A 113,572-nucleotide genomic window follows, 5' to 3' on the forward strand; every position below is an offset into this window, starting at 1 on the left:
CGCGTCGGGTGTCGACTCGCACGTGACGCTGCGTGGCCGGATTCTCGCGCTCAAACAGCAGGAAACCAGCCACTACTCTGGCCGGAAAACCCTGCTCAACCGGCCTGTAAACAGTCGATCACACACAACGATCGGCACCTACGGGGAGATCACCACGCGTCGTCGCCCGAGTGGCCGTATTGAGGCGCGTGCCCGCTATCGCGAATGGGACGGTGCCACCCGGCTGGTGCAGGCAAGCGGCGACACCGCAGCTGCTGCAACCCACGCGCTGAAAGCCAAGTGCGTCGACCGCAATCTGATTGCGCCGAGTGCTGGATCGCTCACGATCGACAGTCCGTTCCCTGAACTGGTGGCGTACTGGCTTGACGACATCGAGTTGGAAAATCGGCTGGCGACTGCCACCCGGCAACTGTATGAGCGCGACATGCGCACCCTCGTGCTGCCCGCATTCAAAGATCTGACGCTGCGCGAGATCGGTGTGGCCCGATGCGACCAGTTCCTGAAGCGCCTTGCGAAAGATTCATACTCGAAGGCGAAGCATGCGCGCGTCGTGCTGCGACTCGCGCTCGCCTTGGCCGTGCGACACGAGGTGTTGTTGCGCAACCCCGTCGATCATGTTGCGCGGTTGCATCGCGACGTGCGGGTGCCGGACGCGTACACGCCCGAAGAGATCACTGCGATCCGCGCCGCCATCGCATATTGGGAAGCTGGACGCGATGTATCGGGGCCGAAACCAGACGGGCAACTCGGTGTAATCGTCGAGGTCATGCTGGGGACGTCCGCGCGCATCGGTGAGGTGCTCGCGATCCGCCGCCGCGATATAGACCTGAGCGTGCCATCTGTGCGGATCGCCGGAACGATCATCAGCACGAAGGGTCAATTGACGGCGCGGCAGGATCACCCGGAGACCGCGCGGTCGTGTCAACCCCACAACTGCGGCGCTGCTGGAGGAGGCGTTCGGATGAGAAGCCTGGCGATCAGAAACAGTGACAGGTACACTGTATGTGTAACTATTTGTGACCGAGTGGAGGTGAACATGGATACTGCGCTACTGCCAGCCATGCTGGGCTATAAAGATCTCACGGACGCGGGGCTGACGCGTCGGCAGTTTGACCGACTCATTGAGGCCGAGGAATACGAACGGATCGCACCTGGTCAGTTTCTGCGCACCGGCGCGACGGACGATACTACGGCCGCTTGGATGGCAATCGCTGCAAAGCGGCCGCAAGCAACACTCTGCCTGCTGACGGCGTTATCGATCCATGACCTCACGGACGAGATTCCAACGCGCAGCAACATCGCCATCCCGCGAGGCACGAAGCCATTGACCGCATGGAGCGCGCCGATCAGTTGGCACCACTTCGATGCCTCAACCTTCGATATCGGCCGTACCCAACACGCTCTGCCTGGGGGGAGAACGATCGGACTGTACTCCGCGGAACGTACGATCATCGATCTGTTCCGCCTCAGCCATGAATGGGGGAGTGACCTCGCGATCGACGCGCTCAAACGATGGCTCCGTGTCAAAGGGAACAGCCCGTCCCGGCTGCTCACTATTGCCAAGAGCTTCCCGAAAGGGAGACCTGCACTACAGAACGCTCTGGAGATCCTGCTATGACACCAAAGCCACAACGCGGCACGCCCGATGGTGACGCGACCCTGGCAATTCAGAAGCTCGCACGTGAGTCCAACGCAGACGTGCAGGAGCTGCAGACCCTGTACGTGCTCGAAGCACTTCTAGCCCGAATTTCCGCGTCACCGCATCGAGACGATTTCGTGCTCAAGGGAGGTGTGCTGTTGGCGGCATTTGACGCACGCCGACCTACCAAAGACGTCGACCTCCAAGCCACCGGGTTATCTAATGATGCCGATCACGTGACCGGGCGGTTGCGTGAAATTGCAGCCATCGAACTGTCTGACGGGGTGGACTTCGATGCAAACAGCATCACCGCATCTGCCATTCGGGACGGCGATGCTGATGAGTATGCTGGCGTGCGCGTGCGACTCGTCGGTCACCTCGGTCGTGCTCGGCTGACTGTCGGGATCGACGTCAACTTCGGTGACCCGATATGGCCAGCTCCTCAACTCATCGAGCTGCCGCGCATCGTGCCACTCGATCAACCCCCGGTTACGCTGCTCGGCTATCCGCTCGCAATGGTGCTCGCTGAGAAGATCGTCACCGCGATCGATCGAGGAGAGGGGAACACGCGCTGGAGGGACTTCGCTGACATCTACACGCTTACGCACCTTCACTCAGTTGAGGCAGCCACCCTCCGAAACTCGCTGGAGACCGTGGCCGCTTACCGAGGCGTCACCCTCGCTCCAGTGTTACCGGCACTCGCGGAGATGCCCGAGCGTGCGCAACCCAAGTGGCGTGCCTGGCGTACACGCGTAAATCGCCAGAAGGAGCTCCCCGAAGCCTTCGCCGAAGTGCTCAACGAAATTGCTCGCTTTAGCGACCCCGTGTTGCGAGAGACAGCCCACGGGATCTGGAACATTGCGCAGCAAGGCTGGGGCGATCGCAACGAGTAGATCTGTGGACGAAATGGGAACGCGAGCGTACCTTGGTGACATGGGATCGTTTGCCGCTCATGGTGCAAACCCGTAGTTGCGCTTCGATCGCGGCGAGAAGAACGGTGACGCAAAATTTGCGGCACCGTTGTTTTGTGTCCGGCGGACGATGCAGACGCGCTGTAATTGATTGCTACATACCCGGAATAACTTCGACGACCTCCCGCACCTGTAGGGACAGGGCCGGGCAGGACGAGACCGAGTCGATCTCTCGTCGCGGGTCGACTGGGGAGGCGGATGGGGCCCGCCTTCCCAGCGAACCACTGAGACGCTGGGCAATTCGACGGGCGTTCCGCTGACCCGCGGAACGCCTTGCATTGCGGGCGTGGGGCGAGTCGGACCAGCCAGACGACACTTCGGGCTCGAACGCTATCCCGAGGCAGCCTCTTGGATCGCCGCCGCGAGCTCGTCGTAGCCGACGACCGCGGTGGAGAGCTGTTGCGCTCGCACCCATGTGAGAGTTGACTGCCCGGTTGCCTCGAGTGCAAGGCGCGAGAGCACGGCGAATCGCCAGTGCCCGATGTCGAGTTGGTTGAGCTGCTCTCGCCCAGCGAGATTCACCGCGAGAACGTAGACGTCGGCGTTGTAGGTCGATTCGACGGCGTATGTGTTCGTCGCAGGGTCGAGGAGCTTTCCGCGAAGACCTGAGAACGCGAGCGTGGACGGTCGGCGCTGCGCCCACCGCTGCACGAGTGCGCTGGACTTAACCTCGATGCGGATGTCGTCCCACAGGACATCGAACGCGTCCCATTCGACGCGCACTGGTCGCTCGACGCCGATGGCACGCCAGACGAGGTACTCGGCCAGCCACCCACGAACATTGTTCGTCGTTACGTCCGGTAGCGCGAACTGCCAGAAGTCGGAGACCGATGCATCGACTCCGAGTAGCCGCTCGTCGCCGGTCAGCGGGTCCATCGGAGGAGGCTCGACCATCGTCATGCAGCGAGCCTATCGGTCGTCCATCGGTGACTCGATGCTCGGGTAGTTGGTGGCAATCACCATGATCACATGTTCGCGGGCTTCGAGCTTCGCTTGGGATCGAGGTTCAGCATCCACCAAGTCGTGTGGTGTAGCTCCATGCTCGCTTTCAACCACTCGGTTCACCGTGCTGTCGGACATCTGATCCGCTGCGGGAGACGGGTTCATGCCGATGACGACGAGCGGATTGCTTCCGACGAGCGTGGCCGGATCGACTGACGGCCCGCGGACAATAGAATCCGCTGTGACGCCCAAAAGGGGACCATAACGCGGTTGGCTACGAGCACTTACTTCGCATCGATCCACTTGAAACGATCACACAACTGATTCCAGGCTTGTGACTGCGGAGACGGGCTCGACGCCCGCGCTGAGGCTGCGTTTGACGGTGCACAGCTTGTCGATGATCCGCTGGGCACTGGCGACGAGCTTGTCGTGCTTTTCGGAGCTGAGCTCCGAGGAGTCGGCGGCGATCGTCGTGATCAACGTCTCCACACGGTTCTCTTCCGCGTTGAACATAGCGGTCACCGCGGAGGTGGCATCGAAGTCGGGCCCGAGCTGACTGGTCAGCTGTGCTTCTGCAGACAGCGCGGCGCAGCCGGCGAGCGCGGCCTGCAGCAGCTCGACGGGGGAGAAGGCTCCTTCGGTGCCGAGTGCGCCGATTCGTAGTTCTGCGCCGCTGGTGCTACGTACCGTGTAGGTGTTGACGGCGCTGCGCTCGGCAGTCAAATCGGGGATCGAAACCCGGTCTATCGGCGCTTGCCGAAGCTGCGCAGGCGCAGCGAGTTCGCCACGACGAGCACCGAGCTGGCAGCCATGGCTGCACCGGCGATCATCGGGTTCAACAATCCGAGGGCTGCGATCGGGATGCCGATGGTGTTGTAGAGGAACGCCCAGAACAGGTTCACCTTGATGGTCCCCAGCGTCTTGCGGGAGAGTTCGATGGACTGCGCGACCTGGTTCAGATCGTTGCCCATGATGGTCAGATCTGCCGCTTCGATCGCGACGTCGGTGCCGGATCCCATCGCAACGCCCAGGTCTGCCTGTGCGAGCGCCGGGGCGTCGTTCACCCCGTCGCCCACCATGGCCACAACATGACCACGAGCCTGCAGATCGCGGACCGTCTGCGCCTTGCCGTCAGGGAAGACGTCGGCGAAGATATCCTCCGGTGCGATGCCGACCTTGGCGGCAACCTGCTGCGCGACCGCAGCGTTGTCGCCGGTGAGCAGAACGGGGCGCAGCCCCATTTCCTTGAGCTTGGCGATCGCTGTGGCCGACGACTCCTTGACGGTGTCGGTCAGGTTGATCAGCCCGGCGAACTCTCCATCGACGGCGACCATGATGGAGGTCGCGCCGCTGAGCTGCGCCGCGGTCAGATCGGAGAGGTGCGCCTCGGTCAGAGCGACACCGTTCTCTGTCAGCCAACTCATGCGGCCGACGACCACGGTGCGGTCACCGACAGCGGCTCGGACGCCGCCGCCGGGGGCGGAGGTGAACGAGGTCGCCTGATCGAGAGTCGCTTCGGCCTGCGCCGCGTTCACGATGGCCTGGGCAATGGGGTGCTCAGAGCCGGACTCGGCCGCGCCGGCCATGGCAAGCAGCTCAGCCCGGCTGATACCCTCGGCGGGGGCGACGGAGGTGACAGCGAGGTTGCCCTCCGTGATCGTGCCGGTCTTGTCGAGCAGCACGGTGTCGATCTTGCGGGTGTCTTCCAGCACCTGCGGGCCGCGGATCAGAATGCCCAGCTGAGCGCCGCGACCGGTGCCGACCAGCAGCCCGATCGGGGTGGCCAGGCCCAAGGCGCACGGGCAGGCGATCACCAGCACGGCGACAGATGCGGTGAAGGCCGCGTTCACATCATTGGTGAACAGCATCCACAACACGAACGTGACCACGGCGATGACCAGCACGATCGGCACGAAGACCGCGGAAATGCGATCGGCAAGCCGCGCGATGGGTGCCTTGCCGGTCTGCGCCTCGGAGACCATCCGGCCCATCTGAGCCAGCGTGGTGTCTTTGCCGACCCGGGTCGCGCGCACCAGCAGGCGGCCCGACGTGTTGATGGTCGCGCCGATGACCGTGTCATCCGGCCCGACCTCGACGGGAACCGACTCGCCGGTGACCAGCGCGGTGTCGACGGCGGAGTGACCGGAGACGACGAAGCCGTCGGTCGCGATCTTCTCGCCCGGACGGGTGACGAATTCATCACCGGGAACCAGTTCGGATGCCGGGATTCTCACTTCGACGCCATCGCGCAGCACCACGGCTTCTTTGGCGCCCAGATCGAGCAGGGTCTTCAGGGCATCACCGGCGCGGGACTTGGCACGCGCCTCGAGGTAACGGCCGAGGAGCAGGAAGGTTGCCACGACGCCGGCGGTTTCGAAGTACAGGGCGTGCTCGCTCATCGCCATGCCGATGTGGGCTGTGACGTTGGGGTCCTTGATCAGCTGCCAGAGCGAGAAGAAGTAGGCGGCCAGCACGCCGATCGACACCAGGGTGTCCATCGTGGAGGCGAAATGCCGGGCATTGATTGCCGCGGCCCGGTGGAACGGCCACGCAGACCAGAACGTCACCGGAGTCGCGAGAACCAGTGCGACCCAGCCCCAGTGCGGAAACTGAGCGCCGGGAATCATGGAGATGACGAACAGCGGAACGGTGAAGATCGCCGCGACGATCAGGCGGAGCTTGAGGTCGCTGCCGCCGTGGGCGGTGGTGTGGTCGGTGCGCGATGTTTTCGCCGGGGCATCCGACTCGGCCGCGACAGCCACGGCAGCGTACTTATCGGTCTTCACATTGGCCTGGTAGCCGGCGGATTGGACGGTGGCGATGAGCTGCTCGTCGGTGACGTCTTCTGGAACCATGATGCGCGCCGACTCCAGCGGCAGGTTCACCAGCGCTTCGACTCCCTCGATCTTGCTGAGTCTGCGTTCGACTCTGCCGACACACGATGCGCAGGTCATGCCCTGGATGTCCAGTTCGACGACGCGCTGATTGTCGGGGAGCGTGATCTCGTTGCTCATGATTCCATTTCTTGTCACAGCCCGTGCGGTGAGCCGGTCGTTGACGGCGACTCACCGCACAGGCGAGGATGCTTACGCGTTTACGGAGACCAGCGTGTAGCCGGCCTCGGTGACCGCGGCCTCGAGAACCGCGTTCTCGACAGCGGCAGTGGTGGTGATCGTTGCGGTGGAGGTGCCGCCGGCGGCGAGGGCGACCTCGACCTTGCTGATGCCGGGCACGGCGTTGAGTTCCTCGGTCACGGAGGAGACGCAGTGGCCGCAGGTCATGCCGTCGATCTTCAGGGTGATGTCGTTCTGGTTCATGGCTTCCTCAGTGGGCTTGCTGGTGATGTTGAGGGTTTCGTTGGACTTGCTGCTGCATCCGCAGCCGCATCCTGATTCATTGCTCATGGGATCTCCTTGGTGTGTTTTTCAGGGGTGAAGAAGCGAGCGGGCCACTAGCGCAGCAGTCGGCCGATGGCGGTGGTCACTTCAGTGACCTTCTCAGTCACGAACGACTGATCACCGGTGTCAGCCGATTGAGCGGCAGCATCGACCACACAATGCGAAACATGGTCTTCGATGAGGCCGAGGCTGACCTTGTGCAGGGCGGCGTTGATGGCGGAGATCTGAGTGAGGATGTCGATGCAGTACTTTTCGTCATCAACCATGCGGGTCACCCCGCGCACCTGCCCCTCGATGCGACCCAGTCGCTTGAGCAGGGCGTCCTTATTCGTGGTGTAGGCGTGGTTGACGTGCTCATCGGTGGGTGTTGCGGTGATCTCCATGCTCAAATCATACCCATGGGGGGTATAGGTGTCAATCATGTCCCGTACGCCTTCGCCCTCCAGCTCGGTGACGCCGATATCGCAACGGCATTCCGCCTCTACCGCAAGAGTTTTGACAGAGTGACGGGCATGATCAGCGCCGCACCGGTGCCGCCGAGCAGTCGACATGATGCGAACACTGATACTGAACGTCCGACGGATTGAGTCAGCCGAGCAAGGCCACACCGAACCCCGAGACGACGGTTCGCAGCTCGGCGAGAAAGCGCTGCGCCTGCTCGGTGAGGGGGATCGCCGAGTGGCCGATCCAGCCGATCTCGATTCGCTCGTCGACGTCGAGCGGGATGGCGACGATCTCAGGGTCGAGGTCGTCGCTGATGATGCCCGTCGAGATGGTGTACCCGTCGAGCCCGATCATGAGGTTGAAGATGGTCGCGCGGTCGGAGACCCGGATCTCCTGCGGGCTCGAGAGAGTGGAGAGGATCTCTTCGGCGAAGTAGAAGGAGTTGTTCGCACCCTGGTCGAACGTGAGCCGCGGTACGTCGGCGAGATCGGCGAGGGTGACGCGATCTCGGGCGGCGAGCGGGTTCTTGCGGGAGATGAAGATGTGCGGTTCGGCGACGAAGAGCGGATGAAAAGCGAGCCCCGAGTCGCGGAGCAGCTTGTCGATGACATTCCGGTTGAAGTCGTTCCGGTAGAGGATCCCCAACTCGCTGCGGAGCGTGCGGACGTCTTCGATGATGTCCCACGTGCGCGTCTCTCGCAGCGAGAACTCGTACTCGGCCGCTGAGGTCGCCTTCACCATCCGTACCAGCGCATCGACAGCGAACGAGTAGTGCTGCGTCGACACCCCGAGCAGGCGCCGTGACGGAGGCCGCCCGAGGTAGCGCTGTTCGAGGAGCGCCACCTGCTCGACGACCTGCCTGGCGTACCCCAGGAACTCCACTCCGTCGGCGGTGAGCGTCACGCCGCGAGCAGAGCGCAGGAGCAGGACGCGCCCCACTCTGCTCTCCAGATCCTTCATCGCCGCGGACATCGTGGGCTGGGCGACGTAGAGCAGGTCGGCGGCGGCGCTGATCGAGCCCTCCGCGGCGACCTCGATGTAGTAGGTGAGTTGCTGCAGAGTGATACCGCTCGAGCGCTTAGCCATAGCCTCAGACTATGTCATGGCATAGTCGCAGCACATTTCTCGATGGGACGCGCAGCCGCCACCATTGAGAGACCCTTTTTTTGTGAGGCCGAGCCCGGCCGATCAGCCCACCGATTGGCACCTCCATGGCGCACGAATTCACGTTCCGCATCACGAAGACCCGCTTCGACGAGGACTACTCTCCGTCGGACGATTCCCGGATCACCACGAACTTCGCCAACCTGGCGCGAGGCGAGCACCGTCAGCAGAATCTCCGCAACGCCCTGACGATGATCGACCGCCGATTCAACGACCTGGCTGACTGGGACAACCCGAACGGGGATCGCTACACCCTCGATCTCGAGATCGTCTCCGTCGCGGTGCAGTTCGCCGCGGAGGGTGCGGACCAGGAGTTCCCGCTGCTCGAGGTTCTGGACATCAGCATCCTCGACCGGCTCACCGGAAAGCGCAGCCGGGGGATCGTGGGCAACAACTTCTCGTCGTACGTCCGCGACTTCGACTTCAGCGTGCGGCTGCCGGCGGCCAGCGAAGCGGCAGGCGGGTTCGCCGTTCCATCCGACTTCGGAGATCTGCACGGCAAGCTCTTCCAGCACTTCCTCGACTCGGAGGCCTACCGCGAGCGCTTCACAGTGTCGCCGGTGATCTGCATCAGCGTCTCGACGAGCAAGACGTACCGCCGCACCGAGAATCACCACCCGATCCTCGGCGTCGAGTACGAGCAGAAGGATCCCTCGCTGACCGACGAGTACTTCGGCAAGATGGGGCTCTCCGTCCGGTACTTCATGCCGCGCGGCAGCGTCGCACCGCTCGCGTTCTACTTCCGCGGTGATCTGCTCGGCGACTACACGAACCTCCAGCTCATCGGCACCATCAGCACGATGGAGACGTTCCAGAAGATCTACCGACCGGAGATCTACAACGCGAACTCGGCTGCAGCGAAGGTCTATCAGCCGAGCCTCGAGCAGCAGGATTACTCGGTGACGAAGATCGCCTACGATCGCGACGAGCGCAGCCGGCTCGCGACTGAGCAGGGGAAGTATGCGCACGAACACCTCATGAAGCCACACGGCGACCTTCTCGAGCAGTGGGCCGCCAACTCCCTCGTTCCTGTCGGATGACCACCGGAGAATCACCGACCATGAACACGCTTCTTCCTGCATCCATCGTCGGCAGCCTGCCGAAGCCTTCCTGGCTCGCCCAGCCCGAGACCCTCTGGTCTCCCTGGAAGCTGGAGGGTGATGCGCTGGTCGAGGGCACGCAGGATGCGCTGCGCATCGCCGTCCAGGAGCAGCGGCACGCGGGCATCGACATCATCAGCGACGGGGAGCAGACGCGCCAGCACTTCGTCACGACGTTCATCGAGCATCTTTCCGGCGTCGATTTCGACCAGCGCGAGACGGTCCGGATCCGCGACCGGTACGACGCGAGCGTGCCGACGGTCGTCGGCGCAGTGAGCCGTGAGAAGCCCGTGTTCGTCGAAGACGCGAAGTTCCTTCGTCAGCAGACCGATCAGCCGATCAAATGGGCGCTGCCCGGGCCGATGACGATGATCGACACGCTCTACGATCGCCACTACAAGAGCCGCGAGAAGCTGGCCTGGGAGTTCGCGACGATCCTCAATCAGGAGGCGAAGGAGCTCGAGGCGGCCGGAGTCGACATCATCCAGTTCGATGAGCCGTCTTTCAACGTCTTCTTCGATGACGTGCAGGACTGGGGGGTGGCAGCGCTGGAGAGGGCGGCTGAAGGGCTGCGCGCGGAGACCGTGGTGCACATCTGCTACGGGTACGGGATCAAGGCGAACACTGACTGGAAGGCGACTCTCGGGGCGGAGTGGCGCCAGTACGAGAAGTCGTTCCCGCTTCTGCAGCGATCGAGCATCGACACCATTTCCCTGGAGAGCCACCACTCTCACGTCCCGCTGGACCTCATCGAGCTCATCCGGGGCAAGAAGATCATGCTCGGAGCCATCGACGTGGCGAGCCACACGATCGAAACCCCGCAGGAAGTGGCGGACACACTCCGCAACGCGCTCCGGTTCGTCGACGCCGACAAGCTCATCCCGAGCACGAACTGCGGCCTGGCGCCGCTGCCTCGTGACGTCGCGCGGGCGAAGTTGCGTGCGCTCAGCGCTGGTGCCGACATCCTTCGCGAAGAGCTCACGACCGAGAAGTAGCATCCGCGGGTCGCAGGGGCACCAGTACCCACTCCAACGACCGCCGGCGCGCTCAACGCTCAACCGACTGAGTAAGGTCTTCACCACGGCGGTGATCGAGGACGTCTTGGTGCTCGGTGGCGATCCGCGCAAGTTCCAGATGCCATCGGAGTCGGAGATGCGCTTCAACTGGGTTCACGGCGATCATGCAGCGCTGGAGCCGAGCCAGGCACGCGAGTTCGTCGTCGACGCGTGGCGCATGGTCGTCGCTCAGAGGATCTCCGCGCGTGCCTCCTCGCCAATCCGAATGGCCCGGGCTGAGGAACGCGCTGGTGACACGACGCTCAGCTCTTCCCACAGGACGGGTCGTTACCCTCGGACCATGCGCCGCATCGTCATCGTTCCTCTGCTGCTCGCCGCCGGTCTCCTCGCAGGATGCTCCCAAGTGGCGCAGGTCGCGGGTGACGCGATGGGCGTCGACGTCGAGGCCGCATGCACGACGATCGACGATGCCTACGCGCAGTATCAGACTCTGCTCGATCAGGGTGGGGCCTCGGCGGAGCAGATCGACGCAGCCCGTGACGAACTCGTGACGACGCTGGACACACTGGCGACGGATGTCGACGGACAGCTCGGAGATCTCATCAGCTCGGGTGCACAGCAGATCGGCGGGATGACCGACCTGCAGGCGCCGGAGACCATCGAAGCGATCGATCAGCTCAAGGCCTCGGCCTCGGCCTTCTGCGGCTGACCTCGCAGCGGCGCCTGAGAAGTCAGGCGGTGCAGGCGTGGCCATGGTGCTGACGAGCGAGGCCCGGGCCCCGAAGCAGCCGGTCCGCGAGATGGTCCCGGTCACAGGACCAGTTGACTCAGAGGGTGTACGAAGTACCGCAGCGAGTACGCCTCCCAGACGGCCCCGATGATGAGCAGTGCCAGTGCCGGAAGTGCGAGCAGCCCGATCCGCTGCAGGCCGCGGAAGTAACCCTGACGATGGTTCTTCGCGCCGATGGTGCGCGGGAGCAGCCAGGACCTGCCCAGCAGATACGCGCCCAGAAGGAGCAGGATGTAGGCCTGGAGCTCGATGACGAAGGTCAGCGAGTGGGGGATGAGCACCACCCAGCCCTCGGGGGAGGCGGGGACGAGCGTGATGCCCGTCTCGACCGCCCAGTATCCGAAGAATGCGAGGCCTGCGAACGGCACGATGAGCGACGGCAGCCCGATGGTCAGCAGACTGAGTCGGAAGACGTTGACTCCCAGGATCGTGAGCGCGAACAGCGGCGGGATGTTCACCAGCCAGCGCACCAGCTCACCGGTGCCGTCCTCTTCCAGTCCCGCGGCTTGTGCGGCGTTGAGGTTGGGAAAGACGAGTCCGATCATGAATCCGACGAGGGCAAGGCCGTATGCGGCCACGTTGATGATGAGGTAGGCGCGCCTGTTCTCGCGGACGATCCGGAAGGGCCGTCGCCAGAACGGTGCAGGGGCGGTGCGCGCGATAGGCGCGGATTCGGTTGTCATACTCCTATCGCACTCGGTCGGCCGCCTCTCCAGAAGTGTCGAGGTGTCACCGGAAGGCGTGACACACGTCACCGTCGCCTGGGCGAACGACACGTCCCACTCCCTGCTGCTCAGACGGTCCCGCAGGTCGGGGTCTTGCACCTACGATCAGAGAAACCGATCGGAGCGCACATGACGACGCTGTACTTCGCCCGACATGGCGAGACCGAGTGGCATGCAGAGCATCGCTACGCCGGTTCGTCCGATGTGGCCCTCGTGCCCGACGCCATCGCGCAGGCAGCCGGTCTCGCGACGTGGGCGAGCACTGCCGGGCTGAGCGCGATCATCGCCTCGCCCCTGAGCCGGGCGCGCCTGACGGCGGAACCCGCCGCAGAAGCCTCAGGACTCCCGCTGCGCATCGACCCGCGTCTGGTGGAGATCGACTTCGGACGCGGCGAGGGCATGTCGCCGGCAGAGCTCGAGGCGGCGTTCCCCGAGGACTGGGCAGGGTTCGAGCGGCAGCCGGCGCAGCATCCGTTACCCGGTGGAGAATCCGGACGTGCCGGCATCGCACGCGCCATGCCGGTGCTCGATGAACTCGCCGCGGAGTTTCCCGATGGCCGGGTGCTCGTGGTCGGGCATGCGACGCTGATGCGCCTCTTGCTCTGCGAGCTGGTCGGACTCGACCCCGACTGGTATCGCGACATCTTTCCCGCGCTCGACAACTCGGCGCTGCTCGAGCTCGACTTCCCGTACGAGGGAGAGTCGGATTGGCCGGGACGCGCGCGCATCCTCGGAATCAACGTGCCGCCCATATCCCACGTACCCAGGGCGCAACTCCAGGCCGTTGACCCGGAGGCATCGCGGGAGTAGACAGAAACGACCGGCAAGGCGCCGTCATGATCGTGAGGAGTGGCACCGATGAGCGATTCGACAAGCATGACGAGTTCGATCATCCGCAGTCTCGGTCGGGCGAAGGGTCTGGACACCGCTGCGAAGACGGTCAGCGGCTGGGTGGATGCCGTGACGCATCCCACGTGGATAAAGAACGCGCTGTCGGGCTCGTGGCTCGGACATCAACTTCACCCCGTCCTCACCGACCTGCCGATCGGTGCGTGGGGAGCCGCCGTCGCTCTGGACCTCACCGGTGGAGAGCAGAGCGCCGATGCCGCACGTCGCCTCGTCGGACTCGGCCTCATCGCCTCCGCCCCGGCAGCGTTGTCGGGCGCATCGGACTGGTCGAGTACCAGGGGCGCCGACAAGCGGATCGGGTTCGTGCATGCGCTCATGTCCGCGTCCGCATCGACGCTGCAGGCCGGATCGTGGCTGGCACGGCGCAGCGGCCATCGCCGTGCGGGAATCGCCCTCAGCGCCCTTGGCCTCGGACTCACACTGTCATCGGCGTATCTCGGAGGGCACCTGTCGTTCGTACGCGGCATCGGCGTCAATCGGACGGCGTTCCAGAGGCAGACTTCGTCGTGGACGGACGTCGCCGCCGACAGCGAGATCCTCGACGGCACGCTCACCAGGGTCGTCGTCGACGGCGTACCGGTCCTGCTCACGCGGCAGGCGGGCCGGCTGCACGCGATCTCGGCGGTGTGCACCCACGCGGGCGGTCCACTGGATGAAGGAACACTGGATGCCGACGGCTGCGTCACGTGCCCCTGGCACGGCAGCCGATTCCGCCTCGAGGACGGCGGCATCGAACGAGGTCCAGCGAGCGTGTCCGAGCCGATCTGGGCAGTCAGCGTGGATGACGGGCGCATCCTGGTGCGCTCACCTGAGGCCGCCTGACGGATCAGAGCGGCAGCTCGCCACGCGCCCGCGCAACGATGATGCCCCGTTGTGAGGTCGGGAAGCGTTCGAGCATCTCCCGCAACTGAGCTTCGTCGACATCGGCTCCGAACGCTTCGGCCCCTGGCTCCAGCATGATGCCGGCCGAAAGCGGCCCGGCCATCACGGGATCGAAGCCGAGATCGTTCACGAGAGCCGCGACGAGGGCGACGTCAACCGGGTCATCGCCGGCGATCGCGATCGCTTTGCGGCCGGCACTCCCGACGGGGCGCGCTTCATCTTCGAGGTCCTGATAGCCCATGTGGCTCAGTGCCTTGATGACGCGCGCTCCCACGAGATGTGCCTGCACGAGCTCGCTCGTCGAAGTGCGCGGATCACTCAGATCGTCGCGGATGCCGTCGGAGCCCCACCAGTAGTTCATGGCATCGATCACCACAGCGCCGTGCAACTGCTCCGCCGGGAGCATCCGATACCTGCCGAGCGGCAGAGCCAGGATCACAGCATCCGCCTCGGCGGCGATCATCGAGATCGTCCCCGCGGACGCGCCGATCGCTCTCATCGCCGGGGCGATGAGAGCGGGAGCGCCGGAGCCTGCGACGATGACCTGATAGCCGGCGGATGCCGCGAGCCGGGCGAGCACCGTGCCGAGGCGACCGGCGCCGATGATGCCGAGGGTCTGGATCGTGCGCTCTTCGCTCCCCACGTTGTCATCGTACGGCGTTCGACGCGAGGCGCTCGGCGCGAGGCGTCTCATGCTGGAAGCTGAGCCGCGTCAACGCATCAGTCGACAGAAAGTCTGTTGCGACGCACCTGACGGATCCGCACCGTGATCCAGACTGCAACAGCCACCACGACGACGGCGATGACGACCTTCTGGAACACGCCAGCGTAGTCCTCGACGACGTGCCAGTTCGCGCCGAGGAAGTACCCTGCGAGCACGAAGATGGTGTTCCAGATCGCGCTGCCGGCTGTCGTGAGGAGCGTGAACCGCAGCAACGGCATCCGTTCGATGCCCGCGGGTATCGAGATCAGACTGCGGAAGATCGGGATCATACGGCCGAAGAAGACCGCCTTCGATCCGTGGCGGCCGAACCATGCCTCCGTGCGTTCCACGTCTGCGACCTTGATCAGCGGCATCCGCTCGGCGATCGCGTACATGCGTCGTCGGCCGAGCCACGCGCCGATGCCGTACAGGGCGAGTGCCCCGACGACCGAACCCGCAGTCGTCCAGATCAGCACCTCGACGAGTCCGAGCGTGCCCTGCGCTGCGGCAAAGCCCGCGAGCGGCAGGATGACCTCGCTCGGCAGAGGAGGGAACAGATTCTCGAGGGCGATGGCGAGCCCGGCGCCGAAACCGCCGAGGGCCTCCATGAGGGCGACCGCCCATGCGGCGATCGTGTTCAGATTCTCGGCTCCGGCATCCATGCTCACCAGATTAGGAGGCGGCGCCTGAGGATCTCCGCTGAGTCACGGGATGTTCACGTGCTGGCACGAAGGGTGTGGTCCGCGGCATTCAGCATCGTACGGCGTCGGCATACTCGGCGTACGCAGCGCCGAACCGCTCAGTGAGATCGGCCTCCTCGAGCGGTCGGACGACCCAGTTCCACACCAGTGAGCCGCACAGCGCGTAGACGACCACCAGCCGTCTCGCGGTCGCCGACGGCAGCGGGGTGCCCTCTCCACGTGTCGACATCGCCACCGCCGACCAGATCCCCAGCGCGCTCGCCGCGAGGAGCAGCACCAGGCCCGCCCATCGCACGGCATCCGGAAACGGCACATGCAGATTCCAACGACGTTCGATGACGGCGATGATCACGGGGAAGACCGCGAGGAACAGCCCCCAGAACACGACCACCTGACCCGTCGTGCGCGCCACATGCGTCGACGTGGACGCAGCCGGCGCCAGACGGATCGCGAACGGTCCGAACAGGATCCACTCCGTCTGCAACCGGTCCTGCTCTTGCCTGCGGGCCGTAAGTTCATAGGCTGGAGCCATGGACAGGACGATCACGATCGCGGTGCCGGCACCGATTCCCCACGGGCACCGCATCGAGGTGGTCGAGCGGATCGACGATGCGGGGTCGCGATCCGTCGTCGTGGTGACCGACCTGGAGACCCGCATCCACTATCGGCAGGAATCATCGCATGCTTCGGATGCCGTGACCTGGACGGGCCGCGTCATCGAATGCGTCATCGCCCCGACGAGAGGTGGGGTGAAGACCATGCTCGTGGTCGATCCGACCGGCCCCGGCTCGGCGGAGGCCGACGTCGCGCTGCGCGGGGCGGATGCCGCAGCCGATGCCGCCAGGATCGAGGCGCTGCGCTGGGGCGGAGGAGACACCGTCCCCGCGCCGGAGCCGCCGCGCTTCTGGTGAGTCCGCGCTTCTGCGCTCAGCGGAAGTCGCGGGACCGATGTTCGATGCCGGTGCGCAGATCCTGGAACCCGTCGGCCAGCACGTTGATGACGCCCTCGGGAGAGCGCTCCAGCATTCCTCGTATGATCAGCGCCGGTGAGTCTCGCGCGACCCGTCGATAGCGATTCCAGACCCCGGTGGAGCAGACCACGTTGACGAGACCGTGCTCGTCCTCGAGGTTGAGGAACGTGACACCGGCCGCCGTCGCCGGACGCTGTCGGTGGGTGACGAGACCGGCGACCTCGATGCGCCGGCCCACCTCATGCTCGCGCAGCTGTGCGGCGGTGAGCACGCCCCGCTCGATCAGCGCGGAGCGGAAATGCGCCATCGGATGGTCATCCGTGGAGACGCCGGTGGCGGAGAGATCGGCGGCGAGCTGCTCGTAGCTCGTCTGGTCGGTGAACAGCGGGGGCTGTACGGACACGGTCGTGCCTGGCAGGAAACGGGCACGATCTTCGGCGGCGGCGCCGGCGAGCCAGATCGCCTCCCGCCGCTTCAGTCCGAGGCATTCGAAGGCGCCCGCTGTGGCCAGGGCTTCCAATTGTACGGAAGTGGCATCCGTGCGCCGCACCAGATCGTGCAGGTCGCGATAGGGGCCGTTCGCCTCGCGTTCGCCGGCGATCCGCTCGGCCATCGGCTTGCCGATCCCGCGCACCTCGCTGAGCCCCAGACGCACGGCGAACGCGCCGTCGCGACGGTGCGCTGCCGACTCATCCGGCGCATCCCGGTCGAAACGGGGTGCCGCCGGCTGCTCGTACGTGCGGCAGGAGTCTCGGCCTGTCGCCGCGGGGGAATCCGTCAGGAGCTCCAGAGAATCGGTCGCCGCCGAAGCGTGCAGGTCGGGTCGACGCACCTCCACGCCGTGCCGCCTGGCATCGGCGGTGAGCGTCGACGCCGAATAGAAGCCCATCGGCTGAGAGCGCAGGAGCCCGGCGAGGAACGCGGCGGGGTAGTGCAGCTTCAGCCAGGAGCTGGCGTAGACGAGCAGCGCGAACGACAGCGAGTGCGACTCCGCGAAGCCGAAGTTCGAGAACGCCTGGATCTGCTCGTAGATGCGATCGGACTGTTCATCGGAAAGCCCGTGCCGCGCCATGCCGGCGTACAGCTTGTCGCGGATGCTGTCGATCCGCTCCAGACCGCGCTTGGACCCCATGGCGCGCCGGAGGGTGTCAGCCTCGTCGGCCGTGCAATCGCCGATCGTCGTGGCCATCTGGATGAGCTGCTCCTGGAAGATGGGGATGCCCAGGGTGCGCTCCAGCGCTGACTTGAGAACCGGGTGCGGGTAGGGAATGTCCATCGGCGGCATCGGAGCCTCGCCGCGGGCTGCCCGTCGGCGATTCTCCTCATCGATGCGGTCCTTCTCCATCTTTCGCCGCACGAACGGGTGCACGGCGCCGCCCTGGATGGGACCGGGACGGATGAGAGCGATCTGGATGGCGAGATCGTAGAAGCAGCGGGGCTGCAGCCGGGGGAGCAGACCGATCTGCGCGCGGGACTCCACCTGGAACACCCCGATCGAATCGGCACGGCAGAGCATGTCGTAGACCGCCGGCTCTTCCTTGGGGATGGTCTCCAGGGTCCAGCGCTCTCCGGTGGTGGCGGCGATGATCTCGAAGCAGTTCTGCAATGCGGCGAGCATCCCCAGCCCCAGCAGGTCGAACTTCACCAGCCCCATCCAGGCGGCGTCGTCCTTGTCCCACTGGATGACCGTGCGATTCTCCATCCGAGCATGCTCGACGGGCACGACCTCTCCGACCGGGCGTGCGGTGAGCACCATGCCGCCGGAGTGGATGCCGAGGTGCCGGGGTGCCTTCAGCACCTCACCGGCGTACTCCAGCACCGTCTCGGGGATGTCATGGCCGTCCACCGGCATGAGGTCGGCGCCCCAGCCGTCGACCTGACGAGACCAGGCATCCTGCTGGCCGGGGGAGTAGCCCAGCGCCCTCGCCATGTCGCGCACGGCGTTCTTCGGACGATACTGGATGACATTGGCCACCTGGGCGGCGCACTCGCGGCCGTATTCGCCGTAGACCCACTGGATGATCTCCTCGCGCCGGCCGGAATCGAAGTCCACATCGATGTCGGGCTCTTCCGTGCGGGTGCTGGCGAGGAAACGCTCGAAAGGCAGTCCATAGAGGATCGGGTCGACGGCGGTGATGCCGAGCAGGTAGCAGACGGCGCTCGCCGCAGCAGAGCCTCGCCCCTGGCAGAGGATGCCGCGACGCTTCGCCTCGGTGACGATGCCGTGCACGATGAGGAAGTAGCCGGGGAAGTCCTTCTCCTCGATCACGTTCAGTTCGCGCTCGATCCTGGCCCGTCCGTCGTCATCGAGTCGTGGATACCTGGCGGGGACGGCATCCCACACCAACAGTCGCAGCCAGCTCATCGGCGTATGGCCTTCAGGAACCTTCTGCTTCGGCAGATCAGGGCGGGCGCGGCGCAGCGGGAAGGCGGACTCCTCGGCGATGAGGAGCCCGTGTGAGATCGCACCGGGGTAGCGCTGGAACTGTGCGGTCATCTCGGCGCCGCTGCGCAGATGCGCTGCGCCATGAGAGGGGAGCCAGCCGTCCAGGTCGTCCATGCTGCGCACCGCTCGTATCGCCGACATGGCTTCTGCGAGCCCGGCGCGCTGCGGAGTCGCGTAGTGCACGTTGTTCGTCGCCACCACGGGGAGCCGGTGGGAGCCGGCGAGCTCGGCGAGGGCGTCATTGCGGCGATTGTCCTGCGGATCGCCGTGGTCGAAGAGTTCGACGGCGATGCTGTCGCGGCCGAACAGATCGGCGAGGCGACGCAACGGCGTCGCGGCGTCGCCTGCCGCGAGCCCTCGGCGCACACCACCCTTGCGGCACCCGGTGAGGATCGTCCAGTTCCCGTCCGCGCTCGCCGCCAGATCATCGAGGTCGTAGACCGGGCGCCCCTTCTCTCCGCCGCGCAGCTGCGCCCTGGTGATCACTCCGGAGAGGCGGTGATAACCCTCGAGTCCGCGAGCCAGCACCAGAAGATGCTCGCCCGCGGGGTCGGGAACGCCGCCCTGCGGACCGGGGAGCCCGAGTGACAGCTCGGCGCCGAAGACGGTCTGCAGGCCGGTCTGCGCTCCGCGCTGCCCTTCGGCCTCAACCCTGGTCTTCATCAGGTCGGCGACCTCTGCGAACCTGGCGGCCCCGTAGAAGCCGTCGTGGTCGGTGATGGCGAGAGCCGTGAGTCCGAGCCGCGTGGCCTCGGCGAGCAGATCCTCGGCGGATGAGGCGCCGTCGAGGAACGAATACGACGTGTGGGCGTGCAGCTCGGCGTAGGGAACGGCGTCTTCGGGCGGCTCGACCGTCGGCGGAGGTGCAGTGACCCGGCGACGGCTGACCGGCCCAGGGTCGGGCCGTGGACGAGGCTCTGCCGGCTCGGAGGAGGGTGCTCGCCCGCTGAGCGTCTGCTCGAGCTCCTTCCACGTCCGTGGAGGATTGTGCCAGCCCATCAGCGATACCTCCCTTCGACCCACCAGGAGTCGTCCTCCCAGAGCACCAGCCAGGCGCGCTGCGACTCGTCGACGATCTGCAGGCGCTGGGCGAGGCGGGCCTGGTCCTTGTCCCAGGCGCGCTCGCGCAGCGGCCATGGGCCCGCCCAGCTCGAGACCGCTGTCTCTTCGATCCATGCGGGGGCGGCGGAGAGCGTGCCACGCTCGTCCACCCGCGGCGGCGTGCCGTCTGCCGCAGTCACCCGTGCCGGCAACGGCGGGCTGAACACCTCGGACGGATACGGCGGAGGCAGGCTTCCCGGCCACGGCAGCGCGGCATCGCGTTCCGGTGGCACCTTGTCTCCCCAGGGTTGAAGCAGCTGCCGGTCGGACAGCCGGCGTCCGCCGACGATCACGGGGGTGACGACGCCGAGATGACCCAGCATCGCCTGCACTCGGGAGACGGCATGGTGCAGCCGCTGCTGGGGACCCTGCCCGAAGAGTCCTGGCTGATGGTGGGCGCTGTCATCGACCCTGGTCGGCACGATCCGCACCTCGGCGATGCCGGCCGGCGCGCGATCAGATTGCGCAGGGTCGGATTGCGCAGATTCGGATTTCGCGGGGGTGGAGAGCGACTCCAGCTGCCAGCGCACCCGATCGACCAGATCGCTCGCCTCGAAGGAGGTGGGGTGCAGCCACACCCGCGACGAGATCGCCCCGTCGTCGTCGGTCAGATCGATCCGCACTTCGGTGCACACCTGCGAGAGCTCGGCGAGAGCCGCGGTCACGGCATCCGCTGTCTGGCGCACTGCGAACGCCACCTGATCTGCCTGCTCGAGGGGCGTCTCGAACACGATCTCGCGTGCGAGCTCGGGCTCGGGATGCTGCGGCACCAGTGGCCTGGAATCGGCACCGGATGCCAAGGCATGCAATCTCGCCCCTCGTTCACCCAGTCTGTCGCGGATGTCGGTCTCGGCGAGGGCGGCGAACTCCGCAAGGGTGCGGATGCCCAACCGTTCGAGCAGCGCGGTGACCTCCTCGTCTCCCAGCGCCTGCACGGGGAGAGGGGCGAGGAACTCCCGCGAGCCACCGGGGGCCACGACGAGGGCAGGCGCCGCGAGGCGGGCGGCCTGCTCTGCCGTGAAGAGCCCATCGGCGATGGCCGCGCGAGTGCCAGGGTGGTCGTGCTCGGCGAGGGCTTCAATGAGGCGCAGGGCCGCCTGCTCCTCTCCGCCGTAGTATCGGGCGGCTCCGCGGGCACGCAGCGCGGCAAGGCCAGGGCGCAGCGGCTGAACGCCGGGCACCAGCTCTTCCAGCAGCCGCAGCACCGGCAGGAAGGCCCGCTCATCACGGCGGGGGTCTGCGGGGATGAGTCGCAGCGCAGGGGAGCGGGTCTGCGCGAGTCGGCGGCGCTGGCCGCGCCGCACACCCTGCGCCCTGGCTGATGCCGAGCATGCGATCACGATGTTCGATTGCACGACGGCGACCGGCTCTTCTGCGGGTGGCGCTCCGAGCGCTGCGCGCACCGGCCAATCCGGCAGCCACAGCACGAGATGACGAGGAGGCATGCTCATCCGGCCACCGCCCACTGATCGGATTCGGCATCGACCGTCTGAGGGACGGGCGCGAGCAGCGGCGCCACCGGACGCAGCGGTGCCGGCGCGGCATCCACACGGCCGAGGGAAGTCGGCATCCGCACCCGCACCCGACTCGGAGCCTCATGCCGCCGCCCCGATGCGCGCAGGGTCACGGTGCGATCGGCGAGGAGCCCCCAGCCGGAGCCCAGGCCGTGCCACTCGGTCTCCTCCACGCGGATCGTCGCCTCGCTCTGCGGCCAGGGCGCCGTGACCAGCAGTGTGCAGCCGCGATCGCGCAGGCGCGCGTTCAGCCGGGCGATGTCTGCATCGGCGACCCTGCTGCGCGGATGCACCGCGATGAGAGGGATCACCTCGGAGAGTGCAGTGGCGACCGTGAGCCAGCGGGGGCCCGGATCGGGCACGAGGACGAGACGTTCCAGCTCGACGCCGAAGCCGGCCATCGCCTCGACCCCGATCGTGGGCATGCCGATGATCGCGCACCACGACCCCTTCTGCGAAGGAGCGGCGAGCAGAGCACCCAGAAGACTCGGCGAAGGGGAGAGGGAGTAGGAGGAGCCGACCCGCAGCCCTGGATCGGGCAGGAGGCCCTCCAGCGCGGGATCGAGGGGAAGGAAGGGCACATCGCTTCGTCGCCGCTGCATGCGGGCGATCTCGCCGCGCAGGCGGTGCACCTCCTGCGCGCGGGAGGCTGTGCTCTCGCGAGAGCCGTCGCCCTCGCGGGAGAAAGCGGAGGGGGCGAAGAGTGCTGTGCCCATGCATCCATCCTCGAACTTATATACGAATAAAGCAAGTGAGGCTCTCATGCTAGTTCGCACATCCGACACCGGGTTTCGCGCTACCTTTGACGCATGCAGATCGAGTTCGAGAGTCCGGTCACGCGCGGGGACAAGCGCGTGGAGTCGTGGTACTTCGCGACCCTGCCTGAAGAGCTCTCGCTGGAGCTCCGCGAACTGCCGGCGCCGAAGCGGGGCTTCGGCTCATTGCGCGTGCAGGCCAGGATCGGCGCGTCCATCTGGCGGACATCGATCTTCTTCAGCGACAACGCGTTCGTACTGCCGCTGAAGAAGGCGATCCGCGACGCGCAGGGCATCGAAGAGGGCGACATGCTCACGGTCGATCTCGACATCATCGATCTCTGAGACGCTGGAGTGCGCCGCTGGACGCAGGTTATCCACAGCCCCCACCCACGGCATCCGTCGTTCTCGTAACCTTCGGGCATGCCCTCAGCCGTGACGCCGTACGACGTGATCGTCGTGCTCGTGCACATCGCACTGATCGGTATCGGCATCTGGCTGCTCGTGATCGACGCGCGCACCCACCGGCTGCCGAACCGGATCGTGCTGCCGACGCTGGCGGCAGCGCTGGCGCTGGTGGGCATCGACGCACTCGTGACAGGGCAGAGCGGCCCGCTGATCGGCGGTGTGATCGGAATGCTGGTGCTCGGCGGCATCTACGCCGTGCTGCGCGCCACGAGCAGAGGCGGGATCGGCGGGGGCGACGTGAAGCTCGCGGCGGTGATCGGTCTGGTACTGGGCTGGCACGGCTGGCAGGCGCTCGCCGTCGGCGCGGCATCAGCCTTCGTGCTCGGGGCGCTCTACGCCCTCGTTCTCATGGCGCTGCGCCGGGCGGACCGCTCCACCCGCATCGCGTTCGGGCCCTGGATGATCATCGGCGCGGTGCTCGGTATCGCCCTGGCTTGAGCACCACGCCGCGCACTCAGGACTATGGTGAGCACATGGCAATCGCACGACTTCACGACGGCCCGCTCGACGGGCAGATCCTTCCGCTCGAAGACATCGAGCAGGACCGACTGATCGCACCGTACGGCGCGACCCAGGTCATCTACCGACGAGGCACCGCAGCCGCAGCCAACACCGGCGCGAGCGACGGGCCCACCGAGGTCGGGTTCTGGTTCGTCGAGTCGAGTGACGACATCACGCCGACCGATGACTGAAGCACCGACGACTGAAGCACCGATGACTGAAGCACCGACGATTGAAACCAGTGACGACTGAGCCCTCTCGCACGGTAGAGGTCGAGCGCAAGTACGACGTCGACACCGCCACGCCTCTGCCCGTCTGGGATGCGATCCCGGGTGCGGATGCCGTGACCTCCGGCGAGCACCGCGCCCTCGACGCCGGCTACTTCGACACGGCGGATGCCGCCCTGTCGCGTGCCGGCGTGGCGCTGCGCCGCCGTACCGGCGGCCCGGACGAGGGGTGGCACATCAAGGGTCCGCGCGAAGGCGACGGACGCCTCGAGCTCGGCTGGCCGCTCGGCGACGCCGATGTCGTGCCGGATGCCGTGACCACTGCCATCGCGCGATGGACGACCGAGCCGCTCACCCCGCTCGCTCGCATCCGCAATGACCGCACGGCCTTCCTGCTCACCGGGCCAGGAGGCGTCGTCGCCGAGTTCGTCGACGATCACGTGCGCGCCACTGATCTCCGCTCCGGGGCAGAACGCGAATGGCGGGAATGGGAGATGGAGCTGGGGCCCGCCGCTCCTGCGGACGCCGCAGGACGAGAGGCGTTCTTCACCGCGGTCGAGGCCGCCGTCTTCGCCGCCGGCGGCAGGCATGCGGCATCCGGGTCCAAGCTCGCCCGCGCACTCGGCTTCTGAGCGCAAGCCCCTTCCCCGCGAAGGTCGTGTCGTGCTTGAGTGACACACATGACGCCATCCGCTGTGCTGCGCTCCATCCAGACGATCGTGCCGGAGACGGTGCTGGTGCAGGAGCAGGTGCGAGATGTCTTCGCCGCGCAGCCGGAGCTCAGTCGCCTGGCCAAGCGCATCGTCTCGGCATCGTTCAACGGATCGGGCATCGACACCAGGCACACCGTGCTGGAGGAGCTGTCCTTCTCCGCTGATGTCGCCACGCCCCAGTTCTTCGACCGTGACAGCGGCCTGCTGCTCGAGCCGGGAACGAAGGCGCGCAACGAGGTGTACATCCGCGAGGCGGGGCGGCTGTTCGTCGAGGCCGCCAGACGCACGCTCGAGGCCGACCCCGACATCACCGCCGCCGATGTCACGCACGTCATCACGGTCTCGTGCACCGGGTTCTACGCGCCGGGTCCCGACTACGAGATCGCCCGCGCTCTCGGGCTGCGAGACGGTGTGCGCCGCCAGCACTTCGGCTTCATGGGCTGCTACGCGTCGATGCCTGCGCTGCGAGCTGCGAGCGAGTTCTGCGCCGGGGATCCGGATGCCGTGGTTCTGGTGGTCAGTGTCGAACTGTGCACGCTGCACCTGCGCTCCACCGACGACCCGGACATGATCGTCGCGACCTCGCTGTTCGCGGACGGCGCGGCAGCCGGACTCGTCACGTCTCGGAGCTTCGAGTCCGAGGTCGCCGGCTTCGCTCTCGACCGCTTCCACACCGGCATCATCCCGGAGGGCAAGAAGGACATGGCGTGGACGATCGGCGACCACGGGTTCGAGATGGTCCTGTCGACGGCTGTTCCGCAGCTCATCGGCGATCACATCCACGACGCGCTCAGGCCGCTGTACGCGCCGGAGGAGGCGTTGGCCGAGGCGTTCGCGGACGACTCGATCGGCGAGCGCATCGCGCACTGGGCGATCCATCCCGGCGGACGCAGCATCGTGGATCGGGTGCAGGAGAAGCTGCTCCTCTCAGATGCTCAGATGGTGCCGGCCAGAGAAGTGCTGCGGGAGTACGGCAACATGTCCAGCGCGACGGTGCTGTTCGTCATGCGCCGGATCCTGGAGGACGCACACAACGGGGAACGCGTGGCGGCGATGGCCTTCGGACCCGGCCTCACCGCCGAATCCGCGTTGATGACCGTCGTCGCGCCGGTGACGCAGCGGCATGAGGGCTGACCTCTCGGTCCGCGCCGTCGACGAGCGCGAGCTGATGGACGATCCGGATGCGGACCCTCAGATGCTCGAGCGCACCTACGAGCGCTTCGCCCTGATCAACGCGGTCGTCTCGCGATGGCGCGGTGTGTACCGGCGGGACATCCGTCCACTCGCGAGAAGACGGCCGATCAGCCTGCTCGATGTCGGTGCGGGCGGCGGCGATGTGTCGCGCGCGCTCGCCGACTGGTCGCACGACGACGGACTGGCGATCGAGATCACCGCTCTGGATGCCGATGCGAGAGCGATCCGGTGGGCACGCGGTCGCGGCGGAGCGGTGCAGTACCGCTGCGCGTACACGAGCGATCTCGTGGCTGCCGGTGAGACGTTCGACATCGTGATCTCCAACCATCTGCTGCACCATCTGAGCGACGGCGAACTGGGCGCGGTGATGCAGGATTCGGTGGCTCTCATCAACGAGGACGGACTCGTCATCCATCGGGACATCGCACGCAGCGGGTTCGCCTACCGAGGCTTCGCCGGCGCCACCCTTCCATTCGCGAGGAATCTGCTCGCCGGATCGTTCATCCGCCCCGACGGGCTCGCCAGCATCCGCCGGGCGTACACGCCCGCCGAGCTCTCCGCCGTGGTGCCGCGCGGCTGGCAGGTGCGGACCGGTTTCCCCGCGCGGCTCGAACTGCGGTACGAGGGCGCAGATGCCGGATCATGACGTCGCAGTCGTCGGCGGCGGGCCCGTCGGACTGCTGCTGGCCTGCCTGCTGGCGCAGAGCGGCGTCGACGTCGCGGTGTTCGAACAGCGCACCTCGGATGACGACCGCTCCAGGGCGATCGGCATCCACCCTCCCGGCCGCGCTGCTCTTGACGCGGCCGGGGTGGGAGCGGAGGCCGGACGCCTGGCGCTGGCGCTGGACGGCGGCGACGTGCTCTGCGGAGGACGCGTGCTCGCCTCGGTCTCCTTCACTCCTCGCCAGCAGGTGCTGATCCTTCCGCAGCGCCGCACGCATGCGCTGCTCTCGGAGCGCCTCGCCGATCTGCGGCCGGATGCCGTGCATCTCGGTCATGCGGTGAGCGACGTCCGTGATGAGGGCGAGGTCGTACGCCTGACGGTCGAGTCGGAGGGCGTGGCCAGGGAGGTCACCGCATCCATCGTCGTCGCAGCGGACGGGGTGCGCAGCGGGGTACGCCGCCGCCTGGGCGTCGAGTGGCGGGAGACGCGCGGCAGCGGCACGTATGCGATGGCGGACGTCGCCGACGATGAGCCGGGCAGGAGGGTGAGCCTGTACTGCGAGCCCGCCGGCATCGTGGAGTCCTTTCCTCTTCCGGAGGGACGCAGACGCTGGGTGGTGGCCGATCCGCTGGAGCGGCTGCGCGATGAGGCGGCGTTCTCGCAGGAGATCGAGGAGCGCACCGGGATCCGGCCCGACCTCGCGCTCCCGCCGACGCCGTTTCGCGCGCGACAGCATCGTGCGGCGCGTGCGGGCGTTGGCCGTGTCGTGCTCCTCGGTGACGCCCTTCATGAGACGAGTCCGATCGGTGGTCAGGGCATGAACCTCGGGTGGAACGCCGCGCGGCACCTCGCGGCGGCCATCGAGAAGTCGTCGGGAGGCACTGAGCCCGACTTCCGTGCCTACGGACGACGCGCGCTGCGCTCGGCCGCTCGGGCCCAGCGGCGTTCGTGGTTCTACATGAGCATGGGGGAGCCTGCCCACGGTGTCGGCCTTGGCACCCGCAACGCGGTGATCAGGGCACTCGGATCGCCTCCGCTGCGCCGCAGCGCCGCGGATCTGATCACCATGCGCGGTCTGTGAGGGGCACCCTATACTTCAGCGTGTGACCGACGCCGCCGCTGTTCCGCCACGTCGCGCACGTATCGGACGTCGGATAGGTCTCGCGTCGTTGGCGCTCGTCGTCGTCGCGCTGATGGTGGGAACCGTCTTCATCGTGGTGAAGCTTCCGCAGCCGTCCACAGCCCTCGCCGATGCGCCAAGGGGCGACCTGATCGTTGAGGGTGCCGAGGGCGAGTGGAGCGTCGGCGCGTTCACGGTGCGACTTGACACGGGGCTCAGCGTCACGCATCCCAGTGCGGCGACCACGGTCTGGGAGAGCCCACATGGCGAGGGGTTCCTCGCCGCGGCAGAGGGAGCATCGAACATCATCGACGACCTCGGCCTGCTGCGCGTCAGCGACCGCCTGACGCAGCGATGGGCGGACCAGCGAATCACGACCGTGCGCCCCGACGCGGATGGCTCGCTCGTTCTCGAAGGGACCCTCGAGGGCGACGGAGCCCTCGATTGGGAGATGCGCATGAGTGAGGCTGCGCCGGGACGTCTGGAGGTGTCGGTGCGGATCGACCCCGTCGCTGATCGGCTGTACCTCGCTGCGGCGCTCGGAGCGGAAGAGGGTGTGCACGGGTTGGGTGCGCAGTCGTCCGGATGGGATCTGCGCGGTACGCGTGTGGCACTCGTTCCCCGCGAGCAGGGAATCGGACGCGGGGAGCAACCCTTGTCGCTGCTCGTCGATCTCGCCGCGAGTGCCGCCGGCGGTCAGGACACGACGTATCTCACCAGTGCCGTCGGCGTCACCGACGCAGCGCGCAGCGTGGCGTACCGCGGCGACGCGATATCGTCCGTCGACCTGCGCTCCGACGACAGGATGACCTGGGAGGTGTGGGACGGCACGGCGACCTTCGCGCTGGCGGCCGCCGAGACTCCGTCGCAGGCGCTGGCGATCCAATCCGAATGGGCCGGCGCGGCTGCGCCGCCTCCACCGTGGACGGCCACTGGACTCATCGCAGGTCTCCAGGGCGGCACGGACGAGGTGCGGATGAAGATCGAAACACTGCAGTCGGCAGGCGTGCCGCTTGCCGCGGTGTGGTTGCAGGACTGGGTGGGACGGCGCACGACCGGCTTCGGCGAAAGACTGCAGTGGAACTGGAGCCTCGACGAGCACCAGTACCCCGATTGGGAAGAGCTGATCGCAGAACTCGACGACCAGGGCATCCGAGTTCTCACCTATGTGAATCCCTCGCTCTCGGTCGACAGCGGTGCGGCATCCGCCTCGCGAGGCGGTCGCGATCTGTATTCAGAGGCGGAATCGGCCGGCTATCTCGCGCTCGCCGCGGACGGGAGCGTGCTCGATGCCGATCAGCACGGGTTCACCGCCGCCACCGTGGATCTGTCGAATCCGGCTGCTCGGGAGTGGTTCGCCGAGGTCATCGCAGACGAGGTCGCCGGCGCCGGGGCGTCCGGCTGGATGGCGGACTTCGCGGAGGGGCCGCCGCCGGATGCTGTGCTCGCCGGTGGCTCCGGGATCGACTGGCGCGTGCGGTGGCCGGTGCTGTGGCAGGAGGTGAACCAGCGTGCCATGGAGATCGCCGGACTGACCGAGGACGGATTCGTCTGGCACCGCAGCGGGGGCACCACGTCCGCGGGTCTCGCCGATGCGCTCTGGCTCGGTGATCAGACGCAGGACTGGTCGCGCACCGACGGACTTGCCTCGACCGTGACCCTCACGCAGTCACTGGCTGCAAGCGGCATGATGCAGGTGCACGGCGACATCGGTGGTTATACGGGCGTCGATCTGCCGGTGCTGCCTGATGTCGCTCGCGATGATGAACTCGTGCTGCGATGGGCCGAGGCATCCGTGCTGCAGCCGGTGTTCCGCACCCACGAGGGCAACCGGCCGGCTTTCGCCGCACAGCCGGCGGAGGATGCAGAGCTCGCCGCGAGACTCGGTCGCCTCACCCGGTTGTTCGTCGCGCTCGCACCCGAGCGGGATCGTCTGGCAGCCGAGGGACCGCTCGCCGCCGGAGCACATCATCCCTGGATGCTCGATCCCGACGAAGAGCTGAACGGCGGCGCCGATGACGAACTGCAGTTGGGACCCGACGTGCTGCTCGCGCCCGTGCTCGAACCGGGTGCCGAGACGGTTGAAGTCGTGCTGCCACCGGGTCACTGGCGTCACATCTGGTCGGGAGAGCGATACGGCGACACGGCCGAGGTCGTCCACGTCACCGTCGCCGCTCCACTCGGGCAGCCTGCGCTGTTCGCTCGGGAAGGCACGGCGGTCGCGAACGAGCTCGCCGACTTCGTCGGGTCGGAGTGAGGCCGCTCCGCTCAGTACTGCTGCGGCGGCCGTGAATCCTGTTCACCGTGCGCCGGCCAGCGCGCCATGGCCCGCTCAGCCATCGCTGTGATCGTCAAGGAGGGGTTCACCCCCGGGTTGGCCGGTACGGCGGCGCCGTCGACGACGTGCAGCCCCGGATAGCCCCAGATGCGGTGGTACGCGTCGACGACACCCTGTTGCGGGGAGGCGGAGACGATCGCGCCGCCGAGGAAATGCGCGGTCAACGGTATGCCGAACACCTCCGGCCACGAGCCGCGTGCCTCGGTCCGTACACCGCCTTCCTTCTCGAGCCGAGCTGCGATCGCCCTGGCGGCGACGTGCGCGCCCGGCAGATACGAGGGATTCGGCTCGCCCTCGCCCTGCGCGCTGGTGAGGCGGTAGCGGCCGAAGCGCCGTTTCACCGAGAGCGTGAGCGAGTTGTCCGCGGTCTGCATGACGAGCGCGATGATGCCGCGCTCGCTCCAGCGCCGCAGGGAGCCGAGCCGGAGGGCGGTGAGGGGAGCGCGGAGCACCTGGCCGATCAGCGAGCCCAGCCGGGCGAAGAGCGGACGGCCGCCGTCGACGAGCCCGGTGGCGAGCATGCCCATCAGGTTCGACCCGGGACCGTATCGCACGTTCTCCACGTGAGTGCGCTCGTCGACGTGGAACGAGGTCGTGATCGCGACGCCGTCCGCGAGGCCGACATCGTCGGGTACGGCCACCGAGATGGCGCCGTCGAGCGCCTCGGAGTTGGTCCGGGTGAGGTGCCCGAGGGAATCGGGCAGCAGGGGGAGCACACCGGTCGCCTTCATCCGGTGCAGGAGCGATTGCGTTCCCCAGGTGCCGCCGGCGAAAACGACCTGTTCCGCCGTCACGGTGCGCGGTCGTCGGACCCACGCTCCGCTGCGCACAGTCGTCACTCGGTAGCCGCCGCCGGTCAGTGGCTTCACCTCGACGACCGTGCGCAATGGTTCGATCGTGACACCACGTCGTTCGGCGAGGGCGAGGTAGTTCTTCGCCAGAGTGTTCTTCGCTCCGACACGACAGCCCACCATGCAGTTGCCGCACAGCGTGCAGCCGGTGCGTGCAGGGCCGTCGCCCGAGAAGTAGGGGTCGGGCGCGGTCACACCCGGCGTGCCGAAGTACACGCCGACCGGCGCGTGGCGGAATGTGCTGCCCACGCCGAGGTCCTCGGCGGCCCCGGCCATGATCCGCTCGACGGGGCCGGCGTGGGGGTAATGCTCCACGACGCCCAGCATCCGCCGTGCCGTCGCATAGTGCGGATCGAGTTCTCTCTCCCAATCGAATCCGTCGGGCCAGCGCGCATCTACGAAGAACTCAGCGCCGGGCCGGTAGAGCGTGTTCGCGTAGTTGAGCGATCCGCCGCCGACGCCGGCCCCGGCGAGGATCATGACGTGAGGCAGCTTGTGGATGCGCTGCACGCCGAAGCATCCGAGGGCGGGTGCCCACAGGTAACGCCTGACATCCCATGAGGTCTTCGCGAAGTCGTCGTCCTCGAAGCGGCGTCCGGCTTCGTACACGTGCACGCGGTAGCCCTTCTCCACCGATCGCAGGGCAGCCACAGAGCCGCCGAAGCCGGAGCCGATGATCACGACGTCGTGATCGAAGCGTTCGTTCATCGGTGCGCCTTCCGCGGGTCGGGGGTCTCGTGATCGCCATCGGCGGAGGGCAGCAGGATGCTGAGCGCGGCGGGAATCACGCGGATCTTGACGCTCTCGGACCCGATGCGCTCGCCGTCGGCATAGACCACGAGTCCGGGAGCGGAGACGTCGACCTCGGTGGCGCGCAGGGTCGTCACCTGCGGCAGTCGCACATGCGTGCCGCGCAGCAGCCGCGGCAGAAGCCCGATCAAGGTGATCCTGCCGACGGGCGCGACGTGGACGACATCGAAGAGGCCGTCGTGCGGATCGGCCTGCGGGCACACGGGCATTCCGCCGCCGTAGCTGCGGGTGTTGCCGACGGCGATCAGCGTGCCGTGCGAGAGCGCAATCTCGGCGCCGTCGGCGCGCAAGGCGAATGCCATGGGTCTCAAGCGGATCAGCTCGATGACCATCGCCAGGTAGTAACGGGCACGGCCGCGCGGCCAGCGGAGGGAATTGGTGCGCTCACTCACCTTGGCGTCGAAGCCGAGGGCGGCGACGGTGAGGAAATGCGCGGCGCCGTCGGGGCAGATCGCTTCTCCGACGTCGAGAGACCGGGAGACTCCGTGCGCGGCGGCCATCGCGGCGACGGCGGCGGAATCGGGGGATCCGAAGGGGATGCCGAGAGCACGTGCGAGATCGTTGCCCGTGCCGGCCGGCACCAGCACGAGTGGGATGCCGGAGCCGACGAGCACATCGAGCACGATCGCCAGGGTTCCGTCGCCGCCGACGATCACGAGGGCGTCCGGTCGTGCAGCGACCGCTTCGGCGGCGAATCGTCTGGTGTCGTCGACGGATGATCCTGTGCGCTCCGAGACACGCAGGCCGAGTTCACGCAGGCGTGCGACCGCGGCATCGCGGGCAGCGGTTCCTCTGCCGCGTCCTGATTCGGGATTGGCAAGGACGAAGACATGCCGCATGTCAGCTCCTCGCGCGGGCGACTGCCGGCAGCAGTGCCCCAGGATTCATGATCCCGGAGGGGTCGAGTTCGTCCTTCACCGCACGCAGCAGGCGGATCCCGCCCTCGCCGACCTCGCGTGAGAACCAGGGCGCGTGGTCCCGCCCCACGCCGTGATGATGGCTGATGGTGCCGCCGTGTGCGAGGATCGCGTCGTTCACGCCCGCCTTGATGCGGTTCCACTCGTCGAGCACCTCACCGCGCAGGTTCCCGATGATCGTGAAGTACAACGCCGCACCGGTGGGGTAGATGTGCGAGATGTGGCACATGATCAGCGATTTCGAGCCGTGCTCGCCGAATCCGGAGCGGATGGCGTCGGTGACGGCAGCCTTCAGACGGGGGAGGTCCGCCCAGGTGGCTGCGGTCTCCAGCGTCTCGCAGAAGGCACCGTGATCCAGTAGTGCATCGCGCAGGTAGGGGGCCCCGAAGCGTCCGCGCGCCCATTCCTCCGCAGAGGCCGGCCCGGTCGGGCGTCCACCGGCGCCGGTGAGCACGCGTGCCGTGCGCTCGTGACGTTCTGCGACGGATGCGGCATCTCCTTCGAACACGGTGACCGCACTGCATCCCTTCGCCAGGGCTTTGCCCACACGCCCGTGCTGCGCGAGACCGATCCCGGTCTCGGCTTCGTCGGAGAGCCGGATGACCGTCGGTCCTGTGGCGAGCTGTGCCACCAGGCGGAGTGCATCGGCGCCGCGTTCGAAGTCAGGAAAGGTCCATCCCTCGTATCGGCGGGTCTCGGGCAGCGGATGCACCCGCACGCTCAGCTCGGTGATGACGCCGAGGATGCCCTCGGCTCCGAGGAAGAGGCGCATCAGATCCGGACCGGCGGCCGACCCCGGTGCCCCGCCGAGCGCGATCTCGCCGGTGGGCGTCGCGACGCGCAGCGCGGTGACCATCGTGTCGAATCGGCCGTTGCCGGCGGAGTTCTGGCCGGACGAGCGCGCCGATGCGAACCCTCCGAGTGTCGCGTAGAGGAAGCTCTGCGGAAAGTGTCCGAGTTCGAAGCCGTGCGCCGTCAGCAGCCGTTCGGCTTCGGGCCCCGTGGTGCCGGCAAGGAAGCGGGCTTCGCCGCTGATCTCGTCGAAGTGCAGCAATCCGCTCAGACGCCGAAGATCCAGGGAGATGACGGCGCGATGACCGCCGCGCTCGGGTGCGAGAGCGCCGACGACGCTGGTCCCGCCGCCGAACGGGATCACGGCGATGTCGTGTTCCGACGAGAAACCGAGTACGCGAAGCACCTCATCGTGATCACCAGGCGAGACGACCGCGTCCGGAACCGCCTGATGCGTTTGCCGGAGGCGAAGGAGATCGGGCGTCGATCGTCCACCGGAGTGGCGGATGCGCGTCTCATCATCGCTGTGAAGCGCATCGTCGCCGACGATCGAGATCAGGCCGGCGCGATCCTGCTCAGTGAGAGCGGAGGCGGCCACGACGACGTCGGCCAGCGCGGTCGGCGGTTCGGGGCGGCGGATGCGTCCGAGGATCGTGGGCAGCAGCGCGCGCACGGCCAGGGGAAGGTCCTTAGCCAACGCGGGATCGCCCCAGCCGTTCCAGCTCGTCGTCGATGCCGGTGTCGTCTCCGTCGTCATGCGTTACAGTGTGACACATCATGGAAGATCGTCAAGCAGTCATGGTGTCCGCCGGCGCATTCGAACCACCCGTGTGGGACGAGGTCGACGCGCGTCTGCTCGACGTGGCATCCGACCTGATCGCATCGCGCGGGACCGGCGGGTTCACGATCGCGGAACTCGCACGCGACGCGCGTGTGAGCCGGCCGACCATCTACCGGCGATGGGCCGGCACCGATGAGGTGGTGCGTGCGGCTCTGCTCAGGCAGACCGTGTCGATCATCATGAGGATGTCGACTGATGTGCGCACCGGCGCGCAACTCGTGGCAGAAGTGATGCGCTTCGCCGAACTCTTCCGTCACGACCCCGTCTTCGGGCGGCTGCTGGATCGAGAGCCGGAGGCGTTCACGCAGTACAGCCTCGAGCGGGTCGGATCCAGCCAACGTGCGATGCTGCGCTGGCTCGAGCTCGCCATCGCCCGTGGCCAGACCGGAGGCACGATCCGCGAGGGGGATCCGGGCGACATGTCGGTCATGCTGCTGCTCATCGTGCAGTCCGCCATCCTCTCGCACCATGCGGTCTCGTCCTTGATCGGCGCCGCGGAGTGGGAGCGGGAGCTCACCCGCGCCGTGGAGGGGTATCTGCTCGCATGAGTCGACGAGGGGGGAATGAGGAAGCCGCCGGCGGGGTCAGGGCCTCGTCCATGCTGAACGTCTCGAGACGCGCTCTCGACCTGGAGACGCTCGCCGACGGCGGAGAGGTCGACCTGCTCGTGATCGGCGGCGGCGTGACCGGCGTCGGAGTGGCGTTGGATGCCGCGAGCCGTGGACTCTCCGTCGTCCTCGCCGAGGCGCACGATCTCGCATTCGGCACGAGCAGGTGGAGCTCGAAACTGGTGCACGGCGGGCTGCGCTACCTCGCATCCGGCGATCTGAGGGTCGCCCGCGAGAGCGCCGTCGAGCGCCACCTGCTCATGACGCGCATCGCGCCGCACCTCATCCGGCCGCTGCCGCAACTGCTCCCGTTCGTGGACGGTGTGTCGTTCAGACAGCGCACCGTCGGGAGCATCGGATTCCTGCTCGGCGACGGGTTGCGCCGCTTCGCCCGTACGCCAGGTGACGTGCTGCCGCGTCCGCATCGCGCCTCGGTGGGGGAGTCGATCGGCATGTTCCCCGCTCTGAGCAGGCGCGGGCTGCGGGGCGGGATGGTCGCCTCCGACGGTCAGTTGATCGACGACGCCCGGCTCGTGACGGCGATCGCCAGGACCGCGGCTGCCCATGGCGCGAAGATCCTCACCCGCACGCGAGTGACGGACATCGACGGCGACGGTGCGACCCTGGAGGACGTGCTGGGCGGTGGCTCGCTGCGGGTGCGCGCCCGCGCCGTCGTCAACGCCGCAGGCGTGTGGGCGGCAGAGCTCGATCCCGACATCCGCCTCCGGCCCAGCAGGGGAACCCACATCGTCCTGGATGCTGCGGCCCTCGGCCATCCGACCGCTGCGCTGACCGCCCCGCACCCCGGATCGGTCAGTCGTTTCGTGTTCGCCCTGCCCACCCAGCTCGGACGAGTCATCGTCGGACTCACGGATGTGGACGCCCCCGATCCGATTCCGGACGTGCCTTCGCCGACCGATGACGAGATCGACTTCCTGCTGACCACGCTGTCACGCGTGCTGGAGCGTCCCCTCACGCGCAACGACGTTCGCGGAGCGTTCGCCGGACTCCGTCCTCTTGTCGCATCCGGTACCGGCGACTCGACTGCGGACATCTCCCGTCGTCACCGCGTCGAGGTGTCGTCGAACGGCGCCGTCGGCATCCTCGGCGGCAAGCTCACGACGTATCGCGCCATGGCGAAGGATGCCGTCGACCTCGCCTGCCGGCAGGCAGGCATCGACGACCCAGGGTGCCGCACCGATCGCCTGCCGCTCGTCGGAGCACCCGGTTCGCCGGTGCCGATCGCGGACCCGGGCGCCTTCCGTCGTTCGTCGGCGACTCTCCGTGCACGCTACGGGGCGGAAGCCGCAGCAGTCCTCGCGGCGGGCGGCTCAGGCGGCGCGGGGCGCGTGGCCGAGGGCATCGACGTCATACGCGCCGAGGTGGCGTTCGCGGTGCGCGGCGAAGGAGCGCTGGATTCCGATGATGTGCTCGACCGTCGGACGCGGATCGGACTGGTTCCCGCCGACAGGAATGCCGCGGCCGAAGTGGTCGGCCAGGTCGTGGCCGAGACGCTGGCAGAGTGGGGATGAAACAGAGCGTCCGCGGCTGAGGTAAGGGTTTCGACTCGCTGCGCTCGCTCAACCTTGAGTCGGAGAGGGCTCAACGCCGCTTCGCGACATTGAGCCCTCTCGACTCAAAAGTTGATCATGTGGCCGGCGAGGCCGTGGAAGCCCTCCTGCAGCGCCTCCGACAGTGTCGGGTGCGTGTGCACGTTGCGGGCGAGCTCGAGAGCGGTGAGGTCCCACTTCTGCGCCAGCGTCAGCTCGGGCAGGAGCTCGGAGACGTCGGGGCCGATCATGTGCGCGCCGATGAGCTCGAGGTGCTCGGCATCCGCGATCAACTTGACGAAGCCCACGGGCTCGCCGAGGCCGTGCGCCTTGCCGTTGGCCATGAAGGGGAAGGTCGAGACCTTGATCTCGCGGCCCTCGTCCTTGGCCTGCTGCTCGGTGAGGCCGAACGAGGCGACCTGCGGCGAGCAGAACGTCGCACGCGGCATCATCCGGTAGTCGCCCAGCGTCTGGGTCTCTGCCCCGCCGATGGTCTCGGCCGCGACGACACCCTGTGCCTCCGCGACGTGCGCGAGCTGCAGCTTCGCGGTGACGTCGCCGATCGCGTAGATCCCGTCGACGTTCGTCTTCATGTGGTCGTCGATGTCGATCGCGCCGCGCTCGGTGAGCTTCACACCGGTCGCCTCGAGTCCGAAGCCCTCGACGTTCGGCGCGAAGCCGACGGACATGAGCACCTTGCCGGCCTCGATCGAGGCCTGGTTGCCGTCCTTGCCGGTGTAGGTGACCGTGACGGACGAGCCGTTGTCGACGACCTTCTCGACCTTGGTGGAGGTGAGGATGTCGACACCGTAGTTCTTGTACTGCTTCGTGATCTCCTTCGACACGTCCGCATCCTCGTTGGGGAGTGCGCGGTCGAGGAACTCGATGATCGTGACCTTCACGCCGTAGTTGGTGAGGACGTAGGCGAACTCCATGCCGATGGCGCCCGCGCCGACGATGACGATCGAGTCGGGCAGCTCGCGGCTGAGGATCTGCTCCTCGTACGTGACGACGTTCTCGCTGAGCTCGACGCCAGGCAGCAGGCGCACCTTCGAGCCGGTCGCGATGATCGCGTTGTCGAACGTGACCTCTTCGGTCGTGCCGTCGGCCTTGGCCACGGAGATGGCCTTCGGGCCGGTGAAGGTTCCGCGTCCGTCGAACTCGGTCACCTTGTTCTTCTTCATGAGGAAGTGGATGCCCTTGACCCGGCCGTTGGCGACCTCGCGCGAGCGGTCGAACGCCTTGCCGAAGTCGATCGTGAACTCACCGGAGATGCCGAAGAACTCGGCCTTGTGGTTCAGCGTGTGGGCGAGCTCTGCGTTCTTCAGGAGAGCCTTGGAGGGGATGCAGCCGACGTTGAGGCAGACACCGCCCCAGTACTTCTCTTCGATGACCGCGGTCTTCAGACCGAGCTGTGCGCTGCGGACTGCGGCGACGTACCCGCCGGGGCCCGCGCCGAGGATGACGACGTCGAAATGTGGCATGTCTAAAGCCTATCGCTCTGCAGGGGCGTCGGAACCGGCCGGGGGCGTAGATCCCCGCTGAGGTCGGAGCGATCGGGGGCGGGAACGTCGAACTGTGAGGGTGCGTACAGTCTCAGCATAGGAAACGTCGATGTGCGGGCGCTGTCTCGTACAGACCCTCCCGGCGGCGGCGCGGGATCAGTTAGTCTGGACAGCGAGGAGGGCAACCGTGACAGACAACAACAGCCGATCGGCAGGCGACGCAGCCATTCACCGCGACGGCGAGCAGAGGCACGACGCCACACAGACATTCGGACACGACTCCGACCTGTCCTTCGTGCCCTTCGGCGCAGAGCTCACCGATGTCGAGCAGGCAGCGATCGGCGCGCTTCCTGCCGGGTCAGCATTGCTGCTGGTCCGCTCTGGCGCGCTGGCAGGTGCTCGCTACCTCCTCGACACCGATGTCACCACGATCGGGCGTCACCCTGAGGCCGACATCTTCTTCGACGATGTCACCGTCTCACGCCGTCACGCGGAGATCACCCGGTCAGGCAGCCAGTTCGAGATCATCGATCAGCGTTCGCTCAACGGCACATACGTCAACGGTGAGCGCGTCGACCGCAGCACGCTCGCGAACGGCTATGAGCTGCGCGTCGGCAAGTTCCGACTGAACTTCTTCGCCTCGACCGCCGACCTCCCGGCGGCGAACGACTGATGGTGGCACTTCACGCCCGCGATCGCTCTGCGTCCGCGGGTCTTCTGAGTATCGGTCAGGTACTCGCCCGCCTCACGCCCGAGTTCCCCGATCTCTCCTCCAGCAAGCTGCGCTTCCTCGAGGTGCAGGGCATCGTCAGCCCGTCGCGCACAGAGTCGGGCTATCGCAAGTTCTCGCAGGCGGACATCGATCGACTCCGGCTCGGACTCACACTGCAGCGCGACCACTACCTGCCGTTGAGCGTGATCCGCGAGCAGCTGGATGAGGCAGAGGCAAGCGGCGACGCGGCGACGGCGTTCACGCCGCCGCCGTCCATCACCCCTGCGCCCCGGCGCTACCGACGCGATGAGTTGCTCTCGGCAGCCGGCGCAGGACCTCAGATCCTGAACGACGCCATCAGCACCGGCATTATCGTGGCGGCGGAGAACTACCCGGAGGCGACGGTCACCCTGCTGCGCAGTCTCGTCGCGCTCGACCGCCACGGAATCGAACCGCGGCACCTGCGCACCCTGCGCCAGAGCGCGGAGCGCGAGGTCTCGCTGATCGAATCCGCGATGTCGGCACTCCTTCGGCGAACGGATGCCACCTCCCGCGGAAAAGCGCGTGAGATGGCTCCGGAACTGGCCACGAAGATCGACGAAGTGCGTTCGCTCTTCGTCAAGGAAGCGCTCACCCGAGTGCTTTCGTAACGAACTGGTTGCGACACACCTTCGCCGATGGGCGGATGTCATTGCCGGCGCCGGGGCACTGCTCTAGCGTTGAGACAAATGCTTCAGGGAGGAATTCAGTATGAATGCGGATGAGCGTGCAGGCGACCCGCAGTTCGTGACGGAACTCCTCTTCACGGACGGTCTGCCCGCGATGGACGACGAGGTCGGCTACCGCGGTGCGGTCGCGGCCCGTGCAGCCGGCATCACCTACCGTCAACTCGACTACTGGGCGCGCACCGAGCTCGTCGAGCCCACCGTTCGCGGCGCCAGCGGCTCCGGCTCGCAGCGCATGTACGGCTTCCGCGACATCCTCGTGCTCAAGCTCGTGAAGCGTCTGCTCGACACCGGCATCTCCTTGCAGCAGATCCGCATCGCGGTCGAGCAGCTGCGTGCCGCCGGCATCCGTGATCTCGCCGGAACCACGCTCATGAGCGACGGCGCATCCGTCTACCTCTGCACGTCGAACGATGAGGTCATCGACCTCGTCAGCCGGGGTCAGGGCGTGTTCGGCATCGCCGTGGGCAAAGTCCTGCGCGAGGTCGAGTCGACGCTCGTCGAGTTCGACCCCACTGCTCCCGACCCCGTCGACGAGCTGTCTGCCCGTCGGTCCAAGCGCACGGCCTGAGAAGGCTTCGACTCGCCTGCGGCTCGCTCAACCCGTTTCGTCTCCTCGCTTCGCTCGTCGCTCAACGCCCCGCCGAGGTGACCTTCTGTCAGGCCGGCGAGCTCGTCGCTCAACGCCCCGCCGAGGTGACATTCTGTCAGGCCGGCGACCTCGTCGCTCAACGCCCCGCCGAGGTGACGTTCTGGTCAGGCCGGCGCAGCCACTGCGGGTCGTTGAGCGAGCGGAGCGAGACGAAACGGGGTGAGCGAGGAGCGCAGCGACGAGTCGAAGCGACGGCTCTCAGGAAGCGGCGCCGGTCTCCGGGACAGGCACGCGGCCGGTGCGGATGATCCGATCCAGCAGCAGGTCGAAGTCGGCTGCGAGCTCCTGAGCGGAGTCCCCAGGCCAGATGTGCAGCGGCTTGGCCGCGCCCTGGGCCTGCTGCAGCGAGGTGCGTTCAGGCAACTGAGGCGAGAGCACCAGCGGGCCGAACATGTCACGCAGCTCCTTGATGCGGAACTGGTGCTCGATCGACTGAGGGCGCACGCGGTTCACGACGATGCCGAGCGGCTGGAGACGAGGGGAGAGGCCGCGACGGATCTCCTCGATCGCGCGCAGGGCGCGGTCGGCGGCGGCAACCGAGAACAGACCGGGTTCGGTGACGACGATGACGCGGTCGCTGGCGGCCCAGGCTGTGCGCGTGAGCGCGTTCAGCGAAGGCGCGCAGTCGACGAGGACGAGGTCGTAGTCGCTCTCGACGGAGGCGAGTGCCTCTTCGAGCTTCCAGACGTCGCGCACGCTCGGGTGGGGACCGTCGAAGTTGATGGCGGACGGGCTGCCGATCAGGACATCGATCGTGCCGGGGTGCACCTTCGCCCAACCGCTGGAGGTGATCGCCTGACGGACGACCTTCTCCTTGGGATTCGCCAGGACGTCGGCGATGTTGAGCCGGCCGGCGACCTGGATGTCCATGCCGGTGGACACGTCGGATTGCGGGTCGAGGTCGACGACGAGGGTCCGGACGCCTCGGGCGAAGGCCGCTGAGGCCAGTCCGAGAGTCACGGTCGTCTTGCCGACGCCTCCCTTGAGAGAGCTGACGCTGAGTACGTGCACGGACACCACGTTACCTTCCCCTAGGCTTGGAAGACACTCAGCCCCGCCCCGTGAACGTCGAATACGGCGTACAACGAGCCATCAGAGGTGTGCATGTTCCAGAAGATTCTTGTGGCAAACCGCGGTGAGATCGCGATCCGCGCGTTCAGAGCTGCGTTCGAGGTGGGGGCACGCACCGTCGCGGTGTTCCCGTATGAGGACCGCGGCTCTCAGCACCGGCTCAAGGCCGATGAGGCCTATGAGATCGGCGAGCGCGGCCATCCAGTGCGTGCGTACCTCGACGTCGACGAGATCATCCGTGTCGCACTCGAGTCGGGTGCTGACGCGATCTACCCCGGATACGGCTTCTTGTCCGAGAACCCTGATCTCGCCGAGCGCGCTGCAGAGAACGGCATCGTCTTCATCGGTCCGCCCTCGAAGGTGCTCGAGATGGCGGGTAACAAGGTCGAGGCGAAGCATCATGCGATCGAGGCCGGCGTTCCGGTTCTGAAGTCCACCGAGGCGTCATCCGACGTCGACGAACTCCTCGCGCAGGCCGACGACATCGGATTCCCGCTGTTCGCCAAAGCCGTCGCGGGCGGCGGCGGCCGCGGCATGCGCCGCGTCGAGACCAAGGGAGACCTCGCCCCTGCGCTGTCAGAGGCCATGCGCGAAGCAGAGAGCGCCTTCGGCGACGCCAGGATGTTCCTCGAGCAGGCCGTCGTCCGGCCTCGCCACATCGAGGTGCAGATCCTCGCCGACAAGAGCGGCGAGACGGTGCACCTGTTCGAGCGGGACTGCTCCGTGCAGCGCCGTCATCAGAAGGTCGTCGAGATCGCCCCTGCGCCGAACCTGGATGACAGCATCCGCACCGCTCTGCACGGCTACGCGATCGCGTTCGCCCGATCGATCGGCTACGAGAACGCCGGCACAGTGGAGTTCCTGCTCGAGACGGCGGGGGAGCGCACCGGCGAGGTCGTCTTCATCGAGATGAACCCGCGCATCCAGGTGGAGCACACGGTGACCGAAGAGGTCACCGATGTCGACCTCGTGCAGTCGCAGATGCGCATCGCCGCCGGTGAGACGCTCGCCGCGCTCGGCCTACAGCAGGGCGACATCCGCCTGCGCGGCGCAGCACTGCAGTGCCGCATCACGACGGAGGACCCCACGCAGGGCTTCCGTCCAGACACGGGCAAGATCACGACCTACCGCTCCCCGGGCGGTGCCGGCATCCGCCTCGACGGCGGCACGGTGCACCAGGGCGCGCAGATCAGCCCTCACTTCGATTCGATGCTCTCCAAGCTCACCTGCCGTGGCCGTGACTTCGAAGCCGCTGTCGGTCGCGCACGCCGTGCGCTGGCGGAGTTCCGCATCCGAGGCGTCTCCACGAACATCCCCTTCCTGCAGGCGCTGCTCGAGGACGAGGACTTCATCGCCGGCGATGTCAGCACGTCGTTCATCGACGAGCGTCCTGAGCTGCTGCGCGGTCGCGCATCGAAGGACCGCGGCACGAGGCTGCTGAACTGGCTCGTCGATGTCACGGTCAACAAGCCGAACGGCGCCCACCCCGGCGTGGCGGACCCCGTGACGAAGCTGCCGAACATCGACCTCAACGCCGAGCCGGTTCCCGGATCTCGCCAGCGCCTGCTCGAGCTCGGACCGGACGCCTTCGCGAAGAGTCTGCGCGAGCAGAGCGCACTCGCGATCACCGACACGACGTTCCGGGATGCGCATCAGTCGCTGCTCGCCACCCGCGTGCGCACACGCGATCTCGTCGCCGCAGCCCCGTACCTTGCGCGGCTCACGCCCGAGCTGCTGTCGGTCGAGGCCTGGGGAGGCGCGACGTATGACGTCGCGCTCCGCTTCCTCGGCGAAGATCCCTGGGAGCGGCTCGACAAGCTGCGGGCGGCTCTGCCGAACATCAACATCCAGATGCTGCTGCGCGGGCGCAACACCGTCGGATACACACCCTACCCGACGGCGGTCACCGAGGCGTTCGTCGCCGAGGCCGCCGCGAGCGGTGTCGACATCTTCCGCATCTTCGACGCACTCAACGACGTCTCCCAGATGCGGCCGGCCATCGATGCCGTGCGCGCCACCGGTACCTCGATCGCCGAGGTCGCGCTGTGCTACACCGGGGATCTGCTGAACCCGGCCGAAGATCTGTACACGCTGGATTACTACCTCCGCCTCGCCGAGCAGATCGTGGCTGCCGGGGCGCATGTGCTCGCCATCAAGGACATGGCAGGACTGCTGCGTCCCGCTGCCGCGGCGAAGCTCGTCACGGCGCTGCGCGAGCGCTTCGATCTGCCGGTGCACCTGCACACCCATGACACCCCCGGCGGACAGCTCGCGACGCTTCTCGCAGCCAGCAACGCCGGCGTCGACGCGGTGGATGCGGCATCCGCCCCGCTGTCCGGTACGACGAGCCAGCCGTCGCTGTCATCGCTCGTCGCGGCGCTGGTGCACACCGACCGCGACAGCGGCGTCGATCTGGATGCCGTCTCCGATCTCGAGCCCTACTGGGAGGCGGTGCGCAACCAGTACGCGCCGTTCGAGTCGGGCCTGCCCGGCCCCACCGGTCGCGTGTACCACCACGAGATCCCGGGCGGTCAGCTGTCGAACCTGCGCCAGCAGGCCAAGGCACTGGGTCTCGCTGAGCACTTCGAGCTCATCGAGGACATGTACGCCGCGGCCGACCGCATCCTCGGACGCGTTCCCAAGGTGACGCCCTCGTCGAAGGTCGTCGGCGACCTCGCGCTGCATCTCGCGGCGGTGCACGCCGATCCTGCGGACTTCGAGGCGAACCCGGAGAAGTACGACATCCCGGACTCGGTGGTCGGCTTCATGGCCGGAGAGCTGGGCGAACTGCCCGGCGGATGGCCCGAGCCGTTCCGCACGAAGGTGCTCGCCGGGCGTGAGGTTCGCACGGGTCTCACGGAGATCTCCGCCGAGGACGAGAAGGCACTGGCCGGTACCAGCCAGCAGCGGCGCGAGCGGCTGAACATGCTGCTGTTCCCGGCGCCGACCCGCGAGTTCGCGCAACGGCGTGAACTCTTCGGAGATCTGTCGGTGCTCGACACCAGCGATTACCTGTACGGGCTGGTGCAGGGGCAGGAGCACCTCGTCGAGATCGACCGCGGCGTGCAGTTGTACGTCGGTCTCGAAGCCATCGGCGAAGCCGACGAGCGGGGCATGCGCACCGTCATGACGACCCTGAACGGGCAGTTGCGTCCGGTGTTCGTGCGGGATCGGTCGATCGCGGTCGACGCGCACGAGGTCGAGAAGGCCGACACATCGAAGCCGGGACAGGTGGCGGCGCCGTTCTCCGGCGTGGTCTCGCTCAAAGTCGACGTCGGCGACACCGTGCGCGCCGGTGAGCCGGTGGCATCCATCGAGGCGATGAAGATGGAGGCGGCCATCACCGCACCCGTGGACGGCGTCATCGATCGGCTCGCGATCGGCGTCACTCAGCAGGTGGACGCCGGTGACCTTTTGGTCGTCATACGTCCTGCCCAGTAATCTTGTGCGAGCGATACGCTCGCACAAGCTTGGAGTGACACAGTGACACCGAAGAACCCATCCGACTCCGCGGAGGACGAAACCCGCGGCGTACTCGACGACGCCGCATCGTTGGACACGACGGCGATCGGCATCCTCGGACAGACCGCTCAGGTGAGCGTCGCCCTTCCGCAGGACGAGGACGACGACCTCGTCGACGACGCGGTGCTCGATGGTGAGATCCACTCGGAACTCATCATCGACCCGCCCGTCGAGGCCGCCGCGGTGGCCGCGAGCGAGGTCGGCCGCATCCATGAGGACAGGATCGGCATCGTCATCGAACTGCCGGCGGAGGATGTCGGAGCTGTCGCCGCGGAGCCGGCACCCGCAGACGGGTCGGACGAGGTGATCGTGGAGGCTGTCGTCGAGCCGGATCCGGTGCCGGAGGCGCATTCTGAGATCGTGTCGGCTCACGACGGCGAGCAGGTTGGGGATGCTGACGCTGAAGTGCAGGTCGCTGACGAGCAGATCGACCGCTCGTCGGCGTCCGCTGACGAGACGGTGAGCGCCGCCGTCGTCGCTGCACCTGCTGCCCCCGCACGAACGGCGCCGAAGGCAAAGCCCCAGACGAAGAAGAAGCCACCTGCGCGCGTGGCGGCTGCTGAGCCCGCACCGGCGGCTGAGCCCGTATCTTCACCTGAGCCCGTGGCCGCACCTGAGCCCGTGACCGCACCCGAGCCCGTGATCGCACCCGAGCCCGGGCCGGCGGCCAGAGCCGCTACGCCGCCGCGACCCGAGAGCGCGACAGCTGCGTGGATCGCCGCCACGCTGAAGCAGGACGCCGCAGCAACCGCGACGCCCGCGTCTGCGGCACCAGCATCCGCGACTCCTGCATCCGCGGCATCCGTTCCGGCAGAGAAAGCGAAGAGCGAGACCGTGACGAACCCCGAAGAGACTCCGAAGCCGGACGGGAAGCCCGCGGAGACGACGATCGCACAGCGTCCGGCCGCGGCCCGACCCGAGGTCGCCCTGACTTCGAAGCGGCTCGGCGACCAGTTGGGTCAGGCGACGCGTGAGTCGGCGGATCTGCTCACAGCCGACCGGCTGCTCGATCCTCACCAGGTGACGAAGCCCGAGCCGGAAGGCGCGTGGAGCCACTTGCTGTATGCGGCATCCGGGCGACGCATCAACATCGGCGACGGCAGGCGCGCCCGCGAGCGCAAGGCTCTCACCTCGCGTATCGCCGCACCCCTCGCGGGCGGTGCGCGGTTCGTGCCGGTGCTCTCGCGCAAGGGCGGTGTCGGCAAGACGACGATCACCGCACTGCTGGGCATGGCGCTGGCGGACGCCCGAGACGATCGGGTGATCGCAGTGGATGCGAATCCCGACCGTGGCACACTGGCCGACCGCATCGTGCGCACGCACAGCAAATCTGTGCGCGACCTCGTGCGCGCCCATGACGAGATCAAGGGATATCACGACGTCTCGTCGATCGTCGCGCGCGACTCCACGAGGCTCGACGTGCTCGCATCCGATGCCGATCCGCGCATCGCCGAAGCGTTCAGCGACGATGACTACCGCGACGTCGCGAACGTCGCGGCCCACTACTACTCGCTCGTGCTGACCGACACCGGCACCGGTATCGTGCACTCCGTCATGGGGGCGACTCTCGACCTGGCGGATCAGCTCATCATCGTCTCCGGCCTCAGCGTCGACGAGGCGCGTCTCGCCTCTGAGACTCTGACGTGGCTCGAGACGAACGGCTACGCAGAGCTGGCCCGACGATCGATCGTCGTCCTTAACCAGTCGACCCCTGGCAGCCCGCTCGTGCGCCTGAATGAGCTCGAGGCGCACTTCGCGACGCGTGCGAAGAGCGTGGTGCGCATGCCGTACGACTCGCAGATCGCCGGTGGCGGAGCCATCGTGTTCGCCAACCTGCAGCCCGAGACCCGTCAGGCGGCTCGTGAGCTGGCGGCATCCCTCGTCGAGGGTCTCCGCGCGAGCGCAGCCTGATGACTGTTCGCGAGATCCGCATCTTCGGCGACCCTGTGCTGCGCACCGTGTGCGAGCCGATCGGAGAGATCGACGACGGCGTGCGAGCGCTCGTCGCCGACCTCATCGAGACCGTCGAACTGCCAGGCAGAGCCGGCGTCGCAGCGCCGCAGATCGGCGTGGCGGCACGCGCCTTCAGCTACAACATCGACGGTGACATCGGCTATGTGCTCAATCCGGTGCTGACTGAGGTGCGAGGCGAGCCCGCGCCCACCGGCGAAGGCTGTCTCTCGGTCCCAGGACTCTGGCATGACGCTCTCCGCCACCCATGGGCGCGGGTCGAGGGGATCGACCTCGACGGCGAACCGGTGGTGCTCGAGGGCGAGGGCCTGCTCGCGCAGGCGCTGCAGCACGAGACCGACCACCTCGACGGCAAGCTCTACCTCACGAGGCTCGCGCCGGAGGACCGCAAGACCGCGATGCGCGAGGTCCGCGAGAGCGACTGGTTCTAACACCTTCACCCCCGAGACCCCATCTTCACGCCGAGACCCCATCTTCGCGCCGAGACCCCGCCGTGCTGGCGTACGCAAGGCGGGGTCTGGGTGATAAGGCGGGGTCTCGTTGAGCTCAGCCGCCGATCGCGACGTTGGTCGTGTTGACCGGCTCGTCGTAGATCGCCGCGACCTCAGCGGCGAAGTCCTTCATGATCACGTTGCGCTTGATCGACATCTTCGGCGTGAGATGGCCGCTGTCCTCTGTCCACTCCGAGTCGAGGATCGTGAACTTGCGGATCGACTCCGCGCGGGACACATTGCCATTGGCGACGTCGACCGCGCGCTGGATCTCGGTGCGTACCGCTTCGTTCTTCGACGCCTCGGCGAGTGACATCCCGGCGGAGAGGCCGTTGTTGCCGAGCCAGGTGGGAAGCATCTCGGGGTCGAGCGTGATCAGGGCCGAGATGAACGGCTTCTGATCGCCGACGACCACGACCTGACCGACGATCGGGTTCGCGCGGATGGGATCCTCCAGTGCAGCCGGCGCGACGTTCTTGCCGCCGGCCGTGACGATGATCTCCTTCTTGCGGCCGGTGACCGTGAGGAACCCCTCCGAGTCGAAGCTGCCGATGTCTCCGGTGCGGAACCAGCCGTCGTGGAAGGATTCCGCCGTCGCTTCGGGGTTGTTCCAGTACTCCTTGAAGACGTTGATGCCCTTGACCTCGATCTCGCCGTCCTCAGCGAGGCGGACGCCGACGCCGGGAAGCGCAGGACCGACTGTCCCGATCTTCGACTTGTCGGCGAGGTTCACGGTGGCGGGGGCGGTGGTCTCGGTGAGGCCGTAGCCCTCCAGGATCACGACGCCGAGGCTGTGGAAGAAGTGACCGAGGCGGGGGCCGAGGGGAGCGGATCCGGAGACGGCGTAGACGATGTTGCCGCCCATGGCCGCCCGCAGCTTGCTGTAGACGAGCTTGTCGAACAGCGCGAACTTGATCTTCAGCCCGAACGGGATCTTCTTGCCATCTTCGAGAAGGCGCGAGTGCTCGATCGCCGCTGCCGCAGCCGCGCGGAAGATCTTGCCCTTGCCGCCGGCTTCTGCCTTCTGCTCCGCAGAGTTGTAGACCTTCTCGAACACGCGCGGCACAGCAAGAAGGAAGGTCGGCTTGAACGAGCCCAATGCCGGAAGCAGCTGCTTCGTGTCCGGCTGGTGCCCGGTGCGCACGCCGGCGTGGATGTTGAGGTGCGAGATGAAGCGAGCGAAGATGTGCGCCGTGGTGATGAACAGCAGCGTGGACGCTCCCGGGGTCTCCACGACCGCGTTGAGCGCCTTGGCCGAATTGCGGCACAGCTCGACGAAGTTGCTGTGCGTCAGCACGCAGCCCTTGGGTCGTCCGGTCGAGCCGGACGTGTAGATGAGGGTGGCGATGTCGGAGCCGACGGCGAGGTTGCGGCGGCGCTCGATCTCAGCGTCCTCGACGTCGACGCCGGCGGCGGTGAGCGTGTCGATGGCGCCGACGTGCAACTGCCAGACATCGCGGATCAGAGGGAGGTCGCCGCGCACCTCGTCGAACTTCGCGAAGTGGTCGGCGGATTCCAGGATGAGCGCCGTGGCGCCGGAGTCCTCGAGGATCCACTGGATCTGCGACGGAGAACTGGTCTCGTAGATCGGCACCATCACCGCTCCGGCGTAGAAGAGTGCGAAGTCGACCAGAGTCCATTCGTACGTGGTGCGAGCGAGGAATCCGACCTTCTCGCCGGGCTGGACGCCGACGGCGACGAAGCCCTTGGCGAGAGCGATCACGGCCGTCTGGAAGTCGGCGGCGCTGATGTCGCTCCATCCGTCGCCGTTCGGAACCGAGAACAAGGCCTTGTCGGGAGTGGCTTCGACTCGTTTGGCCAGCAGATCTGAGACATTCGCGTCGGGATCAGCAGGGACGATCGCGGGAACTTCGAATTGAACCACGGCAACTCCTTCGGTACCGGTCGGGCACGGGTTTCCCATGAGTCTAGGGCACAACCGGTCTTGAACCCGGGCAATTCTGGAATTCAGTCACGCGATCGATGACACTCAGTCGCGCAACTCGCGGCATCGGTTCGCGGGTGTCATGACGGGCGGCGGCAGGGCCGGGGATAGACTTCGTGACGATGTTCTACTGGCTGATGAAGTACGTCGTGATCGGCCCCGTGGTCAAGGCGATCTTCCGTCCCTGGATCGTGGGGCGCAGCAACGTGCCCAAGAACGGTGCCGCCATCCTGGCGAGCAACCACCTGTCGGTGTCCGACTCGGTGTTCCTCCCGTTGCTGATCGATCGGCCTATGTCGTTCCTCGCGAAGAGCGACTACTTCACCGGGCGAGGGCTCAAGGGGTGGGCGACGAAGTACTTCATGAAAGCCACCGGGCAGATACCCATCGACCGCTCAGGCGGAAAGGCCTCAGAGGCCTCGCTGAACACGGGTCTTCAGGTGCTCGGACGAGGTGACGTGCTCGGCATCTATCCCGAGGGAACGCGCAGCCCTGACGGCAAGCTGTATCGCGGGCGCACCGGTATCGCGCGGATGGCGCTCGAGGCGAGGGTTCCAGTGATCCCCGTGGTCATGGTCGACACAGACACCGCCATGCCCATCGGCCGCACGGTGCCACGGATCGTCCGCGTGGGGATCGTCATCGGCGAACCGCTGGACTTCTCCCGCTACGAGGGCATGGAGAACGATCGCTACATCCTGCGCTCGGTCACAGACGAGATCATGGTCGCCCTGCAGCGTCTGGGTGAGCAGCAGTACGACGACGTCTACGCCTCGTCGGTGCGGGATCGGATGCCGCAGCGTTCGTGACGGCCGCGGTCATGACGACGGGGTTCTGACGGCGAGGCGGCGCGCTCACGGCCAGTAAGCTGGGGAGATGCCTCAGCAGCTCGACGCCGCCCTGGACGCTTGGCGCACCCTTCCCATCAAACAGCAGCCGACCTGGCCCGACGCGGATCGCGTCGCCGACGTGTCGGCACAGATCGCTGGGCTTCCGCCGCTGGTGTTCGCCGGTGAGGTCGACAATCTGCGCGATCGCCTCGCTCGCGCAGCATCCGGTCAGGCATTCCTGCTGCAGGGCGGCGACTGCGCCGAGACGTTCGCCGGTGCGACCGCGGAGCAGATCCGCAACCGCATCAAGACCGTGCTGCAGATGGCCGTCGTGCTCACATACGGCGCGTCGATGCCGATCGTCAAGATGGGCCGCATGGCCGGGCAGTTCGCGAAGCCGCGCTCGAGCGACTCGGAGACGCGCGGCGACATCACGCTGCCGGCCTACCGCGGCGACATCGTCAACGGCTACGACTTCACCGAGGGCTCGCGCCGGGCCGACCCCGGCCGTCTGCTCCAGGGCTATCACACGGCCGCATCCACGTTGAACCTGATCCGTGCGTTCACGCAGGGTGGCTTCGCCGACCTCCGTGAGGTGCACTCCTGGAACAAGGGCTTCGCATCGAACCCCGCCAACCAGCGGTACGAGCGCATGGCATCCGAGATCGACCGTGCGATCAAGTTCATGGAGGCCGCGGGTGCGGACTTCGACGAGCTCAAGCGCGTCGAGTTCTTCACCGGCCACGAAGGCCTGTTGATGGACTACGAGAGCCCGATGACGCGGATCGATTCCCGCACGGACACCCCGTACAACACCTCAGCGCATTTCCTCTGGATCGGAGAGCGCACCCGCGACCTCGACGGTGCGCACGTCGACTACTTCTCGAAGATCCGAAACCCCATCGGCGTGAAGCTCGGCCCCACCACCACGCCCGAGACGGCGCTGGCACTGATCGACAAGCTCGACCCGAACCGCGAGCCGGGACGCCTCACATTCATCACGCGCATGGGTGCGGGCAAGATCCGCGACGCACTGCCGCCGCTGCTCGAAGCCGTTCGTGAATCGGGCGCCCAGCCGCTGTGGGTGACCGACCCGATGCACGGCAACGGCATCACCACCCCGACCGGATACAAGACGCGTCGCTTCGACGACGTGGTCGACGAGGTGCGTGGCTTCTTCGAGGCGCACCGCGCGGTCGGCACGTTCCCCGGCGGCATCCACGTCGAGCTCACCGGCGACGACGTCACCGAGTGCCTCGGCGGGTCGGAGCACATCGACGAGGCCGCACTGGCGACGCGCTACGAGTCGCTCTGCGACCCGCGGCTGAACCACATGCAGAGCCTCGAACTCGCATTCCTCGTCGCCGAGGAGCTCGAGAAGCGCTGACTCTGCGCGCCATCCGGTGGCATCCGCGGCGTCGATCGATGCAGCGGATGCCACTTCGTGCAGCGGATGCCGGTCAGAGGGCGCTGCGGATGAGCAAGGTCACTTGGCTGCCTGCTCTGCGCAGGGTCCCTGCCGAAGGGTCGGTACCGGTGACCTCGGTCAGTCCGTTCGGGAACGGGGTCCACAGCGGATTCCACGTGGGCTCGAATCCCGCATCGCGGAGTGTCTTGGCGGCGGTGTCGCGGTTCTGACCGGTCACATCAGGCACCTCGAACAGCTGTGGCCCCTTCGAAACGACGAGAGTCATCGTGTCGCCGGGTCGCCAATTCGAACCGTCGTCGCGACCGGAGATGCGGATGACGCGACCGTCTTCGACGTCGTCGCTGAACTCCTCGGTCGTGGTCGTGCCGATGTCCTTGTCGCTGAGAGCAGATGTCGCCTCTGACACCGTCATCCCGACGACATCCGGCACGCTGCCCAGCGACACGACGAGGTTCGCGGTGTCGGCCTCGAAGACGCTGCATCCCTCACCGCATTCGACATCGTCGCCGCCGGAGCGCGGTGTGACGCTGGCGTTGATCACGACACCCTCCGGGGCTCCTCCGTTCGAGTACAGGAGGAGGTCATCGTCGGAGACGGTGAGTCCGAGATCCTTGAGGTAGGCGCGGGCCTCATCGGCGGTCTTGCCATTCAGCGTCTCGATCGCGCGCGGAGCGGGACCTGTGGAGACGAAGACGCTGACCTCGGCGCCACCGTCGAGGCGTTCGCCTTCGGCGGGGTCGGTGCGGATCGCGAGGCCGGGCTCGATGTCGACGGAGCTCTCCTCCGCGGCCACGGGGACGAACCCCTCCTCGGAGAGGATCGTCGCGGCCTCCTCGTAGCTCTTGCCCGCGACGGAGGGTACGGCCACGAGTGAGCCGGGACCTGACCCGAACCACCAGCCGACGCCTCCTGCGACGACGGCGAGCAGAAGCACGAGGGACAGCAGGAACGCGCCACGTGCGCGGCGCTTGGACGTGCGCCGCCTGAGCAGGGTCGCGTTGTCGACGGGCTGCGACGCCGGCGCCGCGACATCGTCGATGACCATGGTCGACGGCATGACCTTCGTCAGATCGCCCGAATCGCTCTGCGCACGGATCGGCGTCGTCGTCGCGGCGACGGCCGTGGGTGCGACGCCGAGTGAGCGCTCGATCTCGCGAAGGCGGTCGAGCATCTCCTGTGCGTCGTTCGGGCGCTCATCGGGCGACTTCTCGGTCGACCACAGCACGAGCTCGTCGAGCTGTTCAGGGACTCCTGGGTTGCGCACGCTCGGTCGCGGCACCGACTCCGTCGCATGCTGGAAGGCGATCTGCATCGGCTGCTCGCCCTTGTACGGCTGCTCGCCGACGAGCATCTCGTAGAGCATGATGCCGAGCGCATAGATGTCGCTGCGAGCATCGGCCGTGCCGCGGGTGACGAGCTCAGGGGCGAGGTAGGCGATGGTGCCGAGCAGCTGCTGTCCGGTGGCGGTGTTCGCCGTGGTGGCGCGGGCGAGGCCGAAGTCACCGATCTTGATGCGGCCGTCCTCGGCGAGCAGTACGTTCTCGGGCTTCACGTCACGATGCACGATGCCCGCCTTGTGGGCCGCCGCGAGTCCGGCGAGGATCGCATCCATGATCGTTATCGTCTGCGGGATCGTGAGACGGCGCTGTTCGCGCATCAGCTCGCGCAGCGTGATTCCGGGAAGGTACTCCATCACGAGATAGGCGAGTTCGCCATCCTGGCCCTGATCGAACACGTTGACCACGTGCGGATCGGCGAGGCGGGCCGCGGCTCGGGCCTCCTGGATGAACCGGCTCTGGAACACCGAGTCGTCGCTGAGGTGGCCGTGCATGACCTTCAGCGCGATCCGGCGCTCCAGGCGAAGGTCGGTGGCGACGTACACCGTTGCCATCCCGCCGCGCGCGATCCGGGCGCGCACGCGGTAGCGGCCGTCGACAAGCCGCCCGATGAGGGGGTCGGCCTGCTGATTGGTCGTCACGTACAGAGTCTATGAAGAACTGGCTGACAGACCGCGGAGCGGCTCACCCCTTTGGGCGACCGGATCGGCCGATTTTCAGCCATACAGGGCGATCCACTGGTAGGCCTGGGCCTCCCACTGGCCGTAACGATCCGGGTACGCCGAGATCTGCACGGCCTGCGCGGCGTCCTTGAACGCCATGCCTTCCCAGCCGGCGATGTCGAGAAGACCTCGCGACGTGGTGCCGTTCGGGTCCGATGCGCCACCGTAGAAGACCCGGATGCTGCGATCGCGATCCATGATCTGATCGACAGTGCCCCAGCCGGTGCTGGGCCGCTGCTGGAACAGGCCGAGTGAATCGCGGTCGCCCCAATCGAGGTTGCGCAGCCAGGATTCGACCATCGACGTGGCCAGCGCGATCGCGATGCCACGATCGGAGACGCCGAGCTCTCTCCCGATCCGGATGATCATGGTGGCGTTCTCCGCCTGCGGTTCGTTGAGCGTCGCGGTCTGGGCGGGTGCCGGTCCGGACGCTGCGGGAGCGGGCGCTGGAGCGGGAGCGGGCGCTGGAGCAGGAGCAGGAGCAGCACGCGCGGCCGCCGCGACGACGATGGCCTGTCCCGGATAGATGATCGATGAGGCGCTCAGGCCGTTGGCCGCGAAGATCGCGTCGACGGATGTGCCGTACTTCTGTGCGATGGCGAAGACCGTGTCGCCTGCGACCACGGTGTGCGTGCTGGTGGCGGCGGGAGCGGGAGGTGTCGCCGGTGCTGGTGCAGCAGGAGCGGGGGCCGAAGCGGGCGCCGCCACGGTGAGGGTCTGCCCCGGATAGATCACGGAGCGCCAGCCGAGCCCGTTCCAGGTGAGAACGTCGACGGTGCGCAGCCCGAAGCGCTGCGCGATCGAGAAGACGGTATCGCCGTCTTGAACGGTGTAGCTCGTGGGAGTCGTCGTCGCGGGCAGAATGCGGGGGAGCGCCGTGAGTCGACTCTCCGACTGCTGCTCGATCGGTGCTGCGGCGCTCGCGGGAGCGGTGCTCATGGCGCTCGCCAGCACGCCGAGGACGGCCGCTGGAACGCCGAGCCGGACATATCCGGCACGAGGGCTCAGGATGTTCGCTGTCAAGGTTTCCCCCCTTTGCTGACCCTGAAACGCTGACACGTATGTAAACGGATGTCAACCAAAGTGACGGAAGTGGCGTAAGTGAAAGAAGTGTCGATATGCGATGCCGCTCTGAAGATGAGATAGTCGAAACGTGTCTGAGACTTCCCCCGAACCCACCGCCATCGAATGGCTGACGATGCCCGATCTCGTCGAGAGGCTCGACGAGCCACTCGGGCGCGTGCGTCGGATGATCTCCGAGCAGTACCTGGTCGGATCGACCCGGAACGGTGTCTTCGGTGTGCCGTCGCAGTTCATCGTCGACGGGCATCCTCTCTCGTCCCTGCGCGGCACGATCATCGTCCTCACCGACGCCGGATTCACCGATGACGAGGTGATCGACTGGCTGTTCAGCGAAGACGACGAGCTCGGCCGTACGCCGATCGCCGCGCTTCTCGACGGTCACAAGAGCGCCGTGCGCCGCGTCGCCCGCGCACTCGCCTGACGCGCCTCAGGCGGAACGCACGGTCGCAGCGCGCGCGAGGTCTCGCAGCTCGCCGACGGCTGCGTTGTCCAGTCGCGCACCCGAGAGCGCGCGGTCGGCCTCCTGTGCGTACGAGACGATGAGCTCCTCCACCCGTGCCAGTGCGCCGGATTCGGCGATCGTGGCCTGAATCGCCGACACCTGATCCGCGGTGAGCGTCGGATCGCCCAGCAGCTCATCGAGCAGTCGCCTGGCCGACGCATCCAGCTGCTCCCGCGTGAACGCGATGAGCACGGTGCGCTTGCCCTCGCGAAGATCGTCTCCGGCCGGTTTGCCGGTGATCGACTGATCGCCGAACACGCCGAGCACGTCGTCGCGCAGCTGGAACGCCATGCCGATCGGATGACCGAAGCTGCGCAGCGCGCTCTGCTGCGACTCGTCTGCCCCGGCGAGCAGGGCGCCCAGCAGCAGCGGCTGCTCGATGCTGTACCTCGCCGACTTCAGAGAGACCACGCGCAGCGCGCGATCAGCGTGCTCGGAGATGGGATTGACCAGCCAGGCCGATTCCTCGGCGATGTCGAGGAACTGGCCGGTGGTGACATCGCGACGCATCCGCGCGTACTCCCGGCGCACGTCGGGCGCCTGCGCGAGCCCGGTCAGGGCCTGCTCGAGCAGATCATCGCTCCAGGCGACGAGCAGATCGCCGAGAAGGATCGCGGCGGCTCGCCCGAACGGCTCGGCGTCCCCGGACCACGACAGCGTCCGATGCTGTTGCTCGAGGGAGCGGTGCGCCGCCGGAACGCCCCGTCTCGTGTCCGAGTTGTCGATCAGGTCGTCATGCACGAGCGCGGCGGATTGGAAGATCTCCAGCGCGGCGCAGAGATCCCACAGTGCATCCGTCTCGATGGCGTCGCGGGCGGAGAAGCGCGCGACCGCGCGCCATCCGGCGTGGCAGAACCGTGCGCGCAGACGCTTGCCGCCCCGCAGTGTGGCCTCGGCGGACGCGATGAACATCGCAGCATCCGGTCCATACGATCGCGTCTCGGATCCGAGCGCGGTCATGAAGCGATCCAGACGGTCGGAGACGGCGTCCTGGACAGGTATGGATGAGGGCACGATAATCAGCTTAGGTTCTCAGCCGATAACTAGCCTCGGCGGTTCTGCGAGCGTAGAATGAAAGACACTGAACCAAGGGGGGCGTCATGCCACTGTCTGAACAGGAGCAGCGTCTGCTCGACGAGATGGAACGCCATCTCCTCCACAACGACGCAGACATCGTAACCGCGCCCTCCGGCGATCGAACGCTCAGCTACCGCAATCTCGTCTACGGTGCCGTTCTTCTTCTCGTCGGAATCGGCGCGCTCGTCGCGGGCGTCGCGCTCGGCGGCCAGCTCGGCGCTGTCGCCAGCATCATCGTCGGCGTGATCGGATTCGCGGCGATGGTCGCCGGCGTCATCCTCGCGGCGACTCCCGTGCGCCGTGTCGGCGGCACGCCGCGGGTCCGAGACGGCGGGGCGTCCAAGCCGCCGCAGACTTCGGCCTCCTTCATGGACCGGATGAACGATCGTTGGGATCGTCGCCAAGACGGTCGCTGACCTCTTCACTCACCAGAGCCCGGATGCATTGAGCATCCGGGCTTTTCTGCGTCTCGGGGGATCACGCGGCTCCTGAACGCCTCGGCGCGTTGAGATCCTCCACTTTCCCTCCACGGTCCTCCACTGTGCGCTGTGCCGCGTTCTGGCGCGGAATCACAGGGGAGCGGTGATCTGGCATCGCCGAATATGCCATGCTGTGCTGGTTTGCTCATATGCAAGTGGAGCAAAGTGGAGTAAAGTGGGGGACACCTCGAAGTTGGCCGGACACAGAGGGGGTGATGGCCGATGTTGCTGGGAACGCATTCACCGAAGCTCGACGACAAAGGTCGAGTCATCCTGCCGGCGAAGTTCCGTGAGGACCTCGGCGGCGGCATCGTCGTCACCCGTGGTCAAGAGCGATGCCTGTACGTGTTCAGCACGGCCGAGTTCGAGGCGATGCACGAGCGGATCCGGCAAGCACCGCTCAGCAACAAGCAGGCGCGCGACTTCCTGCGCATGTTCCTCTCCGGAGCGAGCGCGGAGATGCCGGACAGCCAGAACCGCATCACCATCCCCGCCCATCTCCGTCAGTACGCGGGGCTCGAGAAGGAGCTCGTCGTCACCGGCGTCGGCGCGCACGCCGAGATCTGGGATGCCGCGGCCTGGAACGACTACCTCGCCGCCGGCGAGGACAACTACTCAGAACTCGAACAGGAGGTGATTCCGGGACTGTTCTGACCTCGACTGTGATGCCCCGCCGCTCCCACCCCGACACACTTCCCCGGTGCCGGGTCGAGAAGCGGAGGGGGATCAGAGTCGAAGGTCACCCGAAACGATCATGAATCTTCGCGACATCCACACCCCGGTGCTCCTCGAACGCTGCGTCGAGCTGCTCGCACCTGCACTGCAGCATGACGGCGCGGTGCTGGTCGACGCCACACTCGGCATGGGCGGGCACTCCGAGGCGCTGCTCGAGCGTTTCAGCAACATCCGCTTGATCGGGCTCGACCGGGACACCGACGCGCTGCGCATCGCCGGTCAGCGGCTCGAGCGCTTCGCCGACCGCGTCACGCTCGTGCACACCGTCTACGACGAGATCGGGCTCCACGCTCACGGTGCCTCCGGCATCCTCATGGATCTGGGCGTCTCGTCGCTGCAGCTCGATGAGGCCGAGCGCGGCTTCGCGTATTCGAAGGATGCTCCGCTGGACATGCGCATGGACCAGACGAAGGGCACGACCGCCGCCGATGTCCTCGCGACATACAGCGAGGGCAACCTCCGTCGCATCTTCGAGCGCTACGGCGAGGAGAAGCTCGCCGCACGCTACGCCCGATTCATCGTGCGCTCCCGTGAGGAGAAGCCGCTCGTGCGGTCGCAGGACCTCGTCGACCTGTTGCAGGCAGCGACCCCGGCCGCCGCACAGCGTGCCGGCCACCCGGCCAAGCGAGTGTTTCAGGCGCTGCGCATCGAAGTGAACTCCGAACTCAGCGTCCTCGCCGACGCGATCCCCGCCGCGATGGACGCTTTGACCGTCGGCGGGCGCATCGTCGTCATGAGCTACCAGTCGCTCGAGGACCGCCTTGTGAAGCAGGCCTTCGCCGCGGCATCCGCCTCCACGGCGCCCGCGGGGCTTCCCGTCGAACTTCCACAGCACGCTCCGCGCTTCCGCACCATCACGAAGGGCGCGGAGATGGCGGGCGAAGAAGAGAAGGCACGCAATCCGCGCGCCATTCCGGTGCGCCTGCGCGCCGCCGAGCGGATCAGGGAGGCCGCATGAGCCGTCAGGCGGCGACAGCCGCAGCACTGCTGCCGGAGCCGATCGCTCCCGCGCCCGGCGCCCCCCGTCGGTTGAAGCCGGTGACGGCGCCCGCTCGGCGGGCCAAGCCGAAGCTGGCGTATGCGCTCATCGCACTCGGCGGGGCAGCGGCGATCGGGATCGCCCAGATCGGCCTGTCACTGGCGATCACCCAGGACTCCTTCGTCCTCGCAGACCTCACTTCGCAGCAGCGTGAACTCGACCTGCAGGCGAGTGCGTTGCAGGATGACCTCGCCGGGACGAGCTCGCCCCAGCTGCTCGCGACCAAGGCCTCCGAGCTCGGCATGGTCGTGGCCGGATCCGCCTCCTACCTGCGCCTGAGCGATTCGACCGTGCTCGGTCCGAACACCGGTGCCGATGGCAAGTCCACGATCGATCCGAATGGAAGCGGCGCGGTGTACAACGCACTGCTGAACCAGAAGGCGGACGCCGCCGCTGCAGCGAATGACGCCGAGGCGTCAGCGAACGACACAGCTGATGCCGTCGATCCGAATCTGCCCCCGCCCATCACCGACGGACTTCCGAGCCCCACGACACGCTGAACTTCGACTGAGAGAGCGACATGACGACACGAGCCACCCGCGGCCCCCGGCGCCGCACCGTCGTCGCCCTGGCGGTCATACTCGCCGTGCTCTCGGCATTCGTCGTCCGCCTCGTCGACATCCAGGTCGTCAGTGCGAACGAGCACGTCGAGGACTCCCTGCAAGTCGGGAAGCTCGGCTCGACGGTGACACTGCCGGGCAACCGCGGTTCGATCGTCGATGCGAACGGCACGGTGCTGGCATCCAGTGTCACCGTGTACGACGCGCAGCTCGACCCGATGCTGATCGCGTCGCTCGAGGACGATGAGGACGACCCGCCGAAGACGTCCTGGAGCGAGGCGGCTGACATGATCGCGGCGATCACCGGGCAGGATGCAGACGATCTGCGTGCCGGTGTCGCAGCCACACTCGAGAGCGATCCTGCGTCGCGCTACCTGCCGCTGAAGAAGGGGCTCAGCACCGAGAAGTTCCTCGAACTGCGCGATCTCGGTCTGGTCTACCTCGACATGCTGCCGCGCGAGACGCGCGTGTATCCGAACGGCGCGGTCGCCGGAAACATCATCGGATACGTCGACAGCGCCGGCGTCGGCCAGTCGGGCGTGGAGCAGCTCGAGAAGCAGTGCCTCTCGCCGGTGAACGGCGAGCGCACGTATCTTCGCGGCAAGGACGGCAACATCATCCCCGGCAGTGATCGGACGGTCGCGGCAGAGAACGGCGGATCGGTGCAGCTGACGATCAACAGCGACCTGCAGTGGTACCTGACGCAGATGATCTCGGAAGAAGCGCAGAAGATGGGCGCGAAGGCAGGCACCGTCACCGTGGTGGAGGTGAAGACGGGCAAGATCCGGGCGGCAGCCGAATGGCCCGCCATGGATCCGAACGACCTCAACTCCTCCTCACCCGAGGACTGGGGCACGCGAGTCTTCGGATCTTGGTTCGAGCCCGGTTCGACGTTCAAAGCCGTCACGGCCGCTGCAGTGCTCGACGCCGGCGCTGCCGACTTGAACACAACCGTCTCAGCGAACGGGCGCGAAACATTCCCGAACGGCGCGGTCATCAATGACCCGTTCCGGCACGACACCTACCAGTACCGGCTCGCCGGGGCATTGATCGACTCGTCGAACGTCGCGCTGTCGAAGTTCGGCACGTTGATCGACGCACAGACGCGATACGACTACATACAGAAGTTCGGATTCGGGCAGGAGACCATCGGATTCCCTCGAGAGAACCCCGGTCTCGTGCATCCCGCGAACGCGTGGGACAGCCAGACGCTCTACACGACCACCTTCGGCCAGGCGCTCACGGTCACCGCACCTCAGGTCGCCGGTGCCTATCAGGCGATCGCCAACGGCGGCGAGAAGATCGATCTGTCGCTGATCGAGTCCTGCACTCTGGACGACGGCACCGTGGTGGATCCGGAAGCGCCCAAGCGCGAGCAGGTCGTCTCCGAACAGACCGCGGCCGAGGTGTCGCGCATACTCGAGAACGTCTCGGTGCAGGGTGGGCTGAGCCAGCAGATCGAGGTTCCCGGCTACCGTGTCGCGAGCAAGACCGGTACCGCGCAGAAGGCGGATGCTGGTGGGTACATCGCCGGGAAGTACTTCACCAGCATGGTCGGCTTCGCGCCCGTCGACGATCCCCAGTACGTGGTGGTGGTCACGCTCGATGAGCCGACTAAGGTTGTATCGTCCGCAGCCACGGCATCCGCCTTCCAGCAGTCGATGACGCAGGTGCTGAAGACCTACCGTGTCTCGCCCTCGACCGTCCCGATGGACGAGCTGCTTCCCAAATTCGAATAGCCGGCACTGAGCCGCGCATGGAGATTTCATGATCGCCCTGACGCTTGCCGAGATCGCCGCAATCACCGATGGCGACTTGCGTCTCGTAGACCCCGACATCTCGGAGACCACTGTGTCCGGTGTCGTCGACACCGACTCGAGGAACATGACCCCGGGCGGTGTCTTCATCGCCAAGCCCGGAGCAGAGACCGACGGGCATCGCTTCGTCGCCGCGGCCGTGACAGGCGGAGCGTCGGTGGCGGTCGTCGAGCACATCGTCGACGCCCAGGTGTCGCAAGTGGTCGTGAAGGATGCCGTCACCGCTCTCGCCGACCTCGCACGCGCCGTCGTCGCGCGCGTGCGCGCCGAAGGACAGCTGAAGATCGTCGGCATCACCGGGTCGAACGGCAAGACGACCACCAAGAACCTGCTCGCCCGCATCCTCGAGGACGAAGGCGAGACGATCTCTCCGATCAACTCGTACAACAACGAGGTCGGTGCCCCGGTCACGATGCTCCGCGTCACGGACAGCACCCGTTACCTCGTCAGCGAGTTCGGCGCCGCCGGCCCGGGCAGCATCGCCCACCTCGCGGGTCTCGTCGAGCCCGACATCGCCATCGTGCTCATGGTCGGCATGGCGCATGCCGGCGGTTTCGGCGGCATCGAGGAGACGGCCAGGGCCAAGGCCGAGCTCATCGCAGCCTCGCGCCCCGGCGGCACTGCCGTGCTGAACATCGACGACTCCCGAGTCGCAGCCATGCGCGATGCCGCCACGGCGCACGACATGCACATCGTCGGCTTCGGGCAGGACGGCTCGGCAGACGTGCGCGCGAGTGACGTGCAGGTCGCCGCCGACGGCACCAGAGCGGTGATCACCACGGCAGACGCGACTCTGCCTCTGCACCTGAAGGTGCTCGGCGCGCACCACATCACCAACGCACTCGCGGCGATCGCGGCCGCGGGCGTTCTCGGGGTGCCCCTCGCCGATGCGATCGCCAGGATCGAGACCGTCCAGGTCGCGGAGCGGTGGCGCATGCAGCCGCTCGGCAACGACCGGGTGCGCATCATCAACGACGCCTACAACGCCAGCCCCGACTCCATGGCCGCAGCCCTGCGCACTCTCGCGCAGATCACCGGCCCCGACGAGCGCACCGTCGCCGTGCTCGGCGCGATGAGCGAACTCGGCGAGAGCGCAGGGGAGGAGCACGACAGGATCGGACTGCTCGCCGTGCGCCTGAACATCCGACGCATCGTCGTGGTCGGACCTGAGGCGCGCCGCCTCTACCTCTCCGTCGTCGGCGAGGGGTCCTGGGACAGCGAAGCCGTGCACCTTCCCGACCAGGATGCCGCCTACGAATACCTGCGCACAGAGCTCCGCGACGGAGACCGTGTGCTCGTGAAATCATCCAATTCCGTGGGCCTTCGGCATCTCGGCGATCGTCTGGGAGAATTGTTCTCGTGAGATCACTCCTCATGGCGGCTGCGATTTCGCTCGCCTTCACCCTGTTCCTGACTCCCGTCTTCCTCCGGCTGTTCCGCCGGTGGGGCTGGGGACAGGTGATCCGCACACCGGAAGACATCGCGAATCCGAGCCACAGCGCCAAACGCGGCACGCCGACCATGGGCGGTCTCATCTTCATCGTCGGCACGATCGTCGGCTACTTCGTCGGGGTCTACGCCGGTGGCAGCGAGCCCGCGCTTTCCGCGATCCTCGTGCTCTGGCTCATGATCGGCTTCGGCGCCGTCGGCTTCATCGACGACTACATGAAGGTGAAGTCCCAGCGCAGTCTCGGCCTCTCGGGCTGGCGCAAGGTGATCGGCCAGCTCGTCGTGATGATCCCGTTCGGGGTGGTCGCACTGAACTTCCCCAACCAGTTCGGCCAGACGCCCGCGAGCGGCTACGTCTCGCTGTTCCGCGACATCACCTGGCTGAACCTGTTCGGCTTCGGTGTCATCATCGGCTGGATCGTCTACCTGATCTGGATCGCCGTGATCGGCATCGCCACGTCCAACAGCGTGAACCTCACCGACGGTCTCGACGGTCTCGCATCCGGTGCCGGCGTGTTCGTCGTCGGCGCATACAGCCTGATCGCCTTCTGGCAGTTCAAGCAGTCCTGCGCGAGCATAGGAGTCGACCCCGGCGCGCTCGACGCCTGCTACGAGGTGCGAGATCCGTTCAGCCTCGCGATCGTCTCCGCGTCGTTCGCAGCCGGGCTCATCGGATTCCTCTGGTGGAACGCGCCCAAGGCCAAGGTCTTCATGGGCGACGTCGGCTCGATGGCGATCGGCGGCGTCATCACCGCGATGGCGATCCTCACCCGCACCGAGCTGCTGCTGTTCGTGATCGCCGGCGTGTTCGTCCTGTCGTCAGGATCCGTCATCCTCCAGCGGCTGTACTTCAAGATCACGCGAGGCAAGCGACTGTTCCTGATGAGCCCGTTCCACCATCACCTCGAGATGCGCGGCTGGTCGGAGACGACGATCGTCGTACGTCTGTGGATCATCGCCGGCCTGCTCGCGGTATCCGCGGTCGGTCTGTTCTACGTCGAGTGGCTCACCGGAGTCGACGGATGAGCACCGCTCGTCTTGATGCGCTGACCAGCTGGCATGCCGATTGGAAGGGGCTGCGCGTCGCGGTGCTCGGCCTGTCGGTGACGGGATTCTCGGCAGCCGACACACTCGCCGAGCTCGGTGCCGAGGTGCTCGTGCTCTCGGAATCCGCCGCAGAGGAGTACGAACGCCTCATCCCCGTGATCGGCGCCCGTCTCGAACTCGGCGCACTCGACGAGGTGCCGCAGTCTCTGCGCGACTTCGATCCAGAGGTCATCGTCGCCTCTCCCGGCTTCTCGCCGTCGCATCCGATCATCCGCTGGGCACAGGATGCCGGCATCGCTGTGTGGGGCGACATCGAGCTCGCCTGGCGGGTCCGCGACAAAGTCGTGCGCGCCGATGGGACCCCGGCGCAGTGGGTGCTGATCACCGGCACGAACGGCAAGACCACGACCACTCAGCTCACCGCGACGATGCTCGTCGAGGGCGGCCTGCGCGCCGCTCCGTGCGGCAACATCGGCATCCCGGTGCTGGATGCCGTCCGCGACCCTGCGGGCTTCGACGTCCTCGTGGTCGAACTCTCCAGCCACCAGCTCTGGTACATCGGTCAGAGCAGCGGCGCGGGTGCCCTCGTGCCGTACGCGTCCGTCTGCCTGAACCTCGCAGACGATCATCTCGTGTGGCACGGCAGCGCAACGGCCTATCGCGACGCGAAGGCCCACGTCTACCGGAACACCCGAGTAGCCTGCGTGTACAACAAGGCCGATGAGGCGACGCGCATCATGGTCGAGGACGCAGAGGTCATCGAAGGGGCGAGGGCGATCGGATTCGACCTCGGGGTGCCTGGTCCGAGCGATCTCGGCGTGGTCGACGGCATCCTGGCCGACCGCGCATTCCACGAGGACCGCGCACACAGCGCCCTCGAGCTCACCACGGTCGAAGACCTCGCCGACGCAGGGCTCGCTGCGCCCCATATCGTGCAGAACATCCTGGCAGCCAGCGCACTCGCCCGGTCGCTCGGCACTGCTCCGGAGGCGATCAAGCGCGCTCTGCAGACGTTCCGTCTCGACGAGCATCGCATCCAGGTCATCGCCCGCCATGCCGGCATCACCTGGGTCGACGACTCCAAGGCGACCAACCCGCATGCTGCGGCCTCTTCGCTGCGTGCATACCCCGGCGCGATCTGGGTCGTCGGCGGTGATCTCAAGGGCGTGGATCTGTCGGAGCTCGTCGCGGATGCCGGCAGGACCGCCGGCGCGGCGCTCGTGATCGGCGTCGACCGCGGTGAGGTCGTCGCGGCATTCGGGCGACACGCGCCCGCGGTGCCGGTGATCGAGGTGGTCACTGGCGAGACTGAAGATGTCATGACCCGTGTGGTGGAACTCGCCGCAGGGATCGCCGATGACGGGGGAACGGTTCTACTGGCTCCTGCCGCGGCATCCTTCGACCAGTTCACGAGCTACGCGGATCGCGGCCACCGTTTCGCCGACGCGGTGCGCAAGTGGATCGACCGGGGGAGCGCCGATGACGCAGATGGCCCGCCCGCGGCGCGCTGACGCGGGGCAGCCCGGCAGGGGACTGGCGGCGCGTGTCTCCCTGGGGCGCATCTTCACACCGCCGTCGAACGAATTCCTTCTCATCGCATCCACGGCGCTCCTGCTGACCGTGTTCGGGATCATCATGGTGATCTCGGCCACGAGCGCCACGGAGACCGGCGTCATGGACACGGCGATCAAGCAGGCGATGTTCGCTGCCATCGGGATCCCGCTGATGTTCCTGGTCAGCCGCCTCCCGATCCGTTTTCTCAAGCGGATGGCCTGGCCTGCGCTCATCCTCTCCACCATGGTGCAGCTGCTGGTGTTCATCCCCGGCATCGGTGTGAACAGCGACGGCAACCAGAACTGGATCCGCATCGCCGGATTCTCGATGCAGCCCTCGGAATTCCTCAAGCTCGCGCTCGCGCTGTGGGTCGCATACGTGCTGCTGCGCAAACGTGCGCTACTCGGCATCTGGCAGCACGTCTTCATCCCCGTGATCCCGGTCGCTGTGCTCGTGATCGGCACGGTGATGGCCGGGCGCGACCTCGGCACCGCGATGGTGCTCGTGCTCATCCTGCTCGGCTGCCTTTTCTTCGCTGGCGTCAAGCTGCGGCTGTTCATCATCCCCGTGCTGCTCGGCGTCGTCGGGGTGATCGCCCTGGCCGTCCTGAGCCCTGACCGCATGCGGCGAATCACAGCCGTGTGCACCGACATGAGCAACTACGAGAACGACTGCTACCAGTCGATCCATGCCGTCTGGGGCATGGCGAACGGCGGGATCTTCGGTCTCGGCCTCGGCAACTCGCAGGAGAAGTACGGATGGCTTCCGGCTGCCGCGAACGACTTCATCTTCGCGATCGTCGGAGAAGAACTCGGACTCATCGGGTGCCTCGTCGTCCTCGGACTGTTCACTTTCTTCGCAGTCGGCGCGTTCCACATCATCCGCAAGACGACGGACCCGTTCATCCGCGTCGCAGCCGGCGGCATCACGGTGTGGGTGCTCGGACAGGCGCTCATCAACATCGGCGTCGTGATCGGTGTCTTCCCCGTCATGGGCGTGCCTCTCCCGTTCATGTCGCAGGGCGGCACCGCGCTTCTCGCCGTGCTGCTGGCCTGCGGTGTGCTGCTCGCCTTCGCTCGCACGATCCCCGCATCTCCGCGGGATAAAGTCACCAGGTGACCACGTACCTCCTCGCCGGCGGCGGCACCGCCGGCCACGTCAATCCGCTGCTCGCCGTCGCCGATTCACTGCGTGAGCGCGAACCCGAGTCGCTCGTGCTCGTGCTCGGTACGAAGGAGGGGCTGGAGGCGCGACTCGTCCCGGAACGCGGCTACGAACTGCTGATCGTCGACAAGGTGCCGTTCCCCCGTCGACCCAACAGGCAGGCTGCAGCGTTCCCCGCCCGGTTCGTGAAGGCGATCGCGCAGGTGCGCGCGCACATCCGTGAACACCGGGCCGATGTCGTCGTCGGCTTCGGCGGCTATGCCTCGGCGCCCGCGTACATCGCCGCACGCCGTGAGAAGGTGCCGTTCGTCGTGCACGAGGCCAATGCCAGGCCGGGGCTGGCGAACGTGCTCGGCGCGCGGTGGGCGGCCGGAATCGGTGTCGCATTCGAAGGCACTCCGCTGAAGCGCAGCCAAGTGGTCGGCATGCCCTTGCGTCACGAGATCGTCGATCTCGACCGTGCGGCGATGCGCACCGAAGCCGCGGAGCATTTCGGGATGGATGCGGCGCAGCCGGTGCTGCTGGTCTTCGGAGGCTCGCTCGGCGCGCTGCGTCTGAACGAGGCGTTCGCCGACTCCTGGCGCGATGTGCTCGCAGAGGGGTGGCAGCTGCTGCACGTGACGGGGGAGCGCAGCGACCTCGTCGATCCGCATGCACCCGGCTACGTCATGCGCCGCTACGTCGACCGGATGGATCTGGCGTTCGCCCTGTCCGATCTGATCGTCTCCCGCGCCGGCTCAGCCACTGTGAGCGAGGTCAGCGCGCTCGGCATCCCTGCCGTGTACGTGCCGTACGCGGTCGGAAACGGAGAGCAGCGGCTCAACGCCGCCTCCGCCGTCGCCGCGGGAGCCGCGATCCTGCTGGAGGACGGCAGCTTCACGGGTGACACAGTGCGCGACACCGTCGTGCCGCTGATGGCGGATCGCGAGCGCATCGACCGGATGGCGCGCGCGGCAGAGCATGTCGGCACGCGCACCGGCACCGAGAACGTCGTCGCGATGATCGACCGCGCGCTCAGTGCCGCGAATTAGGATGGACAGGACATGATCAGACCTGACCTCTCCCTTCCGATCCCCGAGACCATCACCGCCGCCCACTTCATCGGGATCGGCGGATCCGGGATGAGCGGCCTGGCGAAGATGTTCCTGGATGCCGGCATCCGCGTGTCCGGATCCGATCGGGCCGACAGCGACGCGCTGCGCTCGCTCGCAGTCGCCGGCGCCACCGTGCACGTCGGCCACGACGCGTCCCACATCGGCGATGCCGACACCGTCGTGCACACCGGCGCGATCTGGCCGGAGAATCCCGAGTTCGTCACCGCCAAGGAGCGCGGTCTGCACGTGATCCACCGCTCGCAGGCGCTGCACTGGCTCATCGGCGGGCGCCGGCTGGTCTCCGTCGCCGGCGCGCACGGCAAGACGACCTCGACCGGGATGATCGTCACGGCGCTGCAGGCGCTGGGCACGGATGCGAACTTCGTCAACGGCGGCGTGATCGAGCAGTTGGGCACATCCAGCGCGTCGGGCGCCGATGACCTCTTCGTCGTCGAGGCCGATGAATCCGACGGCACCTTCCTGCTGTACGACACCGCGATCGCCCTGATAACGAACGTCGACCCCGACCACCTCGACCACTACGGGTCGGATGACGCGTTCCACGACGCATTCGTCCGCTTCGCCGACCGTGCGAGCGAGGCGGTCGTGATCTCCAGTGACGACCCTGGCGCGCTGCGCGTGAAGGCCGGGCTCTCTCATCCGAACGTGATCAGCTTCGGCGTCGCACCCGATGCCGACGTCCGGCTGACGGACATCTCCGTCGCAGGACCCGTGGCCGCGACCATCACGCACGATGCGCGCAGCGTGCGCCTGCAGCTCGTTGTTCCCGGCGAGCACAACGTGATCAACGCCGCGGGTGCAGTGGCCGTGCTCCTGACTCTCGGTCATGATCTCGCCGATGCGGTGCGCGCGGTAGAGGGCTTCGCCGGCACGGTGCGCCGATTCGAGCTGCACGGCGTCGAGCGCGGTGTGAGCGTGTTCGACGACTACGCGCATCACCCCACCGAGGTCAGGGCCGCGCTCGAGGCGGCGCGCAGCGTCGTCGGCGACGGGCGGATCATCGCCATCCAGCAGCCGCACACGTATTCGCGTACTCAGCACATGTACCGCGAGTTCGCGGAGGTGCTCGAGACCTACGCCGACCACACGGTGATGCTCGACGTCTACGGCGCGCGGGAGGACCCGGTTCCCGGGGTCACCGGCGAACTCGTCAGCGACGCGTTCATCGACCAGGAGCGCGTTCACTACGTGGCCTCCTGGCAGGAGGCCGCCGACTACACGGCGACCGTCGCACGCGAGGGCGACTACGTCATCACGCTCGGGTGCGGAAACGTCTATCTGATGATCCCGCAGGTGCTCGAATCGCTGCGGCGGACGACCGGAGCCTGATCGATGCGTCGCCCGCCCCCGCTTCCGACTCCGCCGGAACAGGAGACGAAGCCGGCACCCGCACGCTCCTCCCGTCGCGGACGTGAGGATGCAGACCCGACCGGCGAGGGGCGGCCGATCGTCGCGGCCACGGGTCCAGGAGGCGCACGAGCGGATGCCGCGGATGAGCCGCCCGAGACATCGGAGGCACTCACCGCGGGCGATGTCTGGCGCGCCGCGCGCGCCCGCCGCAAAGCACTGCGGGCGGAGATCCGGCGCTTCACCCGGCGTTCGCGGCGCAGGCGACTGATCTGGTTGTGCGCCCTGGGGGCCCTGGTGCTGCTGATCGGCGGAAGCGTCGCAGCCGCGTACAGTCCGCTGTTCGCCGTCGAGAAGATCACGGTCGCCGGCGCGTCCACTCTGAACGCCGCAGCCGTGGAGGCGGCGCTGGGCGATCAGCTCGGCACGCCTCTGGCTCTGGTCAGTGAGAGCGACGTCAAGGCGGCGCTCATCGCCTTCCCGCTGATCGAGACGTACGCGCTGGAGGCGAGGCCGCCCCATGATCTCGTGGTGAGGATCGTGGAGCGCACACCGATCGGCGTGATCGAATCAGGCGCCGGGTTCACGCTCGTGGATGCTGCAGGGGTGGCGCTCTCGACGACGGAGGACCGCCCGGACGGGCAGCCGGTGATCGCCGTCGACGGCGGCATCGAATCCGACGCGTTCGAGTCGGTCGGACTCGTCGTGAGGTCGCTGCCCGCCGACGTTCGCGCCGTCGTCACCGATGTCTCCGCCACCACGCTCGACGATGTGACGCTGACGCTCGCGAGCGGTCTCGTCGTGGTGTGGGGGAGCGCTGAGGATTCCGCGTACAAGGCCAGGGTTCTGGCGTCGACGATGGTGGCCAACCCCGCCGCGCGCGAGATCGACGTGTCCTCTCCCGACGTCGTCGTCGCCGGCTGAGCCGTGCGAATCGCGCCTGCGCCGCATTCTGCGCGCCAAAGCGGCGACACGCCCGTGTCGTTGCGCGCGCGCGGCGCGCGGGCGCATACCTTCGATCAAGAGAACGCAATACCGGGAAATACTTTACACCTCTAGTTGAGGTTTAAAGTTCACATTCGTTTCCAGGCTCGACACATCGGAGGCCGGCCATGAGCCAGAACCAGAACTACCTCGCCGTGATCAAGGTCGTCGGCGTCGGCGGTGGCGGCGTCAACGCCGTGAACCGCATGATCGATCTCGGCCTGCGCGGGGTCGAGTTCATCGCTGTCAACACCGACGCGCAGGCGCTGCTCATGAGCGACGCCGACGTCAAGCTCGACGTGGGCCGTGAGCTCACCCGCGGTCTGGGCGCCGGTGCCGATCCCGAGGTCGGTCGCCGTGCCGCTGAGGATCACGCAGAGGAGATCGAACAGGCCCTCACTGGCGCCGACATGGTCTTCGTCACCGCAGGCGAGGGCGGCGGCACCGGCACCGGCGGTGCTCCGGTCGTCGCGCGCATCGCGAAGTCGATCGGTGCACTGACCATCGGTGTCGTCACCAAGCCGTTCTCGTTCGAAGGCCGCCGTCGTCAGAGCCAGGCAGAGGCCGGTGTCTCCAAGCTGAAGGAAGAGGTCGACACCCTCATCGTCGTGCCGAACGACCGGTTGCTGGAGATCAGCGACCGCGGCATCTCGATGATCGAGGCGTTCGCCACGGCCGATCAGGTGCTCCTCGCCGGTGTGCAGGGAATCACCGACCTCATCACCACGCCGGGTCTCATCAACCTCGACTTCGCCGACGTGAAGTCGGTCATGCAGGGCGCCGGCTCTGCGCTGATGGGCATCGGCTCCGCACGCGGCGCCGACCGTGCGATCAAGGCTGCCGAACTCGCCGTCGAATCCCCGCTGCTCGAAGCGTCGATCGAAGGCGCCCACGGTGTGCTGCTGTCGATCCAGGGCGGGTCGAACCTCGGAATCTTCGAGATCCACGACGCCGCAGATCTCGTCAAGGAGGCCGCACACCCCGAGGCGAACATCATCTTCGGTACGGTCATCGACGACACCCTCGGCGACGAGGTGCGCGTTACTGTCATCGCCGCCGGCTTCGACGGCGGAGAGCCGTCGCTGCGTCTCGACCCGATGGTGGTCTCGCGGCCCGCGGCGGAGACGCTGCCGGAGGTGTCGCTCTCGGATGACTCGGCAGCCCCCGCCGTCGAGCAGAAGCAGAACGAGGCACCTCAGCAGCCCGCGCCGCGCATCGCGGCGACGAGCCTGGAGCCGGCGTTCGCCGACGACGACATCGACATCCCCGAGTTCCTGAAGTAGGGCCCTCTTGTCCGACCTTGCCGCGCGGCTGTCCGCGATCGATTCCCAGATCGCGGACGCCGCGCGCACCGCAGGCCGGGATGCGGCGGACATCACACGTATCGTGGTGACGAAGTTCCACCCGGCGTCCCTCGTGCGCGAGCTGCATGCGCTCGGCGTGCGCGACGTCGGTGAGAACCGTCAGCAGGAGCTCGAGGCGAAGAGGGCGGAGCTGCAGAGCGACTCCTCGCGGGACGAGCCGGCGCTCGAAGGGTTGCGCTGGCACTTCATCGGGCAGGCGCAGACGAACAAGGCCGCCTCCATCCGGCGAAACGCGGATGCCGTTCACTCGGTCGACCGCATCAAGCTCGCCGATTCACTGCACAGAGCCGTCGGCGACGCGCACCAGGACGTGCTCGACGTGCTCGTGCAGGTCAACCTGACCGATGACCTCGGTCGTGGGGGCGTCGCGCCCGACGACGCGCAGCGCCTCGCAGAGCACATCCTCGCTCTGCCGTCCCTGCGCCTGCGCGGGATCATGGGCGTCGCCCCGCTCGATGAGGCGCCCGCATCCGCATTCGCTCGGCTGCGCGGCGTCGCAGACGGCATCCGCTCGCTCGATGCGAGTGCCACATGGATCTCTGCCGGCATGACCGGCGACTTCGCCGAGGCGATCGCCGCAGGTGCGACACACCTGCGGATCGGCTCCGCAATCACAGGACCCCGGCCCGACCGGGGTTAACCTCGAAACAGATCAGCCCACGTCGAACACGGAGGACACGATGGGAAACCCGCTCAAGAAGACCATGGTGTACCTGGGACTCGCCGATGAGGAAGAGGCCTACGAAGAGCAGCTCGCCCCGGCGCCTGCTCGCGCACATCGTGATCGTGATCGTGATCGTGATCGTGATCGTGATCGCGACCATGAAGAAGCCGCTCCTGCACCGGTGACACCGCTGCGTCGCCCGGTGGCAGTGCGCCAGCCTGCAGCCGGCATGGTCAACGAGATCCTCACCGTGCACCCGAAGCAGTACCGCGATGCGCAGCTGATCGCCGAGAACTTCCGCGAGGGCGTGCCGGTCATCATCAACCTGTCGCAGATGAGTGACGCCGACGCGCGTCGTCTGATCGACTTCGCCAGTGGCCTCTCGCTCGGCCTGTACGGCCGCATCGAGCGCGTCACCAGCAAGGTGTTCCTGCTGTCGCCGGAGAACATCGCGGTGTCGGGTCATGGTGGTATCGCGAGCGCAGATCCGGAGTCTGCGGGCTTCGACCAGTCCTGAGCCGTGACCGCACTGGTCTCGGTGATCGCATCGATCATTCATCTGGTCCTGCTGATCTACATCTTCGTGCTCTTCGCAAGGCTGATCCTCGACTACATTCCGCTGTTCAATCGTGAGTGGCGTCCCAAGGGCGGCGGTCTGATCGCGGCAGAACTCGTGTACACGGTCACGGATCCTCCGATCCGGCTGTTCCGGCGCTTCATCCCTCCGCTGCGCATCGGGTCGCTCTCGTTGGATTTCGGCTTCACGTTCACCATGCTCGCCGTGCTGATCCTGATGGCGATCGTGCGCGCCTTCATCTGAGTCGCGAAGCTGGTCGCTGGCACCGCTGCCCACCCCTCATATCGCATCCTCCGCGAGCGAGGACTATGCTTGCTCGAGGTGCGCGCCCCGGGTACGCGCCGGATCAATACCGAGCCACACTTCAGTCCCTGGCAACAGAACTCATCGAAAGAGGAGCCGAGAAAATGGCACTGACCCCGGATGACGTCGTCACCAAGCAGTTCCAGCACGTCCGTTTCAAGGACGGCTTCGACCCGGACGAGGTCGACGACTTCCTCGACGAGATCGTCGTCGAGTGGCGCAAGGCCCTCGAAGAGAACGCAGAGCTGAAGACGAAGCTCGCAGCCTACGAGTCCGGTGAGACCCCGGCGGCTCCGGCAGCCGAGGCAGCCGATGAGGCTCCAGCCGTCGTGGACGAGGTTCCCGCCCCCGTGGCTGCGACCCCCGCTCCCGCCGTCGCGGTGTCGGAGCCCGCCGCAGTCGCCGCGGGTTCGACCACGGCCACCGCGGGCATCATCGAGCTGGCCCAGCGCCTGCACGACGAGCACGTCGCCGAAGGCGAGGCCAAGAAGAGCCAGCTGATCTCGGAGGCGCAGACAGAGGTCGACCGCATCCGTGCCGACGCTCAGGCGAAGGAACGCGAAGAGTCCGCCCGCCTCGAGCGCGAGCGCAACACTCTCGAAGCGCGCATCACCGAGCTGCGCAACTTCGAGCGCGACTACCGCACTCAGCTGCGCGGCTACATCGAGGGACAGCTCCGCGATCTCGACGAGAAGTCGGCTTCGACGGACTCGACCCCGGTCTCCGCCATCGGGCTCTAGGTCGTACCTTTGCCAGGACGTCGTCCACTCAGTCGGTCGGCGGCCGGCATCATCGTCGCGGTTCTCGCGGCTCTGGTGCTGGCCGCCGATCAGCTTGTGAAGCAACTCACGATCGAGAACCTTCCTCTGCACGAGGTGGTCCCGGTTCTCGGCGAGTTCCTTCAGCTGTACTACATCCGCAACTCGGGTGCCGCGTTCTCGCTCGGCAGCGAAGTGACGTGGATCTTCACGATCGCGCTCACCGTCGTCGCCGGGATCATCATCTGGAAGTCGTTCGGTCTTCGTTCACGGCTGTGGGCGGTGGCACTGGGACTGCTGCTGGGCGGTGTGCTCGGCAACCTCACCGACCGGCTGCTGCGTGAGCCGGGCTTCGCCGTCGGACAAGTCGTCGACATGATCTCGATGCCGTGGATGATACCCGCGATCTTCAACCTCGCCGACATCTTCATCGTGTGCGGCATGATCGCCGTCGCGCTGCTCGTCGTGCTCGGTATGCGTTTCGACGGTACTCGGGAGAAGGACGACGTCGCACCGGACGCTGATGCTGACGCTGACGCGACCGATTCAGGGGCCGGTGCGGACGCCGCGAGGACATCCGCACCGATCGACGCCGAGCCCGAACAGGCCGGTTGAGGATGCAATCACGGTCGCTGCCGGTGCCGGACGGACTGGAGGGCGCGCGCGTCGACGCTGCCCTCGCGAAGATGCTCGGCTTCTCGCGCACGTTCGCCGCGGAGGTCGCCGAAGCGGGTGGGGTGAGCCTCGACGGCGTGACGCTCGGGAAGTCCGATCGGCTTCATGCCGGCGGGTGGCTCAGCGTGGAGTGGCAGCCCAAGGAGGAACCGAAGATCGTTCCGGTCGTGGTGCCCGATCTGTGGATCATCCACGACGATGACGACATCGTCGTGGTGGACAAGCCATCGGGCGTCGCTGCTCACCCGTCACAGGGGTGGGACGGTCCGACTGTGCTCGGGGTGCTCGCGGGCGCTGGATTCCGGATCGCCACCAGCGGGGCGGCGGAACGCGCCGGCATAGTTCATCGCCTGGATGTCGGCACGAGCGGACTGATGGTGGTCGCGAAGACCGAATCCGCCTACACGGCGCTGAAGCACGCCTTCAAAGAGCGCACCGTCGAGAAGGTCTACCACGCGGTCGTGCAGGGGCACCCCGACCCGCTCGCCGGGACGATCGATGCACCGATCGGACGGCATCCGAACCACTCGTGGAAGTTCGCCGTCACGCCGACGGGTAAGGACTCGGTCACGCACTACGAGACGCTCGAGGCCTTTCCAGGAGCCTCGCTGCTCGAGATCCATCTGGAGACGGGGCGTACGCACCAGATCCGCGTGCACATGGCCGCTCACCGGCATCCATGCGTCGGCGATCCGCTCTACGGGGCGGACCCGACCATCTCCGCGCGGCTGGGACTGACCCGGCAGTGGCTGCACGCGCACCGGCTCGGGTTCACGCATCCGGCGACAGGGGAGTGGGTGCAGTTCGAATCGCCCTATCCCGCTGATTTCGTCCATGCGCTGGAGATCCTGCGCGGAGATTGACCTGGGATGGCCGCACCTCGTCCGGCCTCGTGCGGGTCAGAGAGTGCTTGCGCGCGCTGCATCGACGACTCCGTCGAGGGTGCGGCCGAGGAACGCGACGAGTTCGGCATCGTCCGCGCGCTCCTGCGTGGCCAGGGTGACGAGCACCTCTTCCGTGAACGCCACCCACGCACGCAGCGCGACCGTCAGAGCGCGCGTCGCTGGAACACCGATCTCCGAGAGCGCATCGCGGAGGTGCGCGGCGTTGATCTCGCGGGATTCGTCGACGACCTCCCGCACTGTCTGGTCACCACTGGCGACGCCGCGCACGAGCGAGATGAAGGTGCCGCGATGCTCGCGTACGAACACCGCGAATCGCAGGAGAGTGTCGTCGATGCGCTCGCGCGGAGGCAGCTCGGGGCGAGGCGCCGTCGCCTGCAGCATGGCATCTCGCGCGGTGAGCACGACGGCACGATGCATGCCCTGCCGCGTCTCGAAATAGTGGAACAGGAGCGCCCGTGACACGCCGGCACGACGAGCCAATTCATCGATCGTGAGTTCGTCCAACGGGTGGTCGGCGAGGAAGTTCACGCCCAGGGCGATCAGCTGAGCGCGACGTTCGTCTGGCGTGAGTCGGCTGCGTCGATCGTCGGGCATGGCGTCAGCCTATCCGGCGGTGACATGGGATCGTCAGTATTGACTCGTAGTCAATGGGCGTTATGCTCGAACGGATGTCGTCGAAGGTGACGGCTCCGAAACGGAGGATCGATGAAGTTCCCATCTCTCACCAAGTCCCACGCCGGCCGGGTCACTCTCGCAGCGGTTCCCGTCGGAATCGTCGCATCCGTCCTTCTCGGCGGCGTCGCGCAGGGCGCCGTTCCCGTGTCATTCGCCGTTTCCGGCAGTCAGTTCCAGATCGGCGCGAGCCAGCTCGAGGGCACGGGGTTCTCCCAGTACGCGGGCGTCGCGACAGACTCCGAAGGCGGTGAGCATACGGTCGCCATCGCGAACATCAAGAGCGCGACGTTGTCGGATCTGTGCCAGTCGGTGATCACCGAGACTCCGCTGGGAACTGTGGGCGTGCTGATCAAGGCGGGCGGCGACGGCAACCCGGCATCCGCCTCCGACCTGCAGATCGGGATGACAGGGCTCAAGGGCGATGCCACCTTCGGCAATATCCGCATCGGTGTGGATGCGTCGACGGTGAACACCGATGCCAAGGGCACCGCGGGAGATTTCGCTCAGGATGCGGACACCGTGTCGATCGCCGATCTCCAGCAGACGGCGTGGAGCACGCAGGCCGCAGTCTTCACGCTGACGGGCATGTCGCTCGAGTTGACGGACGGATCCGAGGCATGCTTCTGAGCGTGAAGCGCCAGGACGAGACGCAAGGCGACGAACCGGAGCGCACTCGCAAGAGTGCACCCGCGAAGCGGAGAGTGCGTCGTTTTCGTATCTGGCGGCACGAGCGCCCGTTCGCCGGCGGTGTTCTGGTTGCGATCGCCGGTGTCGAGATGTTCTTCTCCGGCCAGCTCGACATCGGGCGCCTGCACGTGCAGATGGGCATCGAGGGGCTGCAGGCGACGGTGATCCCAGTGATGCTCGTGCTTCTCGGAGTTCTGGCCATCATGATGCCGGCGCATCACATCTTCTACGGAGTGATCGCACTCGCGGTCGGGGTCTATGCGATCGTCGGCGTGAATCTGGGTGGTTTCCTGATCGGCACGATCCTCGCGTGCATCGGCGGAGTGCTCGTGGTCGCGTGGATGACGCCGGAGGCACGTGCGCGGGCGAAGGAGCGGATGGTGCTCATGAGCGATGACGATGTGCAGCGTGCGGAATCCGCAGCGGGGGAGAGCGCGTGATCTCTCGGCGACTGCGAGTCGTCGGGGTGCTCGCTGCCCTCGTCGTGGCTGCGCCCCTTCTCGCGGGTGCTGCGCCGTCGCCGCGCCATACCGGTTTCTGCGATTCCTTCATGTCGTTCCTGTGTCCGAAGCCGACCCCGACACAGTCGACGGAACCGACCGACCCGGTCGACCCGACCGCGCCCGCAGACCCGACGGCGCCTGATCCGTCGGCACCTGATCCGATCGATCCGGATGCCGAGATTCCGGTGGATCCTGAGACACAGCCCCCCGCATCAACCGAGCCGGTGCCTGCGCCCGTCGATGCCGCGGCTCCGATCTTCACCGGCACGCCGGCGGCCATGCGCGCAGGCGGGCTGTCCTTCACCGGGCTGCAGGGGATCAGCATCGTCGGCGTCCCCACGGCGGATGGCGGATCGGTGCGCGCGCTCAAGATCAGCGCGGACTCCATCACCATCACGGGTTTCTCGCTGACCGTTCGACCACCGGATCAAGACGGGCTCGTCACCAACGCCGACACCATGGAGCTGGCAGGCAACGTGTCCGTGTATCTCGGCTCCGTGTCGGCATCGTCGATGGGCGGAGCGCCGCTGACCATCGGCACGGACACGCCGCCGCCCCTGGACGATGTCTCTCCCGGCCTGCTGGACGTGACGATGGGTCTCGTCGGCAGCACGGCGGACTCGATCCACTACACGAACACCGACCAGCGGATCGTCGCGGCCGAGTAGTCCCGTCGGTCGCGGAGATCGCCATATCAAAATGCCGACGTCTGCGCCCCGACGTAGACTCGAAGACGTGGCATCCGACTCCTTCGTACACCTGCACGTGCACAGCGAGTACTCGATGCTGGATGGTGCTGCCAAGATCAACTCGATGACGCAGGCGGCTGCCGATTACGGCATGCCGGCCATCGCCGTCACAGATCACGGCAACACCTTCGCGGCGTTCGAGTTCTACAACGCGGCCAACAACGCGGGCGTGAAACCGATCATCGGCCTCGAGGCCTACGTCACCCCCGGAACGCACCGCAGCGACAAGACACGCGTCGCCTGGGGCTCTCCGGATCAGAAGCGCGACGACGTCTCCGGCTCCGGTGCGTACACCCACATGACCATGTGGAGTCAGAGCACAGAGGGCATGCACAACCTCTTCCGACTGAGCTCTCTGTCCAGCCTCGAGGGGCAGTACTTCAAGCCCCGCATGGACCGTGAGCTGCTGCAGACGTACGGCAAGGGCCTCATCGCGACCACCGGGTGCCCGTCCGGCGAGATCCAGACCCGCCTGCGCCTCGGGCAGTACGACGCCGCGCGCGCCGCCGCCGCCGAGTTCCAGGACATCTTCGGCAAGGAGAACTACTTCGCCGAGATCATGGATCACGGCCTCTCGATCGAGCGCCGGATCATGACCGATCTGCTGCGCCTTGCCAAGGACCTCGGCATCCCCCTCGTCGGGACGAACGACTCGCACTACACGCACCAGCACGAGGCCGACGCCCACGCAGCGCTGCTGTGCGTGCAGTCCGGGTCGACGATGGACGACCCCAACCGTTTCAAGTTCGACGGCGACGGCTACTACATCAAGACCGCGCAGGAGATGCGCCAGCTCTTCCGCGACAACCCGGAAGCATGCGACAACACGCTGCTCATCGCCGAGCGCTGCCAGGTCGACTTCAACACCTCCGCGAACTACATGCCGCGCTTCCCCGTCCCGGACGGCGAGACCGAGGACAGCTGGCTCATCAAAGAGGTCGAGGCCGGCCTCCACTACCGCTACCCGTCCGGCATCCCCGACAAGGTGCGCAAGCGCGCCGAGTACGAGACCGGCATCATCCTGCAGATGGGGTTCCCCGGCTACTTCCTCGTGGTCGCCGACTTCATCAACTGGGCCAAGGACAACGGCATCCGCGTCGGTCCAGGCCGTGGTTCCGGTGCGGGATCCATGGTCGCCTACGCGATGAAGATCACTGACCTCGATCCCATCGAGCACGGCCTCATCTTCGAGCGGTTCCTCAACCCCGACCGCGTCTCGATGCCCGACTTCGACGTCGACTTCGATGATCGTCGACGCGGCGAGGTCATCGACTACGTCACCGAGAAGTACGGCTCCGAGCGCGTCGCGCAGATCGTCACCTACGGCACGATCAAGTCCAAGCAGGCGCTGAAGGATGCCGGACGCGTGCTCGGCTTCCCGTTCAGCATGGGGGAGCGCCTGACCAAGGCGATGCCGCCGCCCGTGATGGGAAAGGACATGCCGCTGGACGGCATGTTCGACTCGAAGCATCCGCGATTCAAGGAAGCCAGCGAATTCCGCACGCTGATCGAGACCGACCCCGAGGCGAAGACGGTCTTCGACCGCGCCGTCGGGCTCGAGGGTCTGAAGCGCCAGTGGGGTGTGCACGCCGCCGGCGTGATCATGTCGAGCGAGCCGCTGCTCGACATCGTGCCGATCATGCGCCGCGAGCAGGACGGTCAGATCGTCACGCAGTTCGACTACCCGTCGTGCGAGAGCCTCGGCCTGATCAAGATGGACTTCCTGGGGTTGCGCAACCTCACGATCATCTCTGACGCCCTCGACAACATCCGCACCAACCGTGGCGAAGAGGTCGATCTCGAGCATCTGGAGCTCGACGATCAGGGCGCCTACGATCTGCTCGCCCGCGGAGACTCCCTCGGAGTGTTCCAGCTCGACGGCGGTCCGATGCGTTCGCTCATGCGCCTGATGAAGCCTGACAACTTCGGTGACATCTCGGCTCTCATCGCGCTGTACCGGCCGGGCCCCATGGGCGCGAACTCGCACACGAACTATGCGCTGCGAAAGAACGGACTCCAGCCGATCACCCCGATCCATCCGGAGTTCACCGAGTCGCTCAAGGACATCCTCGACGAGTCGTACGGCCTCATCATCTACCAGGAGCAGGTGATGGCGATCGCGCAGAAGGTCGCCGGGTTCTCCCTCGGACAGGCGGACATCCTCCGCCGTGCGATGGGAAAGAAGAAGAAGTCCGAACTGGACAAGCAGTTCGAGGGCTTCCAGTCGGGAATGCACGCCAACGGGTACTCGGACGGCGCGGTGAACGCGATCTGGGAGATCCTGCTGCCGTTCTCCGACTACGCCTTCAACAAGGCGCACTCCGCCGCGTACGGCGTGGTCTCGTACTGGACCGCCTATCTCAAGGCGCATTATCCGGCCGAGTACATGGCGGCGCTGCTCACCAGCGTCGGCGACTCCAAGGACAAGATGGCGCTGTACCTCAATGAGTGCCGCCGTATGGGCATCAAGGTGCTGCCGCCTGACGTCCGTGAGTCGATCAACTTCTTCGCAGCCGTCGGCGATGACATCCGGTTCGGCCTCGGCGCCGTCCGCAACGTCGGCAGCAACGTCGTCGACGGCATCGTCCAGGCGCGCGAGAAGGAGAGCTTCGACTCCTTCCACGACTTCCTCAAGAAGGTGCCGCTGCACGTCTCGAACAAGCGGACCGTCGAATCGCTGATCAAGGCGGGCGCGTTCGACTCGATGGGCGACACACGTCGCGCGCTCATGGAGATCCACGAGGATGCTGTGGAGGCAGCAGTCGGTCAGAAGCGGAACGAGGCGCAGGGCGCCATCGGATTCGATTTCGACAGTCTGTACGACGCGGTGGAGGAGACCGTTCCCGCGAAGGTGCCCACTCGCCCGGAATGGGTCAAGAAGGACAAGCTCGCCTTCGAACGCGAGATGCTCGGCCTGTACGTCTCGGACCATCCGCTCGCCGGGCTCGAGGTGCCGCTCGCGAAGCACGCGTCGATCTCGATCAGCAACCTGCTCGCATCGGAAGACCTCCAGGACGGCGACCAGGTCACGGTGGCGGGCCTCGTGACCAGCGTGCAGCATCGTGTGGCGAAGGCCAGCGGCAACCCCTACGGCATGATCACGGTCGAGGACTTCAACGGCGAGGTCACCGTGATGTTCATGGGCAAGACCTACACCGAGTTTCAGCACACGCTGCAGCAGGACGCGATCCTCGCGGTGCGCGGGCGCGTGTCGCGGCGCGATGACGGACTCAACCTGCATGCGCAGTCGGCTTTCTCGCCCGATGTCGGCTCGTTCGACACCGCAGGGCCTCTCGCCCTGGTGCTCGCAGAGCAGCGCGCGACCGAGCGGGTGATGAACGATCTCGCCGAGGTGCTGCGTCGTCACAACGGCGAGACCGAGGTGGTGTTGAGGGTGCATCGGGGAACCACGGCGAAGGTGTTCGAAGTGCCGATGCCGGTGAAGGTGTCCGCCGATCTGTTCGGCGATCTCAAGTCGCTTCTCGGCCCCGCCTGCCTGGGGTGAATGGGCAGGTCTTCACCATGCGTCACTCGGATGCAACAGGTAGTATCGGGACGCGTTGGGCGCACACGATGAGTCCGAGCGCGCCACGTTGAAAGGACCACGCTCATGAGCACGGAATCCCCCTTCGCCGGTGACCCGGAGCCCCTCGGTGACCCGGAGAACGTCGCCGACTCTGCGCCGTTCGCAGAAGACGACGGTGTGCTCTACGACGAAGAGGTCGCACCGCAACCCGGCATCCTCGGGTTCACGCTGCGGGAGCTGCTCATCGTCGGGGTCTGGCTCATCGCGTTCGTGACGTCGTTCTTCCCCGTGTACGCCCAGGCTGGCGGCACTTCGTTGTGGGGACAGGGGATCCAGTGGGTTCTCGCGCTGGGCCTGCCCACCGCGGCCGTCTTCCTGATCGTTCTCCGCCGCTTCTCCCCGGACGGCATCCGCCGGGTCGGCTCGCTGGGGATCGACCAGTTCGCCTCCGTCTCGTTCTCGGTCAGCGCCCTGTATTGGGCGACCGTCAACTGGGACCTCGTCACGGTCTCGGCCGCGACCGACGAGTTCGCGTTGACCTGGGTCACGATCATTCAGTTCGTCGCTGCGCTCGCGCTCGTCATCATCACGGTCTTCGCACCGCTCATCCCCGGGTTGCGCGACGACTTCCACGGACGTCTGGTAACGCTCGCGCATCGCAACGCCAACCCGGTCCGACCGGTGATCGCACGCCCGCGAGCCGAGAAGCCCGCTCCGGTTCCGCACGAGGCCCCGGTCATCGACTCCGAACTGTCGGGTGAGCACACGACTGACGAGATCGCGGATCTCGGGCTGGGCGACCGAGTGTCGTCCACGGCGCACGCGTCACGTCGCGACCTCGGCACCGCGCCCGGGCTCGAAGCCGACATCGGCCTCGGAACCACCGTGGGCGCCGACGACAGCGACTACCTTCCCGCCTATGCGCGGACGTCGCGAGGGCAGCTCAGCCCTGACGACGAGCAGGATGCCGTCGCCTCCGACCCCGCAGAAGATGCCGATTCGACCCGCTCGGAGGTTACGGAGCCTGGAGCGGTCGATGACCAGACGGGCGTCATCGAAGATCTCGACGCGACGGCACCGCGCGAGGTCACGGCTCCGACTGCGAGGCCCACGGAAGCACCCGTCGAGGAAACGGTGGATTCCACATCCTCGCAACCGTTCTGGGCCCTGGCCCCGACCGAGCGCGACGTCGTCGATGAGCGCGGTGAGCCCCTGTTCCGCATCGGCCCGACCGCATGGGCGCTCGTGGTCGAGGACCGGGGCGGAGCCTTCGTGGTCCGACACGACGACGGCCGGATCGGCTACCTGCACGACATCGCAGACATCACGAGGGGCTGAAGTGCGAACGATCGATCTACGAGGGCAGAAACTCTCGCCTGCAGACATGCTCGCTGCCGTACCACGGGCCGCTCAGGCGCGAGCCGAAGCCCTCGAGACCGCGGCGCGGATCGTCGACGACGTCCGCGAACGTGGCGAGGATGCGCTGCGGGAGCAGGCCGAGCGATTCGACAGGGTCACCGACCACGCGATCCGCGTCCCTTCCGAGCACATCGCCGAGGCACTCGCTTCCGTCGATCCCGTCGTGCGCGCAGCCTTGGAGGAAGCGATCCTCCGCGTTCGTCAGGGCTCCGCGGCGCAGGTGCCCGACTCCCGGACAACGGCCATCGGGCCCGGCGCCCAGATCGTCCAGCGCTGGCAGCCTGTCACCAGGGCGGGCGTCTACATCCCCGGCGGCAAGGCCCCGCTCGCCTCGAGCGTCGTCATGAACGTCGTCCCCGCTCAGGTGGCGGGCGTCACGAGCATCGCGCTCGCATCCCCGCCGCAGTCCGACGGACGGGTGCACGCGACGATCCTCGCGGCCGCCGGCCTCCTCGGCATCTCAGAGGTGTACGCGATCGGCGGAGCCGGTGCGATCGGTGCTCTCGCCTGGGGCGTGGCCGCCATCGGCCTCGACCCCGTCGACGTCGTCTCCGGACCTGGCAACAATTACGTCGCCTCGGCGAAGCGTGCCGTCGCCGGTGTCGTCGGCACGGATTCGGAAGCAGGTGCGACCGAGATCCTGATCGTCGCAGACGCTGCGGCCGATGCGCGCCTGATCGCCGCAGACCTCGTGAGCCAGGCCGAGCACGACGAGCAGGCCTCTGCGGTTCTCGTGACCGATGACCCGGCGCTGGCTGAGCGCGTCGCCGCCGAGGTCGAGCAGATCGCCGCACGCACGAGACACAGTGAGCGCGTCGGAGTCTCACTCGCCGGACCGCAGTCCGCGATCGTCCTGGTCGACGACCGCGCGATGGCGACGGCCTTCAGCAACGCGTACGCCCCCGAGCACCTCGAACTGCACCTGACAGATGCCGAGGCTGCGGCATCCGCCTTCACAAGCGCAGGTGCCGTCTTCGTAGGCGACCAGACGCCGGTGAGCCTCGGCGACTACATGGCCGGGAGCAACCACGTCCTGCCCACCGGAGGCCAGGCCCGCTATGCGCCGGGCCTCGGCGCTTACACGTTCCTGCGTCCGCAGCAGGTGATCTCATACGACCACGCAGCCCTCGCCGCAGTACGCGCAGGTGTCGTCGCCCTCGCGAACGCCGAAGTGCTGCCCGCACACGGCGAGGCGATCGAGGCTCGCTTCCAGGGAGCGGCCGGGGGAGCGGCTACGCTGTAACACCATGCACTGCCCCTTCTGCCGTCACCCGGATTCCCGCGTCATCGACTCCCGCACGAGCGACGACGGACTCTCGATCCGCAGGCGTCGCCAGTGCCCGGAATGCGGAGGACGATTCACGACCACCGAGACGGCCAGCCTCAACGTGATCAAGCGCTCGGGGGTCATGGAGCCGTTCAGTCGGGAGAAGGTCATCTCGGGTGTGCGCAAAGCCTGTCAGGGGCGGCCGGTGACCGAAGCCGACTTCGCGATCCTCGCGCAGCGTGTGGAGGAGGCGGTACGCCAGACCGGCGTCTCGCAGCTCGATGCCAACGAGATCGGCCTCGCCATCCTCGGTCCGCTGCGAGATCTCGACGAGGTGGCGTATCTGCGCTTCGCGAGCGTCTATCAGGCGTTCGACTCGCTGGAGGACTTCGAGAGCGCGATCACCGACCTCCGAGCCGAGCATTCGCCGTCCGAACCGGAGTCCGTCGACCGGTAATCTGGCAGGGATGTATCCGCTGCTCTTCCGCGTCGTCCTGTCGCGCTTCGACTCCGAGTTCGCCCACCATGCCGGCATGGCGGTGATCCGCGTACTCGGTGCGCCGCCGTTCTCGTGGGCCACGCGTGCGATCGCAGCGCCAGACCCGCAGCTGCAGGTGCAGGCACTTGGCCTCACGTTCGACTCGCCGTTCGGCGTCGCCGCCGGGTTCGACAAGAACGCCGTCGGTGTGCGCGGGCTGGCTGCTCTCGGCTTCGGTCATGTCGAGATCGGCACGATCACGGCCATCGCCCAGGACGGCAACCCCCGGCCGCGACTTTTCCGTCTGGTGCCCGATCGTGCGTTGATCAACCGGATGGGCTTCAACAACGACGGAGCCGAAGCTGCGTCGCGCCGCCTCGAGAAGCTCCGCCGGCGCCGCCCGAAGACCGTCATAGGCGTGAACATCGGCAAGAGCCGGGTCGTCGACGTCGCTGACGCGACCTCCGACTACGTCGCCAGCACGGAGCGACTCGCACCGCTCGCCGATTACCTGGCCGTCAACGTGTCCTCCCCGAACACACCCGGACTGCGCGGACTCCAGGCGGTCGAGACTCTCGCGCCGCTGCTGCGCGCGGTCAAGGCGGCCGCCGGTGCGACACCGCTGCTGGTGAAGATCGCCCCGGATCTCCCCGACGATGAGATCACGGCGATCGCGCAGCTCGCCGTCGCAGAGGGCCTCGACGGCATCATCGCGCACAACACCACGATCAGCCGCGAGGGTCTCGAGTCGGATGCCGAAGTCGTCGAGGCAGCCGGCGCGGGCGGGCTCTCGGGCGCACCGCTGCGCGCACGCTCGATGGAGGTGCTGCACGTGGTTCGCGCGGCTGTTCCGAGTGATTTCTGCGTCGTCTCGGTCGGCGGAGTGGAGACCGCGACAGATGTGCAGGAAAGACTGGATGCCGGTGCGACGCTGGTGCAGGGCTACACGGCGTTCCTCTACCGAGGACCGCTCTGGGCGCGTCAGATCAACCGCGGGTTGCGCGCATAACTGGGTGCGGGGCGTTGAGCGAGCGGAGCGAGACGAAACGGGTTGAGCGAGGAGCGTCAGCGACGAGTCGAAACCGGGCTCAGTCGGGGTACTGGCCGCGCTTGACCTGCGGCTTGGGCAGGCGCATGAAACGCATCTGCAGCGCACGCATCGCGGCGTACCAGCCGAGGCCCTTCTCCATGCGGTCCTTTCCGAACTTGGCGGCGACCTTGCGCTTGACGCGGATGCCGAGCAGCACCATGTCGATGACGGCTATGACGATGAACGCCCACAGGCCGATGAAGGCGAAGAACGAGAAGCTGGGATCCGGGACGAGGGAGACCAGGATGACGATGACCATCAGGGCCATGACCCACTCGGAGAGGTGCCAGCCGGCGTCGACGTAGTCGCGCACCCAACGACGCTGCGGACCCTTGTCGCGCGGCGGGAGGTACTTGTCCTCACCGGCGGCCATGCCCGCCTGCGCACGCTCGCGCTGCTCCCGCATCTGCAGCTTCGCTGCGGCGCGGGCTTCCTTGGTGTCGGCCACCAGCGGTCGTCGACGTGCGGCTTCCTGCTCGGCGCGGCTCGGCGTCGGGCGTCCCTTGCCGGCGACGGGCGTCTCGGCCGCGTCGTCGTTCGTCGGTGGGGTGGAAGTGGCCACGAGGCTCCTCGGATAGGGATCGGTGTTCAGCCTTAAGATTACTCGCATGACTTCACAGACGCAGAACGTCGACCCCGCGATCGAATCCGCCGTCACAGAAGCGGTGGCCATCGGCATCCCCTCCGCGCTGTCCGACCTCGGCGACCTCGTCCGCATTCCCGGCATCGCATGGCCGTCGTTCGATCAGACGCAGCTCGAGCGCAGCGCCGAGCGCGTGGCATCGCTTGCGACCGGCACCGGCGTCTTCGACGACGTCAGGGTGCTGCGTGCCGCGATCCCCGGCACTGACGAGCACGGTCAGCCCGCTGTTCTCGCGACGCGGGCCGCACGCAACGGCAAGCCGACGATCCTGCTCTACGCGCACCACGATGTGCAGCCTCCGGGTTCAGACGAGCTGTGGGATACGCCGCCCTTCGAACCGACCGTCCGCGATGGGCGGTTGTACGGGCGCGGTGCCGCCGACGACAAGGCCGGCATCATGGCGCACATCGCGTCACTGCGTGCGGTATCCGAGGTGTTCGGTGACGACCTCGACCTGGGAGTCTCGCTGTTCATCGAGGGCGAGGAGGAGTACGGATCGCGCTCGTTCGCCCAGTTCCTCAGCGACAACTCCGAGGCACTCCGTGCGGACGCGATCGTGGTCGCCGACTCCGGCAACTGGGATTCGACGACTCCTGGGCTGACCGTGTCCCTGCGCGGCAACGCACGCTTCACGATGAAAGTGCGCACGCTCGATCACGCGTCGCACTCCGGCATGTTCGGGGGAGCGGTGCCCGACGCGATGATGGCGACGGTCCGCCTGCTCGCCACGCTCTGGGACGAGGACGGCGCCGTCGCCGTGGAAGGACTCTCCGAGACCGACACCGAGACTCCCGATTACAGCGAGGAGACGCTGCGCGACGAGGCCGGACTGCTACCGGGTACCTCGCCGATCGGGCGGGGCAGCATCCTGAGCCGGATCTGGAACAAACCGGCCATCACGGTCATAGGCATCGACGCGACAGACGTGGCCTCGGCATCGAACACGCTGCTTCCGGAGGTGACCGTCGTCATCAGCGCGCGCGTCGCGCCGGGGCAGTCCGGTGAGGACGCGTACGAGGCGCTCGAGGCGCACCTGCGCGCCCACGTGCCGTTCGGCGCGGAGCTGACGTTCTCGGACGTCGATCTCGGCGACGGATTCCTCGTCGACACCAGCGGTTGGGCTGTGAGCCTCGCGCGCCAGGCGATGGCGGACGGCTATGGCGCAGACCCGGTCGATCTCGGAGTCGGAGGGTCCATCCCGTTCATCGCAGATCTCGTGCGGGAATTCCCGGCGGCGCAGATCCTCGTCACCGGAGTGGAGGATCCTCACGCACGTGCCCACAGCCCCAACGAGTCGCTGCACCTGGACACGTTCCGTCATGCCGTCGCGACCGAGGCGCTGCTGCTGACACGTATGAACGAGATCACCGGCTGATCGCCTTCGCGAACTGATCAGCGCCCATCCGGGTGCTCGAAGGTAGAATCAGAACGAAACGCCGCCTGCACGCGCGGCCTGTCACAAGGAGCGACATGAGCGACACCACACTGACCACACAGACCGCGACCGCACACGGCGTCACACTGACGGACGCGGCGGCGACCAAGGTGAAGAACCTCCTCGAGCAGGAGGGACGCGACGACCTGCGTCTGCGCGTCGCCGTGCAGCCCGGTGGATGCTCCGGCCTGATCTACCAGCTCTACTTCGACGAGCGCTACCTCGACGGCGACGAGACCGTCGATTTCGACGGCGTCGAGGTCATCATCGACAACATGAGCGTCCCGTACCTCGACGGCGCGGCAATCGATTTCAAGGACACGATCTCCGAGCAGGGTTTCACCATCGACAACCCGAACGCAGCCGGAAGCTGCGCCTGCGGAGACAGCTTCCACTGAAAGTCGGCCGTGCTCGACCTGCGTGGTTGGCATGAATCAGGTGTGAGGTTGCCCTAGACTTGACCATGCCTTGTCCGTCATCTTGAAAGGTGCATCGTGCCCTCGAAACGCCGCCTTCGTTGGGCCGCCATTCCCCTGGGAATCGCGGCAGCCGTGGCTCTGGCGGGATGCTCTCCCACCGAACTCAACGGATTCCTCCCGGGCTTCGTAGAAGACGGCACTGCCGCCACGAACCAGACCGACCGGGTCGCAGCGCTCTGGGTCAACTCCTGGATCGTCCTTCTCGCCGTGGGCATGATCACCTGGGCCCTCATGGGATGGGCCGCCGTCGCGTACCGTCGCCGCAAGGGCCAGACCGGCCTGCCGGTGCAGATGCGCTACAACATGCCGATCGAGATCTTCTACACGGTGATCCCGCTCATCCTCGTCATGGGCATGTTCTTCTTCACCGCGAGAGACCAGGCCGCGATCGAGACGCAGTGGGGTGACGAGGCAGACGTCGAGATCACCGCGATCGGCAAGCAGTGGGCGTTCGACTTCATGTACGCCGGTGAAGACGACGCCCTCTCCGACGCAGTCTGGACCATGGGCGTGCAGGCGCAGCCTGATGCCGAAGGCAACATCGACACTGAGAAGCTGCCGACCCTGGTGCTTCCGGTCGACCAGAAGGTGCACATCAACCTTCAGTCGCGTGACGTCATCCACTCGTTCTGGATCATCGACTTCCTCTACAAGAAGGACATGTACATCGGGAAGGACAACTCCTGGTCCTTCATCCCGACACGCGTCGGGGAGTACGCCGGCAAGTGCGCTGAGTTGTGCGGGGAGTACCATTCGATGATGCTCTTCAACGTCAAGGTCGTAGAGCAGGACGAGTACGACGCATACGTCGAGTCGCTTCGTGAGAAGGGGAACACGGGCGACATCACCGATGCATACGACCGTCTCAGCAACCTCCCCGGCACCACAGGTACGACGTCCGAGACGGACTCCGAAGAAGAGGGAGAGTAACCTCATGACCACTACTGAGGCCCCGAGCCAGCCCGCTGGCGCTCGCCCCACGGCGGTTCCCGCACGCCAGGCAGCTTTGATGAGCTCCTCCCGCGTCGAGCAGAAGGGCAACATCGTCGTCAAGTGGATCACTTCCACTGACCACAAGACCATCGGGTACATGTACCTGATCACCTCCGTGCTGTTCTTCCTCCTCGGCGGAGTGATGGCGCTGGTGATCCGTGCCGAGTTGTTCGCTCCGGGGATGCAGATCGTCCCCACCAAGGAGCAGTACAACCAGCTGTTCACGATGCACGGCACGATCATGCTGCTCATGTTCGCGACTCCGCTGTTCGCCGGCTTCGCGAATGCGATCCTGCCGCTGCAACTCGGAGCGCCGGATGTGGCGTTCCCGCGACTCAACGCGTTCGCCTTATGGCTGTTCACGTTCGGCTCCATCATGGCGGTCGCCGGCTTCCTCACCCCGCAGGGCGCCGCATCGTTCGGCTGGTTCGCGTATCAGCCCCTGGCGAGTGCGACGTTCACCCCCGGTGCCGGTGGGAACCTCTGGATGGTCGGCCTCGGCATGTCCGGATTCGGGACCATCCTCGGTGCGGTGAACTTCATCACCACGGTCATCACGATGCGTGCTCCCGGCATGACGATGTGGCGGATGCCGATCTTCAGCTGGAACACGCTGATCACGAGCCTCCTGATTCTGATGGCCTTCCCGGTGCTCGCCGCGGCGATCTTCGCTGCTGCCGCAGACCGCATCCTCGGTGCACACATCTTCGACCCGGCCAATGGCGGTGTGCTGCTGTGGCAGCACCTGTTCTGGTTCTTCGGCCATCCGGAGGTCTACATCATCGCGCTGCCGTTCTTCGGCATCGTCTCGGAGATCTTCCCGGTGTTCAGCCGCAAGCCGATCTTCGGATACAAGACCCTGATCTACGCGACGATCGCGATCGCCGCTCTGTCCGTGGCTGTGTGGGCCCACCACATGTACGTCACCGGTTCGGTGCTGCTGCCGTTCTTCGCGCTGATGACCATGCTCATCGCCGTGCCGACCGGTGTGAAGATCTTCAACTGGATCGGAACGCTTTGGAGAGGTTCTGTCACGTTCGAGACACCGATGGTGTTTGCGTTGGGCTTCCTCGTGACATTCGTCTTCGGCGGTCTGACTGGGGTTATCCTCGCAGCGCCCCCGCTGGATTTCGCACTCAGTGACTCATACTTCGTCGTCGCCCATTTCCACTACGTCGTGTTCGGAACGGTCGTGTTCGCGATGTTCGCCGGCTTCTACTTCTGGTGGCCCAAGTGGACAGGGCGCATGCTGAACGAGCGCCTCGGCTACGTGCACTTCTGGATGCTGTTCGTGGGCTTCCACATGACGTTCCTCATCCAGCATTGGCTGGGTGTCGACGGCATGGTGCGTCGGTACGCGGACTATTCGGAAGCCGACGGCTGGACGTGGGGCAACCAGGTGTCGACGATCGGTGCGGTCATCCTCGGCGCTTCGATGCTGCCGTTCTTCCTGAATGTCTGGATCACCGCGCGCAAGGCGCCCAAGGTCATGGTCAACGACCCGTGGGGGTACGGTGGATCGCTCGAGTGGGCTACCAGCTGCCCGCCGCCGCGTCACAACTTCACGTCGATCCCGCGCATCCGCAGCGAGCGTCCTGCGTTCGACCTGAACCATCCCGAGGCCGCCGAGCATCCTGTCGCCGCACCTCAGCCGGCCATGTCGGGCGTGACCGGAGAGGGCAAGTAAGCCATGCGATCCAATGTCGTTCTCTGGTGGATTCTCGCCGGCTTCTTCCTGGTCGTCGCCATCACCTACACGATCTGGCACATCCTCGCGTATCCCGAACTGGTCGGTGCGGCGAAGGTGGAGTGGGTGGGTTCCGTCGCTCTTCTCTTCGCGGCCTGTATGTCGGCGATGATCGCGGTCTACCTCGCGCGCACGCACAAGGCGCAGGGCGGCGAGCTGCCCGAAGATATTCTGACGGCAGACATCGACGACGGAGATCCTGAGCTCGGCGAGTTCAGCCCGTGGTCGTGGTGGCCGATCGTGCTCGCAGCCTCTGCAGCGGTGTTCTTGGTCGGACTCGCCGTCGGACAGTTTCTCTTGCCGATCGGTGTTGCGATCTTCGTTGTCGCGATCGTCGGCTGGGTGTACGAGTACTACCGAGGTCACTTCGCACGCTGAGCCGCTCTCACTCGTTGTGAGAAAGCCCCGGGACTTCGGTCCTGGGGCTTTCTGCTGTGCCGGGCCCCTGATGCTCGGGGCCACTGATGCTCGGAGGGCGGGTCAGGCCTGCGTGCGAATGCGGGCGACGCCGGTGAGCGGGTCGACGGGACGCCGATGGATGCCGTCGGCGTCTGTGACGGGATACCCTTCGCGGACCCAGTATTCGAAACCGCCGATCAGCTCTCTCACGGTGTAGCCGAGCTTCGCGAACTCCAGAGCACCTTTCGCCCCAGCGTTGCAGCCCGGGCTCCAGCAGTACACGACGACTTCCCTTCCTGTGGCGATCTCCGACGGCGCCCGAGTCGCGATCTCGCTGTAGTGCATGTGCACGGCCTCCGGGATGCGTCCCTGCGCCCACGCCTCGTCTGAGCGGACATCGATCACCACGACATCGTCAGAGGCCTTCTGGCGGGCGTACAGGTCGCTCGCGTCTGTTTCGTAAGCGAGTTTGGCGGCGAAGTAGTCGGCACGATCGATCATGGTCTCAGCCTATGGAACTCGCGGTCGGTACGGCGCGCTCTTGCGGTCGCGTAGCATCCGATTTCCGCCGGCATCGCGACTGGCGGCCTGGTGGCGGGGTGGAAGAAGAAGTTCACGGGCTCAGATGTCTTGGAGGCCGGCAAAACCTTCTTGCACGGGTGCTGGGCGGATCGCGTGCGGTCAGCAGGTCGAGCGAGCGCCCGACTCAGGCAGCATCAACCGCGGCGATCTCCTCGATCTCGACGAGCTGGTGAGGGTACCCGAGCACGGTGCGCCGAGGAGCGTACTCGGAACGTCGTGGTCTCCGAAGGCGGCGCTGACGACATCCCAGGCATCCACGAGGTCCTGCCGCATAGAGGACGCCACCAGCACCCGGGTACTGATGACATCAGTCAATGAGGCCCCCGCTGCCGCAAGCGTCCTTGTCAACGTCTCCACGCAACACGCAGCCTGAGCGGCATAGTCGCCCGGGAAGTCTGTCGCTCCGTCTTCGTGCAGTGGGCAGGCGCCGACAAGGAAGATGAGGCGCGAGCCCGCCGGGGCGGTCGCCGCGTACGTGTACGGCGCCGCGGAGCCTGAGCTCCCCGTGCCCACGCCTACGCCTGCATGCCTGGGATTTTGCTGCCGTGACCAGCATGCGTCCGTGACCCTGCTTGCCGTACTCAGGAAGGACGGAAAGCTGCTCCAGGTGGGCGATGTGGGCCAGTTCTCGGCCGAGAAGTGGACGATGAACATTGTGTCCGCGGCGCTCTCAATCTCTTCGAGCCGGCCGAAGTCAGCTGCTTCGGCGCTCCGGATCTCTGGGGAAGGCACCATTGATCGAGCGTGACGAAGAAGGGCCCCGTCCGCGCTCGAGGAGCGCTGGACGGGGCCCAGGGGAGAGGAGCGTTACTCGCTCTCGTCCGACTTCTTGGGCTTCACTTCGTCTCGCTCCGCTCGATCAGTACGGCGCTTCACCGGATCAGTGGCGATCACGGAACTCGGCGTGTTGGCGGTCTCGTCGATGTGGGTCTCCGCCGGCGGGTTGAGCGGCGCGTCAGGAACCCCGGCGCGCTCGTGAGCACCCTGGATCTCCGCAGCCTCGGACTCGTCCATCTGGGTCGTGACGTGACTCTGGTGGGCATCTGCGGCGGCGACCTCCGCCTGCGTGAGCGGGGCCAGACGGTCTTCGAAGAACCAACGAGAGATCGAGGAGCGCAGGTTCTCAGTCCACGGGATGCGGCCCTTGTCGTTCGGTCGCACGACGAGGGGCTCATATCCGTCGACATCGATGAGCTTCCAGCGGTCGTACGTGTCGACCGGCTGGTGCACCTCGATGTACTCGCCGCCGGGAAGACGGACGATGCGACCGGACTCATAGCCGTGCAGCACGATCTCGCGGTCCTTCTTCTGCAGCGCGATGCAGATGCGCTTGGTGATGAAGTAACCGAGGATCGGGCCGAGGAACAGCAGCGCCTGAAGCGTGTGGATCACGCCCTCCATCGTGAGCATGAAGTGCGTCGCGATGAGATCGGAGGACGCCGCCGCCCACAGAACCGCGTAGAAGATCACACCGGCGGCCCCGATCGCGGTGCGGGTCGCGGCGTTGCGCGGACGCTGGGCGAGGTGGTGCTCACGCTTGTCGCCGGTGATCCACGCCTCGAGGAAGGGGTAGATCGCGACGGCGACGATGAACAGGCCGAGGACAAGGACGGGAACGATGATTCCGAACGACCAGGTGCGGTCGAGGAACACGATGTCCCAGTTCGATGGCGCGAGGCGCAGAGCGCCGTCAGCGAATCCGATGTACCAGTCCGGCTGGGTGCCGGCTGAGACGGGGGACGGGTCATACGGTCCGTACGCCCAGATCGGGTTGATCTGAACGAACGTCGCTATCAGCACGATCGAGCCGAAGACGATGAACAGGTATCCGCCCATCTTGGACATGTAGACGGGCATCATCGGGTAGCCGACGACGTTGTCGTTCGTGCGGCCGGGGCCGGCGAACTGCGTGTGCTTGTTGATCACCATCAGCATCAGGTGCACGACGATCAGGGCGATGACCAGCATCGGCAGCAGCAGGATGTGCAGCGAATAGAGTCGGCCGACGATGTCGGTGCCGGGGAATTCTCCACCGAAGAGCAGGAACGATGTCCACGTGCCGATCAGCGGGAGTCCCTTGACCATTCCGTCGATGATGCGCAGGCCGTTGCCCGAGAGCAGGTCGTCAGGCAGCGAGTAGCCGGTGAAGCCCTCTGCCAGAGCCAGGATGAACAGCACGAAACCGATGACCCAGTTCAGCTCGCGCGGCTTACGGAACGCGCCGGTGAAGAACACGCGCAGCATGTGGACGCCGATGCCGGCGAGGAACACGAGGGCCGCCCAGTGGTGGATCTGGCGGACCAGCAAGCCACCGCGCAGATCGAAGGAGATGCGCAGCGTCGACTCGAGCGCTGCCGACATCTCGATGCCGCGCATAGGGGCGTATGCACCCGTGTAGTAGGTCTCGACCATCGACGCCTGGAAGAAGAACGTCAGGAACGAGCCGGAGATGAAGACGACGACGAAGCTCCACAGAGCGATCTCGCCGAGCATGAACGACCAGTGGTCGGGGAAGATCTTGCGACCGAGCTCCTTGACGAAGCCCGAGAGGCTGGTGCGCTCGTCGATATAGTTCGACGCGGCGCCGACGAATCGACCGCCGAGGGGCGCCTTGGTGTCCTTGTCCTCTTTGGACAGCGTTGCGGTACTCAATAGCGCTCCCAGAAGCTCGGGCCGACAGGCTCGGTGAAGTCGCTGCGCGCGACGAGGTAGCCCTCTTCGTCGACGGTGATCGGCAGTTGCGGCAATGGGCGCGCAGCCGGGCCGAAGATGACCTTGGCATGATCGGTCACGTCGAACTGCGACTGGTGGCACGGGCACAGCAGGTGGTGCGTCTGCTGCTCGTACAGGGCGACGGGGCAGCCGACGTGCGTGCAGACCTTGGAGTACGCGACGATGCCGTCGTACGACCAGTCCTTGCGGTCCTCTGCCTCGATGAGTTGTTCAGGACGCAGGCGCATCATCAGCACGACAGCCTTCGCCTTCTCCTCGAGATAGCCGTCGGCGTGGCTCAGTTCCGCGAGATCCGCGGGGATCACGTGGAACGCGGAACCGAGAGTGACTTCCGCCGCACGGATCGGGGTGCCGTCGGGGTCGCGTACGAGACGCTGCCCCTCTGCCCACATGGTCTGCTTCAACAGCACGACGGGGTCGCCCGCTGTGGGGTCCTCAGGAGTGCTGTGCGGTGCGAGCCCGCGGAACAGTGCAACGCCAGGAATGATCGACGCGACAACGGCTGCGAAGAGCGAGTTGCGGATCATCGTGCGGCGGCCGAAACCGGACTCCTCGTTCGCTTCCGCGAACGCCTGGACGGCCGCTTCGCGGGTCGAGTCCTTCCCACGCGTGGGGTGACGGTGCTCGACGAACTCCTTGTCCGACATGAGGGCCTTGGACCAGTGGATGGCGCCGAGGCCGAGTGAAAGCAGCGCCAGAGCGATGCCGAGCCCGATGAACAAGTTGTTGTAGCGGATCGCAACCAGCGAGCCGTCTTCGATCGGGAACAGCATGTACGCCGCGACTGCCCAGATGCTGCCGGCCAGCGACAGATAGAACAGCGTGTACACCGTGCGGACCGCGCGCTTCTCAGCTTTCGGGTCCTTGTCGGTCATCCGCTCACGGTGCGGTGGCAGCCCCGGGTTCTGCACGGGATCGCTGACTGCGACACCCAGCCCCGGAGAGGGCTGGTAGGCCCGGTCAAGGGCCTTCGAGTCGTCGTCGTTTGCCATGGTGCTCCTCGTACGTTCCTCTTCGATGATTAAGCGTCAGTTGGACTTCGCCGTGATCCACACGGTGATGGCGACGAGACCCCCGATACCGAAGATCCAGACGAACAGACCCTCGGAGACGGGGCCGAGGTTTCCGAGGGAGAATCCGCCGACCGAGACCGACTCCTGCTGGAACAGCAGCGCGGAGATGATGTCGCGTTTGTCTTCGTCGGACAGGTTCATGTCCCCGAACACCGGCATGTTCTGCGGGCCGGTGACCATGGCCGCATAGATGTGCAGTGCGCTCGTCGAGGTTAGCGCCGGAGCGTACTTGCCCTCGGTGAGCGCTCCGCCGGCGGCCGACACGTTGTGGCACATCGCGCAGTTGATGCGGAAGAGCTGAGCGCCTTCTGCGACATCCCCTCCGCCATCGAGGATCTTATCTGCGGGATACGTCGGCCCTGGTGCCTCCGATTGCACGTATGCGGCCATCGCATCGATCTGAGGCTGAGTGAACTGCGGACTCTTCTGCGGCGCCTGAGGCCCCTGCATCTGGAGCGGCATGCGTCCGGTCGCCAATTGGAACTCCACCGACAGTTCACCGACGCCGTAGAGGCTCGGTCCGTTGTCTGTGCCCTGCAAGTTGAGTCCGTGACAGGTCGCGCAGTTCGCCTGGAACAGCTTCTGGCCGTCTTCGACGCTCATGGTGCTCGCGCTCGTCTGGGTGTCAGTGGCGGCGATCGCCGCCGACGCCCCGGCGTAGATGCCTCCCGTGATGAGGAGTCCTGCACCGATCAGTGCCGCGGCCGCCAGTGGGCTGCGGCGTCCGTTCGAGCGACGCTTCTTCTCTCGTACCATTTCTCAGCTCAGCTCCGCTCTTATTTCAGGAAGTAGATGACGAAGAACAGCACGATCCAGACGACGTCGACGAAGTGCCAGTAGTAGGACACAACGATCGAGGAGGTCGCCTCCTTATGCGTGAAGTTCTTCACTGCGAACGCGCGCCCCATGGTGAGCAGGAATGCGATGAGTCCGCCGGTGACGTGGAGGGCATGGAAGCCCGTGGTCAGGTAGAACGCCGAGGCATAGGCGTCTGCCTGGATCGGCATGCCCTCGGCGACGAGCTGGGCGTACTCCCAGACCTGACCGGATACGAAGATGGCGCCGAGCGCGAAGGTCAGCCAGAACCACTCGACCATTCCCCAGCCGAACAGGCGGCGGCGGCCGGCGAGGTTGAGCTGGCCCTTGGCGAGGCGGTACGGCTGCAGGTCCTCAGCGGCGAAGACGCCCATCTGGCACGTCACGGAGGAGAGCACGAGGATCGCTGTGTTCACACCGGCGAAGGTGACGTTCAGCAGCTCCGTGCGGTCTGCCCAGAGCTCGGGAGACGTGCTGCGAAGGGTGAAGTAGATCGCGAACAGTCCCGCGAAGAACATCACCTCGCTGCCGAGCCACACGATGGTGCCGACAGCTACCGGATTGGGCCGCTTGATCGTTCTTGCCGCCGGGGCATGAGTCGCTGAGGTGGTCACGTCTCCATTATGGCCGATCTGCGAGCGTGATTCTTGCATCCATGGCACCCGATTCGCTGTTCCTTGACTTAGGGAACCCTAAGAAGACACTGCGAATCCTCGGTGAATCCAAGGGAAATCAAGGTTGTACGCCTGCACTGCTGTGCGCAGGTAATTTGTTCGCGCCGATAGGATCGCAGACATGCCTGATTCCCTGACATGGCCCGATGTGCTCACGACTCTCCTGGAGCGACGCGATCTCAGCGTCTGGGAGTCGACGTGGGCGATGCGCCAGGTGATGCAGGGCAAGGTCTCCGATGCCAAGCTTGCGGGTTTCCTGATCGCGTTGCGCGCCAAGGGCGAGACGATCGATGAGATCGTCGGGTTCCGTGATGCCATCCTCGAGGCGGCCGTCCCGTTGCCCGTCTCTTCCAATGTGCTCGACATCGTCGGCACCGGCGGAGATCGCGTCGGGACTGTGAACGTCTCGACCACGGCGGCGATCATCATCGGCGCGACCGGCATCCCCGTCGTCAAGCACGGCAACCGCGCCGCCAGTTCGGCTTCCGGTTCGTCCGACGTTCTGGGTGCGCTCGGCCTCGAGCTCTCGCTTGCTCCGGACAAGGTCGCTGCCGTGCTGGATCGCACGGGCATCACCTTCGCGTGGGCGGCAGCATTTCATCCCGGTTTCAAGCACGCGGGCGGGGCACGTGGGGAACTCGGCGTTCCGACCGTGTTCAACATGCTCGGCCCCCTCTGCAACCCGGCGCGCGCCGAGGCGAATGCCGTCGGTGTGGCGCAGCTCGAACGCGTTCCGCTCATCACCGGCGTGTTCCGGACTCGCGGTGCGACGGCCCTCGTGTTCCGCGGAGACGACGGCCTCGACGAGCTGACGACCACCGGCCACAGCCGCATCTGGGAGGTCACCCTCGGAGACATCCACGAGCACGATCTCGACCCTCGCGATCTCGGCATCCCCACCGCCGATCTCGCGGACCTCATCGGCGGATCTCCCGAGCACAATGCAGGAGTGCTGCGCGACACGCTCGCGGGCACCAAGGGGCCGGTGCGTGACATCGTCCTGCTCAACGCGGCGGCCGGGATCGTCGCATTCGAACTCTCCCAGGACTCGACGCAGGTGCAGCGTCCGATCCTCGACCGCCTTCGCGACGGCTATGCACGCGCGGAAGCGGCTGTAGACGACGGCAGCGCTGCAGCGAAGCTGGAGGCATGGGTGGGCGCGACGCGCGAGCTCGCCTCTGCCTGAACGATCATGGATCCCGTCGTCGCACTGCTGGAGATCGCCACTCTGCTCGAGCGGGAACGCGCATCACGGTACCGGGCGAAGGCGTTTCGTCAGGCCGCGGCCACGGTGCAGGGTCTGCCCGACGACGTGCTGAACGATCCGACCCGTCTTCGTGCCACCAAGGGCATCGGCGAGTCGACCTTCGCGGTCATACGTCAGGTCCAGGCAGGGAAGACACCGGACTACCTCGTGGAGCTGCGTGGTGAGGTCGAGCCTGAACGCGCATCGGTGCTTCGCGGAAAGCTGCGAGGCGATCTCCATGCGCACACGGACTGGTCCGACGGGACGACCTCGATCGGAACGATGGCCGCGGCGGCACGCGCTCTCGGGCATGAGTACCTTGCGATCACCGACCATTCTCCCCGCCTCCGGGTCGCCCGGGGGCTGTCCGCAGAACGGCTGCGTGAGCAGATGCCGCTCGTGCGCGGCGAATCGACAGACGGCTTCACGATGTTCGCCGGGATCGAGGTCGACATCCTCGAAGACGGCGCCCTCGACCAGGACGCCGAGTTGCTGAGTGCGCTCGACATCGTGGTGGCATCCGTACATTCCAGATTGCGCATGGAATCGAGGCCGATGACAGCCCGCATGATCGCCGCGGTGAGGAGTCCTCATGTCAACGTGCTCGGGCACTGCACCGGCCGGCTCGTGCAGGGCGAGCGCGGCACGCGAGCTCCCTCGCAATTCGACGCGCGTGCGGTGTTCGACGCATGCGCCGAGAACGGAGTCGCCGTCGAGATCAATGCGCGACCCGAGCGGCAGGACCCGCCGGATGAGCTGATCGCGATCGCGCTGGATGCCGGTTGTCTGTTCTCGCTCGATTCCGACGCCCATGCGCCGGGGCAGTTGTCACTGCTCGACTACGGGGCGGAGCGAGCCGAGAAGGCCGGAGTACCGGCCGAGCGGGTCGTGACCACATGGGGGCTTGAGCGTCTGAGGGCGTGGGCGGAGTGAGCCGCCGATCGATCCCGTGGCTTGTCGTCGCGGGCGTGCTCGTCGCGGCGCTCAGCCTGCGCGCGCCCATCATCGCCGTGACTCCGGTGCTGCCGGACATCGTGCGCGACCTGGGTATCGGCGCAGCATCCGCCGGCCTGCTGACGACGGCTCCCGTCATCATGTTCGCGGCGATCACGCCGGTTGCCGCGCTTCTGATCCGACGGGCCGGCGCCGAGCTCGCACTGCTCTTGTCGCTCAGCGGAGTGCTCTTCGGCACGTTCGTGCGCGCGTTGCCCGGCTACGGCTCGATGCTGGCCGGCATGTTCATCATCGGCGCCGCGATCACGATCGGGAACGTCGTCGTCCCGGTGATCATCCGGCGCGACCTTCCGCCCGAGCGCACCGCGGTCGCCACGGCAGCGTATTCGGCGACGCTGAACGTCGGATCGCTCGTGACCGCCCTGGGAACAGTGCCGCTCGCAGAACTCATGGGCTGGCCGCTCGCTCTGCTGGTCTGGAGCTCGGTGACCGTCGTGGGCCTCGCGTTGTGGATCGTCCACATCGTCCGCTCGAAGTCGTGGCGAAGTGCGGAACGCGCATCGGGCGAGGCGGGAAAGCGGGAGAGTGGCGACACCGGCGAGAACATCACGGGGCCGTTGCCCGTCATCGTCGACAACCGTGTCGCAGCGATCGTGCGCCGCCCGATCGTCTGGATGCTCTTCGCCGCGTTCGGTATGCAGTCGGCGATCTACTACGGCATGTCGACGTGGTTGCCGACGATGCTGATCGACACCACAGGCACGGATGCCGCGACCGCAGGCGCACTGGCATCGTTGTTCCAGGGCGTGGCGATCGTCGGGGCGTTGCTCGCCCCGGTGCTGTTGAAGTACCTCGGCGCCGTGCCGGCCGGCGTGCTGATGGGTGCGTGCTTCGGCACGATGGTCATCGGGATGCTGTTCGCCCCTGAGGTGGCGGCCGTGTGGGCCTCGTTCGGAGCGATCGCGCATTCGAGCGGCTTCGTCCTGATCTTCACGGCGATGGTCCGCGTGTCGCGCTCCGACGCCGAGGCGGCGACGATGTCGGCGCTCGTGCAGGGCGGCGGATACGTGCTCGCTGCGCTCGGCGCCCCGCTCCTGGGTGCGCTGAACGAGATCAGCGGAGGGTGGCAGGCGCCGATGCTCGCGGTGATCGCTGCGACGGTTGTCTATTCGACGGCACTCGTGTCGGCGATGTTCGTCGCGCTGCGCCGCGGCTGAATCACTGAGAGTTTCATAGCGTTCAGCGCCCGAGGGCAGCGATCGCGCGGTCCATCGACGAGCCGAGATTCCACTTCTGCGCGAGCGCGATGGCGGCGTCCGCTTCGGACGGATCGAGCGCACGCACCGGATCTGTGGGCGGCGCGATATCGAGTGAGCGCGCAACCTCGACCACTGTGGGCGCCACGTCGAGATAGAGGGTTGCCGCGAGGATCTTCGCCCGCAGACCCGCGCTCATGCCTTCGCCGGCCTCGGCGGCCGCGCGGATGCCGGCGAGGTCGCCGTGCGTCTGCAGGAGGGTCGCCGCGGTCTTCTCTCCGACGCCGGGAACCCCCGGGAGTCCGTCTGAGGCGTCGCCGCGCATGGTCGCGAAGTCGGCGTACTGCGAGGGGAGCACGCTGTACTTGGCCACGACGCTCTGCTCGGTGAGGTTGTCGAGGTTGCTCATTCCTCGGGCCGTGTAGATGACACGGATGCTGCGCTCGTCGTCGATGAGCTGGAACAGGTCACGGTCACCCGTGACGATGTCGACCGGCATCGTCGCGAGCGTGGCGAGGGTGCCGATCACATCGTCGGCCTCGTGCGCTGTGACGCCGATGATCGGGATGCCGAGTACCGTCAGCGACTCGCGGATCAGCGGGATCTGAGCCTCGAGCGGATCAGGCACCTCTTCGACGTCGGGGCCAGCGGGCACGATCTCGACGACACGATGCGCTTTGTAGCTGGGGATGAGGTCGACGCGCCACTGCGGACGCCAGTCGTCATCCCAGCAGGCGACGATGTGGGTCGGCTCGTACAGGGAGACGAGTTTGGCGATCATGTCGAGGAGCCCGCGCGCTGCGTTGATGGGGGACCCGTCGGGAGCCTTCACCTTGTCGGGCACGCCGTAGAACGCCCGGAAGTAGAGGGACGCGGTGTCCAGCAGCATCAGCCTGTCGCTCATGGGATCAGCATGGCACAGGGCGCCGACGACGTCGGGGTCAGCAGCCGGGGGAGTCCGGTGCCTGTTGGCAGGTGTGCGCGACCAGTGCGGTGTGCGCCTCGAAGATGCGGATCTCCTGCAGTGGCCCTGCAGCGGTGACCTCTCCGGCGATCGGGAACCATCCGACGCCGAAGTCGACCTCTGCTCTGTAGCGCACGTCGACCTGTGCGGAGTACATTCCGCGCTCTTTGTAGGTGTGGCTCGTCGGAGTCGGGGTGAACTGCGCTTGGCCGAGGTCGGCCCATGACCGACCGCCCGTGCTGGTGGTGGCGGTCGTGCCGTCGCCGAAGCGGAAGTCGTAGCCGGACGGCGTGAAGCGTACGGTGACCGGGAAGCCGAAGAGCGAGTCGTTCACGGTGTGGACGGATGCCGTCGCCACGAAGTTCGTCGGCAGGCCGACGACGCCCACGTTGTCAGGCTCTCCGGTGATGACGGGACCGGCCGGAGCGAATCGGGCGACGTCATTGATCGTGATGGCCGGGATCGTCGGCTCTGTGGTGGTCTCCGGCGTCTCATCCTCGGTTTCCTCAGTCGCCCGGAAGCAGCGGATGTACGAATCCCAGTTGTTCAGGCACTGAGCGAAGTCGAACTCCGGCGGTGGCGTCCAGTCTGCCGGTGGGGTCCAGCCCCCGTCGGTTCCCGGATCCGAGTCGCCGATCGGCGAGGTGCCGGGGTCGCCGGGAGTGTCCTGGGTGCCGTCGATGATGATCTCGGTGCCGGTATTGCCAGTAATGAGGTCGCCTAGGCCTGCGTCACCATCATCGTCATCGACCGCCGTCAGACCCGGGAACAGGGCAAATGCGATGAGGGAGGAAACGATCACGCCTCGCATGTCGGATCCTCGATGGGTTTAGCGGAGTCGAGTAGTAGTTGGTCGTCGAATTGTGAGATAAAGGTCAGCTCTAACGCGTAGGTGTCGGGTCTGGTCGGGTTCACTTGTGACACGCCGGCGCTGTTGACCACCGCTACGTCACTGACATCTAGGCAGGTAATAGCGACGACTTCGTCGCGTTCCGGGCTCGCGCTGATGCCTTTGAAGTCGATGACTTGTGTCTTACCCGAGACCACATAACCTTCAGCGTGCATCTTCGAGAACGACTCGCGGTCGGCCTCATTGACCCCGCCCGTCGTGAGCGCGTAAAGAGGTTCGAAGGTGTCAGGGTCGCTCGTGTCAACTTGACTCAGCGCGTCGTTGTAAGCCCGATAGACCTCCTCCGCCGCGGCGAACGCTTCCTCTTCCGATGCGAAAGCGGCGGTCGGTGTCGGCGTAGGCTCAGGAGTCGGCGTGCAGGCGCTCAACGTCGACGCTGCGAGTGCGAGCAGTGCCAGCATCCGGAACCGGCTCGTCTTCGATCGGGGGAGAGTCACCCGTTCACGGTAACGCGAAGCGCCAGCACTCGCCGGAGTTATCCACAGCAGCGTTCGCGACGATTCTCTGATAATCTGAAGTGTCACTCGTGGCGTGCACTCGCACGCCCGGGCGATTGAAAATCCAAATCCATTCGCTTTCAGGCGATCACTCATGCGTGCATGAGCGTCTGTGGCCCGAGTACCCACCCACAAGGACAACCCACTACATGACTACCGCAACGACCGCCCCGGCCACCAAGCAGGTCGCCATCAACGACATCGGATCTGCTGAGGACTTCCTGGCCGCGGTCGAGAAGACTCTGAAGTTCTTCAACGACGGCGACATCATCGAAGGAACGATCGTCAAGATCGACCGCGATGAGGTCCTGCTCGACGTCGGATACAAGACCGAGGGTGTCATCCCCTCCCGCGAACTCTCCATCAAGCACGATGTCGACCCCAACGAGGTCGTCAAGGTCGGCGATGAGGTCGAGGCTCTTGTTCTCCAGAAGGAGGACAAGGAAGGCCGTCTGATCCTGTCCAAGAAGCGCGCGCAGTACGAGCGTGCGTGGGGCGACGTCGAGAAGATCAAGGAAGACGACGGCGTCGTCACCGGTACGGTCATCGAGGTCGTCAAGGGTGGACTCATCGTCGACATCGGCCTGCGTGGCTTCCTGCCGGCATCGCTCATCGAGCTGCGCCGTGTCCGCGACCTGACCCCGTACCTGGGCCAGGAGATCGAGGCGAAGATCCTCGAGCTGGACAAGAACCGCAACAACGTCGTGCTGAGCCGCCGCGCGCTGCTCGAGCAGACGCAGTCCGAGTCGCGCTCGAACTTCCTCAACAACCTGCACAAGGGCCAGGTCCGCAAGGGCCAGGTCTCGTCGATCGTCAACTTCGGTGCGTTCGTCGACCTGGGTGGCGTTGACGGCCTCGTGCACGTCTCCGAACTGTCCTGGAAGCACATCGAGCACGCCTCCGAGGTCGTCGAGGTCGGACAGGAAGTCACTGTCGAGATCCTCGAGGTCGACCTGGAGCGCGAGCGCGTCTCCCTGTCGCTCAAGGCGACGCAGGAAGACCCGTGGCAGGTCTTCGCCCGCACCCACGCGATCGGCCAGATCGCACCGGGCAAGGTCACCAAGCTCGTTCCGTTCGGTGCGTTCGTTCGCGTCGCAGACGGCATCGAGGGCCTCGTACACATCTCCGAGCTCTCCAGCAAGCACGTCGAGCTGGCTGAGCAGGTCGTGTCCGTCGGCGAAGAGGTCTTCGTCAAGGTCATCGACATCGACCTCGAGCGTCGTCGCATCTCGCTGTCGCTCAAGCAGGCCAACGAGTCGGTCGACCCCAACGGCACCGAGTTCGACCCGGCACTGTACGGCATGCTCGCCGAGTACGACGAGAACGGCGAGTACAAGTACCCGGAGGGCTTCGACCCCGAGACCGGTGCGTGGAAGGAAGGCTTCGACTCCGCACGCGAGGCCTGGGAGCAGGAGTACGCTGCAGCCCAGACCCGCTGGGAGGCTCACAAGGTCACGGTTGCCAAGGCAGCCGAGGCCGAGGCCGCTGCTGGCGACGACTTCGCCGCTGCACAGTCCTTCACGAGCGACTCCGGCGCCGGAACGCTTGCTGACGACGAGGCTCTCGCGGCCCTGCGCGAGAAGCTTTCGGGCGGCAACGCGTAAGCACGCGATTCACGGAACGGGTCGTCACCCCGCCTTCACAGGCAGCGGGTGGCGGCCCGTTTCGCGTATACCGCCGAATGCTGTTACGTGACGGAAGATTACGCTCGCTTTCGTAACATGGGTGCACCTCCGGGACGATAGGAGTATGACCTCCGCACTCCTTGCCCCGCGCAGCGCCAACGCGCCGGTCGCGCTGGGTGCGGCGAACGCCGTCCGTCTCGAGAACATCGAGCGCTCGTTCCCCATGCCGGACGGCCGTCGTGAAGTTCTGCGCGGTGTCGACGTCGAACTGGCGGCCGGCGAGATCGTCGCAGTGGTCGGTCCGTCCGGCTGCGGCAAGTCGACGCTTCTCCGCCTGGTCGGAGGGCTGGACACGCCGACGAGCGGAGGCATCAGCCTCGACGGCACCGGCGTCACCGACATCGACGAGCGCACTGCCATCGCGTTCCAGGAACCCCGGCTGCTCCCGTGGCGCACGCTCGCGCAGAACGTCGAGCTCGGCCTGCCTCGCGGCACTCGCCGCCGCGACGGGCGCGAGCGCGTGCGCGAACTGCTGCACCTGGTCGGTCTCGACCACGCCGCCGACCAGCATCCCCGTGAGGTGTCCGGGGGGATGGCGCAGCGCGCCTCTCTCGCCAGAGCCCTGGCGCGAAACCCCGGCGTGCTCCTGCTCGACGAGCCGTTCGGCGCCCTCGATGCGCTCACGAGGCTCCGGATGCAGGACCTTCTGCTCGACATCCAGGCAGCCGAGCCCACCACTGTCCTCCTCGTCACCCATGACGTCGAGGAGGCCCTCTACCTCGCCGACCGTGTGCTGCTGCTGCGCTCGCTCGTCGGCGAATCCGGCACGGGCGCGACATCCGTCGCGCGCACCATCACCGTGCCAGGCGTACGCCCGCGTGACCGCGCCGATCGCGGCCTCGCGGACCTTCGCGCCGACCTTCTCGAAGGACTCGGCGTCGACACCCACCACCGCATTTCCACCGAGGAGACCCGATGAGCACCATCACCCGCCGAATCGTCCCTGCGATCGCCATCGCCGGGACGATGATGCTCGTCGCCACTGGCTGCGTCGCCGGAGAGAATGCCGGAGCATCCGAGTCCGACGACGCCGCCGCAACCGGCGAGTGGTCCTCGGACACGCTCACGGTCGACTTCGCGACCTACAACCCGCTCAGCCTCGTCATCAAGGACCAGGGCATCCTCGAAGACATCGTCGGTGACGATGTCGACGTCGAATGGGTGCAGTCCGCCGGCTCGAACAAAGCCAACGAACTGCTGCGCTCGGGATCGGTCGATGTCGGATCGACGGCCGGATCAGCGGCGCTGCTCGCCCGCGCCAACGGCTCGCCCATCCAGGTCATCGACATCTACTCCCAGCCCGAGTGGTCGGCCATCGTCGTCGGCCCGGACAGCGGCATCACGTCGCTCGAAGACCTCGCCGGCACCTCGATCGCCGCCACCAAGGGCACCGACCCGTACTTCTTCCTGCTGCAGGCGCTCGAAGAGGGTGGACTGTCGCTCGACGACGTCGAGGTGCAGAACCTGCAGCACGCCGATGGGCGCGCGGCCCTCGACGGCGGCTCCGTGGACGCTTGGGCAGGGCTCGACCCGATCATGGCAGCAGCCGAGGTGGAATCGGGCGATCAGCTCATCTACCGCAACGTCGACTTCAACACCTACGGCTTCCTCAACGCCACCGAGGACTTCATCAACAACCACGCCGACCTCGCACAGGCCGTCGTCGATGCCTACGAGCAGGCACGCGTCTGGGCTCTTGAGAACCCGGAAGAGACAGCCGAGCTGCTCGCCGAGGTCGCGGGCATCGACATCGAGGTCGCGACGACCGTGATCGAAGAGCGCTCCAACCTCGACGTGAACGGCATCCCGGGCGACGCGCAGCTCGAGGTTCTCGAGAAGATCGCTCCCGTGCTCGTCGACTCCGGCGATGTGCAGGGCGGCCAGGAGTCGGTCGACAAGGCGCTCGAGACGATCATCAACGCCACCTTCGCCGAGAAGGCGGCCAAGGGCGAATGATCATCCCCGACCAGCGAGTCGTCGTCCCGGCAGATTCGCGGGATGCCCTCGATTTCGCCAAGGGGAAACGCCGACGAGCGGATGCCGGTACGCGAGGCCTCTGGGATCGCACCGGCGTCCGTGTCGCGGCAGGTCTGATCCTGCCCGTCATCATCCTCGTCGCGTGGCAGGTCGTCACCACGAGCGGTCTGGTGCCGCCGTACCGCCTGCCCACGCCGGCATCCGTGTTCACCGCGGGAGTCGAGCTGGCCGAGGCCGGCCAGCTGTGGACGCACATCGCGATCTCGGTGCAGCGCGTGCTGCTGGGCTTCGCGATCGGATCCGTGATCGGCCTCGCCTTCGCCGGCTTCGTCGGTCTGTCCCGCCTCGGTGATGTGCTTCTCAGCCCGACGCTCGCCGCACTCCGCGCCGTGCCGTCGCTCGCCTGGGTGCCGCTGCTCATCCTCTGGCTGCAGATCGGTGAGGAATCCAAGGTCACGCTGATCGCGATCGGTGCCTTCTTCCCCGTGTACACGACGGTCGCCTCGGCGCTGCGTCACGTCGACCCACAGCTGGTCGAAGCGGGGCGCTCATTCAGCCTGCGCGGCTGGTCACTGTTCCGCACCGTGCAGCTCCCGGCCGTCGTGCCCTCGGTCGTCTCTGGTCTGCGGCTCGCACTCGCTCAGGCATGGCTGTTCCTCGTCGCCGCCGAGCTCATCGCCTCGTCGATGGGGCTCGGGTTCCTGCTCACCGACTCGCAGAACAGCGGCCGTGTCGACCGCATCCTGCTGTCGATCGTGCTGCTCGCGCTGCTCGGAACGATCACGAACGGGATTCTCGCGCTTGTCGAGAAGTACCTGCTCAAGAAGTGGGCCTGAGAGTGACGGAAGTACGACTGCTGGAGACGCGCGAGTACGCACCTCCGGCCGCATTCACCGCGCAGGCGAACGTCACGGCAGAGATCTATGCCGAGGCGGATGCCGATCCCACCGCTTTCTGGGAGCAGGCGGCCCGGCGACTCGACTGGGTCGAGCCGTGGCACACCGCTCATGAATGGGAGCCGCCCACAGACGGGGCGATCCCCGCGGCACGCTGGTTCGTCGGCGGAAAGCTCAACGTCGCGTACAACTGCGTCGACCGTCACGTCGAAGCCGGGCGGGGCGACAAAGTCGCGCTGCATTTCGAGGGCGAGCCCGGCGACCGCACCACGGTGACGTACGCGGATCTGCAGCGGCGCGTCTCTCAGGCTGCCAACGCCCTGACTTCGCTCGGCATCGAGCCGGGTGATCGCGTGGTGATCTACCTTCCGGTGCTCGTCGAGACGATCGTCATCACGCTCGCCTGCGCCCGTATCGGCGCTGTGCACTCACTCGTGTTCGGCGGCTTCTCCGCCGAGGCCGTGCGGTTCCGGCTCCAGGACACCGGCGCGAAGCTGCTTGTCACGAGCGACGGTCAGTTCCGCAGAGGAGCAGCGACCGAGGTCAAGTCGACGGCGGATGCCGCGGCCGCCGACCTGCCCGAACTCGAGCATGTCCTCGTGCTGCGGCGTACGGGGCAGGACGTGCCATGGACCGCGGGCCGCGACCTCTGGTGGCACGACGTCGTGGACACCGCGTCGTCGACGCATGACGCGCAGCCGTTCGACGCCGAGCATCCGCTCTTCATCATCTACACCTCAGGCACCACGGGGAAGCCGAAGGGGCTGGTCCACACCTCCGGCGGCTACCTGACGCACACGAGCTGGGCGCACTGGGCTCACTTCGACGCCAAGCCGGACGACGTGCACTGGTGCACCGCCGACCTGGCATGGGTCACCGCGCACACCTACGAGATCTACGGACCGCTCTCGAACGGGCTGACGCAGGTCATCTACGAGGGCACGCCGGACACCCCGAATCGGGAGCGGCACCTCGAGATCATCGAGCGCTATGGGGTGACGGTCTACTACACCGCGCCCACGCTGATCCGCACGTTCATGACCTGGTTCGGCGCGGAACTCCCGACCGGGCATGATCTCTCCAGCCTGCGTCTGCTCGGCACGGTGGGTGAGGCGATCAACCCGGAGGCGTGGATCTGGTTCCGCCGCAATTTCGGCCGTGACGAGCTGCCCATCGTCGACACCTGGTGGCAGTCCGAGACGGGCGCCGCGATGATCGTGCCGCTGCCCGGCATCACGACGCTGAAGCCAGGATCCGCGACCGTGCCGCTGCCGGGCATCGACGCGACCGTGGTCGACGAGAACGGCGACGAGGTCGCACCAGGACGCTCCGGAACGCTCGTCGTGCGCCGCCCCTGGCCAGGCATGGCCAGGACTGTCTGGGGCAACCCGCAGCGTTACCGCGACTCGTACTGGGCGACCTTCGCCGGCCACGGCGACTTCGGCGGCTACTACGTCGCCGGCGACGGCGCGACGAAGGATGCCGACGGCCACATCTGGCTCCTCGGACGCCTCGACGACGTCGTGAACGTCTCCGGCCATCGGCTCTCCACGATCGAGATCGAATCCGCGCTCGTCGCGCACGAGAGCGTGGGGGAGGCCGGTACCGCCGGAGTGTCCGATCCGGTCACAGGACAGGCGGTGGTCGCCTTCGTGACGCCGTCCGGTGCGGCGGCGGTGACGGCATCCGCTCTTCGCGATCAGGTCGCGCAGGCGATCGGGCCGGTCGCCAAGCCGAAGCACATCATCGTCGTTCCCGATCTGCCCAAGACGCGATCGGGCAAGATCATGCGCCGCCTGCTCGCGCAGCTATGGGAGGCTGAACAGGATCGACGCGCCGACCGGGAGCCGAAGGCGCTCGGAGACACGACATCACTGCAGAACCCGTGGGCCGTCGACGGCATCGCCGACGTGCTGGCCGCGGCCTACTCGAGGACATCATGACGGAAGAGCACCGCTTCGGGTTCCGCACCCGAGCACTCCACGCGGGCGGCACGCCCGACGCATCCACCGGCGCACGCGCCGTGCCGATCTATCAGACGACCTCGTTCGTCTTCGACGACGCGACGGATGCCGGCAACCTCTTCGCGCTGCAGAAGTACGGCAACATCTACTCGCGCATCGGCAACCCCACAGTGGCTGCGCTCGAAGAACGGTTGGCGTCGCTGGAAGGCGGCATCGGGGCTGTGGCGACCGCATCCGGCATGAGCGCCGAGTTCATCACGTTCGCCGCTCTTGTCGGCGCCGGTGACCATGTCGTCGCCTCCGCGCAGCTCTACGGCGGAACGGTCACGCAGCTGGATGTGACGCTGCGCCGCTTCGGCGTCGAGACGACTTTCGTGCCGTCGAGCGACCCGGCCGACTACGCCGCGGCGATCCGACCGGAGACCAAGGTCGTCTACGTCGAGATGATCGGCAATCCCTCCGGTGAGATCGCCGACATCGAGGGACTCGCGGCGGTCGCGCACGGAGCGGGCGTACCGCTCGTCGTCGATGCCACGCTGGCCACGCCGTATCTCGCACGACCGCTCGAGCACGGTGCTGACATCGTGATCCACTCGGTGACGAAGTTCCTCGGCGGCCACGGCACCACTCTGGGTGGCATCGTGATCGAGAAGGGCACGTTCGACTGGGGGAATGGGAAGTTCCCGCAGATGACCGAGCCGGTGGAATCGTACGGTGGCATCAAATGGTGGGACAATTTCGGCGAGTACGGCTTTCTCACCAAACTCCGCTCGGAGCAGCTGCGTGACATCGGTCCGGCGCTGAGCCCGCAGTCGGCGTTCAATCTGCTGCAGGGCGTCGAGACGCTTCCGCAGCGCATCGACGCGCATCTGGCCAACGCACGGATCGTCGCGGAGTGGCTCTCCACTGATTCGCGGGTGTCGTACGTCACGTGGGCGGGCCTCGAGGGCCACCCGCACCGTGAGCGGGCCGCCAAGTACCTGCCACTCGGTCCAGGGTCTGTGTTCGCCTTCGGCGTCGCAGTTCCTGACGGACGTGCGGCGGGGGAGGACGGTCGCGCCGCGGGGGAGGCCGTGATCGAGAACCTGCAGCTCGCCTCTCATCTGGCGAACATCGGCGACGCGCGCACGCTCGTCATCCACCCGGCATCCACGACGCACCGCCAGCTGACGGAATCGCAGCTCGACGCCGCCGGTGTGCGTCCAGACCTGATCCGCATCTCGGTCGGCCTCGAAGACGCGGACGACATCATCTGGGACCTCGATCAGGCACTGACCGCAGCGACAGGAGAGACCCGATGAGCACTTCGATCCCCACGGACTCCTGCGCCCTCCCGACGCCGACGGATGCTGTCGCCTGCGCTCTGCCCGGCGCGGTCGACGCCGTCGCATCCGAGCGCGCCTGGGTGGGCCCGAATCAACAGGAGCGCTACGCGCTGCTGCGCCGGTCGAAGTCGATCGCCATCGTCGGGGCGTCCAACAACCCCGCGCGCGCCTCGTACTTCGTGACGACGTACCTGCTCTCCAGCTCGCCGTACGACGTGTATCTCGTCAACCCGCGTGAGAACGAGATCCTCGGTCAGCCCGTGTACGCATCGCTCACCGATCTGCCGGTCGTGCCGGACATCGTCGACGTTTTCCGCAAGCACGACGACCTTCCCGGCGTCGCGCAGGAGGCGATCGACGTGGGCGCGAACGCCCTGTGGTTGCAGCTCGGATCCTGGAACGAGGAGGCTGCTGCCCTCGCGGAATCCGCAGGGCTCGCCGTCGTCATGGACCGGTGCATCAAGATCGAGCACGCGCGTTTCCACGGCGGTCTGCACCTCGCGGGCTTCGACACCGGCGTGATCAGCTCCAAGAGGCAGCTGCTCGCGCGCTGAGTCGCGGGCGGCTCGAACCCTAGACTGGCGACATGCCTCTCATCGCGCTGACCGGGGGAATCGCCTCGGGAAAATCGACGATCGCCCGTCGGCTCGAAGCACACGGAGCTGTGGTCGTGGACGCGGATCAGATCGTGCGCGACGTGCAGGCTCCTGGCACGCCAGTGCTCGCCGAGATCGCCGCGGCGTTCGGTGATGACGTGATCGATGCATCCGGCGCGCTGGATCGTGCTGCACTCGGCTCGCGAGTGTTCTCCGACCCCGACGCGCTCGCGCGGCTGAACAGCATCGTGCACCCCGCCGTACGGCGGGAGTCGCAGCGCCGGTTCGAAGCGGCGTTCGCCGAGGATCCGGAAGCACTCGTCGTGTACGACGTACCGCTGCTCGTGGAGGCCCGCGTCGATGATCCCTGGGACGCCATCATCGTCGCGCATGCTCCCGCCGCCGTGCGTCTGCAACGGCTGATCGAGCTGCGCGGTATGCAGCCGCAGGAGGCGCAGAATCGTATCGATGCCCAGGTTCCGGACGAGAAGCGCCTCGCGATCGCCGATGTCGTGATCGACACCGCAGGTTCCCTGGCGCAGACCCAGCAGCAGGTGGACGCGCTGTGGCAGCGTCTGACGCAAGAGTGAGCCAGGACGACGTCTTCGCCGGTCACATTCCCCGGACCCGGTCGTATCGACGGCTGATCGCAGGACTCTTCTTCGCGGGCGTCGCGACATTCGCGCAGCTGTACTCTCTGCAGGCGGTTCTGCCGCAGGTCGCAGGTGACCTCGAGGTTGCGGCTTCGACGGCGGCGTTGACGGTCTCCGCAGCGACGCTCGGGATCGCGGTCGCTGTGATCCCGTGGTCTCTGGTCGCCGATCGGATCGGCCGGATCCCCGCGATGGCGATCGGCATCATCGCAGCCACCTCGTTCGGACTCGCGGCACCGCTCAGCACCGAGATCACCGTGCTGCTGGTGCTGCGCCTCGGCGAAGGTCTCGCGCTCGGAGCCGTACCCGCCGTCGCGCTCGCGTACCTCAGCGAGGAGGTGCATGCACGGCATGTCGCCGCAGCAGCGGGAAGCTACACCGCGGGGACGACCGTCGGCGGGCTCACGGGACGACTGGTCGCCGGCCCGCTCGGGGAGGCGTTCGACTGGCGCATCGGCGTATGGAGCGTCACCGTGCTGTGCACCGTCGCTGCTGTGCTCTTCCTCTGGCTCGTGCCGCGCGCGCGGAGATTCGTGCCAGGGCGGATGCGGACGGATGCGGGTCCGGGCAAGCTCGCGCGTCTCATCCGCGCGTTGCGTTCGCCGCGTCTGCTCGCGCTCTACGCGCAGGGCTTCCTGCTCATGGGCGCGTTCGTCGCGGTGTACAACTATCTCGGCTTCCACCTGATCGCGCCGCCGTTCATGCTGCCCGTCTGGTTGGTGACGCTGCTGTTCCTCGCATACCTGGCCGGTACGCTGTCGTCGCCATGGGCAGGGTCGCTCGCGGTGAGGTACGGGCGTCGCTGGGTACTGCTCGCGGCGATCGGGCTGTTCATCGCCGGGGCGGCTCTGATGTACGTGCCATCGCCGATCGTCATCCTCATCGGCCTCGTCGTGTTCACCGGCGGCTTCTTCGGCGCGCACGCGATCGCTTCGAGCTGGGCGCCTGTCCTCGCCGATCCGACGAGTCGCGCGCAGGCGCCGTCACTGTACTACTTCGCGTACTACGCCGGCTCCAGCCTGTTCGGATGGGCGCTGGGAATCGTGTTCGGTCAGGCCGGCTGGGGTTGGTTCCTCGGCGCCGTGATCTTCATGGGACTCGTCGCCGCAGTCATCGCGACGGTGGCGCTGCGACCGAACCGCTGGCCTGATCGTCCTTGACTGCTTCCCATCGGCGACGACGCCGGAAGGAAGCGGTCGGCGAGGCCCAGCAGGAAGAGCGGCATCAGGCGTTGAGCACGACGATGCCGCGAGGCTGGAGCCGATCAGGAACTCGATCACGGCCCCACTGCAGGGCGGCACTTCCGCACCGCGTGCTTGCGCGACCGCATGGCGACCCCGATGTCCGAGGCTCCGCATACGCTTGAGGGATGCAACCCACGCGAAGCGTCCGTCCGTTCGAGGTGATCAGCGAGTACGAGCCGGCCGGTGACCAGCCGCAGGCGATCGCCGACCTCGCCTCGCGCATCAACGCCGGCGAGACCGACGTCGTGCTGCTCGGCGCCACCGGTACCGGAAAGTCCGCCACGACTGCGTGGCTGGTCGAGCAGGTTCAGCGACCCACGCTGGTGCTCGCGCACAACAAGACCCTCGCGGCGCAGCTGGCGAACGAGTTCAGAGAGCTCATGCCGAACAACGCGGTGGAGTACTTCGTCTCGTATTACGACTACTACCAGCCAGAGGCCTATGTGCCGCAGACCGACACCTTCATCGAGAAGGACTCCTCGGTCAACGCCGAGGTCGAACGGCTGCGTCACTCCACGACCAATTCGCTCCTGTCGCGACGCGACGTGATCGTGGTGTCGACCGTCTCATGCATCTACGGCCTCGGCGCTCCCGAGGAGTACCTGCGTGCGATGGTGGCGCTGCAGGTGGGGGAGCGGTACGACCGCGACGCCCTCATCCGCCAGTTCATCGCCATGCAGTACAACCGCAACGACGTCGACTTCTCGCGCGGGAACTTCCGGGTGCGCGGCGACACCATCGAGATCATCCCGGTCTACGAAGAGCACGCGATCCGCATCGAGCTGTTCGGCGACGAGATCGAGGCGCTCTACACACTGCATCCGCTCACCGGTGAGGTCATCGAGAAGCTCGACGCCGTGCCGATCTTCCCCGCGTCGCACTACGTCGCAGGCACCGATGTCGTGCAGCGGGCGATCGGCACGATCGAAGACGAGCTGGCAGAGCGGCTGAAGGAGTTCGAGCGCCAGGGCAAGCTGCTCGAGGCGCAGCGGCTGCGCATGCGCACCACGTTCGACCTCGAGATGCTGCAGCAGCTCGGCTTCTGTTCCGGGATCGAGAACTACTCACGCCACATGGACGGCCGCGCTCCTGGCGAGCCGCCCCACACGCTGCTCGACTTCTTCCCCGACGACTTCCTGATGGTGATCGACGAGTCGCACGTCACTGTGCCGCAGATCGGCGCCATGTACGAGGGCGATGCGTCGCGCAAGCGCACCCTGGTCGATCACGGCTTCCGCCTGCCCAGTGCGATGGACAACCGGCCGCTGCGATTCGACGAGTTCAAGAACCGCATCGGTCAGACCGTGTATCTCTCTGCCACCCCAGGCAAGTACGAGATGGGCATCGCCGATGGCGTGGTCGAGCAGATCATCCGTCCGACCGGTCTCGTCGACCCCGAGATCATCGTCAAGCCGTCCAAGGGTCAGATCGACGACCTGCTGGAAGAGATCCGCCTGCGTGCCGGGCGGGATGAGCGTGTGCTCGTCACCACTTTGACGAAGAAGATGGCGGAAGAGCTCACCGACTTCCTCGGCGAGCACGGGGTGCGGGTGCGATACCTG

Annotated in this window: 106 protein-coding genes and 1 pseudogene (1 of these 107 running past the window's edge); 73 read left to right on the plus strand and 34 right to left on the minus strand. The window is 66.6% G+C overall.

The features are described from left to right. Positions 1 to 1,618 (plus strand): hypothetical protein (locus tag J1M43_RS16690; protein ID WP_241245199.1); only part of this gene is annotated, 1,618 nt, incomplete at its 5' end. Beyond that, positions 1,615 to 2,532: a nucleotidyl transferase AbiEii/AbiGii toxin family protein gene (locus tag J1M43_RS06575; protein ID WP_206476324.1), complete on the plus strand. Its 918-nt coding sequence runs from the start codon at positions 1,615 to 1,617 to the stop codon at positions 2,530 to 2,532. The genes J1M43_RS16690 and J1M43_RS06575, both read left to right, overlap by 4 nt. A gap of 408 nt (positions 2,533 to 2,940) precedes the next feature. Here the strand turns inward: J1M43_RS06575 and J1M43_RS06580 are convergent, their stop codons facing one another. The 7 genes from J1M43_RS06580 to J1M43_RS06610 form a co-directional block, all read right to left on the minus strand. After that, positions 2,941 to 3,510, minus strand: coding sequence for a hypothetical protein (locus tag J1M43_RS06580; protein ID WP_206476325.1), 570 nt, complete (start codon positions 3,508 to 3,510; stop codon positions 2,941 to 2,943). 9 nt (positions 3,511 to 3,519) lie between these two features. Beyond that, complete coding sequence (locus J1M43_RS06585; protein ID WP_206476326.1) at positions 3,520 to 3,804, minus strand: hypothetical protein; 285 nt, start codon at positions 3,802 to 3,804, stop codon at positions 3,520 to 3,522. Between the two features lie 60 nt (positions 3,805 to 3,864). Beyond that, the gene (locus tag J1M43_RS06590; RefSeq protein ID WP_206476327.1) at positions 3,865 to 4,275 is read right to left on the minus strand and encodes an OsmC family protein; all 411 of its coding nucleotides are present in this window, start codon (positions 4,273 to 4,275) and stop codon (positions 3,865 to 3,867) included. A 20-nt stretch (positions 4,276 to 4,295) separates the two neighbouring features. Next, on the minus strand, positions 4,296 to 6,566 hold the full coding sequence (locus tag J1M43_RS06595) for a cation-translocating P-type ATPase (protein ID WP_206476328.1): 2,271 nt from the start codon (positions 6,564 to 6,566) through the stop codon (positions 4,296 to 4,298). Between the two features lie 72 nt (positions 6,567 to 6,638). Further along, positions 6,639 to 6,956: a heavy-metal-associated domain-containing protein gene (locus J1M43_RS06600; RefSeq protein ID WP_206476329.1), complete on the minus strand. Its 318-nt coding sequence runs from the start codon at positions 6,954 to 6,956 to the stop codon at positions 6,639 to 6,641. A 47-nt stretch (positions 6,957 to 7,003) separates the two neighbouring features. Further along, the gene (locus J1M43_RS06605) at positions 7,004 to 7,333 is read right to left on the minus strand and encodes a metal-sensitive transcriptional regulator (protein ID WP_206476330.1); all 330 of its coding nucleotides are present in this window, start codon (positions 7,331 to 7,333) and stop codon (positions 7,004 to 7,006) included. Between the two features lie 205 nt (positions 7,334 to 7,538). Beyond that, positions 7,539 to 8,480, minus strand: coding sequence for a LysR family transcriptional regulator (locus J1M43_RS06610; protein ID WP_206476331.1), 942 nt, complete (start codon positions 8,478 to 8,480; stop codon positions 7,539 to 7,541). A 125-nt stretch (positions 8,481 to 8,605) separates the two neighbouring features. On the opposite strand from J1M43_RS06610, the gene J1M43_RS06615 reads away from it, so the two are divergent. The 3 genes from J1M43_RS06615 (at position 8,606) to J1M43_RS06625 (ending at position 11,383) form a co-directional block, all read left to right on the plus strand. Further along, positions 8,606 to 9,598 (plus strand): DUF1852 domain-containing protein, encoded by a 993-nt coding sequence (locus J1M43_RS06615; RefSeq protein WP_206476332.1) that lies wholly within the window; start codon positions 8,606 to 8,608, stop codon positions 9,596 to 9,598. 20 nt (positions 9,599 to 9,618) lie between these two features. Next, a complete protein-coding gene (locus J1M43_RS06620; protein ID WP_206476333.1) occupies positions 9,619 to 10,653 on the plus strand; it encodes a methionine synthase in 1,035 nt (344 codons plus the stop codon). 361 nt (positions 10,654 to 11,014) lie between these two features. After that, positions 11,015 to 11,383 (plus strand): hypothetical protein, encoded by a 369-nt coding sequence (locus J1M43_RS06625; protein WP_033107454.1) that lies wholly within the window; start codon positions 11,015 to 11,017, stop codon positions 11,381 to 11,383. A 101-nt stretch (positions 11,384 to 11,484) separates the two neighbouring features. Here J1M43_RS06625 and J1M43_RS06630 read toward each other — a convergent pair whose 3' ends face one another. Then, positions 11,485 to 12,147 carry a hypothetical protein gene (locus J1M43_RS06630; protein WP_206476334.1) on the minus strand — a complete coding sequence of 221 codons (663 nt, stop codon included), beginning with the start codon at positions 12,145 to 12,147 and terminating at the stop codon, positions 11,485 to 11,487. A 171-nt stretch (positions 12,148 to 12,318) separates the two neighbouring features. Here J1M43_RS06630 and J1M43_RS06635 point away from each other — a divergent pair, with 171 nt between their 5' ends. Together J1M43_RS06635 and J1M43_RS06640 are read left to right on the plus strand one after the other, a co-directional pair. Continuing rightward, complete coding sequence (locus tag J1M43_RS06635; RefSeq protein ID WP_206476335.1) at positions 12,319 to 12,999, plus strand: histidine phosphatase family protein; 681 nt, start codon at positions 12,319 to 12,321, stop codon at positions 12,997 to 12,999. A 48-nt stretch (positions 13,000 to 13,047) separates the two neighbouring features. Then, positions 13,048 to 13,920, plus strand: a complete 873-nt coding sequence (locus J1M43_RS06640) for a Rieske 2Fe-2S domain-containing protein (protein WP_206476336.1) — start codon at positions 13,048 to 13,050, stop codon at positions 13,918 to 13,920. Between the two features lie 4 nt (positions 13,921 to 13,924). Here the strand turns inward: J1M43_RS06640 and J1M43_RS06645 are convergent, their stop codons facing one another. The 3 genes from J1M43_RS06645 to J1M43_RS06655 all read right to left on the minus strand — a co-directional run bounded on the left by J1M43_RS06645 (position 13,925) and on the right by J1M43_RS06655 (position 15,916). After that, entirely contained in the window at positions 13,925 to 14,623 is a 699-nt protein-coding gene (locus J1M43_RS06645) for an NADPH-dependent F420 reductase (RefSeq protein WP_234001524.1), read from the minus strand. Positions 14,624 to 14,700: 77 nt separating this feature from the next. Continuing rightward, positions 14,701 to 15,345 (minus strand): DedA family protein, encoded by a 645-nt coding sequence (locus J1M43_RS06650; RefSeq protein WP_033107455.1) that lies wholly within the window; start codon positions 15,343 to 15,345, stop codon positions 14,701 to 14,703. Positions 15,346 to 15,433: 88 nt separating this feature from the next. Then, positions 15,434 to 15,916 (minus strand): hypothetical protein, encoded by a 483-nt coding sequence (locus J1M43_RS06655; RefSeq protein ID WP_206476337.1) that lies wholly within the window; start codon positions 15,914 to 15,916, stop codon positions 15,434 to 15,436. Between J1M43_RS06655 and J1M43_RS06660 the strand changes: the two genes are divergently transcribed. Then, positions 15,915 to 16,295, plus strand: coding sequence for a hypothetical protein (locus tag J1M43_RS06660; protein ID WP_033107456.1), 381 nt, complete (start codon positions 15,915 to 15,917; stop codon positions 16,293 to 16,295). The genes J1M43_RS06655 and J1M43_RS06660 overlap by 2 nt on opposite strands. Before the next feature lie 16 nt (positions 16,296 to 16,311). Here J1M43_RS06660 and J1M43_RS06665 read toward each other — a convergent pair whose 3' ends face one another. Genes J1M43_RS06665 through J1M43_RS06675 form a run of 3 tightly spaced genes read right to left on the minus strand, consistent with a single transcriptional unit; the run spans position 16,312 to position 22,132 of the window. Further along, positions 16,312 to 19,800 (minus strand): error-prone DNA polymerase, encoded by a 3,489-nt coding sequence (locus J1M43_RS06665; RefSeq protein ID WP_033107457.1) that lies wholly within the window; start codon positions 19,798 to 19,800, stop codon positions 16,312 to 16,314. After that, a complete protein-coding gene (locus J1M43_RS06670) occupies positions 19,800 to 21,353 on the minus strand; it encodes a DNA polymerase Y family protein (RefSeq protein WP_206476338.1) in 1,554 nt (517 codons plus the stop codon). The genes J1M43_RS06665 and J1M43_RS06670 overlap by 1 nt, the downstream gene beginning before the upstream one ends. Then, the gene (locus tag J1M43_RS06675; RefSeq protein ID WP_206476339.1) at positions 21,350 to 22,132 is read right to left on the minus strand and encodes a hypothetical protein; all 783 of its coding nucleotides are present in this window, start codon (positions 22,130 to 22,132) and stop codon (positions 21,350 to 21,352) included. Before J1M43_RS06675 ends, J1M43_RS06670 begins: the two co-directional genes overlap by 4 nt. A gap of 93 nt (positions 22,133 to 22,225) precedes the next feature. Between J1M43_RS06675 and J1M43_RS06680 the strand changes: the two genes are divergently transcribed. From J1M43_RS06680 to J1M43_RS17070, 8 genes are all read left to right on the plus strand, one after another. Beyond that, the gene (locus tag J1M43_RS06680; RefSeq protein ID WP_206476340.1) at positions 22,226 to 22,516 is read left to right on the plus strand and encodes a DUF1905 domain-containing protein; all 291 of its coding nucleotides are present in this window, start codon (positions 22,226 to 22,228) and stop codon (positions 22,514 to 22,516) included. 78 nt (positions 22,517 to 22,594) lie between these two features. Next, positions 22,595 to 23,077, plus strand: coding sequence for an A24 family peptidase (locus tag J1M43_RS06685; RefSeq protein ID WP_206476341.1), 483 nt, complete (start codon positions 22,595 to 22,597; stop codon positions 23,075 to 23,077). A gap of 35 nt (positions 23,078 to 23,112) precedes the next feature. Beyond that, a complete protein-coding gene (locus J1M43_RS06690; protein ID WP_206476342.1) occupies positions 23,113 to 23,331 on the plus strand; it encodes a response regulator in 219 nt (72 codons plus the stop codon). 50 nt (positions 23,332 to 23,381) lie between these two features. Then, positions 23,382 to 23,999, plus strand: coding sequence for a CYTH domain-containing protein (locus J1M43_RS06695; protein WP_206476343.1), 618 nt, complete (start codon positions 23,382 to 23,384; stop codon positions 23,997 to 23,999). 48 nt (positions 24,000 to 24,047) lie between these two features. Then, positions 24,048 to 25,214 carry a type III polyketide synthase gene (locus tag J1M43_RS06700; RefSeq protein ID WP_241245200.1) on the plus strand — a complete coding sequence of 389 codons (1,167 nt, stop codon included), beginning with the start codon at positions 24,048 to 24,050 and terminating at the stop codon, positions 25,212 to 25,214. Further along, entirely contained in the window at positions 25,204 to 25,920 is a 717-nt protein-coding gene (locus tag J1M43_RS06705; protein WP_206476344.1) for a methyltransferase domain-containing protein, read from the plus strand. Before J1M43_RS06700 ends, J1M43_RS06705 begins: the two co-directional genes overlap by 11 nt. Then, positions 25,907 to 27,019 (plus strand): NAD(P)/FAD-dependent oxidoreductase, encoded by a 1,113-nt coding sequence (locus J1M43_RS06710; RefSeq protein WP_206476345.1) that lies wholly within the window; start codon positions 25,907 to 25,909, stop codon positions 27,017 to 27,019. Before J1M43_RS06705 ends, J1M43_RS06710 begins: the two co-directional genes overlap by 14 nt. Before the next feature lie 22 nt (positions 27,020 to 27,041). Next, positions 27,042 to 29,315, plus strand: a complete 2,274-nt coding sequence (locus J1M43_RS17070; RefSeq protein WP_206476346.1) for a TIM-barrel domain-containing protein — start codon at positions 27,042 to 27,044, stop codon at positions 29,313 to 29,315. Between the two features lie 11 nt (positions 29,316 to 29,326). Here J1M43_RS17070 and J1M43_RS06720 read toward each other — a convergent pair whose 3' ends face one another. From J1M43_RS06720 to J1M43_RS06730, 3 genes are read right to left on the minus strand one after another with little or no spacing between them, the layout of a single operon-like run. After that, entirely contained in the window at positions 29,327 to 30,955 is a 1,629-nt protein-coding gene (locus J1M43_RS06720; RefSeq protein WP_206476347.1) for a GMC oxidoreductase, read from the minus strand. Continuing rightward, a complete protein-coding gene (locus J1M43_RS06725) occupies positions 30,952 to 31,896 on the minus strand; it encodes a YegS/Rv2252/BmrU family lipid kinase (protein WP_206476348.1) in 945 nt (314 codons plus the stop codon). Before J1M43_RS06725 ends, J1M43_RS06720 begins: the two co-directional genes overlap by 4 nt. A gap of 1 nt (position 31,897) precedes the next feature. Then, on the minus strand, positions 31,898 to 33,523 hold the full coding sequence (locus J1M43_RS06730; RefSeq protein ID WP_206476349.1) for an FAD-binding oxidoreductase: 1,626 nt from the start codon (positions 33,521 to 33,523) through the stop codon (positions 31,898 to 31,900). Positions 33,524 to 33,543: 20 nt separating this feature from the next. Here J1M43_RS06730 and J1M43_RS06735 point away from each other — a divergent pair, with 20 nt between their 5' ends. Then, on the plus strand, positions 33,544 to 34,155 hold the full coding sequence (locus J1M43_RS06735) for a TetR/AcrR family transcriptional regulator (RefSeq protein ID WP_241245201.1): 612 nt from the start codon (positions 33,544 to 33,546) through the stop codon (positions 34,153 to 34,155). 50 nt (positions 34,156 to 34,205) lie between these two features. After that, positions 34,206 to 35,747: a glycerol-3-phosphate dehydrogenase/oxidase gene (locus tag J1M43_RS06740; RefSeq protein WP_206476350.1), complete on the plus strand. Its 1,542-nt coding sequence runs from the start codon at positions 34,206 to 34,208 to the stop codon at positions 35,745 to 35,747. Positions 35,748 to 35,851: 104 nt separating this feature from the next. Here J1M43_RS06740 and lpdA read toward each other — a convergent pair whose 3' ends face one another. Next, complete coding sequence (gene lpdA, locus J1M43_RS06745; RefSeq protein ID WP_206476351.1) at positions 35,852 to 37,249, minus strand: dihydrolipoyl dehydrogenase; 1,398 nt, start codon at positions 37,247 to 37,249, stop codon at positions 35,852 to 35,854. Between the two features lie 208 nt (positions 37,250 to 37,457). On the opposite strand from lpdA, the gene J1M43_RS06750 reads away from it, so the two are divergent. From J1M43_RS06750 to J1M43_RS06760, 3 genes are all read left to right on the plus strand, one after another. After that, a complete protein-coding gene (locus J1M43_RS06750) occupies positions 37,458 to 37,943 on the plus strand; it encodes an FHA domain-containing protein (protein WP_033107467.1) in 486 nt (161 codons plus the stop codon). After that, positions 37,943 to 38,632 (plus strand): MerR family transcriptional regulator, encoded by a 690-nt coding sequence (locus tag J1M43_RS06755; protein WP_033107468.1) that lies wholly within the window; start codon positions 37,943 to 37,945, stop codon positions 38,630 to 38,632. Before J1M43_RS06750 ends, J1M43_RS06755 begins: the two co-directional genes overlap by 1 nt. Positions 38,633 to 38,732: 100 nt before the next feature. Further along, positions 38,733 to 39,278, plus strand: coding sequence for a MerR family transcriptional regulator (locus J1M43_RS06760; RefSeq protein ID WP_033107469.1), 546 nt, complete (start codon positions 38,733 to 38,735; stop codon positions 39,276 to 39,278). 279 nt (positions 39,279 to 39,557) lie between these two features. Here J1M43_RS06760 and J1M43_RS06765 read toward each other — a convergent pair whose 3' ends face one another. Next, positions 39,558 to 40,370 carry a ParA family protein gene (locus J1M43_RS06765; RefSeq protein ID WP_033107611.1) on the minus strand — a complete coding sequence of 271 codons (813 nt, stop codon included), beginning with the start codon at positions 40,368 to 40,370 and terminating at the stop codon, positions 39,558 to 39,560. Positions 40,371 to 40,463: 93 nt separating this feature from the next. Between J1M43_RS06765 and J1M43_RS06770 the strand changes: the two genes are divergently transcribed. Genes J1M43_RS06770 through def form a run of 3 tightly spaced genes read left to right on the plus strand, consistent with a single transcriptional unit; the run spans position 40,464 to position 46,354 of the window. Further along, a complete protein-coding gene (locus J1M43_RS06770; RefSeq protein ID WP_206476352.1) occupies positions 40,464 to 43,871 on the plus strand; it encodes a pyruvate carboxylase in 3,408 nt (1,135 codons plus the stop codon). A 42-nt stretch (positions 43,872 to 43,913) separates the two neighbouring features. Beyond that, a complete protein-coding gene (locus J1M43_RS06775; RefSeq protein ID WP_033107471.1) occupies positions 43,914 to 45,863 on the plus strand; it encodes a MinD/ParA family protein in 1,950 nt (649 codons plus the stop codon). Then, a complete protein-coding gene (gene def, locus J1M43_RS06780; RefSeq protein ID WP_033107472.1) occupies positions 45,863 to 46,354 on the plus strand; it encodes a peptide deformylase in 492 nt (163 codons plus the stop codon). Before J1M43_RS06775 ends, def begins: the two co-directional genes overlap by 1 nt. Before the next feature lie 115 nt (positions 46,355 to 46,469). On the opposite strand, the gene J1M43_RS06785 is transcribed toward def, so the two are convergent. Further along, a complete protein-coding gene (locus J1M43_RS06785) occupies positions 46,470 to 48,299 on the minus strand; it encodes a long-chain fatty acid--CoA ligase (RefSeq protein ID WP_033107473.1) in 1,830 nt (609 codons plus the stop codon). Between the two features lie 182 nt (positions 48,300 to 48,481). On the opposite strand from J1M43_RS06785, the gene J1M43_RS06790 reads away from it, so the two are divergent. Further along, positions 48,482 to 49,168: a 1-acyl-sn-glycerol-3-phosphate acyltransferase gene (locus J1M43_RS06790; protein ID WP_052167136.1), complete on the plus strand. Its 687-nt coding sequence runs from the start codon at positions 48,482 to 48,484 to the stop codon at positions 49,166 to 49,168. 67 nt (positions 49,169 to 49,235) lie between these two features. Beyond that, positions 49,236 to 50,576 carry a class II 3-deoxy-7-phosphoheptulonate synthase gene (locus tag J1M43_RS06795; RefSeq protein ID WP_033107474.1) on the plus strand — a complete coding sequence of 447 codons (1,341 nt, stop codon included), beginning with the start codon at positions 49,236 to 49,238 and terminating at the stop codon, positions 50,574 to 50,576. Between the two features lie 73 nt (positions 50,577 to 50,649). Here J1M43_RS06795 and pknB read toward each other — a convergent pair whose 3' ends face one another. Both pknB and J1M43_RS06805 read right to left on the minus strand, forming a co-directional pair. Further along, a complete protein-coding gene (pknB, locus tag J1M43_RS06800) occupies positions 50,650 to 52,596 on the minus strand; it encodes a Stk1 family PASTA domain-containing Ser/Thr kinase (protein ID WP_206476353.1) in 1,947 nt (648 codons plus the stop codon). 75 nt (positions 52,597 to 52,671) lie between these two features. Beyond that, positions 52,672 to 53,700, minus strand: coding sequence for a LysM domain-containing protein (locus tag J1M43_RS06805; protein WP_241245202.1), 1,029 nt, complete (start codon positions 53,698 to 53,700; stop codon positions 52,672 to 52,674). A gap of 130 nt (positions 53,701 to 53,830) precedes the next feature. On the opposite strand from J1M43_RS06805, the gene J1M43_RS06810 reads away from it, so the two are divergent. Then, entirely contained in the window at positions 53,831 to 54,181 is a 351-nt protein-coding gene (locus J1M43_RS06810; RefSeq protein WP_374058516.1) for an Rv2175c family DNA-binding protein, read from the plus strand. 6 nt (positions 54,182 to 54,187) lie between these two features. Here the strand turns inward: J1M43_RS06810 and J1M43_RS06815 are convergent, their stop codons facing one another. Beyond that, positions 54,188 to 55,276 (minus strand): polyprenyl synthetase family protein, encoded by a 1,089-nt coding sequence (locus tag J1M43_RS06815; RefSeq protein WP_307823297.1) that lies wholly within the window; start codon positions 55,274 to 55,276, stop codon positions 54,188 to 54,190. Between the two features lie 86 nt (positions 55,277 to 55,362). Between J1M43_RS06815 and J1M43_RS06820 the strand changes: the two genes are divergently transcribed. From J1M43_RS06820 to J1M43_RS06910, 19 genes are all read left to right on the plus strand, one after another. Continuing rightward, the gene (locus J1M43_RS06820) at positions 55,363 to 55,755 is read left to right on the plus strand and encodes a DUF3040 domain-containing protein (protein ID WP_033107478.1); all 393 of its coding nucleotides are present in this window, start codon (positions 55,363 to 55,365) and stop codon (positions 55,753 to 55,755) included. A gap of 285 nt (positions 55,756 to 56,040) precedes the next feature. Next, entirely contained in the window at positions 56,041 to 56,472 is a 432-nt protein-coding gene (gene mraZ, locus J1M43_RS06825; protein WP_033107479.1) for a division/cell wall cluster transcriptional repressor MraZ, read from the plus strand. Positions 56,473 to 56,572: 100 nt separating this feature from the next. Then, positions 56,573 to 57,511 carry a 16S rRNA (cytosine(1402)-N(4))-methyltransferase RsmH gene (gene rsmH, locus J1M43_RS06830; protein WP_052167114.1) on the plus strand — a complete coding sequence of 313 codons (939 nt, stop codon included), beginning with the start codon at positions 56,573 to 56,575 and terminating at the stop codon, positions 57,509 to 57,511. Next, on the plus strand, positions 57,508 to 58,092 hold the full coding sequence (locus tag J1M43_RS06835; RefSeq protein WP_033107480.1) for a hypothetical protein: 585 nt from the start codon (positions 57,508 to 57,510) through the stop codon (positions 58,090 to 58,092). The genes rsmH and J1M43_RS06835 overlap by 4 nt, the downstream gene beginning before the upstream one ends. A gap of 20 nt (positions 58,093 to 58,112) precedes the next feature. Next, positions 58,113 to 59,891, plus strand: coding sequence for a penicillin-binding protein 2 (locus J1M43_RS06840; RefSeq protein WP_033107481.1), 1,779 nt, complete (start codon positions 58,113 to 58,115; stop codon positions 59,889 to 59,891). Between the two features lie 28 nt (positions 59,892 to 59,919). After that, positions 59,920 to 61,332: a UDP-N-acetylmuramoyl-tripeptide--D-alanyl-D-alanine ligase gene (murF, locus tag J1M43_RS06845; protein WP_033107482.1), complete on the plus strand. Its 1,413-nt coding sequence runs from the start codon at positions 59,920 to 59,922 to the stop codon at positions 61,330 to 61,332. Further along, a complete protein-coding gene (gene mraY / locus J1M43_RS06850) occupies positions 61,329 to 62,444 on the plus strand; it encodes a phospho-N-acetylmuramoyl-pentapeptide-transferase (RefSeq protein ID WP_033107483.1) in 1,116 nt (371 codons plus the stop codon). Before murF ends, mraY begins: the two co-directional genes overlap by 4 nt. Further along, positions 62,441 to 63,976 carry a UDP-N-acetylmuramoyl-L-alanine--D-glutamate ligase gene (gene murD / locus J1M43_RS06855; RefSeq protein WP_206476354.1) on the plus strand — a complete coding sequence of 512 codons (1,536 nt, stop codon included), beginning with the start codon at positions 62,441 to 62,443 and terminating at the stop codon, positions 63,974 to 63,976. Before mraY ends, murD begins: the two co-directional genes overlap by 4 nt. Next, on the plus strand, positions 63,945 to 65,138 hold the full coding sequence (ftsW, locus tag J1M43_RS06860; RefSeq protein WP_206476355.1) for a putative lipid II flippase FtsW: 1,194 nt from the start codon (positions 63,945 to 63,947) through the stop codon (positions 65,136 to 65,138). The genes murD and ftsW overlap by 32 nt, the downstream gene beginning before the upstream one ends. Then, complete coding sequence (locus J1M43_RS06865; protein WP_206476356.1) at positions 65,135 to 66,214, plus strand: glycosyltransferase; 1,080 nt, start codon at positions 65,135 to 65,137, stop codon at positions 66,212 to 66,214. The genes ftsW and J1M43_RS06865 overlap by 4 nt, the downstream gene beginning before the upstream one ends. A 12-nt stretch (positions 66,215 to 66,226) precedes the next feature. Further along, positions 66,227 to 67,627 (plus strand): UDP-N-acetylmuramate--L-alanine ligase, encoded by a 1,401-nt coding sequence (gene murC / locus J1M43_RS06870; RefSeq protein ID WP_033107487.1) that lies wholly within the window; start codon positions 66,227 to 66,229, stop codon positions 67,625 to 67,627. Between the two features lie 3 nt (positions 67,628 to 67,630). Next, positions 67,631 to 68,569 (plus strand): FtsQ-type POTRA domain-containing protein, encoded by a 939-nt coding sequence (locus tag J1M43_RS06875; RefSeq protein WP_033107488.1) that lies wholly within the window; start codon positions 67,631 to 67,633, stop codon positions 68,567 to 68,569. Between the two features lie 188 nt (positions 68,570 to 68,757). Next, positions 68,758 to 69,912, plus strand: a complete 1,155-nt coding sequence (ftsZ, locus tag J1M43_RS06880; RefSeq protein WP_033107489.1) for a cell division protein FtsZ — start codon at positions 68,758 to 68,760, stop codon at positions 69,910 to 69,912. A gap of 7 nt (positions 69,913 to 69,919) precedes the next feature. Then, the gene (locus J1M43_RS06885; protein WP_206476357.1) at positions 69,920 to 70,633 is read left to right on the plus strand and encodes a YggS family pyridoxal phosphate-dependent enzyme; all 714 of its coding nucleotides are present in this window, start codon (positions 69,920 to 69,922) and stop codon (positions 70,631 to 70,633) included. A 40-nt stretch (positions 70,634 to 70,673) separates the two neighbouring features. Next, a complete protein-coding gene (locus J1M43_RS06890) occupies positions 70,674 to 71,174 on the plus strand; it encodes a cell division protein SepF (protein ID WP_206476358.1) in 501 nt (166 codons plus the stop codon). A 3-nt stretch (positions 71,175 to 71,177) separates the two neighbouring features. Then, positions 71,178 to 71,477 (plus strand): YggT family protein, encoded by a 300-nt coding sequence (locus J1M43_RS06895; protein ID WP_033107492.1) that lies wholly within the window; start codon positions 71,178 to 71,180, stop codon positions 71,475 to 71,477. A 164-nt stretch (positions 71,478 to 71,641) separates the two neighbouring features. Continuing rightward, positions 71,642 to 72,277 (plus strand): DivIVA domain-containing protein, encoded by a 636-nt coding sequence (locus J1M43_RS06900; protein WP_033107493.1) that lies wholly within the window; start codon positions 71,642 to 71,644, stop codon positions 72,275 to 72,277. A 9-nt stretch (positions 72,278 to 72,286) separates the two neighbouring features. Then, positions 72,287 to 72,910, plus strand: a complete 624-nt coding sequence (gene lspA / locus J1M43_RS06905) for a signal peptidase II (RefSeq protein ID WP_206476359.1) — start codon at positions 72,287 to 72,289, stop codon at positions 72,908 to 72,910. Positions 72,911 to 72,912: 2 nt separating this feature from the next. Next, positions 72,913 to 73,833, plus strand: a complete 921-nt coding sequence (locus J1M43_RS06910; RefSeq protein ID WP_206476360.1) for an RluA family pseudouridine synthase — start codon at positions 72,913 to 72,915, stop codon at positions 73,831 to 73,833. 36 nt (positions 73,834 to 73,869) lie between these two features. On the opposite strand, the gene J1M43_RS06915 is transcribed toward J1M43_RS06910, so the two are convergent. Continuing rightward, complete coding sequence (locus tag J1M43_RS06915; protein ID WP_206476361.1) at positions 73,870 to 74,469, minus strand: TetR/AcrR family transcriptional regulator; 600 nt, start codon at positions 74,467 to 74,469, stop codon at positions 73,870 to 73,872. A gap of 111 nt (positions 74,470 to 74,580) precedes the next feature. On the opposite strand from J1M43_RS06915, the gene J1M43_RS06920 reads away from it, so the two are divergent. The 8 genes from J1M43_RS06920 to J1M43_RS06955 all read left to right on the plus strand — a co-directional run bounded on the left by J1M43_RS06920 (position 74,581) and on the right by J1M43_RS06955 (position 84,188). Continuing rightward, positions 74,581 to 75,177 (plus strand): DUF6230 family protein, encoded by a 597-nt coding sequence (locus J1M43_RS06920; protein WP_206476362.1) that lies wholly within the window; start codon positions 74,581 to 74,583, stop codon positions 75,175 to 75,177. Further along, positions 75,168 to 75,677: a DUF6114 domain-containing protein gene (locus J1M43_RS06925; RefSeq protein WP_206476363.1), complete on the plus strand. Its 510-nt coding sequence runs from the start codon at positions 75,168 to 75,170 to the stop codon at positions 75,675 to 75,677. The genes J1M43_RS06920 and J1M43_RS06925 overlap by 10 nt, the downstream gene beginning before the upstream one ends. Further along, positions 75,674 to 76,408, plus strand: coding sequence for a hypothetical protein (locus J1M43_RS06930; RefSeq protein WP_206476364.1), 735 nt, complete (start codon positions 75,674 to 75,676; stop codon positions 76,406 to 76,408). Before J1M43_RS06925 ends, J1M43_RS06930 begins: the two co-directional genes overlap by 4 nt. Positions 76,409 to 76,523: 115 nt before the next feature. Then, positions 76,524 to 79,994 (plus strand): DNA polymerase III subunit alpha, encoded by a 3,471-nt coding sequence (gene dnaE, locus J1M43_RS06935; RefSeq protein ID WP_241245358.1) that lies wholly within the window; start codon positions 76,524 to 76,526, stop codon positions 79,992 to 79,994. A gap of 105 nt (positions 79,995 to 80,099) precedes the next feature. Continuing rightward, positions 80,100 to 81,353, plus strand: coding sequence for a hypothetical protein (locus J1M43_RS06940; RefSeq protein WP_241245203.1), 1,254 nt, complete (start codon positions 80,100 to 80,102; stop codon positions 81,351 to 81,353). A 46-nt stretch (positions 81,354 to 81,399) separates the two neighbouring features. Next, positions 81,400 to 82,677, plus strand: a complete 1,278-nt coding sequence (hisD, locus tag J1M43_RS06945; protein ID WP_200881042.1) for a histidinol dehydrogenase — start codon at positions 81,400 to 81,402, stop codon at positions 82,675 to 82,677. A 4-nt stretch (positions 82,678 to 82,681) separates the two neighbouring features. Continuing rightward, positions 82,682 to 83,158 (plus strand): transcriptional regulator NrdR, encoded by a 477-nt coding sequence (nrdR, locus tag J1M43_RS06950; protein WP_033107502.1) that lies wholly within the window; start codon positions 82,682 to 82,684, stop codon positions 83,156 to 83,158. A 10-nt stretch (positions 83,159 to 83,168) separates the two neighbouring features. Next, complete coding sequence (locus J1M43_RS06955; RefSeq protein ID WP_206476366.1) at positions 83,169 to 84,188, plus strand: quinone-dependent dihydroorotate dehydrogenase; 1,020 nt, start codon at positions 83,169 to 83,171, stop codon at positions 84,186 to 84,188. Positions 84,189 to 84,267: 79 nt separating this feature from the next. Here the strand turns inward: J1M43_RS06955 and J1M43_RS06960 are convergent, their stop codons facing one another. Beyond that, positions 84,268 to 84,831, minus strand: a complete 564-nt coding sequence (locus J1M43_RS06960) for a DUF3043 domain-containing protein (protein ID WP_033107504.1) — start codon at positions 84,829 to 84,831, stop codon at positions 84,268 to 84,270. Positions 84,832 to 84,877: 46 nt separating this feature from the next. Here J1M43_RS06960 and J1M43_RS06965 point away from each other — a divergent pair, with 46 nt between their 5' ends. The 5 genes from J1M43_RS06965 to J1M43_RS06985 all read left to right on the plus strand — a co-directional run bounded on the left by J1M43_RS06965 (position 84,878) and on the right by J1M43_RS06985 (position 89,944). Next, positions 84,878 to 86,287, plus strand: coding sequence for a dipeptidase (locus tag J1M43_RS06965; protein ID WP_033107505.1), 1,410 nt, complete (start codon positions 84,878 to 84,880; stop codon positions 86,285 to 86,287). A gap of 95 nt (positions 86,288 to 86,382) precedes the next feature. Further along, positions 86,383 to 86,745 (plus strand): iron-sulfur cluster insertion protein ErpA, encoded by a 363-nt coding sequence (erpA, locus tag J1M43_RS06970; protein ID WP_033107506.1) that lies wholly within the window; start codon positions 86,383 to 86,385, stop codon positions 86,743 to 86,745. A 96-nt stretch (positions 86,746 to 86,841) separates the two neighbouring features. Then, positions 86,842 to 87,756 carry a cytochrome c oxidase subunit II gene (coxB, locus tag J1M43_RS06975; protein WP_206476367.1) on the plus strand — a complete coding sequence of 305 codons (915 nt, stop codon included), beginning with the start codon at positions 86,842 to 86,844 and terminating at the stop codon, positions 87,754 to 87,756. A gap of 4 nt (positions 87,757 to 87,760) precedes the next feature. Next, a complete protein-coding gene (gene ctaD, locus J1M43_RS06980) occupies positions 87,761 to 89,506 on the plus strand; it encodes a cytochrome c oxidase subunit I (protein ID WP_206476368.1) in 1,746 nt (581 codons plus the stop codon). A gap of 3 nt (positions 89,507 to 89,509) precedes the next feature. Next, positions 89,510 to 89,944 (plus strand): cytochrome c oxidase subunit 4, encoded by a 435-nt coding sequence (locus J1M43_RS06985; RefSeq protein WP_033107508.1) that lies wholly within the window; start codon positions 89,510 to 89,512, stop codon positions 89,942 to 89,944. Between the two features lie 102 nt (positions 89,945 to 90,046). Here J1M43_RS06985 and J1M43_RS06990 read toward each other — a convergent pair whose 3' ends face one another. Next, complete coding sequence (locus tag J1M43_RS06990; RefSeq protein WP_206476369.1) at positions 90,047 to 90,466, minus strand: rhodanese-like domain-containing protein; 420 nt, start codon at positions 90,464 to 90,466, stop codon at positions 90,047 to 90,049. A 205-nt stretch (positions 90,467 to 90,671) separates the two neighbouring features. Next, positions 90,672 to 91,060 (minus strand): annotated as a pseudogene (locus tag J1M43_RS06995) (RidA family protein). A gap of 49 nt (positions 91,061 to 91,109) precedes the next feature. Here J1M43_RS06995 and J1M43_RS07000 point away from each other — a divergent pair. After that, a complete protein-coding gene (locus tag J1M43_RS07000) occupies positions 91,110 to 91,295 on the plus strand; it encodes a hypothetical protein (protein ID WP_200881046.1) in 186 nt (61 codons plus the stop codon). Positions 91,296 to 91,354: 59 nt separating this feature from the next. On the opposite strand, the gene J1M43_RS07005 is transcribed toward J1M43_RS07000, so the two are convergent. The 4 genes from J1M43_RS07005 to J1M43_RS07020 are packed head-to-tail and all read right to left on the minus strand — an operon-like array spanning position 91,355 to position 95,822. Continuing rightward, positions 91,355 to 93,199 carry a cytochrome bc complex cytochrome b subunit gene (locus tag J1M43_RS07005; RefSeq protein WP_206476370.1) on the minus strand — a complete coding sequence of 615 codons (1,845 nt, stop codon included), beginning with the start codon at positions 93,197 to 93,199 and terminating at the stop codon, positions 91,355 to 91,357. Next, the gene (locus tag J1M43_RS07010; protein ID WP_206476371.1) at positions 93,196 to 94,272 is read right to left on the minus strand and encodes a ubiquinol-cytochrome c reductase iron-sulfur subunit; all 1,077 of its coding nucleotides are present in this window, start codon (positions 94,270 to 94,272) and stop codon (positions 93,196 to 93,198) included. Before J1M43_RS07010 ends, J1M43_RS07005 begins: the two co-directional genes overlap by 4 nt. A 36-nt stretch (positions 94,273 to 94,308) precedes the next feature. Then, positions 94,309 to 95,109 carry a c-type cytochrome gene (locus tag J1M43_RS07015; RefSeq protein ID WP_206476372.1) on the minus strand — a complete coding sequence of 267 codons (801 nt, stop codon included), beginning with the start codon at positions 95,107 to 95,109 and terminating at the stop codon, positions 94,309 to 94,311. A gap of 20 nt (positions 95,110 to 95,129) precedes the next feature. Then, on the minus strand, positions 95,130 to 95,822 hold the full coding sequence (locus J1M43_RS07020; protein WP_033107512.1) for a heme-copper oxidase subunit III: 693 nt from the start codon (positions 95,820 to 95,822) through the stop codon (positions 95,130 to 95,132). A gap of 142 nt (positions 95,823 to 95,964) precedes the next feature. Between J1M43_RS07020 and trpD the strand changes: the two genes are divergently transcribed. The 3 genes from trpD to J1M43_RS07035 are packed head-to-tail and all read left to right on the plus strand — an operon-like array spanning position 95,965 to position 99,260. Further along, positions 95,965 to 97,029, plus strand: coding sequence for an anthranilate phosphoribosyltransferase (trpD, locus tag J1M43_RS07025; protein WP_033107513.1), 1,065 nt, complete (start codon positions 95,965 to 95,967; stop codon positions 97,027 to 97,029). Positions 97,030 to 97,035: 6 nt separating this feature from the next. After that, positions 97,036 to 98,022: a PHP domain-containing protein gene (locus J1M43_RS07030; protein WP_033107514.1), complete on the plus strand. Its 987-nt coding sequence runs from the start codon at positions 97,036 to 97,038 to the stop codon at positions 98,020 to 98,022. After that, positions 98,019 to 99,260, plus strand: coding sequence for a CynX/NimT family MFS transporter (locus J1M43_RS07035; protein WP_206476373.1), 1,242 nt, complete (start codon positions 98,019 to 98,021; stop codon positions 99,258 to 99,260). The genes J1M43_RS07030 and J1M43_RS07035 overlap by 4 nt, the downstream gene beginning before the upstream one ends. A 22-nt stretch (positions 99,261 to 99,282) precedes the next feature. Here J1M43_RS07035 and J1M43_RS07040 read toward each other — a convergent pair whose 3' ends face one another. Genes J1M43_RS07040 through J1M43_RS07050 form a run of 3 tightly spaced genes read right to left on the minus strand, consistent with a single transcriptional unit; the run spans position 99,283 to position 101,574 of the window. Further along, entirely contained in the window at positions 99,283 to 100,203 is a 921-nt protein-coding gene (locus tag J1M43_RS07040; RefSeq protein WP_206476374.1) for a 5'-3' exonuclease, read from the minus strand. Between the two features lie 37 nt (positions 100,204 to 100,240). Continuing rightward, positions 100,241 to 101,074, minus strand: a complete 834-nt coding sequence (locus J1M43_RS07045; protein ID WP_206476375.1) for a hypothetical protein — start codon at positions 101,072 to 101,074, stop codon at positions 100,241 to 100,243. Further along, complete coding sequence (locus tag J1M43_RS07050; protein WP_206476376.1) at positions 101,062 to 101,574, minus strand: hypothetical protein; 513 nt, start codon at positions 101,572 to 101,574, stop codon at positions 101,062 to 101,064. Before J1M43_RS07050 ends, J1M43_RS07045 begins: the two co-directional genes overlap by 13 nt. A 245-nt stretch (positions 101,575 to 101,819) precedes the next feature. Here J1M43_RS07050 and rpsA point away from each other — a divergent pair, with 245 nt between their 5' ends. From rpsA to uvrB, 10 genes are all read left to right on the plus strand, one after another. Further along, a complete protein-coding gene (gene rpsA, locus J1M43_RS07055) occupies positions 101,820 to 103,274 on the plus strand; it encodes a 30S ribosomal protein S1 (RefSeq protein ID WP_033107516.1) in 1,455 nt (484 codons plus the stop codon). Positions 103,275 to 103,419: 145 nt separating this feature from the next. Next, positions 103,420 to 104,274, plus strand: coding sequence for an ABC transporter ATP-binding protein (locus J1M43_RS07060; RefSeq protein ID WP_206476377.1), 855 nt, complete (start codon positions 103,420 to 103,422; stop codon positions 104,272 to 104,274). Next, the gene (locus J1M43_RS07065) at positions 104,271 to 105,311 is read left to right on the plus strand and encodes an aliphatic sulfonate ABC transporter substrate-binding protein (protein WP_188437414.1); all 1,041 of its coding nucleotides are present in this window, start codon (positions 104,271 to 104,273) and stop codon (positions 105,309 to 105,311) included. The genes J1M43_RS07060 and J1M43_RS07065 overlap by 4 nt, the downstream gene beginning before the upstream one ends. Next, complete coding sequence (locus J1M43_RS07070) at positions 105,308 to 106,168, plus strand: ABC transporter permease (RefSeq protein WP_033107519.1); 861 nt, start codon at positions 105,308 to 105,310, stop codon at positions 106,166 to 106,168. The genes J1M43_RS07065 and J1M43_RS07070 overlap by 4 nt, the downstream gene beginning before the upstream one ends. Positions 106,169 to 106,170: 2 nt before the next feature. Then, positions 106,171 to 108,171 (plus strand): acetate--CoA ligase, encoded by a 2,001-nt coding sequence (acs, locus tag J1M43_RS07075; protein ID WP_307823302.1) that lies wholly within the window; start codon positions 106,171 to 106,173, stop codon positions 108,169 to 108,171. After that, on the plus strand, positions 108,168 to 109,493 hold the full coding sequence (locus J1M43_RS07080; protein ID WP_033107520.1) for an O-acetylhomoserine aminocarboxypropyltransferase/cysteine synthase family protein: 1,326 nt from the start codon (positions 108,168 to 108,170) through the stop codon (positions 109,491 to 109,493). The genes acs and J1M43_RS07080 overlap by 4 nt, the downstream gene beginning before the upstream one ends. Further along, entirely contained in the window at positions 109,490 to 110,071 is a 582-nt protein-coding gene (locus tag J1M43_RS07085; protein ID WP_206476379.1) for a CoA-binding protein, read from the plus strand. Before J1M43_RS07080 ends, J1M43_RS07085 begins: the two co-directional genes overlap by 4 nt. 32 nt (positions 110,072 to 110,103) lie before the next feature. Further along, entirely contained in the window at positions 110,104 to 110,703 is a 600-nt protein-coding gene (gene coaE, locus J1M43_RS07090; RefSeq protein ID WP_033107522.1) for a dephospho-CoA kinase, read from the plus strand. After that, on the plus strand, positions 110,679 to 111,926 hold the full coding sequence (locus J1M43_RS07095; RefSeq protein WP_307823303.1) for an MFS transporter: 1,248 nt from the start codon (positions 110,679 to 110,681) through the stop codon (positions 111,924 to 111,926). Before coaE ends, J1M43_RS07095 begins: the two co-directional genes overlap by 25 nt. A gap of 209 nt (positions 111,927 to 112,135) precedes the next feature. After that, positions 112,136 to 113,572, plus strand: the 5' portion of a protein-coding gene (uvrB, locus tag J1M43_RS07100) for an excinuclease ABC subunit UvrB (RefSeq protein WP_033107524.1). It continues 639 nt past the right edge of the window; 1,437 of the gene's 2,076 nt are visible here — the first part of the coding sequence; it begins with the start codon at positions 112,136 to 112,138; its stop codon lies off the right edge, out of view.

Origin of the sequence: Microbacterium sp. KRD172 (genome assembly GCF_017168295.1) — a bacterium.
Taxonomy (GTDB): Bacteria; Actinomycetota; Actinomycetes; order Actinomycetales; family Microbacteriaceae; genus Microbacterium; species Microbacterium profundi.

Excerpts from the sequence above, each read along its gene's own strand:
- J1M43_RS06680 (WP_206476340.1), top strand. The coding sequence starts at position 22,226 with ATGCAGATCGAGTTCGAGAGTCCGGTCACGCGCGGGGACAAGCGCGTG.
- J1M43_RS06840 (WP_033107481.1), top strand. The coding sequence starts at position 58,113 with ATGACGACACGAGCCACCCGCGGCCCCCGGCGCCGCACCGTCGTCGCC.
- J1M43_RS06820 (WP_033107478.1), top strand. The coding sequence starts at position 55,363 with ATGCCACTGTCTGAACAGGAGCAGCGTCTGCTCGACGAGATGGAACGC.
- rpsA (WP_033107516.1), top strand. The coding sequence starts at position 101,820 with ATGACTACCGCAACGACCGCCCCGGCCACCAAGCAGGTCGCCATCAAC.
- J1M43_RS06600 (WP_206476329.1), bottom strand. The coding sequence starts at position 6,956 with ATGAGCAATGAATCAGGATGCGGCTGCGGATGCAGCAGCAAGTCCAAC.
- J1M43_RS06675 (WP_206476339.1), bottom strand. The coding sequence starts at position 22,132 with ATGGGCACAGCACTCTTCGCCCCCTCCGCTTTCTCCCGCGAGGGCGAC.
- murC (WP_033107487.1), top strand. The coding sequence starts at position 66,227 with ATGATCAGACCTGACCTCTCCCTTCCGATCCCCGAGACCATCACCGCC.
- J1M43_RS06605 (WP_206476330.1), bottom strand. The coding sequence starts at position 7,333 with ATGGAGATCACCGCAACACCCACCGATGAGCACGTCAACCACGCCTAC.
- J1M43_RS06575 (WP_206476324.1), top strand. The coding sequence starts at position 1,615 with ATGACACCAAAGCCACAACGCGGCACGCCCGATGGTGACGCGACCCTG.
- trpD (WP_033107513.1), top strand. The coding sequence starts at position 95,965 with ATGCCTGATTCCCTGACATGGCCCGATGTGCTCACGACTCTCCTGGAG.
- J1M43_RS07085 (WP_206476379.1), top strand. The coding sequence starts at position 109,490 with ATGAGCACTTCGATCCCCACGGACTCCTGCGCCCTCCCGACGCCGACG.
- J1M43_RS06625 (WP_033107454.1), top strand. The coding sequence starts at position 11,015 with ATGCGCCGCATCGTCATCGTTCCTCTGCTGCTCGCCGCCGGTCTCCTC.
- J1M43_RS06790 (WP_052167136.1), top strand. The coding sequence starts at position 48,482 with ATGTTCTACTGGCTGATGAAGTACGTCGTGATCGGCCCCGTGGTCAAG.
- def (WP_033107472.1), top strand. The coding sequence starts at position 45,863 with ATGACTGTTCGCGAGATCCGCATCTTCGGCGACCCTGTGCTGCGCACC.
- J1M43_RS06635 (WP_206476335.1), top strand. The coding sequence starts at position 12,319 with ATGACGACGCTGTACTTCGCCCGACATGGCGAGACCGAGTGGCATGCA.
- J1M43_RS06910 (WP_206476360.1), top strand. The coding sequence starts at position 72,913 with ATGCAATCACGGTCGCTGCCGGTGCCGGACGGACTGGAGGGCGCGCGC.
- J1M43_RS06700 (WP_241245200.1), top strand. The coding sequence starts at position 24,048 with ATGACGCCATCCGCTGTGCTGCGCTCCATCCAGACGATCGTGCCGGAG.
- J1M43_RS06875 (WP_033107488.1), top strand. The coding sequence starts at position 67,631 with ATGCGTCGCCCGCCCCCGCTTCCGACTCCGCCGGAACAGGAGACGAAG.
- J1M43_RS06725 (WP_206476348.1), bottom strand. The coding sequence starts at position 31,896 with ATGCGGCATGTCTTCGTCCTTGCCAATCCCGAATCAGGACGCGGCAGA.
- J1M43_RS06940 (WP_241245203.1), top strand. The coding sequence starts at position 80,100 with ATGAGCACGGAATCCCCCTTCGCCGGTGACCCGGAGCCCCTCGGTGAC.
- J1M43_RS06760 (WP_033107469.1), top strand. The coding sequence starts at position 38,733 with ATGAATGCGGATGAGCGTGCAGGCGACCCGCAGTTCGTGACGGAACTC.
- dnaE (WP_241245358.1), top strand. The coding sequence starts at position 76,524 with ATGCTGGATGGTGCTGCCAAGATCAACTCGATGACGCAGGCGGCTGCC.
- J1M43_RS07040 (WP_206476374.1), bottom strand. The coding sequence starts at position 100,203 with ATGAGCGACAGGCTGATGCTGCTGGACACCGCGTCCCTCTACTTCCGG.
- J1M43_RS06985 (WP_033107508.1), top strand. The coding sequence starts at position 89,510 with ATGCGATCCAATGTCGTTCTCTGGTGGATTCTCGCCGGCTTCTTCCTG.
- J1M43_RS06655 (WP_206476337.1), bottom strand. The coding sequence starts at position 15,916 with ATGGCTCCAGCCTATGAACTTACGGCCCGCAGGCAAGAGCAGGACCGG.
- J1M43_RS06730 (WP_206476349.1), bottom strand. The coding sequence starts at position 33,523 with ATGACGACGGAGACGACACCGGCATCGACGACGAGCTGGAACGGCTGG.
- J1M43_RS06670 (WP_206476338.1), bottom strand. The coding sequence starts at position 21,353 with ATGAGCATGCCTCCTCGTCATCTCGTGCTGTGGCTGCCGGATTGGCCG.
- murF (WP_033107482.1), top strand. The coding sequence starts at position 59,920 with ATGATCGCCCTGACGCTTGCCGAGATCGCCGCAATCACCGATGGCGAC.
- J1M43_RS06755 (WP_033107468.1), top strand. The coding sequence starts at position 37,943 with ATGGTGGCACTTCACGCCCGCGATCGCTCTGCGTCCGCGGGTCTTCTG.
- J1M43_RS06705 (WP_206476344.1), top strand. The coding sequence starts at position 25,204 with ATGAGGGCTGACCTCTCGGTCCGCGCCGTCGACGAGCGCGAGCTGATG.
- J1M43_RS06900 (WP_033107493.1), top strand. The coding sequence starts at position 71,642 with ATGGCACTGACCCCGGATGACGTCGTCACCAAGCAGTTCCAGCACGTC.
- ftsZ (WP_033107489.1), top strand. The coding sequence starts at position 68,758 with ATGAGCCAGAACCAGAACTACCTCGCCGTGATCAAGGTCGTCGGCGTC.
- lpdA (WP_206476351.1), bottom strand. The coding sequence starts at position 37,249 with ATGCCACATTTCGACGTCGTCATCCTCGGCGCGGGCCCCGGCGGGTAC.
- J1M43_RS06915 (WP_206476361.1), bottom strand. The coding sequence starts at position 74,469 with ATGCCCGACGATCGACGCAGCCGACTCACGCCAGACGAACGTCGCGCT.
- hisD (WP_200881042.1), top strand. The coding sequence starts at position 81,400 with ATGCTCGCTGCCGTACCACGGGCCGCTCAGGCGCGAGCCGAAGCCCTC.
- J1M43_RS06620 (WP_206476333.1), top strand. The coding sequence starts at position 9,619 with ATGAACACGCTTCTTCCTGCATCCATCGTCGGCAGCCTGCCGAAGCCT.
- J1M43_RS07080 (WP_033107520.1), top strand. The coding sequence starts at position 108,168 with ATGACGGAAGAGCACCGCTTCGGGTTCCGCACCCGAGCACTCCACGCG.
- J1M43_RS07020 (WP_033107512.1), bottom strand. The coding sequence starts at position 95,822 with ATGCAAGAATCACGCTCGCAGATCGGCCATAATGGAGACGTGACCACC.
- J1M43_RS07070 (WP_033107519.1), top strand. The coding sequence starts at position 105,308 with ATGATCATCCCCGACCAGCGAGTCGTCGTCCCGGCAGATTCGCGGGAT.
- erpA (WP_033107506.1), top strand. The coding sequence starts at position 86,383 with ATGAGCGACACCACACTGACCACACAGACCGCGACCGCACACGGCGTC.
- J1M43_RS06640 (WP_206476336.1), top strand. The coding sequence starts at position 13,048 with ATGAGCGATTCGACAAGCATGACGAGTTCGATCATCCGCAGTCTCGGT.
- J1M43_RS06595 (WP_206476328.1), bottom strand. The coding sequence starts at position 6,566 with ATGAGCAACGAGATCACGCTCCCCGACAATCAGCGCGTCGTCGAACTG.
- ctaD (WP_206476368.1), top strand. The coding sequence starts at position 87,761 with ATGACCACTACTGAGGCCCCGAGCCAGCCCGCTGGCGCTCGCCCCACG.
- rsmH (WP_052167114.1), top strand. The coding sequence starts at position 56,573 with ATGAATCTTCGCGACATCCACACCCCGGTGCTCCTCGAACGCTGCGTC.
- J1M43_RS07015 (WP_206476372.1), bottom strand. The coding sequence starts at position 95,109 with ATGGTACGAGAGAAGAAGCGTCGCTCGAACGGACGCCGCAGCCCACTG.
- J1M43_RS06770 (WP_206476352.1), top strand. The coding sequence starts at position 40,464 with ATGTTCCAGAAGATTCTTGTGGCAAACCGCGGTGAGATCGCGATCCGC.
- J1M43_RS07050 (WP_206476376.1), bottom strand. The coding sequence starts at position 101,574 with ATGCTGGCACTGCTCGCACTCGCAGCGTCGACGTTGAGCGCCTGCACG.
- J1M43_RS06665 (WP_033107457.1), bottom strand. The coding sequence starts at position 19,800 with ATGGGCTGGCACAATCCTCCACGGACGTGGAAGGAGCTCGAGCAGACG.
- J1M43_RS06720 (WP_206476347.1), bottom strand. The coding sequence starts at position 30,955 with ATGAACGAACGCTTCGATCACGACGTCGTGATCATCGGCTCCGGCTTC.
- coaE (WP_033107522.1), top strand. The coding sequence starts at position 110,104 with ATGCCTCTCATCGCGCTGACCGGGGGAATCGCCTCGGGAAAATCGACG.
- J1M43_RS06965 (WP_033107505.1), top strand. The coding sequence starts at position 84,878 with ATGACTTCACAGACGCAGAACGTCGACCCCGCGATCGAATCCGCCGTC.
- J1M43_RS06890 (WP_206476358.1), top strand. The coding sequence starts at position 70,674 with ATGGGAAACCCGCTCAAGAAGACCATGGTGTACCTGGGACTCGCCGAT.
- J1M43_RS06990 (WP_206476369.1), bottom strand. The coding sequence starts at position 90,466 with ATGATCGATCGTGCCGACTACTTCGCCGCCAAACTCGCTTACGAAACA.
- J1M43_RS06835 (WP_033107480.1), top strand. The coding sequence starts at position 57,508 with ATGAGCCGTCAGGCGGCGACAGCCGCAGCACTGCTGCCGGAGCCGATC.
- J1M43_RS06615 (WP_206476332.1), top strand. The coding sequence starts at position 8,606 with ATGGCGCACGAATTCACGTTCCGCATCACGAAGACCCGCTTCGACGAG.
- ftsW (WP_206476355.1), top strand. The coding sequence starts at position 63,945 with ATGACGCAGATGGCCCGCCCGCGGCGCGCTGACGCGGGGCAGCCCGGC.
- J1M43_RS07030 (WP_033107514.1), top strand. The coding sequence starts at position 97,036 with ATGGATCCCGTCGTCGCACTGCTGGAGATCGCCACTCTGCTCGAGCGG.
- J1M43_RS06735 (WP_241245201.1), top strand. The coding sequence starts at position 33,544 with ATGGAAGATCGTCAAGCAGTCATGGTGTCCGCCGGCGCATTCGAACCA.
- nrdR (WP_033107502.1), top strand. The coding sequence starts at position 82,682 with ATGCACTGCCCCTTCTGCCGTCACCCGGATTCCCGCGTCATCGACTCC.
- J1M43_RS06920 (WP_206476362.1), top strand. The coding sequence starts at position 74,581 with ATGAAGTTCCCATCTCTCACCAAGTCCCACGCCGGCCGGGTCACTCTC.
- J1M43_RS06650 (WP_033107455.1), bottom strand. The coding sequence starts at position 15,345 with ATGGATGCCGGAGCCGAGAATCTGAACACGATCGCCGCATGGGCGGTC.
- J1M43_RS07060 (WP_206476377.1), top strand. The coding sequence starts at position 103,420 with ATGACCTCCGCACTCCTTGCCCCGCGCAGCGCCAACGCGCCGGTCGCG.
- mraZ (WP_033107479.1), top strand. The coding sequence starts at position 56,041 with ATGTTGCTGGGAACGCATTCACCGAAGCTCGACGACAAAGGTCGAGTC.
- J1M43_RS06580 (WP_206476325.1), bottom strand. The coding sequence starts at position 3,510 with ATGACGATGGTCGAGCCTCCTCCGATGGACCCGCTGACCGGCGACGAG.
- J1M43_RS06690 (WP_206476342.1), top strand. The coding sequence starts at position 23,113 with ATGGCAATCGCACGACTTCACGACGGCCCGCTCGACGGGCAGATCCTT.
- J1M43_RS06630 (WP_206476334.1), bottom strand. The coding sequence starts at position 12,147 with ATGACAACCGAATCCGCGCCTATCGCGCGCACCGCCCCTGCACCGTTC.
- J1M43_RS06710 (WP_206476345.1), top strand. The coding sequence starts at position 25,907 with ATGCCGGATCATGACGTCGCAGTCGTCGGCGGCGGGCCCGTCGGACTG.
- J1M43_RS07065 (WP_188437414.1), top strand. The coding sequence starts at position 104,271 with ATGAGCACCATCACCCGCCGAATCGTCCCTGCGATCGCCATCGCCGGG.
- J1M43_RS06610 (WP_206476331.1), bottom strand. The coding sequence starts at position 8,480 with ATGGCTAAGCGCTCGAGCGGTATCACTCTGCAGCAACTCACCTACTAC.
- J1M43_RS06795 (WP_033107474.1), top strand. The coding sequence starts at position 49,236 with ATGCCTCAGCAGCTCGACGCCGCCCTGGACGCTTGGCGCACCCTTCCC.
- J1M43_RS06685 (WP_206476341.1), top strand. The coding sequence starts at position 22,595 with ATGCCCTCAGCCGTGACGCCGTACGACGTGATCGTCGTGCTCGTGCAC.
- murD (WP_206476354.1), top strand. The coding sequence starts at position 62,441 with ATGAGCACCGCTCGTCTTGATGCGCTGACCAGCTGGCATGCCGATTGG.
- J1M43_RS06660 (WP_033107456.1), top strand. The coding sequence starts at position 15,915 with ATGGACAGGACGATCACGATCGCGGTGCCGGCACCGATTCCCCACGGG.
- J1M43_RS07010 (WP_206476371.1), bottom strand. The coding sequence starts at position 94,272 with ATGGCAAACGACGACGACTCGAAGGCCCTTGACCGGGCCTACCAGCCC.
- J1M43_RS06925 (WP_206476363.1), top strand. The coding sequence starts at position 75,168 with ATGCTTCTGAGCGTGAAGCGCCAGGACGAGACGCAAGGCGACGAACCG.
- J1M43_RS06740 (WP_206476350.1), top strand. The coding sequence starts at position 34,206 with ATGCTGAACGTCTCGAGACGCGCTCTCGACCTGGAGACGCTCGCCGAC.
- J1M43_RS06955 (WP_206476366.1), top strand. The coding sequence starts at position 83,169 with ATGTATCCGCTGCTCTTCCGCGTCGTCCTGTCGCGCTTCGACTCCGAG.
- J1M43_RS07045 (WP_206476375.1), bottom strand. The coding sequence starts at position 101,074 with ATGCGAGGCGTGATCGTTTCCTCCCTCATCGCATTTGCCCTGTTCCCG.